This is a genomic window from Microbacterium sp. NPDC090281 (genome assembly GCF_044769635.1).
Taxonomy (GTDB): domain Bacteria; phylum Actinomycetota; class Actinomycetes; order Actinomycetales; family Microbacteriaceae; genus Microbacterium.
Window position 1 is genome coordinate 560299 of record NZ_JBIVYH010000002.1, and the last position, 113341, is coordinate 673639.

At 68.1% G+C, this 113341-nt stretch carries 105 protein-coding genes and 6 tRNA genes (2 of these 111 running past the window's edge); 37 read left to right on the forward strand and 74 right to left on the reverse strand.

Annotated features, from left to right (window positions below):
- The 3 genes from ACIQTX_RS16915 to ACIQTX_RS16925 all read right to left on the reverse strand — a co-directional run.
- Positions 1-910 carry the 5' portion of a hemolysin family protein gene (locus ACIQTX_RS16915; protein ID WP_105526477.1) on the reverse strand. Its footprint begins 374 nt before the window's first position, so the window shows 910 of its 1284 coding nt (coding positions 1-910); its start codon is at positions 908-910; its stop codon lies off the left edge, out of view.
- 94 nt (positions 911-1004) lie between these two features.
- Entirely contained in the window at positions 1005-2021 is a 1017-nt protein-coding gene (locus tag ACIQTX_RS16920) for a TerC family protein (protein WP_402974266.1), read from the reverse strand.
- Positions 2022-2275: 254 nt separating this feature from the next.
- The gene (locus ACIQTX_RS16925) at positions 2276-4366 is read right to left on the reverse strand and encodes an alkaline phosphatase family protein (protein WP_402974269.1); all 2091 of its coding nucleotides are present in this window, start codon (positions 4364-4366) and stop codon (positions 2276-2278) included.
- Between the two features lie 302 nt (positions 4367-4668).
- Here ACIQTX_RS16925 and ACIQTX_RS16930 point away from each other — a divergent pair, with 302 nt between their 5' ends.
- On the forward strand, positions 4669-6210 hold the full coding sequence (locus tag ACIQTX_RS16930; protein ID WP_402974272.1) for an amino acid permease: 1542 nt from the start codon (positions 4669-4671) through the stop codon (positions 6208-6210).
- 10 nt (positions 6211-6220) lie between these two features.
- On the opposite strand, the gene ACIQTX_RS16935 is transcribed toward ACIQTX_RS16930, so the two are convergent.
- Positions 6221-6910: a GntR family transcriptional regulator gene (locus ACIQTX_RS16935; RefSeq protein ID WP_402974275.1), complete on the reverse strand. Its 690-nt coding sequence runs from the start codon at positions 6908-6910 to the stop codon at positions 6221-6223.
- Between the two features lie 99 nt (positions 6911-7009).
- On the opposite strand from ACIQTX_RS16935, the gene ACIQTX_RS16940 reads away from it, so the two are divergent.
- Positions 7010-7990, forward strand: coding sequence for a bile acid:sodium symporter (locus ACIQTX_RS16940; protein WP_402974278.1), 981 nt, complete (start codon positions 7010-7012; stop codon positions 7988-7990).
- A gap of 188 nt (positions 7991-8178) precedes the next feature.
- Positions 8179-9285, forward strand: coding sequence for a fatty acid desaturase family protein (locus ACIQTX_RS16945; protein ID WP_402974281.1), 1107 nt, complete (start codon positions 8179-8181; stop codon positions 9283-9285).
- Positions 9286-9298: 13 nt separating this feature from the next.
- Here ACIQTX_RS16945 and ACIQTX_RS16950 read toward each other — a convergent pair whose 3' ends face one another.
- Positions 9299-10288, reverse strand: coding sequence for an NAD-dependent epimerase/dehydratase family protein (locus ACIQTX_RS16950; protein ID WP_402974284.1), 990 nt, complete (start codon positions 10286-10288; stop codon positions 9299-9301).
- 184 nt (positions 10289-10472) lie between these two features.
- On the opposite strand from ACIQTX_RS16950, the gene ACIQTX_RS16955 reads away from it, so the two are divergent.
- The 7 genes from ACIQTX_RS16955 (at position 10473) to ACIQTX_RS16985 (ending at position 18188) form a co-directional block, all read left to right on the forward strand.
- Entirely contained in the window at positions 10473-11714 is a 1242-nt protein-coding gene (locus ACIQTX_RS16955) for a hypothetical protein (RefSeq protein ID WP_402974287.1), read from the forward strand.
- Positions 11711-13702 carry a GMC family oxidoreductase gene (locus ACIQTX_RS16960; RefSeq protein WP_402974290.1) on the forward strand — a complete coding sequence of 664 codons (1992 nt, stop codon included), beginning with the start codon at positions 11711-11713 and terminating at the stop codon, positions 13700-13702. Before ACIQTX_RS16955 ends, ACIQTX_RS16960 begins: the two co-directional genes overlap by 4 nt.
- On the forward strand, positions 13699-15495 hold the full coding sequence (locus ACIQTX_RS16965) for a GMC family oxidoreductase N-terminal domain-containing protein (RefSeq protein WP_402974293.1): 1797 nt from the start codon (positions 13699-13701) through the stop codon (positions 15493-15495). The genes ACIQTX_RS16960 and ACIQTX_RS16965 overlap by 4 nt, the downstream gene beginning before the upstream one ends.
- A 97-nt stretch (positions 15496-15592) precedes the next feature.
- On the forward strand, positions 15593-16399 hold the full coding sequence (locus tag ACIQTX_RS16970; protein WP_402975574.1) for an alpha/beta hydrolase: 807 nt from the start codon (positions 15593-15595) through the stop codon (positions 16397-16399).
- The gene (locus ACIQTX_RS16975; RefSeq protein ID WP_402974296.1) at positions 16390-16995 is read left to right on the forward strand and encodes a hypothetical protein; all 606 of its coding nucleotides are present in this window, start codon (positions 16390-16392) and stop codon (positions 16993-16995) included. Before ACIQTX_RS16970 ends, ACIQTX_RS16975 begins: the two co-directional genes overlap by 10 nt.
- A gap of 87 nt (positions 16996-17082) precedes the next feature.
- Positions 17083-17610 (forward strand): hypothetical protein, encoded by a 528-nt coding sequence (locus ACIQTX_RS16980; protein WP_402974299.1) that lies wholly within the window; start codon positions 17083-17085, stop codon positions 17608-17610.
- Positions 17607-18188 carry a hypothetical protein gene (locus ACIQTX_RS16985; RefSeq protein ID WP_402974302.1) on the forward strand — a complete coding sequence of 194 codons (582 nt, stop codon included), beginning with the start codon at positions 17607-17609 and terminating at the stop codon, positions 18186-18188. Before ACIQTX_RS16980 ends, ACIQTX_RS16985 begins: the two co-directional genes overlap by 4 nt.
- Before the next feature lie 36 nt (positions 18189-18224).
- Here the strand turns inward: ACIQTX_RS16985 and ACIQTX_RS16990 are convergent, their stop codons facing one another.
- Together ACIQTX_RS16990 and ACIQTX_RS16995 are read right to left on the reverse strand one after the other, a co-directional pair.
- Complete coding sequence (locus tag ACIQTX_RS16990) at positions 18225-19253, reverse strand: DUF389 domain-containing protein (RefSeq protein WP_402974304.1); 1029 nt, start codon at positions 19251-19253, stop codon at positions 18225-18227.
- A gap of 4 nt (positions 19254-19257) precedes the next feature.
- Entirely contained in the window at positions 19258-19812 is a 555-nt protein-coding gene (locus ACIQTX_RS16995) for a DUF6611 family protein (protein ID WP_402974307.1), read from the reverse strand.
- Between the two features lie 130 nt (positions 19813-19942).
- Between ACIQTX_RS16995 and ACIQTX_RS17000 the strand changes: the two genes are divergently transcribed.
- The 5 genes from ACIQTX_RS17000 to hrpB all read left to right on the forward strand — a co-directional run bounded on the left by ACIQTX_RS17000 (position 19943) and on the right by hrpB (position 26099).
- Positions 19943-20395, forward strand: coding sequence for a hypothetical protein (locus ACIQTX_RS17000; RefSeq protein ID WP_402974309.1), 453 nt, complete (start codon positions 19943-19945; stop codon positions 20393-20395).
- Positions 20396-20537: 142 nt separating this feature from the next.
- Positions 20538-21053, forward strand: coding sequence for a hypothetical protein (locus ACIQTX_RS17005; RefSeq protein ID WP_402974312.1), 516 nt, complete (start codon positions 20538-20540; stop codon positions 21051-21053).
- Between the two features lie 191 nt (positions 21054-21244).
- Positions 21245-21673, forward strand: coding sequence for a MarR family winged helix-turn-helix transcriptional regulator (locus ACIQTX_RS17010; RefSeq protein WP_105526456.1), 429 nt, complete (start codon positions 21245-21247; stop codon positions 21671-21673).
- 169 nt (positions 21674-21842) lie between these two features.
- The gene (locus ACIQTX_RS17015; RefSeq protein WP_402974315.1) at positions 21843-23462 is read left to right on the forward strand and encodes an SPFH domain-containing protein; all 1620 of its coding nucleotides are present in this window, start codon (positions 21843-21845) and stop codon (positions 23460-23462) included.
- 84 nt (positions 23463-23546) lie between these two features.
- Positions 23547-26099: an ATP-dependent helicase HrpB gene (gene hrpB, locus ACIQTX_RS17020; RefSeq protein WP_402974318.1), complete on the forward strand. Its 2553-nt coding sequence runs from the start codon at positions 23547-23549 to the stop codon at positions 26097-26099.
- A 19-nt stretch (positions 26100-26118) separates the two neighbouring features.
- Here hrpB and ACIQTX_RS17025 read toward each other — a convergent pair whose 3' ends face one another.
- The 5 genes from ACIQTX_RS17025 to ACIQTX_RS17045 form a co-directional block, all read right to left on the reverse strand.
- On the reverse strand, positions 26119-26853 hold the full coding sequence (locus ACIQTX_RS17025) for an ABC transporter permease (protein ID WP_402974321.1): 735 nt from the start codon (positions 26851-26853) through the stop codon (positions 26119-26121).
- Positions 26850-27635, reverse strand: a complete 786-nt coding sequence (locus tag ACIQTX_RS17030; RefSeq protein WP_402974324.1) for an ABC transporter ATP-binding protein — start codon at positions 27633-27635, stop codon at positions 26850-26852. Before ACIQTX_RS17030 ends, ACIQTX_RS17025 begins: the two co-directional genes overlap by 4 nt.
- A gap of 71 nt (positions 27636-27706) precedes the next feature.
- Positions 27707-28303, reverse strand: a complete 597-nt coding sequence (locus ACIQTX_RS17035) for a TetR family transcriptional regulator (RefSeq protein WP_402974327.1) — start codon at positions 28301-28303, stop codon at positions 27707-27709.
- Positions 28304-28345: 42 nt separating this feature from the next.
- Positions 28346-29101 carry an AAA family ATPase gene (locus tag ACIQTX_RS17040; RefSeq protein WP_028502093.1) on the reverse strand — a complete coding sequence of 252 codons (756 nt, stop codon included), beginning with the start codon at positions 29099-29101 and terminating at the stop codon, positions 28346-28348.
- A 96-nt stretch (positions 29102-29197) separates the two neighbouring features.
- The gene (locus ACIQTX_RS17045; RefSeq protein ID WP_402974331.1) at positions 29198-30694 is read right to left on the reverse strand and encodes an L-serine ammonia-lyase, iron-sulfur-dependent, subunit alpha; all 1497 of its coding nucleotides are present in this window, start codon (positions 30692-30694) and stop codon (positions 29198-29200) included.
- 125 nt (positions 30695-30819) lie between these two features.
- Here ACIQTX_RS17045 and ACIQTX_RS17050 point away from each other — a divergent pair, with 125 nt between their 5' ends.
- A complete protein-coding gene (locus ACIQTX_RS17050) occupies positions 30820-31113 on the forward strand; it encodes a hypothetical protein (protein ID WP_402974334.1) in 294 nt (97 codons plus the stop codon).
- Between the two features lie 99 nt (positions 31114-31212).
- Here ACIQTX_RS17050 and ACIQTX_RS17055 read toward each other — a convergent pair whose 3' ends face one another.
- Positions 31213-32943 carry an L-aspartate oxidase gene (locus ACIQTX_RS17055; RefSeq protein WP_402974337.1) on the reverse strand — a complete coding sequence of 577 codons (1731 nt, stop codon included), beginning with the start codon at positions 32941-32943 and terminating at the stop codon, positions 31213-31215.
- 71 nt (positions 32944-33014) lie between these two features.
- On the opposite strand from ACIQTX_RS17055, the gene ACIQTX_RS17060 reads away from it, so the two are divergent.
- Positions 33015-33950, forward strand: a complete 936-nt coding sequence (locus ACIQTX_RS17060) for a LysR family transcriptional regulator (protein ID WP_402974340.1) — start codon at positions 33015-33017, stop codon at positions 33948-33950.
- A 66-nt stretch (positions 33951-34016) separates the two neighbouring features.
- On the opposite strand, the gene ACIQTX_RS17065 is transcribed toward ACIQTX_RS17060, so the two are convergent.
- The 8 genes from ACIQTX_RS17065 to ACIQTX_RS17100 form a co-directional block, all read right to left on the reverse strand.
- Positions 34017-34628: a GNAT family N-acetyltransferase gene (locus ACIQTX_RS17065; RefSeq protein WP_402974343.1), complete on the reverse strand. Its 612-nt coding sequence runs from the start codon at positions 34626-34628 to the stop codon at positions 34017-34019.
- A complete protein-coding gene (locus ACIQTX_RS17070) occupies positions 34625-36712 on the reverse strand; it encodes a penicillin acylase family protein (protein WP_402974346.1) in 2088 nt (695 codons plus the stop codon). The genes ACIQTX_RS17065 and ACIQTX_RS17070 overlap by 4 nt, the downstream gene beginning before the upstream one ends.
- Positions 36713-36716: 4 nt before the next feature.
- On the reverse strand, positions 36717-38507 hold the full coding sequence (locus ACIQTX_RS17075) for an IucA/IucC family protein (RefSeq protein ID WP_402974349.1): 1791 nt from the start codon (positions 38505-38507) through the stop codon (positions 36717-36719).
- The gene (locus ACIQTX_RS17080) at positions 38504-39085 is read right to left on the reverse strand and encodes a GNAT family N-acetyltransferase (RefSeq protein ID WP_402974352.1); all 582 of its coding nucleotides are present in this window, start codon (positions 39083-39085) and stop codon (positions 38504-38506) included. Before ACIQTX_RS17080 ends, ACIQTX_RS17075 begins: the two co-directional genes overlap by 4 nt.
- Positions 39082-40407, reverse strand: coding sequence for a lysine N(6)-hydroxylase/L-ornithine N(5)-oxygenase family protein (locus ACIQTX_RS17085; protein WP_402974355.1), 1326 nt, complete (start codon positions 40405-40407; stop codon positions 39082-39084). The genes ACIQTX_RS17080 and ACIQTX_RS17085 overlap by 4 nt, the downstream gene beginning before the upstream one ends.
- Complete coding sequence (locus tag ACIQTX_RS17090; protein WP_402974358.1) at positions 40404-41867, reverse strand: pyridoxal phosphate-dependent decarboxylase family protein; 1464 nt, start codon at positions 41865-41867, stop codon at positions 40404-40406. Before ACIQTX_RS17090 ends, ACIQTX_RS17085 begins: the two co-directional genes overlap by 4 nt.
- Before the next feature lie 189 nt (positions 41868-42056).
- Positions 42057-42129, reverse strand: a tRNA-Arg gene (locus ACIQTX_RS17095).
- Positions 42130-42193: 64 nt separating this feature from the next.
- Entirely contained in the window at positions 42194-42778 is a 585-nt protein-coding gene (locus tag ACIQTX_RS17100) for a hypothetical protein (protein WP_028502088.1), read from the reverse strand.
- A 129-nt stretch (positions 42779-42907) separates the two neighbouring features.
- Here ACIQTX_RS17100 and ACIQTX_RS17105 point away from each other — a divergent pair, with 129 nt between their 5' ends.
- A complete protein-coding gene (locus ACIQTX_RS17105) occupies positions 42908-43747 on the forward strand; it encodes an SDR family NAD(P)-dependent oxidoreductase (protein ID WP_402974361.1) in 840 nt (279 codons plus the stop codon).
- 24 nt (positions 43748-43771) lie between these two features.
- Here ACIQTX_RS17105 and ACIQTX_RS17110 read toward each other — a convergent pair whose 3' ends face one another.
- The 8 genes from ACIQTX_RS17110 to ACIQTX_RS17145 form a co-directional block, all read right to left on the reverse strand.
- A complete protein-coding gene (locus tag ACIQTX_RS17110; RefSeq protein WP_402974364.1) occupies positions 43772-44635 on the reverse strand; it encodes a hypothetical protein in 864 nt (287 codons plus the stop codon).
- Entirely contained in the window at positions 44632-44877 is a 246-nt protein-coding gene (locus ACIQTX_RS17115; RefSeq protein ID WP_028502085.1) for a hypothetical protein, read from the reverse strand. Before ACIQTX_RS17115 ends, ACIQTX_RS17110 begins: the two co-directional genes overlap by 4 nt.
- Before the next feature lie 111 nt (positions 44878-44988).
- Positions 44989-45654, reverse strand: a complete 666-nt coding sequence (locus ACIQTX_RS17120; RefSeq protein ID WP_402974367.1) for a GntR family transcriptional regulator — start codon at positions 45652-45654, stop codon at positions 44989-44991.
- A 127-nt stretch (positions 45655-45781) separates the two neighbouring features.
- Positions 45782-46423 (reverse strand): NADPH-dependent F420 reductase, encoded by a 642-nt coding sequence (locus tag ACIQTX_RS17125; protein WP_105526436.1) that lies wholly within the window; start codon positions 46421-46423, stop codon positions 45782-45784.
- A 59-nt stretch (positions 46424-46482) separates the two neighbouring features.
- Positions 46483-47424 (reverse strand): GNAT family N-acetyltransferase, encoded by a 942-nt coding sequence (locus ACIQTX_RS17130; protein WP_402974371.1) that lies wholly within the window; start codon positions 47422-47424, stop codon positions 46483-46485.
- A 16-nt stretch (positions 47425-47440) separates the two neighbouring features.
- Positions 47441-47875: a Fe-S cluster assembly sulfur transfer protein SufU gene (sufU, locus tag ACIQTX_RS17135; protein WP_028502083.1), complete on the reverse strand. Its 435-nt coding sequence runs from the start codon at positions 47873-47875 to the stop codon at positions 47441-47443.
- The gene (locus ACIQTX_RS17140) at positions 47872-49179 is read right to left on the reverse strand and encodes an aminotransferase class V-fold PLP-dependent enzyme (RefSeq protein WP_402974375.1); all 1308 of its coding nucleotides are present in this window, start codon (positions 49177-49179) and stop codon (positions 47872-47874) included. The genes sufU and ACIQTX_RS17140 overlap by 4 nt, the downstream gene beginning before the upstream one ends.
- A gap of 48 nt (positions 49180-49227) precedes the next feature.
- Complete coding sequence (locus ACIQTX_RS17145; protein WP_402974378.1) at positions 49228-49608, reverse strand: winged helix-turn-helix transcriptional regulator; 381 nt, start codon at positions 49606-49608, stop codon at positions 49228-49230.
- 88 nt (positions 49609-49696) lie between these two features.
- On the opposite strand from ACIQTX_RS17145, the gene ACIQTX_RS17150 reads away from it, so the two are divergent.
- Positions 49697-50089 carry a nuclear transport factor 2 family protein gene (locus ACIQTX_RS17150; protein WP_402974381.1) on the forward strand — a complete coding sequence of 131 codons (393 nt, stop codon included), beginning with the start codon at positions 49697-49699 and terminating at the stop codon, positions 50087-50089.
- A gap of 62 nt (positions 50090-50151) precedes the next feature.
- Positions 50152-50799, forward strand: a complete 648-nt coding sequence (locus ACIQTX_RS17155; RefSeq protein WP_105526430.1) for a LysE family translocator — start codon at positions 50152-50154, stop codon at positions 50797-50799.
- A 16-nt stretch (positions 50800-50815) separates the two neighbouring features.
- Here ACIQTX_RS17155 and ACIQTX_RS17160 read toward each other — a convergent pair whose 3' ends face one another.
- From ACIQTX_RS17160 to ACIQTX_RS17210, 11 genes are all read right to left on the reverse strand, one after another.
- Complete coding sequence (locus ACIQTX_RS17160) at positions 50816-51616, reverse strand: DUF1206 domain-containing protein (RefSeq protein ID WP_402974385.1); 801 nt, start codon at positions 51614-51616, stop codon at positions 50816-50818.
- Between the two features lie 66 nt (positions 51617-51682).
- Positions 51683-52318 carry a GyrI-like domain-containing protein gene (locus ACIQTX_RS17165; protein WP_402974388.1) on the reverse strand — a complete coding sequence of 212 codons (636 nt, stop codon included), beginning with the start codon at positions 52316-52318 and terminating at the stop codon, positions 51683-51685.
- A 71-nt stretch (positions 52319-52389) separates the two neighbouring features.
- On the reverse strand, positions 52390-53238 hold the full coding sequence (locus ACIQTX_RS17170; protein WP_402974391.1) for an ABC transporter ATP-binding protein: 849 nt from the start codon (positions 53236-53238) through the stop codon (positions 52390-52392).
- Positions 53228-54079, reverse strand: a complete 852-nt coding sequence (locus tag ACIQTX_RS17175) for an ABC transporter ATP-binding protein (protein WP_402974394.1) — start codon at positions 54077-54079, stop codon at positions 53228-53230. Before ACIQTX_RS17175 ends, ACIQTX_RS17170 begins: the two co-directional genes overlap by 11 nt.
- Positions 54076-54975: an ABC transporter permease gene (locus tag ACIQTX_RS17180; RefSeq protein ID WP_402974397.1), complete on the reverse strand. Its 900-nt coding sequence runs from the start codon at positions 54973-54975 to the stop codon at positions 54076-54078. The genes ACIQTX_RS17175 and ACIQTX_RS17180 overlap by 4 nt, the downstream gene beginning before the upstream one ends.
- Complete coding sequence (locus ACIQTX_RS17185; RefSeq protein ID WP_402974400.1) at positions 54975-56048, reverse strand: ABC transporter permease; 1074 nt, start codon at positions 56046-56048, stop codon at positions 54975-54977. The genes ACIQTX_RS17180 and ACIQTX_RS17185 overlap by 1 nt, the downstream gene beginning before the upstream one ends.
- A gap of 38 nt (positions 56049-56086) precedes the next feature.
- Positions 56087-57109, reverse strand: coding sequence for an LLM class flavin-dependent oxidoreductase (locus tag ACIQTX_RS17190; RefSeq protein WP_402974403.1), 1023 nt, complete (start codon positions 57107-57109; stop codon positions 56087-56089).
- A 36-nt stretch (positions 57110-57145) separates the two neighbouring features.
- A complete protein-coding gene (locus ACIQTX_RS17195) occupies positions 57146-58705 on the reverse strand; it encodes an ABC transporter substrate-binding protein (RefSeq protein ID WP_402974405.1) in 1560 nt (519 codons plus the stop codon).
- A 47-nt stretch (positions 58706-58752) separates the two neighbouring features.
- Positions 58753-60147: an LLM class flavin-dependent oxidoreductase gene (locus tag ACIQTX_RS17200; protein ID WP_028502072.1), complete on the reverse strand. Its 1395-nt coding sequence runs from the start codon at positions 60145-60147 to the stop codon at positions 58753-58755.
- Positions 60148-60283: 136 nt separating this feature from the next.
- The gene (locus ACIQTX_RS17205) at positions 60284-61642 is read right to left on the reverse strand and encodes an aminotransferase class I/II-fold pyridoxal phosphate-dependent enzyme (RefSeq protein WP_402974407.1); all 1359 of its coding nucleotides are present in this window, start codon (positions 61640-61642) and stop codon (positions 60284-60286) included.
- 99 nt (positions 61643-61741) lie between these two features.
- Positions 61742-62485 carry an alpha/beta hydrolase gene (locus tag ACIQTX_RS17210; protein WP_402974409.1) on the reverse strand — a complete coding sequence of 248 codons (744 nt, stop codon included), beginning with the start codon at positions 62483-62485 and terminating at the stop codon, positions 61742-61744.
- Positions 62486-62618: 133 nt separating this feature from the next.
- On the opposite strand from ACIQTX_RS17210, the gene ACIQTX_RS17215 reads away from it, so the two are divergent.
- The 3 genes from ACIQTX_RS17215 to ACIQTX_RS17225 all read left to right on the forward strand — a co-directional run bounded on the left by ACIQTX_RS17215 (position 62619) and on the right by ACIQTX_RS17225 (position 66255).
- Positions 62619-63923, forward strand: a complete 1305-nt coding sequence (locus tag ACIQTX_RS17215) for an O-acetylhomoserine aminocarboxypropyltransferase/cysteine synthase family protein (protein WP_402974412.1) — start codon at positions 62619-62621, stop codon at positions 63921-63923.
- Position 63924: 1 nt separating this feature from the next.
- Entirely contained in the window at positions 63925-64992 is a 1068-nt protein-coding gene (locus ACIQTX_RS17220) for an LLM class flavin-dependent oxidoreductase (protein ID WP_402974415.1), read from the forward strand.
- Positions 64993-65091: 99 nt separating this feature from the next.
- Positions 65092-66255 carry an epoxide hydrolase family protein gene (locus tag ACIQTX_RS17225; RefSeq protein ID WP_402974418.1) on the forward strand — a complete coding sequence of 388 codons (1164 nt, stop codon included), beginning with the start codon at positions 65092-65094 and terminating at the stop codon, positions 66253-66255.
- Between the two features lie 93 nt (positions 66256-66348).
- Here the strand turns inward: ACIQTX_RS17225 and ACIQTX_RS17230 are convergent, their stop codons facing one another.
- The 4 genes from ACIQTX_RS17230 to ACIQTX_RS17245 all read right to left on the reverse strand — a co-directional run bounded on the left by ACIQTX_RS17230 (position 66349) and on the right by ACIQTX_RS17245 (position 69483).
- The gene (locus ACIQTX_RS17230; protein WP_402974421.1) at positions 66349-67215 is read right to left on the reverse strand and encodes a GyrI-like domain-containing protein; all 867 of its coding nucleotides are present in this window, start codon (positions 67213-67215) and stop codon (positions 66349-66351) included.
- A 92-nt stretch (positions 67216-67307) separates the two neighbouring features.
- On the reverse strand, positions 67308-67442 hold the full coding sequence (locus ACIQTX_RS17235; protein ID WP_081663075.1) for a methionine/alanine import family NSS transporter small subunit: 135 nt from the start codon (positions 67440-67442) through the stop codon (positions 67308-67310).
- Positions 67439-69061: a sodium-dependent transporter gene (locus ACIQTX_RS17240; protein ID WP_028502066.1), complete on the reverse strand. Its 1623-nt coding sequence runs from the start codon at positions 69059-69061 to the stop codon at positions 67439-67441. Before ACIQTX_RS17240 ends, ACIQTX_RS17235 begins: the two co-directional genes overlap by 4 nt.
- 65 nt (positions 69062-69126) lie before the next feature.
- Positions 69127-69483: a winged helix-turn-helix transcriptional regulator gene (locus ACIQTX_RS17245; protein ID WP_402974426.1), complete on the reverse strand. Its 357-nt coding sequence runs from the start codon at positions 69481-69483 to the stop codon at positions 69127-69129.
- A 68-nt stretch (positions 69484-69551) separates the two neighbouring features.
- On the opposite strand from ACIQTX_RS17245, the gene ACIQTX_RS17250 reads away from it, so the two are divergent.
- Complete coding sequence (locus ACIQTX_RS17250; protein ID WP_402974429.1) at positions 69552-70265, forward strand: NADPH-dependent F420 reductase; 714 nt, start codon at positions 69552-69554, stop codon at positions 70263-70265.
- 27 nt (positions 70266-70292) lie between these two features.
- Complete coding sequence (locus ACIQTX_RS17255; RefSeq protein WP_402974432.1) at positions 70293-71351, forward strand: LLM class flavin-dependent oxidoreductase; 1059 nt, start codon at positions 70293-70295, stop codon at positions 71349-71351.
- Between the two features lie 31 nt (positions 71352-71382).
- Here the strand turns inward: ACIQTX_RS17255 and ACIQTX_RS17260 are convergent, their stop codons facing one another.
- A complete protein-coding gene (locus ACIQTX_RS17260) occupies positions 71383-72057 on the reverse strand; it encodes a haloacid dehalogenase type II (RefSeq protein WP_402974435.1) in 675 nt (224 codons plus the stop codon).
- Positions 72058-72287: 230 nt separating this feature from the next.
- Positions 72288-72376, reverse strand: a tRNA-Ser gene (locus ACIQTX_RS17265).
- 189 nt (positions 72377-72565) lie between these two features.
- Between ACIQTX_RS17265 and ACIQTX_RS17270 the strand changes: the two genes are divergently transcribed.
- Both ACIQTX_RS17270 and ACIQTX_RS17275 read left to right on the forward strand, forming a co-directional pair.
- Positions 72566-73276 carry a potassium channel family protein gene (locus ACIQTX_RS17270; RefSeq protein WP_402974438.1) on the forward strand — a complete coding sequence of 237 codons (711 nt, stop codon included), beginning with the start codon at positions 72566-72568 and terminating at the stop codon, positions 73274-73276.
- Positions 73277-73299: 23 nt separating this feature from the next.
- Positions 73300-75894, forward strand: coding sequence for a family 78 glycoside hydrolase catalytic domain (locus ACIQTX_RS17275; protein WP_402974441.1), 2595 nt, complete (start codon positions 73300-73302; stop codon positions 75892-75894).
- A 90-nt stretch (positions 75895-75984) separates the two neighbouring features.
- On the opposite strand, the gene ACIQTX_RS17280 is transcribed toward ACIQTX_RS17275, so the two are convergent.
- Positions 75985-78270 carry a glycoside hydrolase family 3 C-terminal domain-containing protein gene (locus ACIQTX_RS17280; protein WP_402974444.1) on the reverse strand — a complete coding sequence of 762 codons (2286 nt, stop codon included), beginning with the start codon at positions 78268-78270 and terminating at the stop codon, positions 75985-75987.
- Positions 78271-78364: 94 nt separating this feature from the next.
- Between ACIQTX_RS17280 and ACIQTX_RS17285 the strand changes: the two genes are divergently transcribed.
- On the forward strand, positions 78365-78955 hold the full coding sequence (locus tag ACIQTX_RS17285; RefSeq protein ID WP_402974447.1) for a TetR/AcrR family transcriptional regulator: 591 nt from the start codon (positions 78365-78367) through the stop codon (positions 78953-78955).
- On the opposite strand, the gene ACIQTX_RS17290 is transcribed toward ACIQTX_RS17285, so the two are convergent.
- The 9 genes from ACIQTX_RS17290 to serS form a co-directional block, all read right to left on the reverse strand.
- Entirely contained in the window at positions 78952-79899 is a 948-nt protein-coding gene (locus tag ACIQTX_RS17290) for a carbohydrate ABC transporter permease (protein WP_402974450.1), read from the reverse strand. The genes ACIQTX_RS17285 and ACIQTX_RS17290 overlap by 4 nt on opposite strands.
- Complete coding sequence (locus ACIQTX_RS17295) at positions 79896-80861, reverse strand: carbohydrate ABC transporter permease (protein WP_402974453.1); 966 nt, start codon at positions 80859-80861, stop codon at positions 79896-79898. The genes ACIQTX_RS17290 and ACIQTX_RS17295 overlap by 4 nt, the downstream gene beginning before the upstream one ends.
- Positions 80862-80867: 6 nt before the next feature.
- A complete protein-coding gene (locus ACIQTX_RS17300; protein ID WP_105526390.1) occupies positions 80868-82238 on the reverse strand; it encodes an ABC transporter substrate-binding protein in 1371 nt (456 codons plus the stop codon).
- Positions 82239-82278: 40 nt separating this feature from the next.
- Positions 82279-83922 carry a glycoside hydrolase family 13 protein gene (locus tag ACIQTX_RS17305; protein ID WP_402975577.1) on the reverse strand — a complete coding sequence of 548 codons (1644 nt, stop codon included), beginning with the start codon at positions 83920-83922 and terminating at the stop codon, positions 82279-82281.
- A 187-nt stretch (positions 83923-84109) separates the two neighbouring features.
- Positions 84110-85114: a LacI family DNA-binding transcriptional regulator gene (locus ACIQTX_RS17310; RefSeq protein ID WP_028502055.1), complete on the reverse strand. Its 1005-nt coding sequence runs from the start codon at positions 85112-85114 to the stop codon at positions 84110-84112.
- A gap of 63 nt (positions 85115-85177) precedes the next feature.
- Positions 85178-86419, reverse strand: a complete 1242-nt coding sequence (locus ACIQTX_RS17315) for an LCP family protein (RefSeq protein WP_402974458.1) — start codon at positions 86417-86419, stop codon at positions 85178-85180.
- 50 nt (positions 86420-86469) lie between these two features.
- Positions 86470-86554 (reverse strand) — tRNA-Ser (locus ACIQTX_RS17320).
- A gap of 42 nt (positions 86555-86596) precedes the next feature.
- Positions 86597-87418, reverse strand: coding sequence for an HAD family hydrolase (locus ACIQTX_RS17325; protein WP_402974461.1), 822 nt, complete (start codon positions 87416-87418; stop codon positions 86597-86599).
- Positions 87415-88731 carry a serine--tRNA ligase gene (serS, locus tag ACIQTX_RS17330; protein WP_402974463.1) on the reverse strand — a complete coding sequence of 439 codons (1317 nt, stop codon included), beginning with the start codon at positions 88729-88731 and terminating at the stop codon, positions 87415-87417. The genes ACIQTX_RS17325 and serS overlap by 4 nt, the downstream gene beginning before the upstream one ends.
- Positions 88732-88837: 106 nt before the next feature.
- Here serS and ACIQTX_RS17335 point away from each other — a divergent pair, with 106 nt between their 5' ends.
- Positions 88838-89836, forward strand: a complete 999-nt coding sequence (locus tag ACIQTX_RS17335) for a diacylglycerol kinase family protein (protein WP_105526385.1) — start codon at positions 88838-88840, stop codon at positions 89834-89836.
- A gap of 18 nt (positions 89837-89854) precedes the next feature.
- Here the strand turns inward: ACIQTX_RS17335 and ACIQTX_RS17340 are convergent, their stop codons facing one another.
- From ACIQTX_RS17340 to ACIQTX_RS17350, 3 genes are all read right to left on the reverse strand, one after another.
- Positions 89855-90580, reverse strand: coding sequence for a hypothetical protein (locus ACIQTX_RS17340; RefSeq protein WP_402974466.1), 726 nt, complete (start codon positions 90578-90580; stop codon positions 89855-89857).
- A gap of 47 nt (positions 90581-90627) precedes the next feature.
- On the reverse strand, positions 90628-92088 hold the full coding sequence (cls, locus tag ACIQTX_RS17345) for a cardiolipin synthase (RefSeq protein WP_402974469.1): 1461 nt from the start codon (positions 92086-92088) through the stop codon (positions 90628-90630).
- 86 nt (positions 92089-92174) lie between these two features.
- Positions 92175-92348, reverse strand: coding sequence for a hypothetical protein (locus ACIQTX_RS17350; protein ID WP_021198192.1), 174 nt, complete (start codon positions 92346-92348; stop codon positions 92175-92177).
- Between the two features lie 112 nt (positions 92349-92460).
- On the opposite strand from ACIQTX_RS17350, the gene ACIQTX_RS17355 reads away from it, so the two are divergent.
- On the forward strand, positions 92461-93579 hold the full coding sequence (locus ACIQTX_RS17355; RefSeq protein WP_402974472.1) for a DUF4192 family protein: 1119 nt from the start codon (positions 92461-92463) through the stop codon (positions 93577-93579).
- Between the two features lie 34 nt (positions 93580-93613).
- On the opposite strand, the gene lysS is transcribed toward ACIQTX_RS17355, so the two are convergent.
- Positions 93614-95146 (reverse strand): lysine--tRNA ligase, encoded by a 1533-nt coding sequence (gene lysS / locus ACIQTX_RS17360; RefSeq protein ID WP_402974475.1) that lies wholly within the window; start codon positions 95144-95146, stop codon positions 93614-93616.
- 80 nt (positions 95147-95226) lie between these two features.
- Here lysS and ACIQTX_RS17365 point away from each other — a divergent pair, with 80 nt between their 5' ends.
- Complete coding sequence (locus tag ACIQTX_RS17365; RefSeq protein WP_402974478.1) at positions 95227-97110, forward strand: DUF2207 domain-containing protein; 1884 nt, start codon at positions 95227-95229, stop codon at positions 97108-97110.
- A gap of 13 nt (positions 97111-97123) precedes the next feature.
- On the opposite strand, the gene ACIQTX_RS17370 is transcribed toward ACIQTX_RS17365, so the two are convergent.
- The 10 genes from ACIQTX_RS17370 to hpt all read right to left on the reverse strand — a co-directional run bounded on the left by ACIQTX_RS17370 (position 97124) and on the right by hpt (position 105888).
- The gene (locus ACIQTX_RS17370) at positions 97124-97816 is read right to left on the reverse strand and encodes a DUF2520 domain-containing protein (protein WP_028502045.1); all 693 of its coding nucleotides are present in this window, start codon (positions 97814-97816) and stop codon (positions 97124-97126) included.
- Positions 97806-99872 carry a PH domain-containing protein gene (locus tag ACIQTX_RS17375; RefSeq protein ID WP_402974481.1) on the reverse strand — a complete coding sequence of 689 codons (2067 nt, stop codon included), beginning with the start codon at positions 99870-99872 and terminating at the stop codon, positions 97806-97808. The genes ACIQTX_RS17370 and ACIQTX_RS17375 overlap by 11 nt, the downstream gene beginning before the upstream one ends.
- The gene (locus ACIQTX_RS17380) at positions 99869-100450 is read right to left on the reverse strand and encodes a PH domain-containing protein (protein WP_402974484.1); all 582 of its coding nucleotides are present in this window, start codon (positions 100448-100450) and stop codon (positions 99869-99871) included. Before ACIQTX_RS17380 ends, ACIQTX_RS17375 begins: the two co-directional genes overlap by 4 nt.
- On the reverse strand, positions 100401-100883 hold the full coding sequence (locus ACIQTX_RS17385) for a DUF3180 family protein (protein ID WP_402974487.1): 483 nt from the start codon (positions 100881-100883) through the stop codon (positions 100401-100403). The genes ACIQTX_RS17380 and ACIQTX_RS17385 overlap by 50 nt, the downstream gene beginning before the upstream one ends.
- Positions 100880-101419 carry a 2-amino-4-hydroxy-6-hydroxymethyldihydropteridine diphosphokinase gene (gene folK, locus ACIQTX_RS17390; RefSeq protein ID WP_402974490.1) on the reverse strand — a complete coding sequence of 180 codons (540 nt, stop codon included), beginning with the start codon at positions 101417-101419 and terminating at the stop codon, positions 100880-100882. Before folK ends, ACIQTX_RS17385 begins: the two co-directional genes overlap by 4 nt.
- Positions 101416-101811, reverse strand: coding sequence for a dihydroneopterin aldolase (folB, locus tag ACIQTX_RS17395; protein WP_402974493.1), 396 nt, complete (start codon positions 101809-101811; stop codon positions 101416-101418). Before folB ends, folK begins: the two co-directional genes overlap by 4 nt.
- Before the next feature lie 32 nt (positions 101812-101843).
- Positions 101844-102653 carry a dihydropteroate synthase gene (gene folP, locus ACIQTX_RS17400; RefSeq protein WP_402974496.1) on the reverse strand — a complete coding sequence of 270 codons (810 nt, stop codon included), beginning with the start codon at positions 102651-102653 and terminating at the stop codon, positions 101844-101846.
- The gene (gene folE, locus ACIQTX_RS17405; RefSeq protein WP_402974499.1) at positions 102653-103261 is read right to left on the reverse strand and encodes a GTP cyclohydrolase I; all 609 of its coding nucleotides are present in this window, start codon (positions 103259-103261) and stop codon (positions 102653-102655) included. The genes folP and folE overlap by 1 nt, the downstream gene beginning before the upstream one ends.
- A 1-nt stretch (position 103262) precedes the next feature.
- Positions 103263-105263, reverse strand: a complete 2001-nt coding sequence (gene ftsH / locus ACIQTX_RS17410) for an ATP-dependent zinc metalloprotease FtsH (RefSeq protein WP_105526371.1) — start codon at positions 105261-105263, stop codon at positions 103263-103265.
- Positions 105264-105336: 73 nt separating this feature from the next.
- On the reverse strand, positions 105337-105888 hold the full coding sequence (gene hpt, locus ACIQTX_RS17415) for a hypoxanthine phosphoribosyltransferase (RefSeq protein ID WP_028502036.1): 552 nt from the start codon (positions 105886-105888) through the stop codon (positions 105337-105339).
- 132 nt (positions 105889-106020) lie between these two features.
- Here hpt and ACIQTX_RS17420 point away from each other — a divergent pair, with 132 nt between their 5' ends.
- Positions 106021-106617 (forward strand): DUF937 domain-containing protein, encoded by a 597-nt coding sequence (locus ACIQTX_RS17420; protein ID WP_402974504.1) that lies wholly within the window; start codon positions 106021-106023, stop codon positions 106615-106617.
- A gap of 70 nt (positions 106618-106687) precedes the next feature.
- Here ACIQTX_RS17420 and tilS read toward each other — a convergent pair whose 3' ends face one another.
- Entirely contained in the window at positions 106688-107680 is a 993-nt protein-coding gene (gene tilS, locus ACIQTX_RS17425) for a tRNA lysidine(34) synthetase TilS (RefSeq protein WP_402974507.1), read from the reverse strand.
- Between the two features lie 81 nt (positions 107681-107761).
- Between tilS and ACIQTX_RS17430 the strand changes: the two genes are divergently transcribed.
- Positions 107762-108427, forward strand: coding sequence for a TMEM175 family protein (locus ACIQTX_RS17430; RefSeq protein WP_402974510.1), 666 nt, complete (start codon positions 107762-107764; stop codon positions 108425-108427).
- A gap of 82 nt (positions 108428-108509) precedes the next feature.
- Positions 108510-109001 (forward strand): inorganic diphosphatase, encoded by a 492-nt coding sequence (ppa, locus tag ACIQTX_RS17435; RefSeq protein ID WP_402974513.1) that lies wholly within the window; start codon positions 108510-108512, stop codon positions 108999-109001.
- A gap of 75 nt (positions 109002-109076) precedes the next feature.
- Here ppa and ACIQTX_RS17440 read toward each other — a convergent pair whose 3' ends face one another.
- On the reverse strand, positions 109077-110450 hold the full coding sequence (locus ACIQTX_RS17440; RefSeq protein ID WP_402974516.1) for a M23 family metallopeptidase: 1374 nt from the start codon (positions 110448-110450) through the stop codon (positions 109077-109079).
- A 210-nt stretch (positions 110451-110660) separates the two neighbouring features.
- On the opposite strand from ACIQTX_RS17440, the gene ACIQTX_RS17445 reads away from it, so the two are divergent.
- The 3 genes from ACIQTX_RS17445 to ACIQTX_RS17455 all read left to right on the forward strand — a co-directional run bounded on the left by ACIQTX_RS17445 (position 110661) and on the right by ACIQTX_RS17455 (position 110981).
- Positions 110661-110733: transfer RNA gene (locus ACIQTX_RS17445), tRNA-Glu, on the forward strand.
- Between the two features lie 29 nt (positions 110734-110762).
- Positions 110763-110836 (forward strand) — tRNA-Asp (locus tag ACIQTX_RS17450).
- Positions 110837-110908: 72 nt separating this feature from the next.
- Positions 110909-110981: transfer RNA gene (locus ACIQTX_RS17455), tRNA-Phe, on the forward strand.
- 244 nt (positions 110982-111225) lie between these two features.
- On the opposite strand, the gene ACIQTX_RS17460 is transcribed toward ACIQTX_RS17455, so the two are convergent.
- The gene (locus ACIQTX_RS17460) at positions 111226-111774 is read right to left on the reverse strand and encodes a hypothetical protein (RefSeq protein ID WP_402974518.1); all 549 of its coding nucleotides are present in this window, start codon (positions 111772-111774) and stop codon (positions 111226-111228) included.
- 162 nt (positions 111775-111936) lie between these two features.
- Positions 111937-113341, reverse strand: the 3' portion of a protein-coding gene (locus ACIQTX_RS17465) for a S8 family peptidase (protein ID WP_402974521.1). The gene runs 809 nt beyond the window's last position; the window shows 1405 of its 2214 coding nt (coding positions 810-2214); its start codon lies beyond the right edge, outside the window — the gene reads right to left on this strand; the stop codon is at positions 111937-111939.

A 113341-nucleotide genomic window follows, 5' to 3' on the forward strand; every position in this document is an offset into this window, starting at 1 on the left:
CCGCCCGCATCCGGGTCAGGGTCGGCAGCACCCGCGCGGTCGAGGGGATGTAGGGGATGTCGCGCATGAGCGCACTCAGAGGGCGCGTCGGATCGTCGGATGCGGCCTCGAACAGATCGCGCACGTGCACGAAGCCGGTGATGTCGTCGATCGATGTGTCGGCCACGGGGTAGCGCGAGAACGGAAGGTCGCGCACCTGCGCCATCACCTCGCCTACGCTCGCGGCCTCGTCGAGTGCGACCACCTCGGGGCGCGGGCGCATGACCTCGCTGACCTGGCGCCCGCGGAGGGACAGCACATCGTCGAGGATGCGCCGTTCGTCATCGGGCAGCCCCTGATGGCTCGCCACGATGTCGCGCACCTCTTCGTCGGTCATCTCGTCGCTCGTCTTGTGCGGATCGCCGCCGAGCAGCCGGACGAGGGCGTTCGTCGAGACCGAGAGCAGCCAGATCACGGGGCGCATGACCGTGGCGAACCCGTTGAGGGCGGGCGCGATCGCGTAGGCGAACTGCGCGTTTCGCTGGATCGCCAGCCGCTTGGGCACGAGCTCGCCGAGCACCAGCGAGAGGTACGCGATGATGAGCGTCAGCACGAGCGTCGCGACCGTCAGTGCCAGAGCGGGGGCGAGGCCCCACGATTCGAGCACCGGTGCCAGCGAAGGCGCGATCGATGTCGCACCGTAGGCCGCCGAGGCGAACCCGGCGACGGTCACGCCGATCTGCACGGCCGAGAGGAAGGTGTTGGGGTTGCGGGCGAGGGCGGCGACCTTCGCGCCGCGCCGCCCGCGTTGACCGATCGCGTTGATCTGACTCTCACGCAGCGTGACCAGCGCCATCTCCGTGGCAGCGAAGACACCGCCGATCAGCACGAACGCGAAGACGAGAGCGATGTTCCAGAGCAGGTCGCCCATCAGCGGGCCACCTCGTCTGTGGTGGGGTGAGCGCCCGGGATGAACCGGGCGCTCGTACTGTCAGAGTCCGAAGAGTCAGAACAGCGCTGCGCGCTCAAGAGTGCTCCTTGTGTGTCCGGGTGGTGTCGGTGGAAGAAGTGACGGCTGCCGGTGTGCGGCGGGTCTTGATGAGGCTCGCCGCCGTGGCCACCGCGATGGTGAGGCCGATGAACAGCAGCGAGAACCAGATCGGGATCTCGGGGGCCCATTCGACGCCCTGGCCGCCGTTGATGAAGGGCAACTCGTTCACATGCAGCGCGTGCAGGACGAGCTTGACGCCGATGAAGGCGAGGATGACTGCGAGGCCCTGCGCGAGGTAGACGAGGCGCTCGAGCAGGCCGCCGATGAGGAAGTACAGCTGGCGCAGACCCATCAGCGCGAAGGCGTTCGCGGTGAAGACGATGTAGGCCTGGTCGGTCAGGCCGTAGATCGCCGGGATCGAGTCGACTGCGAAGACGAGGTCGATGAACCCGATCGCGATGATCGTGAGGAGCATCGGGGTGACGAAGCGCTTGCCGCTCTTGACGACCGTCAGCTTGTCTCCGTTGTACTCGTCGCTGACGGGCAGGTGCCGACGCACGAACGTCATGAACCGCCCGTTCGCCGGGTTGCTCTCGTGGTTGCTGAACGCCTGACGATAGGCGAGCACGAGCAGCAGCGCTCCGAACAGGTAGAAGACCCACGAGAAGTTCTCGATGAGGGTCGCACCGATGGCGATGAAGATTCCTCGCAGGATCAGCGCGATCACGATGCCGATCATCAGCACCTTCTGCTGATAGATCTTCGGCACCGCGAAGCCGGTCATGACGATGAGGAAGACGAAGAGGTTGTCGATCGACAGGGCCTTCTCGGTGAGATACCCGGCGAAGTACTCTCCGCCGAACGTCCACCCGGAGAAGACGCCGATGCCGACGCCGAACAGCAGCGCGAGGCTGATGTAGAAGATCGACCACCGTGCCGATTCTGCGATCGTCGGCTCGTGCGGCGTGCGCACGTGCGCGAAGAACTCGTAGACGAAGAAGGCGATCGTGATCGCGATCGTGATGATCCAGATCAGCGGGGTGATATCCAAATGAGGACTCCAGACTCGGGGTACGACCGTACCGCCAAAGTCTTCTCCATTCCATTGAACATGGAACCGGTGGCCCGGGATGCGACGTGCATCCGTAATGACGACCCCACCGTGTCGGAGTACTCCCCTTGGTTTCTCCAGATTAGGAGACAACCCTTTGCGGTTCCTGTGGATCTGCCGTAAGCGCACCGTCGCTGAAAGGCGACAGGCCTCCGCGGGCGCGTCGGACGGCAGCGCACCCGCGGAGGCCGCGGTCAGTTGAGGGTGAAGGAGACTGTCGTGGTGTTTCCCGCCACGTCCTGGACGACCATCGTGTTCTGTCCGCTCACGGCACCGAACGTGCCGGGCTTCAAGAAGTTCACGTCGGACCAGGTGTTGTCGGTGAGGTCCTTCGTGATGCCGTTGATCGTGACGAGTGAGACCTTGCCGGCGTCGAACAGCTTGTAGCTCACGAGGTCGTGGTTGCCACCGGAGCCCACCGTGAACGATGCCCCGTCCTTGATCGTCGCGGTCGGCGGCGTCGCGTCGATGGCGAAGGCGAACGCGCCGGTCTGCGCGATGTTCCCGGCGAGGTCCTCGGCGTTGTACTTCACGGTATACGAGCCGTCGGCGAGCGCGAATGTCGCCTGATGGATGCCGCTGGTCGCGCCGTTCATCGCCGACTGCGTGCTCTTGACGAGCTTGCCGTCCTTATAGACGTTGGCGACGATGCGCTTCAGCCCGATGTCATCGGTGGCGTTCACCTGCAACTGCACCTGCGGGGTCGGTCCTCCCGTGGTCGGAGCGACGAGGGTCGCGACCGGCTTCTGCGTGTCGACCGGCGCCGGCGCCTGGCCGAGGGCGACGCGGTCGACCACCCAGAAAGCGCTGTTGGTACCGGTGTAGTGGAAGCGGAACTGCGCGGTGCGCGCCCCGGCCGGCACGTCGAAGGAGAGAGCCTCGTTCGTGTTGGTGTTGGCCGAGTAGGCCTTCAGCGACCGCGGTTCGCCGCCGTCGAAGCTGACGAGCACCTCGGCCGACTGCGGGCCGTCGATGAAGTAGTTGGTCGCATAGGACAACGTCGCCGTGCTCGCCCCCGTGAGCGGATAGGCCGGGCTGACCAGGGTCGAGTCGAACGCGCCGGACGAATGCGACTTGTCGTCCCACTCGTCCGAGTCCGCCACGGCGAAGACGTCACGTGCTCGAACCGACGTCTCCCGACGCTGCCCGAGCTCGACGTTGGTCCAGAACTCGTCGGTGGCGAACGACCAGCCGGACCACTCCTTCACACCCCCGGCGGGCATGCGGGAGTTATCGATCGACCAGCCTTCGGGGGCAGATCGCGTCCACCCCAGCACGTCGGCGCCAGGACGGGTCTCGTCCGCACGGGTCTGCAACACCGGGCGCAGCGAGTCGAAGGCATCCGGAACAAGAGCGGACAGAGCCGTGCCATCGAGGTTCCACGCGGGGTCGGCCGCGATACCCACGGCCGAGAGCACGGTCGGGGCGACGTCGGAGATCTTCACGTCGTTGCGCACACCGGGTTCGATGCCCGGGCCCGCCGCGACCACGAACACCTTCCGCTCTGCGGGGCTGCTGCCGCCGTGTCCGCCCGTCGGGGTGTGCCCGTGATCGGCGGTCACGACGATCAGCCACTCCTCGTCATCCGGGCGGGCATCGACAGCTGCGAGGATCTGGCCGATCTCCCCGTCCGCCTTGGCCAGCGCGCGAGCGTAGGCGGCGCCGTTCGTTCCGGTGCTGTGACCGGCACCGTCGACCTCGTCGAGGTGCACGAACACATCATCGGCTCCGCCGGCGATGGTCTCGACCGCCTTCGCCGTCGTGCCCGCGTCGTTGCCGCCCTGCACACGGGAGTCCACGGTCGAGCCGAAGATCGTCGTCGCGATCGGTGCCCACGTCGCCACCACGGCGGTGGAACGTGCCGGCTGCGCCGCCTCGATGCGCGACAGATAGTCCGGGTACAGGTCGTATCGCGGCGAGGTGAAGTTGTTGTCGACCACGTTGTGCTTGTCGGGCCAGACGCCGGTCGCGATGGTCGACCATCCCGGCCCGGAGATGGTGCCGGCGAGCGGCGTGCCGTACAGGTTGCTCGAGGAGACCATGCCGCGCGCCATCAGGGCGTCGAGGTTGGGCATGTCGGCGTCGTCGAGGAAGTCGAACGAGGCACCGTCGATGCCGACGACGAGCGTCTTGACGGGCTTCGCGTCGCCGACGGCCGCTGCCGGTATGACAGAGAGGGTGGACACGAGACACGCAGCCGCTGTGGCCACGACTACTGCTCGCTTGCGGAACGAGGACATTTCATCTCCGATGACTGTGGGGGTCGCGAGCATGGTGATGTCCATGCCCGGAGCCCAGTCTCGAACCCGCGCCCGCCTCTTCGGCGGTTCCGCGCGAAGGTGTCAATACAAGTTGGCGCTCCGTTCACTCGATGGTGTGGATTTAGGTATCCACCTTCATGAACAGCGGGTCAGCGCACCCGGTGGTGGACACCGAGGAAGAAGATCCCACCACGATCGAGGACGGAATATCACACTCGAGACGCGCCGATCAGTAACATTCCACATTGTACGAGTCATTCCTCTGTCGGACCGCACCCCCGCACGAGCGCTGCTGTGCGCGTCCGCCGATCAGACAGGAGCAGCGAATGCCGCACGCGAGCAACGACGGAACCGAAGACCTGGCGCCCGAACTCGAGAACGCGCGCGAGAGACTCGGAGACGTCACGACGTCCGTCCAGGATTTCTCCCATGAGCAGACCGGGTATCACACGTCATTGAAAGCCCGGCATCTGCAGATGATCGCGATCGGCGGTGCGATCGGCACCGGACTCTTCATGGGCGCCGGCGGGCGGCTGCACACCGCCGGTCCCCTGTTGGCCGTCTCCTACCTGGTCTGCGGGGTCTTCGCCTTCTTCATCCTCCGTGCGCTCGGCGAGCTGGTGCTCCATCGGCCGTCGTCTGGATCCTTCATCTCCTATGCACGCGAGTTCTACGGCGAGAAGCTGGCCTTCGCGGCAGGGTGGCTCTACCTCTTGAACTGGGGAATGGTCGCGATCGTCGATTCCACGGCCGTCGCCCTGTACGTGCACTACTGGTCGGCATTCGATGTCGTTCCGCAGTGGCTTCTCGCTCTGGTCGCACTCGTGGTCGTGGTCGGCCTCAACCTCGTCTCGGTCCGCCTGTTCGGCGAGATGGAGTTCTGGTTCTCGATCATCAAGGTCGCAGCCCTCGTCGCCTTCCTCATCGTCGGCATCGTGGTCCTCGCCGCGGGATGGGAGACGGATCAGGGGCCGACCGGACTCCGGATGCTCAGCCAGAACGGAGGTTTCAGCCCCGAAGGCGTGCTTCCCGCCGTCATCGTGATGCAGGGCGTCGTGTTCGCGTACGCATCGATCGAGCTCATCGGCACGGCTGCAGGCGAGACCGAGAACCCAGCAAAGCTCGTGCCCCGAGCAGTCAACTCCGTGATCTTGCGGATCGGCGTCTTCTACGTGGGTTCGGTGCTCCTTCTCGCACTCCTTCTCCCCTACACCGTGTACCAGGCGGGCGAGAGCCCGTTCGTCACCTTCTTCACCCACATCAGCGGGCCGGAGGTGGGGGCGATCGCCGGAAGCGCCATGAACTTCGTCGTGATCACCGCCGCGGTGTCCGGGCTCAACGCGGGCCTGTACTCGACGGGGCGCGTCTTCCACTCACTCGCAGCGTCCGGCGCCGCTCCGAAGGTCGCCGGTCTGATGAGCAGGCGCGGTGTTCCCGTCGCCGGGATCCTCTTCACCGCGGGGTTCGCCCTGATCGGCGTCTTCCTGAACCTCGCCGTCCCCGACGACGCGTTCGAGATCGTGCTCAACATGTCGGCGCTGGGCATCATCGCCGCCTGGGCGACGATCATCCTGTGTCAGCTGAGGCTGCGCACCTGGGCGAAGCAGGGGCGTGTCGTGCGGCCGTCGTTCCGCCTGTTCGGAGCGCCCTTCACGTCGTACCTCACGCTCGTCTTCCTTGCGTCGGTGATCGTCCTCATGGCCTTCGACTATCCCACCGGCACGTGGACCGTGGCGACACTGATCGTGATCGTCCCGGCACTGATCGGCGGCTGGTTCCTCGCCAGGAAACGGATCATCGAGATCAAGATCGCCAGGGACAGCACGACGACTGAGCGCGTCGCGCTGGACACGGCCGATCCGACCTGACCGCGCTCCGCTACTCCTGGAAGTCGGGCCGGGTGAGCTCCTGCTCTTCTGCCCGGTCGATGATGGCCGGAAGCACCTCGTCGAAGAACTGCACGAGGACGGCGCGGGTCTTCACGGCGTCGCGCTCGAGCATCGCGTCGCGCAGTGAGACGACGAACGCGCCGACGACCTCCCAGTCGAACGCATCTCTGGAGTGCTGGCTGAACCGACGGATCTGCGGCCCGAGGCGTTCGATGATCACCGCTCGCGAGGCGTTGCCCTCGATGCGCGCGAACCCGGTGGCGGTCGCGCGCAACGCGATGCCGAAGCCCGCGACGTCACGCGACTTGACCGAAGAGGCCATCGCGTCGGCGAGCTCGGTGAGATAGGCGATGTCGTCGTCCTGGATCAGGGGCATGACATGGCGAACGGAGCCGATCCAGATGTCTCCGAACAGGTCGACCGCGTTGCGGACCTGGTCGAGGTCGATGGGCGCGACCCTGGTGTAGCGGTTGCGCTGCATCTCGACGAGACCGTGGTCGGCCAGGCGGTCGAGGGCATGACGGATCGGCGTCTTCGACGTCCCGAGACGTTCGGCGAGCTCGTAGTCGCGCAGACGCTCGCCCGGGCGCAGCTCACCGCTGATGATCGCGTCCTGCAACCGGTTGTACGCCTCGTCGCTCATCGATCTGCGCTCGAGCGGTCCGCCTGAGAGTGCCACATTGTCCTCCACTCGAGCACGAAAGCGAAGTAGAGCCTGAAGTTCTACCTACACTGCAATGTATCGCATTCGGCGTAACGGTCGGGAGGATCCGGAGTCGTGGAAGTGGCTGTGCGTACGTTCGCGGAGTGGTGGGAGCGGCATCAGGTGACCCTCTACCTGTCGTCGATCCTCCTCGGCGTCGTCGTCGGGATGCTGCTGCCTTCGGTCGGACAGCCGCTGGAGTCGGCGATCAGCCCTCTCCTCGGCACCCTGCTGTTCGCGACGTTCCTCGGAGTGCCTTTCACCGCCATCGGGCAGGCGTTCACGGACTGGCGCTTCCTCGTCACAGTGCTCGTGCTCAACTTCGTCGTGGTTCCGGCAGTGGTGTTCGGCCTGAGCCGGGTGGTCGCCGCCGATCAGGCGATCCTCCTGGGTGTGCTGCTCGTGCTGCTCACTCCCTGCGTCGACTATGTGATCGTCTTCACTGGCCTGGCCGGCGGCGACCGCTCCCGGCTTCTCGCCGCCACCCCGCTGCTCATGCTGCTGCAGATCCTCCTGCTCCCCCTCTTCCTCACCGTGATCGTCGGCACCGAGGCGACGAGCACATTCGACCCGCGCCCGTTCCTCGTAGCGTTCCTGCTGCTGATCCTGCTGCCGCTCGGGCTCGCCGCGCTGACGCAGCTGCTCGCGAAGAGGTTCGCCGTCGCGCGCGCGATCGAGCGCCTGTCAGCGACGGCGATGGTGCCGCTGATGATGCTCACTCTCGCGACGGTCGTCGCCTCTCAGGTGTTCGGCGTCAGCGACGTGCTGGGCCAGCTGCTGATCACGGTGCCACTCTTCCTCGCCTTCGCCGTGATCATCGCCCCTCTCGGTGCGCTCCTCGCGCGCGCGACCGGCCTGGATGTGCCCGGACGCCGCGCTGCCGTATTCAGCGGCGTCACCCGGAACTCGCTCGTGGTGCTTCCGCTGGCACTCGCTCTGCCCGAGGCGTTCGCGCTCACCCCGCTCGTGGTCGTCACCCAGACGATGGTGGAGCTGCTCGTGATGGTGGTATTGGTCTCAGTGGTACCGCGCCTGATCAGGACGCGCGTCAGCTGATCCGGACCGCGCCTTCGCCGGCGGGGCTGTCGAAGTCGATCCTGGACGCACACCCAGGTTGGGCGCGTACCGTCGGTCGCAGAAGGCACGACAGAAGATCAGAACGCGACGCCCTGACCGGCGGTTCGCGAAGCATCAATCAGGACGACACTCCGCCGCCTCAGGGCGACGCCGGAGAAGAGGTCATCATGGGCGACATCCGCCCGACCGTCCGCACCCGTCCACGCGACAGCGTGAACAGGACATCGAGCACATTCACCGAACTGGCTCAGCAGATCCGCAATCGTGGGTTGCTGCGCCGAAGATACGGCTACTACTGGTCGAAACTCGTGGGCGCACCGCTGGTTCTCGCCGCGTGCCTCATCGGCTTCTTCTGGATCGGCGACAGCTGGTGGCAGTTGTTCACGGCTGCGGCTCTCGCGATCGTCTTCACGCAGATCGCCTTCCTCGGGCATGATGCAGCGCACCGACAGATCTTCGTGTCCGGCCGCTGGAACGACTGGACGAGCCTCGTCCTCGGTGATCTCTTCGTCGGGATGAGCTACGGATGGTGGCAGCACAAGCACACGCGGCACCACGCCAACCCCAACAAGCTCGGCTCCGATCCTGACATCGAGCTCCCGGTCATCGCGGTGACCATCGAGACCGCCGCTCGACATCACAGTCCCGCCGTGCAGTGGATGCGCGGACACCAGGGACTCCTGTTCTTCCCCATCCTCTTCTTCGAGGGGATCTCCCTGCACGCCTCGAGTGTGCGCCGGGTCGTCACGCGGGGTCGACTCGAGCGTCGGTGGGTGGAGATCGCGTTCCTGAGCATCCGGATGATCGGATACCTGGCGATCGTGTTCCTCGTGCTCTCCCCCGGGATCGCCTTCGTGTTCCTCGCCGTGCAGCTCGGTCTCTTCGGGTTCTACATGGGCATCGCGTTCGCCCCGAACCACAAGGGGATGCCCGTGGTTCCGCGCGACCTGACGCTGGACTTCCTCCGCCGTCAGGTGCTGATGAGCCGGAACGTCCGCGGCACCCGCGCACTGGATGTCGCCATGGGCGGGCTGAACTACCAGATCGAGCATCACCTGTTCCCGTCGATGCCGCGGCCGCACCTGCGTCGCGCGGCACCGATCATCGCCGAGTACTGCGAGGCCCACGGCGTGCCGTACACGCAGACGGGTCTGTTCGCGTCGTACGCGATCGTCGTGCGCTACATCAACCGCGTCGGGCTCGGCGAGCGCGACGTCTTCAGCTGCCCTCTCGCCGATCAGCGGCTTGCGATCGGGGCACCGATCCGGTCCTGAACGGCCGCTACGTCTAGCCGCGGACGGTCGCGATCATCCGGTCCAGATCGGCGTCGAGTTCGGCGTCGACCACCTGCCGGGCCGGGGTGACGTCGTGGTACGCGATGATCTCCTCGGCGCCGGCCCAGAACGGCACTCGGGGCTGGAACTCGGGCACGATGCGACGGATCTTCGTGTTGTCGAAGACCATCGGATGAGCTCTGTCGCCGTGCAGGTCGGCGGCGAGCGCTGGCCTGATGGCGGAGATCGCGTCCGAGGACACGTGCACCAGCTCGGGCCGAGCCCCTGCAGCGTCGCCCAGCCACGTGTAGATCTGGTCCCACGTCGGCGCCTGGTCGCCCGTGATGTGGAACGTGTCGCCCAGTGCGTCGCGTCGCCCGAACAGACCGACGAACCCCACCGCGAAGTCAGCCGTGTGCGTGATGGTCCACGGCGAGGCGCCGTCTCCGTGGACGAGGACCGGCCGCCCCTCGCGCATCCTCACCACGTCATTCCACCCCGCGAGAGTGGGCATGCTGGTGCGGTCGTAGGTGTGCGACGGGCGAACGATGGTGACCGGGAATCCCTGCTCGCGATAGGCGACGGTGAGGGCGTCTTCGCACGCGATCTTGTCCCTCGCATACGCCGAGAACGGGTTTCGGAGCGGGGTCGACTCGGTGATCGGGAAGCGCAGCGGCGGCTTCTGATACGCCGAGGCCGAACTGATGAACACGTACTGGCCGATGCGACCGGCGAAGCGCTCGATGTCGGCCTGCACATGCGCGGGCGTGAACGACGTGAACTGCGCCACGACGTCGAACTCCCGGCCGCCCAGGGCAGCCCGCACCGAGTCGCCGTCACGGATGTCGGCCTGCAGCAGCTCGACCTCGCCCGGCAGTGGGCGTTCGCCGGAGCGGCCGCGGTTGAGCACGGCGACCCGATGCCCGAGCTCCACCGCCCGCTGCACCGAAGCCGCGCTGATGACGCCGCTGCCACCGACGAAGAGGATGTCCTGTGCACTCATGTCCCGATCCTGTCATGCCGGGAACACACATCCTGGACCATGTCCCGCTCGCGCGCTTCGAGTCCTTACAGGGTTGAAACAACTCGGTGGTACGGGGGTTCTGACGCACAGTCCGCGGATAGCGTTTCGAGCGTTCGATCGCTCGGGGAACCTCCCCGGCACCATCAGCACCGGGGACCCTTCCATGCCACACAGCCGCTCACACCCTTCGCCTAGTCGGATCATCGCCGTCAACATCGGGGTGCTGGTGTGCGTCGCCGCGATCGTCGTGATCGTCTCCGACCTGCTTCCGGTGATCCCGGCACTGGTGTATCCGCTCGTGTTCACGATCGTCACCGCTGTGCTCCTGGCACTCGCCGTCGCGGCGAGCCGCCGCGGGGCACTGGCCGCGTCCCACATCTGGGCGGGGTGGGCAGGGTTCCTCATCGTGCTGCTCGTGCTGGCGTGGAGCAACCTCTTCGGGTGGGGCGGTGCGCTCAGCACCACGCTGCTGGTCGCGATCGTGCTCAACACCGTCGTCGCCGGTGCCTTCCGAAGCGGCGTCCACCTGGCAGCGGTGCAGCTCGGCTCGCTGATCTGGGCGGCGATCGCCTTCCTGTACGGCATCCCGCCCCTGCCGCTGATCGTCCTCGCGGCGATCGGCCTCTGGTGGCTCGGGGCGGTCGGCTACTCCGCGTCGGTCGTCGTCGCGACCTCCCTCATCCTTCCGGTCGGTGCGACGCTGCTCGTGCACCCGCTCACACACGACGCTCTCGCCGTCGATGGGGGCGACATCGCCACGTTGGCGGGAATGGTCGCACTCGCCTCGCTCCTCGGGAGCATCATCACGCGCCGGGTGCCCGATCCTCGTATCTGGGGCGTGATGCGCCCGACGATCGTCATCGTCCTCATCGCGCAGGCGGCGCTGGGGAGCATCCCCGCGGTCGCCGAGATCTTCCGACCGGAAGACCCGGGGCCGGGCCTGCTCACCGGCCTCTGCGCGCTCAGCATCGCCGCAGCGGTGCTGGTGTTCCGCCGGCATCGAGCGGGCGCCTGGGCCGTCGTCGGATACGGCGGCCTGCTCTGGGCATCGGTTGCGGCACAGGTGCTGCTGCCCGCCCCGATCCCGGCATTGCTGACGCCGGCGGTCCTGTTCGTCCTGCTGTCGCGCATGATGTGGCGCACGGCGCCGTTCTCTCGCAAGACCGTGCACCTCGCACTCGCGATGGCCGTCGACGGTGTCGCGCTGGTACTGCTCGCAGCTCCGACCCCGGGAGGCGCCGCGGTGATGCTGGCCGTGTGCGGGCTGACGATCATCGCGCTGGTGCTGCGCATGCAGCCCGTTCCTCCTCGCGGTCGTACGGAAGCGGTCGCGGACCTGCCGGAAGACGACCGGCCGCCGCGAGACGGAACGCCGATCGCCGTCGATGAGGCGGTGACGAGATGACCCGTCTCAACCGACGGCAGTTCCTCGGCGGCGGGCTCGTCGCGCTGGGGGCCGGTGCGCTCGCGGCAGCGACCTCGATACGCAACTCTCCGGCGACACCCGACACGGCAGGTCCTCGTCGCGACGTCACGCCGACCGATGCACTCGAGACCGAACGAGACTACGACTACATCGTGGTCGGGGCCGGCGCGGGCGGAGGGCCACTCGCGGTCCGGCTCGCCGAAGCCGGCTACACGGTACTCGTCATCGAGGCGGGACCGGCGACGACCACCGCCGACGTCTACGAAGTGCCGGCGTTCCACCTGTTCGCATCCTCCGATCCCGAGATGAGCTGGGACTACTACGTCAGCCACTACACCGACCCCGCCGCACACGGCTCGGCGTTCATCCGTGAACGCGGAGGAGTGCTCTACCCGCGCGCCTCGACTCTGGGCGGATGCACCGCGCACCACGCCCTGTTGATGCTCGCCCCCGAAGACGAGGACTGGAATCGCATCGGGCGGATCACCGGCGACCCGTCCTGGAATGCCGGGTTCATGGCGCGATACCAGGACCGCGTGCGGGAGTGGCTTCCGATCGAGACGAGTCCGGCGAGCATCCTCAGCCAGGACCAGACCCTCGCGCGACTGGTGACGGCAGCGGTCGCTGACACCGCCGATCAGGCCCTGCCCCCGACGGATGTCGATCTGAACCGCGGCGAGATCGGCGGCACGCTGCTCGATCCGAACAACCCGGCCTCGGTGCAGGCCTACCGCGAGGGGGCGGCTCTCATCCCCCAGTCCTCTCGCGACGGAAAGCGCTACGGGGTGCGCGAACGCCTCCTGGAGGCCGCACCCAAGCTGAAGGACAGGCTGTTCTTCCAGACCGATGCGCTCGTCGAACGGGTGCTGTTCGAACCGGGGGCGGATGCCCCGCGTGCGATCGGCGTCGAGCTGCTGCTCGCCCCCTACGCGTATGCGGCGAGCCCCCGCCAGGTTGTTCTGACGAGCGCGGAGCGAGACAGTGCCCGGCGACGCGTGACCGCACGTCGAGAGGTGATCCTCGCGGCCGGCGCCTACAACACGCCCCAGCTGCTGATGCTGTCGGGAGTCGGCGACACCGAACAGCTCGCCGAACAGAACATTCCGGTCGTCGTCGACCTCCCCGCCGTCGGCAGCAATCTGCAGGACCGCTACGAGATGACGGTCGTCACCGAGTTCGACCGCCGTTTCGCCGTCCTGAAAGACGCCACCTACGGGCGTGCGGGCGACCCCGAGCTGTCGAAGTGGCGTGCGGGCGACCCGAACGCGCTCTATCGATCCAACGGTCTTCTCATCGGGCTCAAAGAGCGGTACTCACAGGGGAGCGAGCACCCGGAGCTCTTCCTGTTCGGCGCACCCTCGCAGTTCACGGGTTACCGACCGGGGTTCGCGGAAGACGGCGTGGCCAGCAAGCGTCACTTCAACTGGGCCGTCGTGCGCGGCTTCCAGGAGAGCATGACCGGTCGGGTCAGGTTGCGCTCTGCAGACCCGACCGATGTGCCCGACATCAACTTCGCCTACTTCGCGGACGGTCGCGACACCGAGTCGACGTCGCGCGACCTGGAGGCACTTCGCGAGGGGATCGCCAAAGCGAGGGAGATCAACGAGCGGGCACGGTCGCTGCGATTCGCGGATACGGCCACAGACCGCGAGGTCTATCCCGGCGAGGGCGTCGAGGGGTCAGAGCTCGACGGACTCATCCGCCGCGATGCCTGGGGGCACCATGCCAGCTGCACGGTGCCGATGGGAAAGGTGGGCGACCCCGCGGCTGCCCTCGACTCGCACTTCCGCGTGCAGGGGACCGAAGCACTCCGCGTCGTCGACGCCTCGGTGTTCCCGAAGATCCCCGGGCTGTTCCCTCTGATGGCTCTGTTCGCGTTGAGTGAGCGCGCAGCTGACCTCATCCTCGAGGACGCATCGACTGCCGGAGCATCCGCCGGCGCCGACACGACGGAGTCCGCAGCATGACCTGGCAGAGGTTGGAAACGGACACCCTGCCGAGAACGGCGCGCGCCGTCGTCATCGGCAGCGGATACGGCGGAGGCGTGGTCGCGGCCCGGATCGCCGCTGACCTCCCTCCCGGTGAGACGCTGATACTCGAACGCGGGCGGGAGTGGCTCCCCGGCGAGTTCCCCGATTCCTGGAGCACGGTGCAGCGGAACGTGCGAACGCCCCGCAACCCGATGGGGCTGTTCGACCTCGCCCTGGGAACGGACGTCGATCGCCTGGTCGGATGCGGCCTCGGCGGCGGATCGCTCATCAACGCAGGTGTGATGCTGCAACCGCTGCCCGACGTGTTCGACGACGTGTGGCCGGCGCCGATCGATGCCGACGAGCTCGCCCCTCATGTGGAGCGCGTGCTCGAGGTTCTGAAACCGACGACTGTGACCACTCCGCCGGACCGGACTCGACCGCTCGAGAAGCTCGCCCGGCGACACGGGGTCTCCGTCACCGCCGTCCCCGTGGCCATCTCGCATCGCCCACCGGGGGAGAACGGATTCGGCTTCCACCAGACATCGTGCACGGGGTGCGGCAACTGCATGACCGGATGCAACATCGGCGCGAAGACGACGGTACATGCCAGCTACCTGCCTCTCGCGGCCCGACGAGGGGCGGCCATCGTCACGAGGACCGAGGTGCGGGCGATCGTCCCCTCCCCCGATCCGACGCACCGTTGGCGTCTCACCGGCTGGCGCTATGAGTACGAGCTCACCCACTACCGACGAGTCGAATTCACCCTGGATGCCGACGTGGTGGTACTCGCCGCCGGAGCGCTCGGCTCCACGGGCATCCTGTTGCGCAGCGCGCGGGCGGGCCTGCCCCTGTCCACGGCGCTCGGCAGCCGATTCTCCGGAAACGGCGACGCGATCGCGATCTCCTACAACTCCGCGACCGTCCGGCAGTCAGGAATCGGTGCGGCCGACCAGCAGAATCCGGACCTGGACGTCGGTCCCACGATCACGCGGATGCTCGACATGCGAACAGAATCACCCGGCTATGTCGTGCAGGACGCGGCGGTTCCCTGGCCCATCGCGCAACTGCTGCGACGACTGCTCGGGGCGCGCTTCGCCCTGGCCCGCGACAGCAGGGTGTACTGCGATCTGCGGCCGGGCGGATGCCCCGTGGGATGCAGCGCCTTGGAGCACTCCCAGACCTGGCTCGCGATGGGAAACGACTCCGCCGCGGGCGTGGTGCGCCTCGACGCGCGAGGGGAGCCGGTCATCCGCTGGACGAAAGCCGGTCAACAGGAGGTGTACAAGGCGCAGCACGCGGACTTCGCGGCCCTGAGCGAGTACGCGGAATCGACGTTCGTCACGAACCCGCGCCATGCCGTGCTGAACCGTGGCATCGCCGCACGATCTCCGATCACGGTGCATCCGTTGGGAGGGGCGCCCATGGCGGAGTCCGTCGAGCAGGGTGTCGTCGACGACGGCGGCCGGGTGTTCGCTCCGTCGGGCGGGATCCACGAGGGGCTCTACGTGCTCGATGGCGCGATCTGCCCCCGATCCGTCGGCGCGAACCCCGCGCTGACGATCGCCGCCCTCGCCGAAAGAGGTGCCGCGAAGATACGCGAGTCGGGCATCAGGCGGTCGGGGCCTCGCCCACCGAAGGAGCACTCTCATGATCCGCGCGCTCTTCGTCGTCCTCCTCGCTGCGGTGCTCGCCGTGGTCGCCGTTCTCGACCCCGGCACGGCACGCACACCGTCGACGAGTTCTGCACCGGCCGACACCGCCACGGACCCGACGGAGCAGTCCACTGAGCAGTCGACGGAGCAGTCCACGGTGGTTCCGGGGCTCGTCACCTCGAGGATCGACGTCTCCGGCATCAGCGGACGCGAGGGCACGGTACGCATCGGTGTGCTCGAGCCGGAGGGTGAGCCGGTCGCCGATCTGATCTTCCTGCACGGACATGCCGACCGGCTCGACAACCACCGAGAGCTGTTCCTCGCATTCGCCGCGTCGGGGGTGCGGGTGATCTCCTACGATCTCCCCTCGCACGGGCTGACCGATGCCGGACCGCTCGATGTGTGGAGCTTCGCCGATCTCGCCGCGCTCACCGGCCTCGTCGAGAAGACCACGCGCGATTCCGGCGAGCGCCCGCTCGTGCTCTCCGGGTGGTCGTTCGGCGGTCTGCTGGCGACGAGGATCGCACAGACTCCCGAATACGCTGCGGCGCTGTCCCGTCCGCTCGCCGCGCTCGCTGTCGAGAATCCGGCGCTCGTGCCGCTGCCTTTCAGCGGCGGAGACGGTGTATCGAAGCTGCGCGCGCTCACGCACGATCTCAGCGCCCCGGTCGCTGGACCACCGACTCCGGCGTCTCCGTTCCTGAATCCGGTGTTCGCCGGACGACTGCTCAGCCAGGCGGCGATCGGCCGTTCGACGCCGTTGCCGAATGGCCTCGACACCCTGGTCGTGCTCTCGGATCCTGCCGAGGATCTCTACGTGGACCCGACGGGGATCCGGACGTGGGCGGAGGAGATCGCTCCGCAGGACGGCGCTGCGGTCACGGTGGTGCAGTGCGCCGGATCACGCCACGGCGCCGACATCGAGGCTTGGCCGATCGGTGCGGCCGCCCGCGACGCCATGGTCGACTTCGTCGCGGATGCCGTGGGGTCGCGCCCGGCTCCGGCACAGGCGCCGGAGGTGAGCACGGCATGCGAGTGACCACCTTCACGGAGACGATGCGCGGCACCGTGGCACCGGCTTCGCCGACCGGCCGGTCCGGGCAGGAGTCACTCACCGCACTCGTCGCCGACCACGAGAGGGCGACCCGGAGTGGGGATGCCGGTCCGCTGCTGCTCCTGGATCTGCGGATGCGTCTGCCCGAACCGCAGGGCGCGAAGGACGGCTTCCGCGGCGATGTGCGCGGCGGCCGGATCGTGGCACCCGGCTTCGAAGGTGCAGTGACAGCGGGGAAGGCCGACATCCTGATCCACGACGGGGAACGACGCATCATGCGCTATCGCCTGCGCGCACGGTCGGCAGAGGGCCGCGAGCTGGTGGTCGTCGGAACGAAATACCTGCGTCGCGGTCTGACGGGCGTCTGGGGAGACACCACCACTCTCTATGTCGACGTCTACGACGGGGATGTCGACATGGATGACGGTGGCGAGCTCGAGCAGGTGGAACCGATCATGGTCGGCATCGTGCACGTGCTGCCCCGAGATCTCGTCGGGCAGATGCTCTCGCTGCGCGGACGCCCCCTCGGCTTCGGGTGCGACTTCGTGCGGAGGGTTATCCCCCACCGCGTCCGCAGGTGAATGGATGACGTGAGCGATACGCCCGCAGGCGTATGGCTTCCATGAGGTTGCTTCACCGGCACGATCGCCGAGGCGTAGGACGGAGTCATGACCCTCACCGAGATCCTCCCCACGCTACGACAGAGCATCCCCTCGCCCCTGGACCGCTGGAAGTGGCCGGTGCACTCGGAGCCGACGACCAGGGACGTCGTGGTCGGGGGCATCTCGCTGATGCGCCTGTTCGAGATCGGTGGTTCGCCCGCCGTGCTCACGGGAGACCTGCCGTTGCCCACCGCGGGAACCGACGTGACCGTGATGCTGTTCCGCATCACCCTGCGCGTCGACACCCAGGAGAGCAAGCGCATAGCCCTGACCGACTGCTCCTTCGAGGGAGTCGATGCCGTGTGGGAGGAGTGCCGCGTCATCGGCCGTGCCTCCACGGCACGGACGACGCCGATCGAGCTGATCCCGGGCGAGGATGGCGGCGCAGCGTGGCCGCATCCGGTCGCGATGCTGCCGGCCGATCTCCGGGAGGGCGATGTCGTGGTCGTCCCGTGCGCCGGTGCGGTGACGTTGCGCAGCGTGCGTCCGCACCCGACGATCTCCGCCGGCCTGCCCGCGGCGGTGACGCGATGACCGTACTGCACACGGTGCTGCACGCGACCGCCTTCGTCTGGAACGACCCGCGACGTGACGTTCGGAAGCTGTGGCCGACGGACACGGTGATCGGCGCGCACGACATCGTCGTCGCCGGACGGTCGCTGACCGATCTCGCACGAGACCGACACACGCCCTACGTGCTGATCGCGCCGGTGGATGCATCAGCGGTTCACCCCGAAGCGGATGCACACGTGACGTTGGTGGTCGGACGGATCACCGCCCGCGACGAACGTCACGGATGGCACGACGTCGCGGTGACCGTCGACTGCGATCTGCGCGCGATCATCCCCCTGGTCACCCACATCGAGCTCCTGAACTCTCCGCGCGCCCGAGACCTGGTGCCGACGATCCTCCGCTCCTCCGAGGGAGATGCCCGGCTGCGCGCCCGGCTGCCGAAGACGTCATCGCCGGGAGACCTCGTGGTGTTCGCCTGCACCGGCACGCTCTCACTGAGCCAGGTCGTGGCGCGAGCACATGTCGCCGAACCGAGGGACGACGCCGAGGATGCCGGCGGACCCTGCCGCAAGTATCTGGGCGGCCCGGCCGCCGAGTAGTCGGCACCAGCCGGGCTCCGCGCCACAGTCTTCGATCTAGAGCCTCTCTTGATCAGGCCTCGAAGGACGCCCATCGTCTTCGATGCTGAGCATCCGCAGACGGGTGCTGCTTCTCTGACGGCGTGGCTTGCGGAGCCGGGCCGCACGCAAGCCCTGCCAACGCCCTGCGACAAGTTGTACGTAGAGCGTCACGACACCGGCGATGAGCAGACCTGCGAGATTCACGAGCAATTGGATCCCGGACCCACGCGCCTCGTCCCAGGCCCCCACGGCAAGGGTTAGTCCGATGGTTCCGACCGCCGGCACCGTGGTGATGGAGATGAATACACCGACGAGCGCCGACGACTTCGCCGTCGTAAGCGAGAGGACGCCCGCGATGCCCGCGAGGAGCGCGATGACGAAAGACCAGGCATCCGGGGCGACGATGAACTCTGTCGCCGGCCCGGTGGTCGCTTGCGCATAGGTGATGACGCCCAATGAGTACAGGAACGCCCAGATCCCCCAGGCGAGCACAGCGCAGACCGCGAAGCCTCCGAGAAGCGTGCCCAAGGCTGGCATGATGATGCCACGGCGACGGCGGACGATCGCATACGAGATCGCCGCGATCGGGGCGAACTCCGGCCCGACGACCATCGCTCCGATGATGAGGATCGGCTGGTCGAGCAGCCGACCGACACCGGCGATCAGTGTGGCGAGGAGCAGAAACACGAAGAATGAGACGGACGGGCGCGCGTCTTCCTCGGCCTTGCCCGCGACCTGCGCCCAGAGCACGCCATCGGCCGGATGCCCTGGGGCGAGGCTCTCGGCGCGATCGGCGGCGTTCGACACCACGACCAGCGGTTCGGAGACGACGATGCTCCCCTCCACGGGGATGCCGAGGTGCCGCAGCGACCGCATGATGTTGTTCGCATTCTCCCTGGTCATCTCGAACAGGAACACATCGCCATGACCCTCCATAGCGGCGCCGGGGAGGACGGTGAGGTCGCAGACGGTCGGATCCTGCGCGAGGCTCTCTTGCGCCTGTGGCGAGAGAGGCTGAGAGACGCTGACGCGAACGGAGAGCATGCCCCTATTTTGCTCGCCGTGAGGACGCGGTCACTATAGCGGTGGCGTGCGCGTACGACGCGCGCCAGACGCTGTCGAACCCGGCGCGGTCGATCACTCCCCGACGGCAGGCGAGCGCCGCATCTTCCAGCACCTCCAGCAGGGAATCGAGACGGCACTGCTGCATGTGCTCTTCGACTGTGTCGCTACCGAGCCCCGAGCGACTCGACGACAGAGTGACCGTGCGGCGGCGGATGTCGCGCGAGCGTCGAGAGAGCACGACGCCGATCGGGAGCAGGGCGGTGGCCAGGAGGACCGCGGCAAGCAGCGGGGGCACTGCGGACGCAGTCAGGATCACCCAGAAGACGACCCCGCCCCCGATCGACAGAGGCATGTACCACCGGTGGGCTTCGGCGAGGCGTCGTTCCGCATCCGTCGAATCCGGCGGATAGATGGCGAGCACGCTGGCGACCGTGCCGTAGTGGCTCACGGTCCGCGAGAGATAGCCCCAGCGGGGCGCACGCGCCGACACCGCTGATGACAGCGTGTCGCTGATCTGAGGACGATGAACCGTGGACATGGATCCACCCTCCTCCGGGACCGCGCGCGCGACGACGATACCGACGGAACCCATACGGCGCCGAGTCGTTTCCATGCGCGATGGCGACGCCGGCCTGTCCCCCGGGGCGGAGTCTGGCTACGATGCGAGCATGTCGCGGACGAATCCGATCCTGCAGGGAAACCAGGCCTCCGACGAGCTCGGCCCCGGCGTGCTCGTCTTCCTGTGGCTGCTCATCGCCGCGGTGCTCGTCGCGCCGGCGATCTGCGTGTTCCACCTCGCGAGCGGGAACACTGAGGCGGCGGGCGAATGGATGCCGGGTTCGATCTTCTGCGTCCTAATCGCCCTGCTCCTCCTCGCCGGGCTGCGCTCATCGGCCCGTGACACACGGCAGCTCCGAGCCAACGGCGTTCCCGGAACAGCCACGGTGCTCTCCGTGGAGCCGCTGGAGGACGGACACTCCCTGATCCTGCGGATCTTCGTCGACGGCCTCGAGCCCTTCAACGCGCGCGCCCGGTCCGGATGGGGCAGCATGAAGGTCAGCGAGACGGTCGAGGTGCTGGTCGACCCCGCAGATCAACTGTTCACCATCGTCGATCGCTGATCGCTGATCGCTGATCGCTGATCGCTGATCGCTGATCGCAGCCAGCGTCAGGAGAACAGCCGCTGATAGCGTTGACGCGGCGTACCCGGAGCATGCAACGCGGATTCCGCGGGGCTACCCAGACGAACCGATTGAGATCACTGTGGCTGAACCGACGAATCCGATCCCGACCGCACAGGTGAAGCGCCGGGGCCGCCGCTGGTTCATCGGTGTGTCGGTTGTCGCTGTGGTGTTCTTGGCCCTCGCCTTGGCGATGGTCAGCAAAACGCTCGGCCCGCCGATCGGGTATTCCACCAATGTGACGATCGCCCTGCGATATGTCGCGGACGACGGTCGCACCTACTCGTGCACGTACGACTACAGCACGCCGGATGACGCGCCCATGCCCGCATCCATCGCCCGGCAGATGAACGAGAAGGACTGGTCGGAGACCGGCCAGCTCATGTACGACTGGGCCAAGGACCATCCCACTGATTCCGGGCTGCGCGAGCTCGCAGCCGATGACCCTCGTCCAGCCGACGCACCCGCAACCTGGTCGGCCGCCATGGATAGGTACATCGACTTTCCCCCTTGGCTGGTCCACACAGACAGCGGATCGGAATACGCGCTCAGAACGCAAGCACGCTACGACAGCAACTGCGAAGAAGGACTTGGGTAGACGCAGGCCTCGGAGAAGTTTCCGTGACCAAACCGTTGCATTCGTTATCTCGCCGTTATACAGTGATCACACGGTGAATGTTTGCTGTGGCACTCACCGCATGTGATTGCAGGACACTCTTGGTGCAAGGGACAAGGGCCGGTCGGGAGCCTCTCCGACCGGCCCTTTACTGTTCGCACTATTCTGTGAGGATGACCGATCGCAAGCTCGCCCTGGAGGCCTGGGAGAGCCTGTTCCGCGCGCAGCACGAACTGTTCACCGAGATGATGAGCGACTTCGAGCACAGCGACATCGCACAGGCCGAGTACGACGTGCTGCTCACCGTCACCCGCTCCCCCGGCATGACCGCGCGGTTGCGCGACATCACCTCGAACATGCTGATCAGTCAGCCCAGCGTCTCGCGCCTGGTCGATCGCATGGTCACCCGCGGCCTCGTGGCGAAGTGCGCTGACCCCGACGACGGTCGCGGCGCGCTGATCCGCGCTACCGACGAGGGCGCACGGGCATTCCGCTCGCTCGCCACCGTGCACGGACGCTCGATCGCCGACCGCATGGCGCGCCTCGACGACGACGAGCTGCGTACCCTGCGCGACCTCGCAGAGAAGCTCCGCAAGGGCTGAGCCCGCTTCTGCACAACACTCAGTTGTGCAGCATTTCTCACTTCATTCGGCTTGAGATGACGGCTGTCGCGTCGCGGACGCGCTGCATCTGGCAGGGTGGGGTGCATACGCCCGCGCTCGTCGCCGGCACGTCAGACCGCCCCCTCGGGGGGAACCAGGGAGGTCATTCATGGAGATCGCCGGAATCGTCGGAATCTTCGTCATCATCGGCATCGCCGTCGTCGTCGCCGTCGTCATACTGCTCATCCTGCTGTTGTTCGCACGCAGCTGGATCAAGGTCGCTCGAGCCGACGAGGCCCTCGTCATCTCGGGACGCAAGCAGAAGGTGCAGACGGCTGTCATCGCGACCGACGGATCGAGCAGGTCCGAGATGTCGGAGTCGCCCGTCACGGTCATCGTGAACGGCAAGTCGCTCGTCAACCCGATCACGCAGCGCCACGAGATCATCTCGCTGCGCTCCCGCCAGGTCTCCCTCAACGCCGAGGCGCAGTCGCTCGACAGCGTCACGCTGAACGTCGACGGTGTCGCGATCGTGAAGATCGGCTCCGACCCGATCCTGGTCCGCCGTGCAGCCGAGCGATTCGCCTCGCAGGACAAGGCCATCGAGCAGTTCACCACCGAGCAGCTCGAAGGTGCCCTCCGTGGCATCGTCGCCACCCTCTCGGTCGTCGAGCTCATGCGCGAGCGCAAGAAGTTCTCCGACCAGATCGCCGCCGATGTCTCGCAGGAGCTCGCCGAGCAGGGCCTGATCCTCGACTCGTTCCAGATCAAGGGCATCACCGACAAGGTCGGCTACATCCAGTCGCTCGGTGCTCCCGAGATCCAGGCGAAGCGTCAGTCGGCGGAGATCTCGCAGACCAACGCCGACCGCGCGATCAACCAGAAGAACATCGCCAACAAGGAAGCCAACCTGATCGAGCAGACCGCGCTCGACACGAACACGGCCAACTCCGACTCCGGCATCGGTCGCGCCAGGGCCGAGGCGGAGCAGGCCGAGGCTCTCGCCCGTGCTCAGGCAGAGCAGGCCGTTCTGCAGCAGCAGGCCGAGAACAAGCAAGCCCAGCTCGACGCCGACGTCAAGCGCGTCGCCGACGCACAGCGGTACGAGGCCGAGACCCGCGCCCAGGCCGAGCTCTACACACGCGAGAAGGCAGCAGAGGCCGCCGCGATCGAGCAGGTCAAGCAGGCCGAGGCGCGCACGCGCATCGCCGAGCAGCAGGCACAGGCCGACAAGGCCCGCGCCGATGGTGAGGCCACGGCCGCGATCGCCAAGGCGACCGGTGAGGCCAACGCCCTTCGCGCACAGGCCGAAGCAGAAGCCGAGGCCCGCCGTCTGCGCGCCAACGCCGAGGCAGACGCCATCCGTGCCGAGGGTGATGCCCGCGCCGCCGCTCTCGAGGCCGAGGCCAAGGCCATCGCGTCGAACCAGGATGCATTCCTCTCGCAGCGCGTACTCGAGGTGCTGCCGTCGATCATGGCGGAGTTCTCCAAGGGCTACGCGGCGATCGGCAACGTCTCCATCATCGGCAGCTCGGGCGAAGACGGTGCGTCACAGGTCGTCGGCGCCGACAGCGCGATCGCGATGCGGTCGGTGTTCGACAGCGTGCACTCCGCGACCGGACTCGACCTCGCCGGGATCATCCAGGGCCAGGCCGTCGGCCGCGGTTTCGGCGAGGGCGTGGCTGCAGCCAGCGCTCCCGCCCCGGCGAAGACCCGGGTCTCGACGCCGAGCACTCCGACATCGAGCACGCCGCCGCCGCCCGCCTCACCTGTCGCAGACGCGGAGTAGCCGCACCATCACCACAGCACAGCGGATGCCGCGATCGATTCGGTCGCGGCATCCGCTGTGTTCCCGACCGGGCAGACTGTGAGGATGACGTCCGCCGCCTTCGACCTCGCCGCCATCGGCGCAGGACTCTCGTTCGCGGCCGCCCTCGATGAGCTGTCCACGACGCTCGACACGAGCACGTCAGCGGTGGTGAGTGCACCTCCAGGCACGGGCAAGACCACGCTGGTGCCGCCACTGCTCGCATCGCGCTCCTCCGGCCGCGTGATCGTCACCCAGCCGCGGCGCGTCGCCGCCAGGGCAGCCGCGCGCCGGCTCGCGCAGCTCGATGGCACACCGCTCGGCACTCGCGTGGGGTTCACCGTCCGTGGCGAGCGCGCGGTCGCACGAGAGACGCAGGTCGAGTTCGTCACGGCGGGTGTGCTGCTCCGACGTCTGCTGAGCGACCCTGGTCTCACGGGCGTGGATGCCGTGATCATCGACGAGGTGCACGAGCGCGCGCTCGAGACCGACCTCCTGATCGGTCTGCTCTCTGAGGTGCGCGAGCTGCGAGACGACCTCGTGCTCATCGCCATGTCGGCGACCCTCGACGCCGCGCGTATCGCCGCCGTCATCGGTACCGACGACGAGCCCGCTCCGATCGTCGACCACGACGTTCCCGCCTTCCCGCTCACCGAACGCTGGGCCCCGAGTCCCGTCCCGCGTCTCGACGAACGCGGGGTCACCTGGGGGTTCCTCGACCACGTCGCGCAGACCACGGCATCTGCCGCCCGGGACCTTGTCCGCGAAGACCCGGCGGCCGACGTGCTGGTCTTCGCCCCGGGTGCGCGCGAGGTGTCGGAGATCGCACGCCGTGTCCGCGACAACACCGACGCGTTCGACGTGCGGGAGCTGCACGGTCAGATGCCCGCTGCCGAGCAGGACGCCGTGATCCGCGGTCGACGCCCCGACGAGCCGGCCCGCATCATCGTCACGACCTCGCTCGCTGAGTCTTCGCTCACGGTGCCGGGCGTGCGGCTGGTCGTCGACACCTGCCTGGCCCGCGCCCCGCAACGCGACGTCGGGCGCGGCATGACCGGTCTCGTGACCTCCGCAGCGTCCCGCTCGTCGTGCGTGCAGCGCGCCGGTCGGGCCACCCGTCAGGGGCCGGGGACCGTCGTCCGTTGCATCGACGAGCGTACCTACGCCACCGCCCCCGCACGCCCGACTCCCGAGATCGCCTCGAGCGACCTTGCGGATGCGGCCCTCCTGCTCGCGTGCTGGGGTGCGCCGGGCGGGGCTGGTCTGCGACTGATCGACCCGCTGCCCGCCGCGAACCTGGCCGACGCCATCACGGTGCTCCACGGCCTCGGAGCGATCGACGACGAGGGCCGTGTCACCGACGAGGGCCGCTCCCTGGCTCGCATCCCGACCGATCCGCGGCTCGCCCGAGCACTCCGTGACGGCGGCCCGGTGGTGGGTGCTCGACTCGCCGCCGAGATCGTCGCACTTCTGGGCGGAGACCTGCGCACCGCGGACTCCGACGTCGCGCAGGCTTTGATCACCCTCCGGGGCGGGCGCACATCGGATGCACGTCGTTGGCGCAGCGATGCCGATCGCCTCGAGCGCATGATCGTGTCGACTCCGGGTGTGCGCGCCGACCTCGACAGCGTCGGCCTCGTGATCGCGCTGGCGTTCCCCGAGCGGGTCGCCCGCCGCGTGGATCGCAGCGCCGGCGGGGCGACTTTCCTGCTGGCATCCGGAACCCGCGCAGGAGTGACCGGTCCGCTCGCGGCGGTCGAGTGGCTGGCCATCGCAGACGTCGCTCGGGCGTCCGGGCGCGCGTCTGCCGGCACCGGCGCGATCATCCGGTCAGCGGCCACGCTCACCGAGGAGCAGATGGAACGGGCGGCGAGCCATCTGATCACCGACCGTGTCGAGGCGGAGTTCGTCGGAGGCCGCGTCCAGGCTCGTCGCGAGAGCCGCGTCGGCGCGATCCTGCGTTCCTCGGCCCCGGTGCGCGCATCGGCCGCAGAGGGGCGGGACGCCGTTCGCCGCACGCTTCGGCGCGACGGCCTGAGCATGTTCACCTGGGCCCCGGCCGCTGTCGACCTGCGATGCCGCTTGGCGCTGCTGCACCGCGAGCTGGGAGCACCCTGGCCTGATGTGTCGGATGCCGGACTCCTCATCGACCTCGACGCCTGGCTCGCGCCGGAGCTCGACTCCCTGGCCGGTGGCACCCCTGCCGCACGGCTGGAGCTCGCGTCGGCGCTGCGCCGGCTGCTGCCGTGGCCTGAAGCGGTGCGCCTGGATGAGCTCGTCCCCGAACGACTCGAAGTACCCAGCGGATCCCGCATCCGCATCACGTATCCGGCCCCCGACGAACCGGACGCCCGGCCCGTCGTCGCCGTGAAGCTGCAGGAGTGCTTCGGCTGGGCCGAGACTCCCCGGCTGGTCGACGGCCGCGTGCCCGTGCTCTTCCACCTGCTCTCGCCCGCCGGGCGGCCACTCGCCGTCACCGACGACCTCACCTCGTTCTGGTCGGGCCCCTACGCTCACGTGCGCGCCGAGATGCGCGGGCGCTACCCGAAGCATCCGTGGCCCGAAGACCCCTGGGCCGCGGTGCCGACCAGACACACCAAGGGCCGCGCGGCACGCTGAGCGCCGACCGGACGGCGCCTCAGCGCGTCCGTCTACGCAGCGTGAGCGACGCCAGCACCAACGCCGCCACCGCGAACGCGACGACCACGAGCAGCGGAGCGAACACGTCCCATCCCTCATCGCCGGCCGCGACGGCGTTGATCGTATCGATCGCATAGCTCAACGGCAGCCAGTCCGAGATGGCGTGCAGCACGTCGGGCATCTGGTCGCGGGGCATGAACAGTCCGCCGAGGATGATCTGCGGGAACACCAGCAGCGGCATGAACTGCACCGCCTGGAACTCGGTCTGCGCGAACGCACTGGCCAGCAGCCCGAGCGCCGTGCCGAGAAGTGCGTCGACGATCGCGACCAAGCCCAGCTGCCACAGCGGCCCTTCGACGTCGAGTCCGCACACCCCCACCGCGAACGACACCGTGATGACCGCTTGCAGCAGCGCCATCACCCCGAAGGCGAGGGCGTAGCCGAGGATGAAGTCGGCCTTGTCGAGGGGCGTGGTCATCAGACGCTCGAGCGTGCCGGAGCGGCGCTCGCGCAAGGTGGTGATCGATGTGATGAGGAACATCACGATGAACGGGAACAGCGCAAGGATCGCGCCGCCGAACTGATCGAACACGCCCTCCTGATCGCTGAACAACCAGGCGAAGAGCCCCACGAGCAGGCTCGGCGCGACGAGCATCAGGACGATCGACCGCGGATCGTGCCGCAGCTGTGTGAGCACGCGGCCGGCGGTCGCGAACATCCGGCGGCCGTTCATTCTCCGACCTCCTCGTGCCGGTCACGCGCTTCACGGCGTGATCGCCGCGTGTCCTCGATGCCGGCCGCGCGATCACGCTCGATCAGAGCGAGGAATGCTGCTTCGGCATCGGCGGTTCCGGTGTCGGAGAGAAGGGCCTTCGGAGTCGTGTCCGCGATGATCCGCCCTTCGCGCATCAGCAGCAGTCGGTCGCAGCGCACGGCCTCATCCATCACATGACTCGACACGATGAGCGTCACTCCCCGATCAGCCAGACCGCGGAAGAGCGTCCACAGCTCGCCCCGCAGCACGGGGTCGAGTCCGACCGTCGGCTCGTCCAGCACGACGAGTTCGGGCGAGCCGATCAGCGCCACGGCGAGTGACACCCGCGTGGCCTGCCCTCCGCTCAGGGAGTCGACGAGCTGCCCCGCCTGCGGACCGAGACCGACCTCTTCGATGACCCGGTCGACGTCGCCCCTGGGGGCTTTCAGTAGAGAGGCGAAGTAGGAGAGGTTCTGGCGCACGCTGAGGTCGCCGTACACCGATGCTCCTTGCGTGCCGTAGGCGACGCGGTGCCGCAGCTGTCGCGATCCTCCCGGCTCACCCAGTACCGTCACGTCGCCCGAAGCGATCTTCTGCACCCCGACGATCGAGCGCATGAGCGTGGTCTTGCCGCAGCCCGACGGCCCCAACAGACCGGTGATCTGGCCCCGGGGGATCGCGAGATCGATGCCCTCGAACACATGCACCGCGCCGCGTCGCACTCGCAGCTGCGAGATCTCGACAGCCGATTTATTCATCATGCGATGAATTATCCGCCTGCGGGTCGATCACGTCAACGGGATCTGCGGCGGGATCGACGCGCGGGTGGATGTCAGTCGAAGAGGTAGCGCTGCACGGTCGGGCCGACCCAGGCGACGAGCTCATCGACCGATGCGGCCGCGAGCGCCGGAAGCCGCAGCACGTAGCGGGCGATGAGCATGCCGGCGATCTGCGATGCGACGAGTGAGGCTCGCAGATCGGCGTCATCGGCATCGAGGCTTCGAGCGACGCGCGAGAGGAGCTCACGCGACAGGAAGCCTGCCAGCAACGGGGTCGTGAGTCGACTCCCGATCGCGGTGCGCAACAGCATGACCCCGCGTCTTCGCACCTCCGGCTGTTCGAAGGCCTCGAGGACGTAGCGGATCAGACGTTCGCCGATCTCGCCGCGAGGCCCCGCGAGGATCCCCGGCACGTCGATGTCCGGTCGCAGCGGGATGCCCACAGCCTCGGCGAAGAGGTCGGCCTTGGTGCCGAAGTAGTGGTGCACGAGCGCCGAGTCCACCCCGGCGCGAGCGGCGATCGAGCGGATCGTCGCGCCGTCGTACCCCTTCTCGCCGAAGTCGTCGACCGCGGCCGCGATGATGCGCGCCCGCGAGTCGGAGACGCCCCGCGGGCGGCCGCGACGCCGCGGAGGCTTCTGCTCGGTCATGCCCGTCAGCCTACGACTTCGCTCCGCGACCCGGACCCGGTTTCAGTCGAGCAGGTGACGCAGGTAGCGGGTCGGATGCTCGAGGAACGAGCGCCAGTGGTTCACGATCTCGAGGTCGTTCCATTCGGCCGGGCGCACGCCCCACTCCCCCACCTCGAGGATCTTCGCCCCGGGGAGAGCCGCCAGCACCGGCGAGTGCGTCGCGCACAGCACCTGGCCGCCCTCGTCGGCGATGCGGCGCAGCACCGCGATGAGAGCGAGGGTCGAGTTGAACGACAGCGCCGCCTCCGGCTCATCGAGGCAGTAGAAGCCGGGCTCATCGAACCGGCTCTCCAGGATCGCGAGGAACGATTCGCCGTGGCTCATCTCGTGGAACGGGACATCGGGACCACTCGTCGACGGGTTGTCTTCGAGATATGTGTAGAACGAGTGCATCGTCTCAGCCCGGAGGAAGAAACCCCACCGGCTCGCGCCCACACCCCGCTGCAGCCGGAGCCACTCCGACAACGGCGACTCGGTCGCGCGGGTCGTGTGCCTGGCCTGCCGCGACCCGCCCTCCGGGGAGAGGCCGTACGCGATCGCGATGCCCTCGACCAGGGTGGACTTGCCGCTGCCGTTCTCGCCGACGAGGAACGTGACACCCGGGTCGAGGTCGATCCCCTCGCGCAGCACCTGGGCGACGGCAGGGATGTCGGTAGGCCAGCCCGCGCCGGGCGTCGGGGCGTCGTCGTTCGGGCGCACCGCCACGACCGGCTGCTGCCGCCGACGCCGAGAGCTCGGCTCCCAGAACGCGTCCATCCGATTCCTCCCCGTCGCGTGCACGCTCGTGCGCGCTCCGAGGAGACTACCGGCGGAGTCCGACACGAGAGCGAGAGGTCGGCTGCGCCGGGGCCGTCAGCACTCGATGACGTTGACCGCGAGACCGCCCTCGCTGGTCTCCTTGTACTTCGTCGACATGTCGGCGCCCGTCTGCCGCATCGTCTCGACGACCGCATCCAGCGAGACGTAGTGGCTGCCGTCACCGCGCAGGGCGAGACGAGCGGCGGTCACGGCCGTCGACGCGGCGATCGCGTTGCGCTCGATGCACGGGATCTGCACGAGGCCGCCGATCGGGTCGCAGGTGAGACCGAGGTGATGCTCCATCGCGATCTCGGCGGCGTTCTCGATCTGGCGGTTCGTGCCGCCCATCACCGCGGTCAAGCCTCCGGCTGCCATGGCGCAGGCGGATCCGACCTCGGCCTGGCATCCGCCCTCGGCTCCCGAGATCGACGCATTGGCTTTGAACAGCGACCCGAGCGCGGTGGCCGTCAGCAGGAAGCGACGGATACCCCGACGACGGTTCGCCTCTGCCGTCTGCTCCTCATCGAGGTCGCCCCCGTCGGTCACGGCCCTGACGTCCGGCTCGAAGCCCAGCAGCGCACTGCCGACCAGCTCACCGTAGGGCGTGACCGCATTGCCCGCCCCGAGTCCCGAGTCGGCGAGGAACCGCCACCAGTACATGGCGACGGCGGGGAGGATTCCGGCAGCACCGTTCGTGGGCGCTGTGACCACTCGTCCGCCCGCCGCGTTCTCCTCGTTGACGGCCAGAGCGAAGGCGCCCAGCCACTCACCCGGCAGCTCGCGATGACCGTCGGCCTCGACCTCTTCTAGCTGGCCGCGGATCACCCCGGCCCGTCGCTTGACCTTCAGGAAGCCGGGCAGCGTCCCCTCGGCGTGGAGACCGGCGTCGACGCACCCCGACATCGCGTCCCAGATCGCGTCGAGGCCGGCAGCGACCTCTTCCTCGCTGCGCAATGAGGACTCGTTGAGCCGGGCGACCTCGGCGATCGAGAGCCCGTTCTCATCGCAGAGGGCGAGCAGCGATGCGGCATCCGCATACGAGTACGGGAAACCCGCGGTCGTGATCTTCGCTTCCTCGCCGTCGCGACGGATGAAGCCGCCACCCACCGAGTAGTAGGTCTCCTCGGCGATCGCCTGCCCCGCGGCATCCCACGCGGTGATCGTCATGGCGTTCGGGTGGCCTGGAAGCCGCGTGCGCGGGGCGAAGACGATGTCGTCCTTCACGAACGGGACCTCGTGCGTTCCGTCGATGCGGATCACGGCGTGCTCGGGCAGGTCGGTCCAGGCGGCGCGGACTTCGGCAGGGTCGCACGCCTCGGGCGTGAGTCCGCGGAGGCCGGCGACCACGGCATCCGGCGTCCCGTGCCCGATCCCGGTCGCTCCGAGAGACCCGTAGAGCGTGCTGCCGACGCGGGCCACCGTAGGGAGGATGCCGGTTGCGGTGAGGCGTCGCGCGAAGTCGAGGGCCGCCCGCATCGGGCCGACCGTGTGGGAGCTCGAAGGCCCCACTCCGATGGAGAAGAGGTCGAAGGCCGAGACGTACGCTGTCACTCCTCCAGGCTACGCCGGATTCGCCGCTTCGGTTCACCGGGATTAACCCGCCGCCACGTCAACCCCCTTCAACCGGGCTCTCGGTCGCGACATGCTGATCGGACACATCGCCGAAAGGGCCCATCATGACGAACAGCACTCCCGAGCCGGAGCCGACCGACGAGCTCTCGCCCGAGGCACAGACCCCCTCGCCCGCCTCGTCGGACACGAGCGAGGGCGAGGTGACGACGCCGGCGGAGGCCGACTCCCCCGAAGACGCCGACCCGAGCGAACTTCCCAGCACCGAAGACCTCGAAGAGCCGAGCACCGAGAAGGCTCCGGGCGAGGAGCCGAAAGCACCGAAGCGCACCGACCCCGAGCCCGACCACGAAGCCGTCGGCATCGGCGTGATCGACGCGGAGGATCCGCAGGCCGACTGAGCCCGCGGCCGGCACCTCCTCACAGTTCCGGTCGCACTTCCTGCCGCCAGATCGGCGATCGAGCGGCAGGAAGTGCGACCGGAACAGACGTGGATGCAGTTACTCGACGAGCTTGCCCGCGGTGTCGACCTCGCGCATGAGCTCCGCGATCTCCGGCGAGATGGCGGGGATCGGCTCACGGGTCACACCATCGGTCGGCGACCACACCAGGTTCACCTGCAGCGTGGGGTCGCTGTCGGGGAAGTCGCTGCGGTTGTGGCATCCGCGCGTCTCCCGGCGCTCCAGCGCTGCCTCGAGGGTGGCCCGGGCGGCGAGCGCCGACGCCTTGAGGTCGAAAGCATGCGCAAGGTCTTGGAACCCGGCGATGTCGGGGTGGATGCCGATGTCCTCCATGCGCCCCTCGATCATGTCGAGGTCGGCGAGGCCGGCGAGCAACCCCTCTTCCGAGCGCACGACGCCCGCGTACTCGGTCATGAGGTTGCGGATCGCGCGCTGCAGGGCACGGACGTTCTCGCGGCCCTCCGCTGCCAGCAGATCGTCGATCTCGGCCCGCGCTTCAGCCACCGCCGTCGCCGACCGGCGCTGCGCGTCGAGCCCGGCCGCATGCTCCATGGCCGCCTGCCCGACGATGCGTCCGTAGACGAGCAGCTCGATGAGCGAGTTGCCGCCGAGACGGTTCGCGCCGTGCAGTCCGCTCGACGCCTCGCCGATCGCGTAGAGCCCGTCGACGTCGGTCTGGTGGTCTTCCGGACGCACCCAGACCCCGCCCATCGAGTAGTGCGCGGTCGGCGCGATCTCGATCGGATCGGTCGTGATGTCGAGCATCTGCAGCTCCATCATCGTCTGGTAGACGCGGGGCAGACGGGTCATGATCGTCTCGCGCGGCAGGTGCGAGACATCGAGCCAGACGCCGCCGTTCTCGGTGCCGCGTCCTTCCTGGATCTCGGTGTAGGCGGCGAGGGCGACGCGGTCACGGGTCGAAAGCTCCATGCGCTCCGGGTCGTACTTCTCCATGAACCGCTCGCCGAGGGCGTTGCGGAGGATGCCGCCCTCTCCGCGCGCGGCCTCGGAGATCAGGGTGCCGGCCGCGCTCTCGGGCTCGATGATCCCGGACGGGTGGAACTGCACGAGCTCGGGGTCGCGGAGCCGCGCACCCGCATCGACCGCGAGGCGGAACGAGTCGCCCGTGTTCTCGTCGCGGCGGGACGAGGTGCGCCGCCAGATGCGGTTGTGACCGCCCGCGGCGAGGATCACGGCATCCGCGTGGATGAGGTAGCGGGTGCCGTCGGCCTGGTCGAAGCCGTAGGCACCGAACACCACGTTGTCGCGCACGAGCAGGCGCGTGATGTAGACGTGGTCGAGGATCGGAACGTCGAGCTGCTCGGCCTTGCGCACGAGGGTGCGCTGGATCTCGAGGCCCGTGTAGTCACCGGCGAATGCCGTGCGGCGGAAGGTGTGGGCGCCGAAGAAGCGCTGCGAGATGCGGCCGTCGTCTTCGCGGGCGAAGTCCATGCCCCAGCGCTCCAGGTCGCGGATGCCGCGCTCGGCGCCCTGCGTGACGATCTCGACCGTGTGCGGGTTGGCGAGCAGGTAGCTCTCCTTGATGGTGTCGGCCGCGTGCTGCTGCCAGCTGTCGTCGGAGTCCATCGTGCCCAGTGCCGCGTTGATGCCGCCGGCGGCAAGCGAGGTGTGCGCATCCTGCCGCGGTCGTTTACCCACGGCGAGCACGTCGACACCGTGTTCGGCGATCTCGATCGCTGCCCGCAGGCCCGAGCCTCCGGTGCCGATGACGAGGACGGTGGTGGATATCTGACGTTCGCGCGTGGCCATGCGATCCACGGTAGTTAGGGGATCCTAATAACTCCAATGCATAGTCCGACTTGAAACGATACGGGTAGGCTATGGTCATGAACCTCGAGCAGCTCCGCGGGTTCGTCGAGGTCGCGCGTCTCGGACACTTCACCCGCGCCTCCGAGCACCTGCACCTGGCACAGCCGTCGCTGAGCCGACAGATCTCGACTCTCGAGCGCGAACTCGGCGCCGAACTGTTCCACCGCGCACGCGGCCACATCGCTCTCACGGCTGCCGGAGAGACGCTCCTCCCCCGCGCACAGCGCATGCTCGCCGAGGCCGATGCCATCCGCGACGAGATGGGGGAACTGGCTGGCCTCCGCCGCGGACGCGTGCGCCTGGGCGCACCGCCCACCCTCTGCATCAGCCTCGTCGCCGAAGCGATCAGCTCGTTCCACTCGGCGCATCCCGGCATCGACCTGCACCTGACCGAGAGCGGCTCCCGCCGACTCGTCGAAGAGCTCGCCGTCGGCGCGGTCGACATCGCGCTCATCACCGAATCCGACGGCCCACCGCCCTCAGGGTTCAGCCTCACGCGGACGCCCCTGCTCACCGAAGAACTCGTCGTCGTCTCCGCTGCGACCGAGCCGCCGGTGTCGAGCTCGGCATCGATGACGCTCCACCACCTCGCCACCCTCCCGCTGATCGCGCTCGACGAGACCTACGAGCTTCGAGCGACGACCGACGCGGCCTTCCGCGCCGAGGGGCTTCGACCCAACCACGTGCTCGAGGGCGCGGAGATGGATGCCGTGCTGCGCTTCGTCGAGCGCGGTGTCGGCGTCGCGGTGGTTCCGGCGATGGTGCTGCTCGATCGCCCTGCACTGCGTTCCGTCCGGCTGACACACCCCATGATGACCCGCACCGTGAGCCTCGCCCATCGCGCCGATGTCACTCCGGCCGTCGCCGTCGCCGCGATCCGCCGGGTGATCGTCGCCACGGCCGCAGAGGTCGCCGGCCGCGACCCGGCGATCACCAGCCTGCTCTGACGTCGATCACGCGCGGTCAGCACCGATCACGCGCGGTCAGCACCGATCACGCGCGGTCAGCACCGATCACGCGCGGTCAGCACGCAGCTTCAGCCAACGTTCCCGCGTGAGGAACGCGAGCTGCCCGGTCTTCTGCGGCAGGACCACGCGCGGGCCGAGCTCGAAACCGGATTTCTGCGCCCTCGCGACAGCGCGCTCGTTGTCCACATCCGGTTCGATGACCACCCGGTCCACCTCAGGGCTCGAGAACAGGAACTCCGCCACCGCGTCGACGAGCCTGCTCATGAATCCCGGCACGACGATGCCGCGATCGCCCAGCAGGAAGTGGATGCCGGCGTCACCTCGGAGCGGCGCATAGGCCTCGCCGAGCGGATCGTTCTCCGGCTCGTAGGTCTGCAGCAGCACGACGGGCAGGCCGTCTCGGCGGATGAGGAACGCGTGATGGCTGGTCAACCCGTCGACGTAGAGGTAGAGGTCACGGACCTCGTCGGGTGACAGTGCCGAGAGCCCCCAGAAGCGGGAGCTGGGGCGGGACACCCACTCATGGAGGAGCGCCAGGTCGGCGACGGGATCGAGCACCGTGAACTCCAGGCGTCCGAGCTCTGCGGAGTCGATCGTGTGGACGACGGCTCCGGCGGGCCCGCTCACGAGGCGCGATGAGTTGCGGGTGACGGTCATGCTGCTCCGGTCGGGTGGTCAGGGCGCAGGGCGCTCCAGTCTGTGACGATGCGTGTCGGGTCGATGGCCGCCCAGTCGTCCAGCTGGTCGGCGAAGTGCGCGGAGTCGGGGTCGCCGGAGGCCCCGAACGGCACGCTCCAGACGCTCTGCTGCCGGTCGGCGAGATCCCATGCCCATCGGGCGACGGAGCCCCGCCACGCACGGTCGGTGAGCCCGGGCGTCGATCCCGTGCAGCGGACCGCGTCGCCGTCGCCGGACAGCGGGATGTCCAGGTTCTCGCCGGGGGCGGCTGCACCCCGGACCTCGGCGAGGACGTGCAGTGGGAGCATCCGATGCGTCGCACCCCAGCGCTGCGCATCCGCGGCCTCCTCCAACGTGGCGCGCACGAGCGCGGCAGCATCGTCACGGAGCGCGGGGTGCTGCAGGATCCGAGCGAGGACGGAGGCGACCTGCCCCTCCACCCGCATCCAGGGGTCGAAGACCGCGCCGAACGGATGCGGCTCCTGCAGCGGCGACAGCGCCGGATGCGCCGTCACGGCTCGGACCAGGGCGTTGCGCCACGCACCGAAGACTCCGGCAGCTGCCGAGTCGGCATCCGCCCTCCTATCCCAGGCGGCCAACAGATCCCGCACCCCCGCGGCGCTCGGTGACAGCTCGCCCGCGGGGAGCAGGGCGAGGATGCTGACGGCTGCTCCCGATTCGGTGTCGCCCCAGATCGGCCCGAACTCATCCACCGTGTGCGGATCGATCGCGCCGAGCAGCTGCGTGATCCGGGCGGCTCGATGAGCGGACGGGTAGGCCCATCCGAAGTCGATCGACGCGGCGGACGGCCGCTCGTTCGCATCGACGGCGACATCGTGCACGGCGACCGCACCGATGCGTTCGCGGTCAGGGGCAGGCGCGGTGGATGCTGCCGGGAGGACGCGTCGTCTTTCGGCACGGTCCCGTCGCGGAACGGTGCCGACGGTCGCCGAGAGCACATCACCGGCACGGTCGGCGGCGAGCACCCTGTTGACGGGATCCACCCAGCGGGAGAACGCCGTGATCACGTCTTGCGCAGTGCGCGCGCGCAGCAGCGGCAGGATCGCGCCGAAACCGAGATCCGCCCCGGTCCGCGCCGGATGCCGCATGCTCCACGCACGCAGAGCGCCGTCAGCCTCCTGCAGGTCGGTGACGATGCAGCCGTGGGCCGTCTCCAGCGCCTCGACCTCGACGGTGGTGCCCCCGCGCACCGCGATGCGATGGCGCACGACGTCGACGGGCGCCCACCCGCTGGGCCCCCACGCGTCGTAGCCGCCGTCCCGTGCCCGGAGACGCTCCTCGAAGACATCGACGCTGTGCGCGATCGCGTTCGTGATTCCCCACGCCGCGTCACCGGTGTGCCCGAAATGCGGGACTCCGGGGACTCCGGGAAACGCGAGGCCGATGACATCGAACTCCTCGCAGGCGAGACGCACCTGCTGATACGGGCCGGGGAGCTCGAACATCCGATGCGGATCCCCCGCGACGATCGGCGATCCGCTCTCGGTGCGCGAGCCGTGCAGCGCCCACGCATTGCTCCCGCCGGTCGGAGACGTGTCATCCCCGACGAACACGTCGACCCAGTCGTCGCCCAGGACGGTGGCCACCCTTTCGCGCCACAGCACGTGCGGGAACGTCGAGAACAGCACGTGCGCGACATGCAGGACGCCGAGTGGATCGTGATCCGCCCACGGTGTGAGCGGGCGGTCGTCGCCGAAGAGCTCGTCGAGGACGCGGAACTCGGAGGCATGCTTACCGGTGGCACCCATCCCCCGGCGGACGCCGGCCGTGTACGCCCGCACGAACGCGCTCGTCTCCTCGTCGAGCGCCGCGAACGCCTGACGGGCGGTGTCGTCGATCCTCGCCCGGCGCGCGAAGACGTCCCAGTCGAGGCCCGCCTCCCCGATGAGCTCGGACAGACGCCCGGCCGAACGCAACCGGTCGACCTCGATCTGCCATCCGCGGTCTCGCGCGGTGACCTCTCCCTGCGCATCGGCGAGGTCCCGCGCATCCGTCGCCCGGATGTGCGGGACGCCGAGGGCGTCGCGGAACAGCTCTGCCATCCGCTCAGCCTCCCACGACCGACAGAGACGTGGGCGAAAGGATGCGCGACCGGGCGATGGGGTTCTCGAGAGTTCCGGCGTACATGAGCGACGAGGACTGGTCCGCGAGGTCGACCATGCGCAGCGTGTTGCGCAGCTGCAGACGGTTCAGGCACGAGTGGGCGAAGGCATCGGCCCGCAGATCGACGAGAGAATCCAGATCGGGATGCTCGTCGGCGTGCTCGTCGACCGTCTCCGCGACCAGGCGCCAGAACTCCGTCTCACTCAGCGTGCCGTCGACGTGGAGGATGCCGGCCAGATGCCGCAGCACCCCGTCGAAGACGTCGGTGAACACCGCGAGCGCCTTCTCCTGATCGTCGACGGGGGCGACGATGCGTCGCACGTCTTCCGGCAACGCGCGATCCGCCAGCACGGCCACCTCCTCGCCGATGTCCTTCATGAACACGCCGGTCGGCACATGCCCCTCGAGAATGAGGATGAGGTTCTCGCCGTGCGGCATGAAGGCGAGGTCATGGGCCAGCAGGCTGTGCACGATCGGTCGGAGATAGGCACGCAGGAAGCGTCGGACCCACACGGGCGCGGGAATGCCGGAGGCACGGATCAGCGCGGTGACCACCGACGCGCCTTCGCCGTCCCGGTGCAGGAGCGACGCCAGAGTCGCCAGCCGCTGAGACCCGGTCAGCAGTGGGACAGGACTCTCACGCCAGAGCGCGGCGAGCATCTTCCGGTGGGCGGACGGCTCCGCGGTGCGGTGATACACATCGCCCGTGTAGCCGATCGCCGCGCGCTCACGGAGCACCTGGAAGCCGGCCCCCGCGAACGTCGGATCCGCGGCCACGACCGCGGCGACCCAATCGTTGATCGCAGGAGTGACGCGCATGTACGCCGGCGAGAGGCCCCGGAGGAACCCCATGTTCTGCACCGCGAGAGCGGTCTTCACGTAGTGCCGGTGCGGGTGCGAGACGTTGAACATGGTCCGCACCGACTGCTGGGCGCGGTAGTCGTCGTCGCTCTCGCCGATGAGGACGAGGTCGCGCCTGGCGAGGTCGGGGGCGAAAGTGATCGTCACGCGGTTCTCCCACTGCCACGGATGCACCGGGAGCAGGAGGAAATCGGTCGGATCCTCGCCCAGCTCGCGAAGCCGGGAGGCGAAGCGGTCGCTCTCGGCCGGACTCAGCTCTCCTGACAACAGCGCCTCTTCGGTGAGGCCGGCGCCGAGCGAGAGGTGAGCGGCCGATCGGCGAGCGGCGACCCACACCATGCGGAACGCCCGCGCGGCCTCCGGGGCGAACGCTGCGTGATCGGCGACGCCGAAGCCGATGCGTCCGTTGTTCGCGACGAACCCCGGATGCCCCTCGGTCATCGCGGCCTCGATCGTCTGGAAGTCGGCGGCGACCAGCTCCGGCGCCGACGGTCCGCGCTGAGCGATCTTGAACATCGAGCCGGCGAGCGTGGAGGCGATCTCCTCCAGGTACAGCGGGAGGAGATCGTCCGACAGGCCGAGCGTCGGCTGCAGCTCGAGGATCAACTGCTGCGCGTCCAGCACGCTCTCCGTCCCGTCGACGAGGCGGCGGATGCTGCTCTCCTCGATGATCCAGTGCTCGAGCTCGGTGCGCAGAGCCTGGAACCGGTACTCGACGCCGGTGGAGGGCACACCGAGCCGCCACCCGTCATCGCCGCAGGCTTCCGGGACGATCAGCCGTTCGTGGCTGAACTCCGCGAGCGCCTTGGCGACGAGGTGGCGCTGCGCGCGCTCGAGCGCATCGGGGGTCAGGTGGGCGGCGGGGGCGATCATGCGCGTCCCTCTCGGTCGAGGCGGAGGAGTTCGGAATTCGCGAAACCGGCGCGGGTGCACACCGACAGCATCGCGGTCTTGAGGTGGTCGCCCTCGTCGATGACGACCTCGCGCAGCTCCTCGAAGCCGGCGCGCACGTTCTTCGCGCGGATGCGCGCGTTGCCCGCATCCGGTTCGACGACCACCCGCGCCGCACCGAGCTCGTCGAAGCACCACCGCATCACGGCGGCGAAGACGGCATCGGTCAGCCCGTGCCGGTGGGTCCCGCCCGGGGGCGACACGAGCACATGCATGCCGATGTCCCCCGGCACCGCGTCGTGGATCCCCGTCAGCAGCACCCGTGCCGGGTCATAGGTCTCGGCATAGAACGTCGGGGTCCCGTCGACCAGCCCGAGCCAGGGCTGTTGCGCGGGATCTGCGTCGAGAGCGGCGAGGTAGCTCTCGATGGCGGCGACATCCAGGTCTGTCATGCCCCAGTACGCCGAGTGGGGGTCTGCCAGCCAGCGGTGCAGCAGGGCCGCGTCGCGCTTCGGGCTGGCGGCGGTGATCGACGTGTCGAGCCCGGTCGTCGTCGTCATCGCACGACCTCCCCGCCGACCGCGGACGTGCGCCTGGCTGCGGTCGGGACGCCGAAGTCCTGGAACGCGATCCGACGCTCGATCGGATAGACCTCGCGTCCCACGATCGACGCGAGGATCGAGGAATTGCGCCACGCGCCGAAACCGAGATCCGGAGCGGTCAGGCCATGCGTGTGCTCTTCGCCGTTCTGCACGAACACGCGTCCGCGGCCCCCGTCGACGCTGTAGTCGCGCGCGACGTCCAACCTCCCGAGGGCATCCCAGTCCAGGCGGTCGGCGATGCCCTGGAGGAAGGGCGGCGTCTGAGCGGAGTATCCGGTGGCGAGGATCAGCGAGGCGGTGTCCCACTCGTGCTGCTCTCCGAGTTGGCCGTGCTGCAGCGTCAGCCGGTAGCGATCACCGTCCCACTCCGCGACGGTGACCTCGGTGTCGGTGAGGAGCGTCGTCGGCACCGGCCCCTCGGCGCTGAGCCGGTAGAGGGTGTCGTAGATGTCGTCGATGAGATCGGCCGAGATGCCCTTGTACAGGCTCCGCTGCTCGCGGCCCAGGTGCTGTCTCAGAGCGACGGGAAGGGCGTGGAAGTGGTCGGTGTACTCCGGCGAGGTCATCTCCAGAGTGAGCTTCGTGTACTCCATCGGGAAGAAGCGCGGCGACCGCGTGATCCAGTCGAGACGGTAGGAGCCGTCGCGTGCGCCCTCGAGGAGGTCGCGGTAGATCTCGGCAGCCGACTGGCCGCTGCCGACCACGGTGATCGAGTCCGTCGCCCGCAGCGCATCGCGATTCTCCAGGTAGGCCGAGCTGTGCACGGCGTGGCCGGCGACGTCGCGGAGAGCCGGCGGGATCGTCGGGGTCGTGCCGACGCCGACCACGACGTGCCTGGCGCGCAGCGTGCGCTCCTCTCCGGTGTCGGTCCGCATCGCCTGCACCACGTAGACGTCGTTGACGGGATCGTGCTCGACCCGGACGACCTCATGGTTCCAGTGCAGCTGCCGCAGCTGTCCGGCCGCCCAACGGCAATAGGCGTCGTATTCGGCGCGCAGGGCGTAGAAGCTCTCACGGATGTAGAACGGGTAGAGCCGCCCCGCCTGCTTCAGCCAGTTGAGGAACGAGTACGGCGAGGTGGGGTCGGCCATGGTCACGAGATCCGCCAGGAACGGCACCTGGATGGTCGATCCCTCGATCATCATCCCCGGATGCCAGCGGAACCCGTCGGCACGGTCGAGGAGCACCGCGTCCAGCCCGAGCGGTTCCGCGAGGCAGGCGAGCCCCAGGTTGAAGGGGCCGATGCCGATGCCGATCAGGTCGTGCACGTCCGCGGTCATGCCGAGGCCTCCGCGGCGACGAGATCCGGCGAGATCCCCGCGAGAGCAGTCGCCGTGTCCTTCACCATCTCCAGGATCTCCCGCACGTCGTCGAGGGTGGTGTCGGGGTTGAGGAGCGTCAGCTTCAGGCACGGCCTCCCGTCGATCACCGTCTTGGCGACGAGCGCCCGGCCGGACTCGAACAGCACGCGGCGCACCCCCGCCACGAGCTCGTCCTGCATCAGGGGCGATGCGCCTTCCGGGCACACACGGAAGAGCACGGTGCTGAGCTGGGTGCGGGCGACCAGCTCGAGCTCGGGATCCGCCTCGACCAGGTCGCCGGCATCGGCAGCCAGGTCGATGACCGCGTCGAACAGCGCCCCGATCTGCGCCGCCCCCATCGATCGGAGCGTCACCCACAGCTTCAGCGCATCGAAGCGGCGCGTGGTCTGCAGCGACTTGTCCACCTGGTTGGGCTCGTGATTCTCCAGCGGGTTGAGGTAGTCGGCATGCCAGGCGCCGGCAGCCAGATCGCGAGGATCGCGCACGAGCAGGGAGCTGGAGGAGACCGGCTGGAAGAAGCTCTTGTGGAAGTCGACCGTCACCGACCGCGCACGCTCGATGCCGTCGAGAAGGTGCCGGCGCCGGGACGAGAGCAGGAGCCCTCCTCCGTAGGCGGCATCCACATGCAGCCACAGACCGCGGGCGTCGCACACCGCGGCGATGCCCGCGAGATCGTCGATCACCCCGCGGTCGGTGGTGCCTGCGGTGGCGACGACGGCCATCGGCACCCGGCCGTCGGCCACGGCCGCGGAGACCGCCGCGTCGAGTTCGGCCGGGAGCATCCGCCCCTCTCCGTCATCGGCCACCTCGACGACCGCGTCATCGGCGAGGCCGAGGAGCAGGGACGACTTGCCGACACTGAAGTGGCTGGAAGCCGCGGTGAAGACGACCAGGCGGGCGATTGTCGCCGTACGCGAGCCCTCGATCTCTGCCAGCGCCGCCTCTCTGGCCAGGAACAGCGCGTGGAAGTTCGACTGGGTACCGCCCGAGGTGAAGATGCCGTCGCCCGCGGCGAAGCCCACCCACTCCGTCACGGTCTCGATCAGCCGGCGCTCCATCAGGGTGCCGACCGTCGACTGGTCGTAGGTGTCGACCGAGGTGTTCACGGCCGCGAGGATCGTCTCGGCCGCGACGGCGGGGATGGCGACGGGGCAGTTCAGGTGCGCGGCATACAGCGGGTGATGGAACCACACGGCGTGGGCGAGGAAGAGCTCGTCGACCTCGCGGATCGCCGACGGAGTACCGACGCCCGCACCCGCGAGATCGACCCGGTCCACGAGTTCCTGCAGTTCTCCGAGGGAGGCACCGGAGGCGGGTTGCCGGGTCTCGGCGAACCTCGCAGCCACCCGAGACGCGGTACGCGCGATCTGGGAGCGGTAGACATCGACGGTCGAGGACGTGAGCAGGTCAGACACCATTCAACTCCTAAAGTTAGGTGTGCCTATCCTTACACATTATATTTGGACAGCGTAGAAGAATGCCTCGACGGAGGTGCCCCACATGTGGCGTCGGCGGATCGTCTGACAGTGGCCTCGTGATGGCCGGCGTTAACGCAGAAACGGCCTCCACCGAAGTGGAAGCCGTTCCTCTACTGTCTCAACACAGTGTGCGCCCGAAGGGACTCGAACCCCTAACCTTCTGATCCGTAGTCAGATGCTCTATCCATTGAGCTACGGGCGCCCAGCCCGCTCAGCGGGCCGTGGAACAGCCTACAACAGTCCCGACGGGAAAGCGAAACGAGGCCTCAGTCGTCTGCTGCGGCCGCTTTCTGCTGCTTCTTGCGACGTTTGGCCTTCGCTCTCTGCTCCGACGAGAGCGCCTGCAGATCGACGAGTCGCAGCGCCTGCATGCGTGCTTCGCGCATGCGGTTGTAGTCGGGGTCCTGATCAGGACGCATGCCCTCGACCCGCAGTCGACGGTCGAGGTTGTGACGCACATCGGCCCACGCCGCATCCCTCGCCTCCTCGACGATCTGGGCGAGACGCTCTCGGTCTTGCATGATCTCCCGCAGTCGCACGGCGACCCCGGTGGACTGCTTGGCCCGACGACGCAGGTTTCGCACATCTCGGTCGCGGTAGTCGTGCGTGCCGACCGGATCGGAGTGTCGACCTCTGGCGCGTTTACGCAGCGCGGTGACGGTGGCGGCGGCTTCTTCCGACTCCTCGGCCATCGCCCGGAGCGCCTCACGGGCGTCGTCGATGTACTTCTCCATGTCGAAGACGCCGTCTTCGGCGATGGTGCCGATGAGGATGTGATTCTTCACGGCGAGGCGCGCGGCAGCGGTCGCGATCGCGACGCCTTCGGCGATGGCATCCGCTGTTCGTCCCACCGGTACCTCCTCCCCTTGAGCGTAGCGGTATCACTGCGGCGCAGTGTCGGCCAGAATGGTTCCGGATCAGCTTGCCCCACCCATCCGACATCCGCCGGTACGCCCCGGATCGGGCCCCGCAGGAGACTCATGAAGCATCTCGATCTCACCGGCAGCACCACCGTGATCACCGGCGCCGCGAACGGCATGGGCGCCGACATCGCGCGCCTGCTGGCCGCCCGCGGGACCCACCTCGCCCTGATCGATCACGACGCCGCCGCGCTCGCGACAGTGGCTGGAGAGCTGCGAGGCGCGCGGGTGACGACGCATGTGGTCGACCTCCGCGACGACGAGGCCGTGTTCGCCGCCGCCGCCGAGATCAGCGCGGCCCACCCGCGGATCAACGCCCTCATCACGTGCGCCGGCTCATCGATGCTCGGCAACCTCGACCAGCTCACGATGGAGGAGATGCGCTGGCTCACCGACGTGAACCTCTGGGGCACGGTCTCCGTGACCAAGGCCCTGCTCCCCGCACTCCGTGCCGCACCTGCCGCCCACATCACGCACCTGGCCAGCGTCTATGCGCTCGCAGCTCCCGCCGGTCGGATCCCGTACGCGGTGAGCAAGTTCGCCGTCCGCGCGTTCTCCGAGGCGCTGCGGCACGAGCTCGAAGGCACCTCGGTCACCGTCGGCGCCGTCTACCCGGCAGGGGTCCGCACCGGGATCATCCTGCACGGCCGCTACGCCGCCGCGATCGACCCGGCCGTCGCCTCTCGCGCCGCGGAAGCTCAGGCCGCGATGTATCACACGGAGCCCGCGGATGCCGCGGCGCGCATCGTCCGCGCGACCGAGCGGCGAGCGGTGCGCACCATGGTCGGCCGGGAGGCCCGCCTGATCGACGTGCTCACGCGCATCGCCCCGTCTTCGTACTGGCGGGTGATGCGGCGCCCCCTGCGCGCGGCGATCGACACGACGACGCCCGCGGCCTGAACCGGGCGCGAGAACCGGCGCCTCTCAGCGGACGGCGCCCACCCAGATGCCGGACGCCCAGGCCTGCTGGTCTCCGTCGCAGCCGACCGAACCGGGGTACCCCCGGACGAGGGCCATGCAGTTGGCGAGGAACTCCGGGTCGCCGCCGAACATCGACCCGTAGGCGCCCGACGAGGTGAGAGCGCCCCACACCCGGAACTGGTAGATGTGCGCGAGCTCGTGCGCCATGGCCCAGTTCAGTCGCCCGGAGCCCCAGTTCGCGATGTCGGCGCGGTACTTGATGTATCCGTTGCTGTTCGCGCACGCGGGGGCGTTCCCACCCGCGCACGACGACGACTCGTACAACCCGATCCCCCCGCCGCCGACGAGATCGAGGGCGGCCCGCACGCGCGCATACCCGTCCGGTCCGCTGGATGACCAGATGGGCCCGCCGGGGCCGGAGCTCTGCGCAGCCTGCCACGATGCGACCTCGGTGCCGACCTTCTCGGTGAGCGCGTGGATGGTCGCCGTGGCCGCAGCCACCGTGTCCGGATTCTCCTTCTCGGCCAGCACGGTCTGCTGCGCCGAGAGTGCGGCAGACCGGTGGGCCGCGGTGTCGACTCTTCCGTCTGCGCCCTTCAGAGCCGTGGTCAGAGCCTCGACCTCGGTGAGGAACGCCGGACGCAGAGCGAGCACGGCGGCACGGTCGGCGGTGTCCTGCTCCGCGCGCTCGACGGCGCCGTCGAGGTAGTCGGTGCGCTGGCCGGCATCGTGGTACTGCTCGTTCACGGCGACGAGCTCGGCGACTGCCGCCGCACGCTCCTGCTCGAGTGCGTCCGCCCGGGCGAACATTCCTGCGCCCAGCAGGACCGACGCCGCCACCGTGACCGACAGCACCCGCCGGATCACTGCAGGAACCCTGTCGTGTCGGCGAGCTCGGTGTCCTGCTCGGCGAGTTGCGAACGCAGGGCCGTGAGCTTCTCGGCGAGCTCGAGGTTCTCGCCGCGCGACTCATCGAGGGCGCGCTCGACCCGCACGATCTCCGCTTTGACCGCGGCGACCGCTGTCAGACGCTCTTGATCGGCGATCGCGACGAGCGTGATCCCACCGAGAAGCAACAGGCATCCGACGGCGACAGCAAGATTCCGCATCTCGCTCCCCAGGACAGCGCGAACAGTTCCGGACCGACTCCGATCGCCCCAATATACAACCGGAGCCGCCACGGTTGTCCCCGAGACCCGCGCGGGAACGAACCGGGCCATTCAGACCATCAGATCGCTGTCGTCGGCAAGACGCCGTTCCGCTGCGGACTGCCCGCTGGCGAGGTGTGCGGGGACGATCCGGCGCAGCGCATCGGTGTCGCGCGCGGTCAGCGCCTCGAGGATGATGCGATGCTCGTCGGCCATCGCGAGCAGATCATCATGCTGGCCGAACAACCACCGCAGGCGGGTGAGGAAGACGGCGATGAGCTCGCCGAGCATCTCATTCGCGGCGAGCTCGACGGCGATCTCGTGGAACTCGGCCGCGGCGACTCTCGCAGCCTCCGAGTCCTCGGCGCGGGCGGCCGCCAGCTCGCGCTCGTAGGCGTCGCGGATGCGGGCGATACCGGCTTCGTCGTGCCGCTCGGCCGCGAAGACGAAGATCAGCGTCTCGATGGCCTCGCGCACCTCGGCGAAGTCCTGGATGTCGCGGTGCGTGAACTCCCGGACCACAGCCCAGGTGCGAGGGCGAGCGACCACGACTCCCTCGGCGACGAGCGTACGGATGGCTTCGCGCACCGGCAGCCGGGACACGCCGAGCTCTGCCGCGATATCGCGCTCCACCAGCCGGGCCCCCGGAACGCGCCGACCCAGGATGATGTCGTCGCGAAGAATCCGCGTGACTCTCACCGACTCGAGTTCACCGTTTGCTGCTATAGCCCCCGCCATCTGGGCATTCTCGCATTGTCGGCGGCGTTTCATCAACTTTTGGTATCCCAACGCCTCCGCCCCCGCTCCGCCATCGGGTCGGCGGCGAGGGCGCGCAGGTCCTGCGGCGCCCTCGCCCGGGCCCCGGTCAGGGCAGGCGGTTGGCGATCGCGAGGTTCGCGGTCAGCTCCTCGGCGTTCTGCCGTACCACGTAGGCCGGACGGTCGCGCTCGACCCGCCACGACTCGCTGAGCGCTCCGACATTCACCGTGTCGAAGCCGGCCTCGTCGTAGAACCGCGTCACGAAGGCGACGGCCTCGGCATCATCCCCCGCAGTGGCCAGAGCACGACGACCTGCGGTCCCCGCGGGCTTGCCGTCGCTGGTGATCTCCGACGCGTAGATGTGGTTGAACGCCTTCGCGATCTTCGAATCCGGAAGGGCCCGCTGCACCAGCTCCGACGTCGTGGTCTCCCCCTTGTCGAGGGCATCGATGTGCCCGTCGCGCTCGAAGTAGTAGTTGTTCGTATCGAGCACGATCTTGCCGGCGAGCTGCTCGGCCGGAAGGCTGTCGATCGCACGCAACGGCACCGTGACGACGGCGACGTCGGCTGCCGAAGCCGCATCCTCCGCGGTGGCCGCCTTGGCACGCGGCCCGAGCTCCGCGACCAGGTCGGAGAGGGTCTCCGGCCCCCGCGAGTTGGCGATCACCACGTCGTAGCCGTTCGCCACCGCGACTCGTGCGACCTGGCTGCCGATGTGTCCTGCACCGATGATTCCGAGAGTTGTCATGTTCGGCCCAACGTACGGGGCGCACGACTATTCCCGCCGAGTCGCCCGATGACCGACACTCAGAGATCGCGCAGCAGACTCTCCTCGGTGCGACGGTAGCCGAGCCTTTCGTAGAGCTCCACGGCGCCCGTATTGAAGCCGAAGACGTGCAGTCCGATCGAGTCGGCGCCGAGTCGACGGGCCTCGCGCTCGGCAGCGTGCATCAGCTCGCGACCGTACCCCTTCCGCCGCTGATCCGCGGCGACCTCGATATCGAGGATGAACGCGTGCGGACGCCCATCTCGTTCGCGCATGCCGAACCAGAGGATGCCCACCTCGACCCCGTCGACGGATGCGGTGAACAGCTCCTGTCCCTCGGTGTCGAGCCCGTGCGGAAGCTCAGCGATCATCTGGCGATGCGACTCCGCGGCCGCGTCCTCCCGGGTGTAGCGCCCCGACTCGACGAGGTCTTGAGCGAACCCCTCCTCCGACGCCGCGGCGAAACGGGTGAAGCGCTGCGCGGTCATCGGCGACACCTCGACGTGAGGTGCGACCTCGCGCACGGGCATCGGCTCGATCACCATCTGAATCGACGCGAGCTCGAATCCGCGCCCATCGACGAACGCCCGGCCGGCCACATCGTGCGGAAAGAGGGAGGCACCCATCCTGCTCGCGCCGCCCTCGCGCCCGATCGCCACGATCCCCGCGAGCAGGTCGTCGTTCTGGGCGTCTGTCAACGGTGAGCCGAGATCGAGGTCGAGGATGAACAGCTTGTGGTCGCTGATGACGAGCCAGAGCGTTCCGAGCTCTCCCTGTACGTCGTCATCGATGCGGAGGACACGCACCGATGGTGTTGCCAGGCCATCGGGCAGCAGGCTCTCGAGGACCTCGTCGGCGAAGGTGACGGCGTCGGCACCGATGCGCCTGCGCGATGCCCGGTTGCCGTCGATGATGTGCTCGCGGGCGGCCGCACGCCACTCATCGAAACGGTCGGCCGGCAGAGGCTTCAGGCGCAGTGACATGCGTCCATCCTGCACCTCAGCTGCGGGTGAGCGCGTCTTCTGCGGCGACCCAGGCGAGCATGGCGCACTTGACGCGCGCCACGTACTTCGACACCCCGCCGAGGGCTGCGGCATCGCCGAGCAGCTCCTCATCCGGCTCGATCTTGCCGCGCGAGCGCATCGCCTCACGGAACGCCGCGATGCGGACCTCGAGGTCGTCGACCGTGAGCCCCTCGGCGAGTTCTGCGAGCAACGAGGCAGAAGCCTGGGAGATCGCGCACCCGTGCCCCTCCCACGCGATCGCCTCGACGCTGCCGTCGGCATCGCGATGCACCTGCAGCGTGATCTCGTCGCCGCAGGTCGGGTTCAGCTGATGCGACTGCGCCGCGATCTCATCGCGCAGCCCATAGCCGTGCGGGGTGCGCGAGTGATCGAGGATCAGCTCCTGGTAAAGGTTCTGCAGGTCGCTCATGCGCCCCTCCGGAAGAAGTCGATGGCGCCGGCGACGCCATCGATCACAGCGTCCACCTCGGCATCGGTCGTGTACAGGTAGGTGCTCGCCCTCGTCGACGAGGTCACGCCGAGGCGGCGGTGCAACGGCTGGGCGCAGTGATGGCCGACGCGCACGGCGATGCCGAGATCGTCGAGGAACTGGCCGACGTCGTGCGAGTGGATGCCCTCGACGTCGAAGGCAGCGAGGCCCACGCGAGGCAGGTCGATGCCGGCGCCGAGAACACGCACGCCGTCGATCGCGCTCAGCCCGTCGACGAGTCGGCGACCGAAGGCTGCCTCGTGCGCGGCGATGCGCGGCATCCCCACCTCGGTCAGATAGCCAACGGCCGCGGCGAGCGCGATCACCTGCGAGACACGCTGCGTGCCGGCCTCGAAGCGCTGCGGCGGCGGGAGGTACTCGGCCGAGGTTGTGGTGACCGTGGTGATCATCGAGCCGCCGGTCAAGAACGGGGGCATGTCAGCCAGCACCTCACGGCGTCCGTAGAGCGCGCCGATGCCGGTGGGACCGAGCATCTTGTGGCCGGAGAGCACGGCGAAGTCGACATCGAGCGCGTGCACGTCGAGCGGCAGATGCGGTGCCGACTGGCAGGCGTCGAGCAGCGTCAACGCACCGACCTCGCGGGCGAGGGCGACCAGCTGGTCTGCGGGGTTGATCACACCGAGCACGTTCGAGACGTGTGTGAACGCGACGAGCTTCGTGCGCGCGGTGATCAGCTCGGCCGCAGCGTCGAGCCGCAGTGCTCCGTCATCGTCGAGGGGGATGACCTTCAGCGTCGCTCCGGTGCGCGCTGCGAGCTCCTGCCACGGGATGAGGTTCGCGTGGTGCTCCATCTCGGTGGTCACGATCTCGTCGCCCTCGCGGAGCCGGAAGCGCTCGGCGGCTGCTCCCCCGCGCCCGAGCGACGCGTTCGAGAGCGAATAGGCGACGAGGTTGATCGCCTCGGTCGCGTTCGACGTCCAGACGATCTCGTCGTCATCGGCGCCGACGAAACGCGCGACGGCGGCACGGGCGTCTTCGAACAGCTCGGTCGCCTCGGCGGCGAGCGTGTGCGCCCCACGGTGCACTGCCGAGTTCATGGAGGTCGCGAAGTCGCGCTCGGCATCGAGCACCGCGGTCGGACGCTGCGAAGTCGCCCCGGAATCCAGGTACACGAGCGGATGCCCGTGCACCCGCGCTGCCAGGATCGGGAAGTCCCCGCGGATGCGCCGCACCTCGGCCTCGTTCAGGGGGGCGATCACGTCGACACCGGGAGAAACGCTCATCGTTCCAGTTTCCCACCTGTGGGAGACGGGTGGGCGCGGTCTCGTCGGTCAGCGCCCGCCGAGCATCTTCTCGTCGGCGACCTCGTCGTAGCGATCCTGCGCGTCACGGACGTCTTCGACATGCGACTCCGCCCAGACCTGCAGCGCCTGGAGCGGCTCGTGCAGGGTCCGCCCGAGAGGGGTGAGCAGATACCGGGAATGCCCATCGTCACCGACGCGGCGATCCAGCATGCCGTCGCGCTCGAGCGCGCGAAGCGTGTCGACGAGCACCTTCTTCGTGATCCCGTCCATCCGCTGGTGCAGCTCGCCGAAGCGCAGCGGCTGCTCGTGCAGGAGGACGACGATCATCGCGGTCCACTTGTTCGCGATGCGTGCGAGAGACGCGCGAGACGGGCAGCTGGCGGAGAACACGGTCCACTCGCTCGACATGCGCCCTCCCTCCCGGTGACGTTGAAGTAACCGCGCCCCTGGCGAGACGCTGGATGCTCAGAATACCGACCCAACCAGAAGGAGCATCATGTCGGCGATCGATGTCGTAGGACAGTACGGTGCGGCCATGGCCGCGGGAGACATGGAGGCGCTCGCTGCGACCTTCCACCCGGATGCCGTGTGGCACCAGCCCGGAGCGAACCAGGTGTCGGGCGATCATGTCGGCCCTGACGCGATCCTCGCGCACCTCGGCCGATTCATGGAGCTGAGCGGCGGCACGTTCGCGCTCGAGACCGAATCGGCGACCGAGAGCGGCGACCTGGTGTCGGCCACCGTGCGCTTCCGCGCGCAGCGTGCGGGACAGGAAGATCTCGACCAGCACGGCGTCGACGTCTTCCGCGTCGTCGACGGCCGCATCGTCGAGGTCTGGCTGATGAGCGAGGACCAGGACGCGGAGGACCGCTTCTGGGGCAAGGCCTGACCATCCGGTGTCGGGCGCTTCGAAGATCGACCGCCCGGCACCCGTACCTCTAGGCTCATCCCATGATCGCCCAGGACACGCTGCTCGCCTTCATCGTCGCGGCGTTCGTCATGGTCGTGATCCCCGGACCCACCGTGCTCTTCACGATCGGGCGGGCCATGTCGCTCGGACGCATGGGCGGATTCCTCAGCATCCTCGGCACGGCGATCGGTTCGATCGTCCTCGTCGTGGCCGTCGCACTCGGCGTCGGCACGGTGATCGCGCAGTCGGTCGTGCTCTTCACGATCGTCAAGGTGCTCGGTGCCGGCTACCTGATCTTCCTCGGGATCCAGGCCATCAGACACCGCAAGGACGCGGCACGGGCCATGGTCGCCACGCAGGCGAGACGCTCCGGGTGGCGGCTGCTCACCGAGGGATTCGTCGTCGGCGTCACCAACCCGAAGTCGATCGCGTTCTTCCTCGCGATACTGCCGCAGTTCGTCGACCTGCAGGCCGGTTCCGTGCCTGCGCAGCTCCTCCTGCTCGGAGTCATCGTCGTGGCGATCGGCGTGACCTGCGACGCCGTGTGGGTGCTCCTCGCGAGCGCGGCCCGCGAGTGGTTCGGCCGGTCTCCTCGGCGCATCGAGGCGATGGGCGCGACCGGCGGCGGGCTGATGATCGCGCTCGGCGCCTTCCTCCTGGTGTGGAGCGAGAAGCCCGCGACCGCGTGAACATCCGAGCGCGTGATCACATGCGCGCGAACCGGGCACGGGCGATGCAGAAGACTCCGTAGACGGCGAACCCCGCACCCACGGCGCCGAGGATGACAGGCCCCGAAGGCAGCGCGAGCAGGCTGTGCAGGGCGGCATCCAGCCCCGCCCCCTTCTCCGGGTCCTGCGTCACCGCGGCCACGACGAACAGCACCCCGGTGACGGCCACGGCGATGCCCTTGCCGAAGTAGCCGATCACCCCGAGAGTCACGATGCCGCCGCGCGCGGCCCCCGATGGCAGATCGAGCAGCTTCTCGAAGCCCCTCGTGAAGCCGCCGACGACGAAGCCCACGCCGACGCCCGCCACCGCGAGACCGATGATGACGAGCAGCACCACGCCTCCGGGAGCCGAGAGCACAACCGAACTGAGGGTCTTCGAGGCCGTCTCCGAGTCGGCGCGGCCGCCCACGGCGTAGATGAGGGCCATGGCGGCGACGACGAGGTAGGAGAGCGAGATGCCGAAGAGCTTGAAGCGCTGACCCCACTTCTTCGTCTCCGCGGGGTCGGCGGCGAGGAAGGCGCTCGCGATCTGCCACACGGCCAGCGCGATCAGGCCGACGGCGACGAGCACGAGCAGCAGTCCTCCGACGGGATTCTGACGGATCTGCTCCATCGCACCGTCTTGATCGGCGTCCCCCGATGCACCGGCCGCGATGGAGATGGCGATCGATCCGATCACGACGTGGATCAGCCCGAGGACGACGAATCCGACGCGGGCGATCCGCCGGAAGGCCGACGACCCCTTGGCGACGCGCGCCGCATGCTTGACCGTGCTCATCGATGAAGAGTATCCGTCGGCGGCCGACTCCGAAGAGGGGCTTGATTATTCGAGGGATCGCGCCGGTCAGGCGCTCGGTACGACGGGTTGGCGGAGGATGGTGCGCAGCTTCGCGGGGTCGGTGCGGCGCAGGTCGCTCAGGTAGATCTCGTGGTGCAGCTCCCGCATCTGCAAGCCGCTCTCGGGGATGAAACGCTGGTGCAGGTCATCGAGCACCGGGCCCTCATCGTCGAACGGGCCGATGTGCAGCGTCTGCACGCTCGTGCCCTCGTCGAGCGTCTCCAGCCGCACGGCCTCCAGAGCGGGCACCGGCTCCTTCTTCTTCACGGCCTTCTGTGCCACGGCCTCCACGGCGTCGGAGAACATCGACGCGGTGACGTGGTCGCCGACCATGATCATCATCGTCCACAGCCAGGCCGACTTGTCCCGGCGTGAGGTGAAGGACTCCATGTCGGGCGCGTGCCAGAGACCTTCGAGCGGCATCACGACCGTATCGATGCCGAGCTCGTCCCGGCTGGCGAACTTGAGCGTGTAGGCCACGGGGAACAGCGCCGAGACGGCCTGTGCGTAAGCGGGAGAGGTGTTCGGATCACCCGCACCGTCGACCATCAGGTACTGCATGGGCGGCACGTCGATGACGCGGAACTCGCCCCGCTTCGCCCGGTATGAATCGAGTGTCTTCTTGGGGTCGATCGCCGCCATGACGTGCCTCCCTCGGTCGTGCGGCCAGTGTCGCACAGGCCTCGGACACGTGTCGGCTGAGCGCCCGGCCGTCAGCGCCCGGCGTCGACCGACAGCAGGGCCCGCAGTTCGTCCCGCTCTGCACGGCCGATGGCGCTCTCGCCGAGTGTCGGCGCCGACCCGATGAGCAGCCGCGTATAGGGATGCCGAGGGGCGTTCACGATCCGCGCCGTCTCCCCCTCCTCCACCACGTGCCCCCGGAACAGCACCACGGTGCGGTCGGTGAGACCGGCGACCGAACCGAGGTCGTGCGAGATGAACACGAGCGCGACGCCGGAGTCCCGCAGCTTCGCGAGGATGCCGAGCACCTTGGAGCGGTTCGCCGAGTCGAGGGCGCTGACCGGCTCGTCGAGCACGATGACCTTCGGGTCGGTGATGAGGGCGCGCGCGATGGCGACCCGTTGCCGCTGGCCGCCGGAGATCTCGGCGGGGAACCGGTGCAGGATGCTCTCGGGCAGCGCGACCGTCTCGAGGTCCGCGGCGATGCGCGTGGCGATCTCGGTCCGACTGAGTCTGCCCTGCAACTCGAGCGGCTCGGCCAGGGACTCCCCCAGCGTGCGCTCCGGATCCAGGCTCTTCAACGGGTCCTGGAACACGTACTGGATGATGCCTTCCCGACGGAAGCGCCGCCAGCGGGCGGCCGAGAACATGGTGATGTCGTCGCCGCCGACGAGCACCGAGCCGGCGTCCGGACGTTTGAGCCCGAGCAGGGCGCGGGCGAACGAGGTCTTGCCTGAACCCGTCTCGCCGATGATGCCGACGGCCTCGCCGGCACGCAGCTGCAACCCGACGCCGAACAGCACCTGACGCGCATGGGAGCCCTTGCCGTACACGACGTCGATCCCTGACGCGTCGAGCAGCGGATCGTCTTCACGAGTCATGTCGAACGGCCCCTTCCAGGTAACGATCGAGCCCGTACTGCTGATGCTCCTGCACCAGCAGGCGGGTGTATTCGTGTTGCGGCGCGAAGAGCACGTCGCTGGTCCGCCCTCGCTCGACCACGATCCCGTCGCGCATGACGATCACGTGGTCGGCCACCTGGGCGACGACGGCGAGGTCGTGCGAGACCACGATCAGCGACAGCCCGAACGACTCCCGCAGGTCATCGAACAGGTCGAGCACCTCCGCCTGCACGGTCACGTCGAGAGCAGTCGTCGCCTCATCGGCAATCAGGATCCGAGGTTCGAGTGAGATCGCGATCGCGAGCAGCACGCGCTGCAGCATCCCTCCCGAGAGCTCGTGCGGGAACTGCCGGTAGACCAGGTCGGCGTTCTCGAGACGCACCAGGGTCAGCAGCCGATGAGCCTCGACCTTCGCCGCGCCCCGCCGCAGTCCGCGGCGCACCCTGAGCACTTCGCTCAGCTGGCGCCCGACCGTGATCGCCGGGTTCAGGAACGAACCGGGGTCCTGGAAGATCGCCGCGACGTCTCCCCCGCGAAGCGCCTGCCATTGCTTCGCGCTGAACGTCGAGGCGTCCCGCCCGCGCAGCTCGATGGCCCCGCCGTCGACGTCGAACGAGTCGGGCAGGATGCCGAGGATCGCCCGCAGCGTGATGGTCTTGCCGCTGCCGGATTCCCCGACGATGCCGAGGACCTCGCCTTCGCGAAGAGAGAAGTCGACGCCCTTCACGACATCGACGCCGTCGAGTCGGTTGCGGACCCGGAGATCCCGTACCGCGAGGATCACCTCCGGTTCGGTGTCGAGAAGCAGTTCGGCGCTCATGAGCGGCCCTCCGTCGTGGTCTGCAGCTCTGGCACCGGCGTGCGACGGCGGTCTCGACGCGAATCGGACTTCGCCAGGAGCGCCCGCCCTGACTCGCCGCTGACATCGCGGATCGCGTCGGCGAGGATGTTGAAGCCCCAGACCGTCAGCACGATGACTGCCGACGGGAAGATCGGGGCGAACGGACGCTGGGTCAGATATCCCAGGTCGGAGGCGAGCAGCCCGCCCCAGGTCGGGGTCGGCGGCTGCACTCCGATGCCGAGGAAACTGAGCGCCGCCACCGCGACCAGTCCGATCGCGAGCGTGTTCGCCAGGGCTATCGCGATCGGCGGAAGCACTTTGCCCCAGACGTGCGTGCGCACGATCCACCCGAGCCCCGCGCCCGAGAGCACCGCAGCCTCGACGTAGGCGGAGGTCGCCACCGACAGCGTGGCCGCTCTCGCCACCCGATAGAACACGGGGGCGACCAGGATGCCGACGGCGAACATCGCCTGCGTGATGCCGTTTCCGAGCAGCGCGGTCATCGCGACGGCGAACACCAGGAACGGCAGCGCGATGAGGGTGTCGATGATGCGGAGTGTGACCCACTCGAACGTGCGCCCGAGGTACACCGAGAGGATTCCGGGGACGGCTCCGACGAACAGGGCGATGAGCCCCACCTGCGCCGCGCTCACCACGCTCAGGGTCGAGCCGGCCAGCAACCGGCTCAGGGTGTCGCGGCCCAGGTAGTCGGTGCCGAGCCAGTGCGCCCACGACGGCTCCTGGAGGATCTCCTTCGTCGTCAGCAGCGGGTCGTACGGCGCGAGGAGCGGTCCGAACGCCGCGAGGAACACGACGATCAGCAGCAGGGCGACGCCGAAGCGTCCGCTCGGAAGGCGCAGGATCTTGCGGATCATCAGATTCCCCTCGCCCCGGCTGGGATCAACCGGTTGAGCACGATGTTGACCAGCAGGTTGAAGACCACGACGACCACGATCGAGATCACGAGCACGCCCTGCACTGCCGGCACATCGCCGCGCAGCGCCGAGTCGGCGGCGAACCGCCCGTAGCCCGCGATCCCGAAGATCGTCTCGGTGACGACCGCTCCGCCCAGGAGCGCGGGGAACTTGAGGCCGAGGATCGCCACCGTCGGCCCGACGCCGTTTCGCAGCCCGTGTGCGAAGAAGATGCGCTGCGGGCTGAGCCCGCGCACGCGCGCCCCGACGATGTAGTTCTGCCGGTAGACGTCGACGAGCCCGACCCGCAGCTGCCGCGCGACGTCTGCGACCGTGTCGACGCTCAGTGCGATCGCCGGCAGCGTCGCGAACCAGAGCCACGATCCGAGCCCCTGGCTGAACGGGGCGTACCCGGTCGCGGGGAACCAGTGCAGGGTCACCGCGAAGACCGACACCAGGAGGATGCCGACGATGAAGGGCGGGAGGGTGGAGATCACCGCGGCGAATGCCGTGATCCCCCGGTCCAGCAGCGATCCCTGCCGCGCCGCCGCCAGGGCGCCGAGGGCCGCACCGACCACCACGCCGATCAAAAGCGCGAACCCGGCGATCGACAGGCTGATGACGGCGCGATCCCACAGCACCTCCGAGACCGGGAAGCCGTTGTACCAGCTGGTGCCGAGGTCGCCGCGCAGCAGCGATCCGAACCACTGGAAGTACTGCACGAGGAAGGGCTGATCGAGACCCCACTCGGCCTCGATCTTCGCGACCGCCTCCGGTGTCGCGTTGTCCCCCAGGATCAGATAGGCCGGGCTCAGTCCGCTCAGCTCCCGCAGCCAGAACGTCACGAAGGTGCCGAGGACGAACACGGGGACGAAGACCGAGACCGGTCGAGCGATCGCCAGGAAGACCCGACGCCCACGACGACGCACCACGGCCCGGCGCTCATCGACGGGCGGTCGGTGCGGCGGCGGTATGAGGAACGGCTTCTCGACGCGAGTCTTCTCGAGCTCGGTCGGCGCGATGTCGATGACCATGGTGGTACTCCCAGCGGTTCGAGGTTCGAGTTCGAGGTTCAGGCCGCCGCGACAGCGCCGACCTTGCCATGACGGGCGACGGGCAGAAGAGGGTAGATCTCCTCCGCGATGTGCACGAACGATTCGCGATAGTGCTCGCCGTCGTAGTCGAGCGGCACGCTGAAGAGGTAGTCGGTGGAGGAGGTCACGGTGGGGTCGGCGAGCAGTCCCTCCGCGATCTGCTCCGGCGACCCGAAGAGGATCGAGAACCCGTGCAGGATGTCTTCGACCGAACCCTCCCTGGCGACTCCGGGCAGGGCACGGGGATTGCGCTGGAGATGGTCTTGGAAGAGCCGGACGGCCTCGGCCGCGTCCCGAGCGGGCAGGATCGACCGGGACACCCCGATCCGCGGCGCCGCCGAGGAGTCCAGCCCGTCGAGATAGGCCTCGACGAGCGGACGCTGCGCCGGCCCGGTGTTCCCACCGGCCACGAACCGATGCAGCTGCAGCCCATCGCCGGCGGTGCCGATGGCCCGTGCGGTCGTGACGTTGCCGGTCGCCTGCCAGATCCGCGACGGGAGCCGGCCGACCGGCGGGTAGAGCCCGTACTCGGTTCCGTCGCTCCCGGTCTCGGTGTGCGCGAAGGCCGCGCGCAACCGGGCCAGCGTCTCGGTGTACAGCTCTTCGCGTTCACGCTCGTCGAGCCCGAAGGCATGGTACGCCGCGGTGGAGAAGCCCCCCGGATTCCCCTTGCCGATGCCGAGTTCGACCCGGTCGTCGCCGATCGTGTTCACGAGAGATGCCGTCTCGGCGATGCGCAGCGGATTGTCGAGCGCGAGCGGCACGACCGCCGTGCCGAGGCGGAGGCGCGTCGTGCGCTGAGTCAGCGCGGCGAGCAGCGTGAGCGCCGACGGCGAGCCGATGTCGGAGAAGTGCCCCTCCGCCAACCAGTACGTCTCGAAGCCGAGCTGCTCGATCCGCTGGGCGTTCTCGAACAAGGTGGCGAACGTGTCCGCGGCATTCACGGAACGGGGAGGCACCTCGAACAGTGACAGTCCCGGCTTGATCGGTGTGGTCGTCATGTCATCCTCGCTCTCGTCGTGTCGGTGCCGGCCGCGTCAGTCGCCGACCGTCACCCCTGCCCAGTTGAGCCACCCCTGCCCGTTCTGGAAGTTCGACGAGATGTCAGAGGTCTTCACCCAGGTGCTCGCCGAGGCCGCCAGCGGGATCACTGATCCGTCGAGGAAGCCGATCTCGTTCGCCGCACGCACCCGGTCGAGGAACTCGGGGTCGTCGATCGGGGTCGCTCGCAGCTCGGTGATAGCGGCCTGGAAGGCGTCGGTCGTGTACGGCGAGCTCAGGTTCAGCACGCCGTTGACGTCGAAGTGCTCGGTGAGCAACTGCGTCGGCGAGTTGCGGCCGACCCAGCCGTAGAGCGAGAAAGCCGTCTCCTTTGCGAAGTAGCCCTTCGCCCAGTTCGGGTCGTTGTCGATCTTCACGGTGACGCCCACGTCGGCGAGCTGTGCCTGGACGAGCTCGGGGTAGGCGCTGTTCTGGAACGGCGAGGGACTCAGGGTCACCTCTAATCCGTCGCCGTAGCCGGCTTCGGCGAGGAGCGCCTTCGCCTTCTTCGGGTCGTACTCGAAAGCGGTCTCGAGGTCTTCGTTGAACGCCGCGTGCTCGGACGGCACGATCTGGTGCGTCACCTCGCCTTCGCCGAGGAGCACACTGTCGACGAACGCCTGCTGGTCGATGGCGTAGCGGAACGCCTCGACCACTCGCTCGTCGGTGAAGGGCTCGACCTTGCGATTGACGTTGAGGAACTGCACGCCCCAGTTCGTGGAGATGTCGGAGACCAGGTCGAGACCGGCATCCCGAGCCTCCTGGATCTGCGCGCCGCTGACCTGCGAGAAGTTGTACACGCCGGTCTGGATGCCGGAGACGACGGATGACGCGTCCACGCCGAAGGAGATCTCGATGCGGTCGATGTGGATCTCGTCGGCGTTCCAGTAGTCGTCGAACTTCTCCAGATAGATGTGCGACTCCGGCACGTACTCGACGACCTTGAAGGGACCGGCGCCGACGGGCAGGCGGGAGTTCAGGGCGGCGGCATCGTCTGCGGTGGCGGTGGCCTTCTGGCTCGTGAGGAACCCGGCCCGGATGCTCAGCAGATACGGCACCTGGTAGTCGACGCTCTTGAGGTGCACCGTGAAGTCCAGATCACTGTCTGCCGTCACCGTGTCGATGTTGCTGTACGAGCCGAGCAGCGCGGAGTTCTCCTGCGTCTTCGCACGGTTGAAGTAGAAGGCGGCGGCCTCCGCGTTCACCGGCGACCCGTCCTGGAACGTGAGCCCGTCTTTGAGGGTGAACGTCACGGCGGTGCCGTCGTCGTTGTACTCCCACGACTCGACGAGACCGGGAGCGGGCTTGCCGTCCTTCTCGGTGAGCAGGGGCTCGTAGATGGCGCCGAGCGTGAGGGATGCCCCGGTCGCACCGGTGACCACCGGGTCCCAGTTGCCCTGCGGAACAGACGCTGCCCACTTGATGACGGCGGGCTCTGATCCGCCCGATCCGTCGGCGCCAGACGACGGCGCGCTCGCGCATCCCGTCAGCAGCAGGGCGGTTGCGGCGACGGCGGCGATCAGTGCGCGGGCCGGCCGCGCGACGGTGCGATTCATGATGGTGCTCTCCTCGGGTTCGGGTGATGTTCAGGCGGCGGGACGGATCACGCGCCGACGGCGCTCCGCGCCGGGGTGGAAGAGCCGGGCAGCGGTGCCGGTGCTGACCCCTCGCGGCGAGCGCGGGTCCAGCGGTTCTCCGGGACGGGGAGGCCGAGGTTTCCACGGAGCGTGGTCGCCTCGTACTCCGTGCGCACGACACCGCGCTCTCGCAGGATCGGCAGAACCTCGTCGATGAACCTCCGCAGCTGCGCCGGGTGACCACCGTGGAGGTTGATCCCGTCGAGGGCTCCGGCCTCGAACCATCGCTGCAGCTCATCGGCGACGGTGACCGCCGAACCGGTGAACGGCGAGGGGTGCGGTCCCGAAACCGACTCGACGGTCTCGCGCAGGGTCCATCCCCGCTCGCCTGCGAGCGCGACGATCCGCGCTGACTGCGTGTAGAAGCCGCGCTCCGCATGGGTGAGCGCCTCGGCGGGGAACGGTGCGTCGAGGTCGTACTGCCGGAAGTCATGCCAGCCGAACCCGCGCCCGAACTCGGCGAGCGCCCGCTCGAAGTCGTTGTCGGCCAGCCCCTGCGCGCGCTCGGCGGCACGGGCTTCGTCGTCGGTGTCGCCCACGGTCACCGTGATGCCGGGGACGATGAGGATCTCCTCGGGGTTGCGGCCGAACCCGGCAGCACGACGACGGATGTCCTCGGCGAAGGCGACGCCCGCTTCGAGCGTCGGCGCGTGCGTGAAGATGGCGTCGGCGGTGCGGGCTCCGAGATCGCGCCCCTGCTCGGAGTCGCCGGCCTGGAAGACCACGGGGTGCCCCTGCGGCGAGCGCTCGAGGTTCAGCGGACCGGTGACCGAGAAGAACTCGCCGCGGTGATCGAGGGTGTGCTGACGCGAACGGTCGAGGAACAGGCGGGTCTGGCGGTCACGCGGGAAGGCGTCGTCCTCGTAGGAATCCCAGAGGGCGCGGGTGACCTCGATGTGCTCGAGCGCGCGTCCATAACGGGTGTCGTAGTCGTAGTGCTGCTCGAGGCCGAAGTTCCCTGCCGTGCCGGAGTCGCCGCTGGTGACGACGTTCCATCCGGCGCGGCCCTTGCTGATCAGGTCGAGCGACCCGAAGCGGCGGGCGACGTGGAAGGGCTCGTCGTATGAGGTGCTCAGTGTGCCGATGAGGCCGATGTTCGTGGTGACGGCGGCGAGCGCCGAGAGGAGCGTGAGCGGCTCGAGGCGGTTGAGGTAATGGGGCGGGGAGTCGGGGGTGATGAAGTTGCTGTCGACGATGAACACGAAGTCGAACTTCGCGTCCTCCGCGAGGCGTGCGATCTCGATGTACTGGTCGAGGTCGACGCTCGCGTCACCGGGGATCTGCGGGTCCAACCACTGGAAGTGCTTGCCAGGGCCACCCGTGGGTGTGGGGGCGATGCCCAGTTTGAGCTGCCGTGCCATCTCATGTTCCTTCCGGTCCGTTTCGCGTTGGAGCGATTGTGACCGAGAGCGGAACAAAGAGGCGAGCAGGTTTCTTTTTGTTTCGCCCGGTGTCGGAACATACCGAGGAGATGGTGCCAGAAGAGGCAGAGGCGGGTCAGTCGAAGAATTCGCGGGCGCCGAGGCGGGTGGCCTTCGCGACGTCGGAGGCGAGGTCGTCGATCACGACCGCATCGTCGGGGAGCTGCGTGACCGAGATGCGCAGCATCTGGTCCCCTCCCGCTCCGACGAACGACCGGCTGCCGGCACCGACGACGATCCCGCGGCGGGCGAGGGCGAGGAGGGCGGCGGTCTCATCCGGTACGTCGACCCACACCACGAGGCTGTTCTCGCCCGCACGGGCCGTCAGCCCCTGTGCGCGTAGGGCGCTCAGCAATGTCTCGCGGCGCGAGGCGTAGCGCTCACGGGCGACGGCGACGGAAGCCGCAGCCTCAGGACTCCGCACGAGATACGCCAGAGTGTTCTGAAGGATGCGGCTGTTCGACCCGACCCCGTGGCTGCGCAGGCGCATGGCCCGCTCGATCAGCTCGGAGGCACCGCCGAGCACCGAGGTGCGCACGTCGATTCCGTAGGCCTTGCAGAAGCTGCGGATGCGCAGCACCCTGCCCTCCAGCAACGCACCCATCGACGGGGTCGGCGCCGATTCGAGCGGGCCGATCGAGTCGTCCTCGATCACCCACGGAACGTGCTCCCGTTCGGCCAGCACGGCGGCCAGTTCTGCGGTGCGCTCTGGCGTCACGACGTGCCGGACCGCGAACGGAGCGCCCGGTTGGAACACGAACGCCGCAGCACCCGCATCGAGTGCCGCCCGCAGCGCCTCGGGTCGCGGGCCCTCGGCATCCGACTCCACACCGACGGCCTGCAGACCCAGATCGCGCAGGGTGTCGAGCACGCCGGGGCCGAGGGGTTCGTCGACCGCGACGATCGTCCCCGGCGGGGCAGCCGCCTCGATCGCGAGCAGCAGCGCCTCGGTGCCGCCACCCGCAGTCATCCACGCCTCCGGGGCGAAGGGCCAGTCGCCTGCGACGGCGTCGCGCAGGCGGTCGGTCATCACCTCGCGGCCGAACACGTTGAGGGTCTCGGCGTCGAGGCTGGAGAGCAGCGCATCGCCGAGCGGCGGATGCAGCCGGATGTCGGTGGCCGCCTGGCCGAGGTCGATGCCGCCCCAGCCCGCGAAGTCGCTGCCGGGCAGCGGGAGCACGACGGTGCCACCCCGTCGCTGCGTGCGGATCAACCCCTGATCGCGCAGGGTGCTCCAGGCGGAGACGACGCTGCCGGCGCTGACCCGCCCGGTCCGCGCGAGGTCGCGCACGGTGGGGAGCTGCGCGCCGGCCGGCAGCTCACCGGAGCGGACCAGGGTGGCGATCGCGGTGCTGAGCTCTTCGGCGCTGCGCCCGTCGACATGATCGAGCACCCATTCCGGGGAGACCGCGCCACGTTCCGTCGACAGGGTCATCCGTACCGCTTTCTTCCGGGCTCCTGGCGCCGACATCTCATCGGCGGCCTCGCCTGCCACGATACAAGCCCCGACGGCCACCGGGGTTTGTTCCGCCCCTCAGCCGACCTGCTCCACGAGTGGGATGCCCGCGCCGTCACCGCGCCGAAGGATCGGTGCAGCACCTGGCAGGCGCAGGCGCTCGAGAAACTGCACGATCGCGGCTGCGACCGACCGGTGGCTCACGTCGTTGAGGATGTCGTGCCGCCCGTCGACCACGAACACGACCTCCGCGTCCGGTGCCGCAGCGAGAACAGCCGCAGCCTCGATCGCCGGCGCCACCCGGTCGGCGTCTCCGTGCACCGCCAGGACCGGCACCGTCAACGACGCCAGATCCGCGGCGTCGAGCACCCCGCTCCCGGCGTTCAGTTGTCCGGGCTCAATCGCTCCCGCGCCTGCCAGCACACCGCGATGCACCGGGCACGCCGAGCGGAGGTCGAGCTCGTCCTCCCAGGACGAAGGAGCATCGCCCGCCCGCTCCGTCAGCACGCCGGCGAGCACGACCCCTGACACGGAGGCCCTTCCCGCGGCGCGGACGACCGCCGCAGCGCCGGCATCCGATCCGATCAGGACCACCGGCAGCACCGGATCGGTCTGCGTGATCAGGTCGTCGATCCCGCGAGGCACCGTCTCCTGATCGCCGGGCCCCCCGGGCTCGTTTCCCCGCCCGATGACCGCGGTGCGATAGCCGTCGAAAGCCAGCCGTCGTGAGAGCCGCCGGTACACGGCATCCGTCTCGCCCCTCCCCCCGACGACGATGACCGCTCCTCGCGGCGGCGTCTCCGGCTCCACCCATTTCGGCATGCTCACCACTCCTCAGGTCACGCGACAACTTGTATCGGAACATTATCGACAAAGCTCAGAAATGTTACGAGACAAATCGCAACAGTGTGGAGGCGCATGCAACCATTGCCTCGTTCCCGGAGGAGGAAGAGCAGTGACAGACACCACACGAGCGGGTTTCGCGACCGAGCAGATCCGCGCCGGCTACACCGCCGGCACTCCGCAGAATGCCGCGGTCCCCCCGATCTATCAGACCGTCGGCTACGAGTTCGAGAGCTTCGCCGCGGCCCGCGAGATCTTCGCGCTTCGACGCACCGGCAACCTCTACAGCCGTACCGGCAACCCCACTCAGAGCGTGCTGGAGCAGCGCATGGCGCGCCTCGACGGCGGAGTGGCCGCGCTGGCGACCGCCTCAGGACAGTCGGCCGTCGCCGTCGCGCTCCTCACCCTGGCCCGCGCGGGCGACCACATCGTCGCCGCCCGCCAGCTCTACGGCGGCACGGTCGACCTGCTCACCGACCTCTTTCCCGATCTCGGGATCGAGACGACCCTGGTCGACCAGGACGACCTCGACGCCTGGCGTGATGCCGCACGACCGAACACCCGCGCGTTCTTCGCCGAGTCCATCGGCAATCCGGTGGCCTCGGTGCTGCCGGTCGCCGAGGTCGCCGAGATCGCGCACGCTGCCGGCGTTCCGCTGATCGTCGACAACACCATCGCGACGCCCTATCTGCAACGGCCCAAGGAGTTCGGCGCCGACATCACGGTCTACTCGGCCACGAAGTTCATCGGCGGGCACGGCACCTCGCTCGGTGGAGTCATCGTCGACCTCGGCACCTTCGACTTCGGGGCGGATGCCGCGCGCTGGCCGCAGTTCACCCAGCCGTACCCGCGCGTGGGCGACGTCGTGCTGTGGGAGCGGTTCGGGCGCGAGGGAAGCGCGTTCCTCGTGTACGCGAAGACCAAGCTCGTGCACGATCTCGGCCCGGCACTGTCGCCCTACAACGCCTCTCAGCTGCTGATCGGGCTGGAGACTCTCGACCTGCGCCTCGCCCGCCAGAACGCCTCCGCCCTCGCGATCGCCGAGCACCTGGCGCAGCATCCGGCCGTTGCACACGTCAATCACCCCGGGCTGCCGGGCAACCGCTGGCACGCGGCGGCGCAACGCTATCTGCCACGAGGGGCGGGCTCGGTCTTCTCGTTCGACCTCGCGACCGGCGACGAGCATGTCGAGGAGTTCATCGACTCGCTGCGACTCTTCTCGCTCGTCGCCAACATCGGCGATGCGCGCAGTCTCGTGGTGCATCCGGCCACGACCACGCACAGTCACCTCGACGACGCTCAGCTCACTGATGCGGGATTCGGGCGCGGCACCGTGCGGCTCTCGGTGGGCCTGGAAGACCCCGCCGATCTCATCCGCGACCTCGACCGGTCGCTTCAGCACATCTCGGAGGCATGACATGAAGCTCGGCTACTGGACGCCCGTGTACGGCGGATTCCTGCGCAACGTCGGCGATGAATCGATGGCAGCGACGTGGTCGTACGTCCGCGAGCTCTCGATCGCCGCGGATCGGCTCGGCTTCCACACGACGCTCGTGCCGGAGCTCTATCTGAACGACCGCAAAGGCATCGAAGCACCCAGCCTCGAGGCCTGGTCGCTCTCGACCGCGATCCTCGCCGTCACCGAGCGGCTGCGGGTGATGACGGCCGTTCGCCCCGGGTTCCATCTCCCCGCCGTGACCGCCAAGGAGTCAGCCACGATCGCCGACATCGGCTGGACCAGCGGGAGCGGCGACGAGCGGTTCGCCCTCAACGTCGTGGCCGCGTGGTGGGAGGAGGAGGCCAAGCAGTACGGAGGCCGCTTCACGACGCACGACGCCCGCTACGACCAGGCGAGCGAGTTCGTGCAGATCCTCCGCGGACTGTGGACGCAGACCCCCTACGACCACCGGGGCGAGTACTTCTCGGTCGAGAACACGATCCTCTCCCCGAAACCCCGCACTTCGCCGCCGATCTTCGCCGGGGGTGAGAGCGAGCAGGGGCGGGAGTCGATCGCCGGCTTCGCCGACTCCTATGCACTGCACGGCGGCACGGTCGAGGAGATCCGCACGAAGGTCGACGACATGAATACGCGACGCGAGAGACTCGTCGGTCGCCCGTTCGACGAGTTCGCGATGTCGGCCTACGTCATCGTCCGCGACACCGAGGCCGAGGCGCAGCGCGAGCTCGAACGCATCACGACGGTCGACCCGGCATCGCCCGGCTACGCCTCTTTCGAGGAGTTCCTGCGCCACTCCCAGCTCGACTTCGAGCTGTCGCGGCGCGAGTACTCCGTGGGCACCCGCGGTCTGCGGCCGAACCTCGTCGGAACGGCCGAACAGGTCGCCGACGGCATTCGCGGCTTCGAGGAGGCCGGAGTGACGCTGCTGCTCATCCAGTCCTCTCCCGCCATCGAGGAGCTCACCCGCATCGGCGAGCAGGTGCTGCCGCTGGTGAGCCTGGCGAGGGTCGCAGGAGCGGACGCCTGACGCGGTCGGGCCCGATCGGAGGATGTGCGCGATGAGCCCTCTCGGATAGCGTGGGCGTCTACCCATGCCGGCTCGCCGGCGCAAAAGCGGGAGAACGCGATGCCAGTGACGCCGTTCCGGGTTCGAGCGAGCGACGACGCTCTTGAGGATCTGCGGGATCGAGTGAGCCGAGCTCGTTTCGTCGCGCCGTCCGACGCGACCACCTGGTCGGCCGGCGTCGACCCGCTGTACCTGCAGCAGCTCGCCACCTACTGGGCCGCCGATTTCGACTGGCGCTCCGTCGAGGCCGCACTCGACGAGTACCCTCAGTTCCTCGCGGAGACGGACGGCGACACTCTCCACTTCGTGCACATCCGCGCTGCGGCGCCCTCATCGAAGCGGCTCCCCGTCGTACTGCTGCACGGGTGGCCGAGCACTTTCGTCGAGATGCTCCCCCTCGCCGACCGGATCGCGCACCCGGAGCGGTTCGGCCGCGATCCGGTGACCGCGCGCGACGTCGTCATCCCGTCGCTGCCCGGCTTCCTGTTCAGCTCACTGCCGGGCTCACCGCTCACGCGCCAGGGAATGGCACATGCGATCGACCGGCTGATGACCGAGGACCTGGGGTATTCCCGTTACTGCGCATTCGGAGGGGATGTCGGAGGCACGGTGACAGCCTGGCTCGGAGCCGATCATCCGAAGAGCGTGGCGGCCATCCACATGATCCACCCGCCGTTCCCCGCGTCGTTCGACGTGCCCCCGCTCACGGCCGAGGAGGAGATCTTCCTCGCCGCAGATGAGGCCTATGACGAGACCGACGGCGGCTACAGCGCGATCATGATCACCCGGCCCGACACGATCGCCGCGGCCCTGATCGACTCGCCGATCGGACTCGCCGCGTGGCTCGCCGACAAGTATCGGGACTGGAGCGACTGCGGCGGCGACATCGAACGCCGCTTCCGCAGAGACGACGTCCTGACCGCCGCGACCCTGTACTGGATCACTGGATCCATCGGAACGTCGATGCGTCAGTACTACGACTACGACCACAACCCCGATCGACCGATGATCGAGGTGCCTGCGGGCTTCACTCTCAGCCACGAGCCCTCGATGGCAGGCTTCCCTCGATCGATCGCCGAACGCGCCTGCTCGCGGATCGTGCAGTGGAACGAGCCGCAGATAGGCGGGCACTTCATGCCGCACGAAGAGCCCGACCTGCTCGCCGCCGACCTGGAGATCACCTTCCGTCTGGCGGAGCAGGAGGACGGTCGTGAACCCGCCTGACGTCACGCTCCCCGAGCGGACGCTCGGTGGCGGGGCCGCTCCATCGCGTCGACCCCGAAGCCGCTCCTGATCAGGAGCGGCCCGGCGTGTTCCTCAGCTCTCTTCGATCGGCAGCCAGAGCTCGCACGAGGCGAAGTCGCCGGTGAACTCGAGGTAGCGGACGATCGACGGCCCGGGTCGCATCCGCCAGGGGTTCGACGGGAACCACTCGGTCGCCGTGGCGGCCCACAGGTTCTGCAGCGTCTCGGGGAACGGTCCGCTGGCGGCGAAGACCGCCCATGACCCGTCGTCCACGCGGAGCGAGTCGAGATCGGCCGGCACCGGGGTGTCGGCCTGGAGCGCGACGCCGTGCAGATACGTGAGCAGGGCGCCTTCCGGTGCATCGGGTTCGATGTCGGCGGTCACGGCGAGGATTCCCGACGGCTCAGCATCGCCGAGTGCCTTGAGGCGCTCGTGCTCCTCCGGCGGGATTCCCGCGATGTGCGACTGGATATGCGGATTGACGCCCTCGTGGATCAGCGGGACCTCGGCGGCGTGGCCGGCGAGGACGAACGCGGGGCGGTGGGTGATGGTGACATCCATCGGGGTGCTCCCTTCGACGCTCAGGCGGAACCTGAGCGTGGGTTGTGTTCGGAGAGGACCCCCTTCACGGCGCGCGTCGGCCGGGCCGATCCCGTGCACCGCACGGAAAGCTCGGCCGAAAGCTTCGACCGAGCCGTACCCGTGGCGCACGGCCACGTCGAGCAGGCTCGACGCACCGGCGGCGAGCTCCGCCCCCGCGTGCGTCATCCGACGACGACGCACGTATTCCGAGAGCGGCATACCCGCGAGTGCCGAGAACATCCGACGCAGGTGATATTCCGTCGTGCCGTGTTCGCGTGCGAAGGCTGCGACATCGATCTCCTGGTCGGAGCCTGCGGCTTCCACCTGGTCGACCAGAGCGTTGAGCGTGACGATCATGAGGTCCTCCTTTCCCCACCATCGTCGCCGCGTCGCCACTGCCGCCACCCGACTTCTCCGGTCGGATGCGATCGGTCGACGTCAGCGCCCGATCAGAGTTCGACCGGCGGTGCGGGCTCCGTCTCCGCTTCCTCCGGGTGGCGTGCGAGATTCACGATCCCGGCGATCAGACCGCCCCAGACCGTGACCATGGCGATGATCATCATGACGATCGCGATCGGAGTCATGCCCCTGCTCCCTTTGTCGAGGTGCCTACCGCCGGAATGGTCGAGGTCTCGGTATCCGGCTCGTACTCCTCCTCGGCGAGGAACTCGTCGTACTCGGGGTCATCCTTCGCGTGGGACCGTCCGCTCCACGGCAGCGCCGACAGCACCAGGGCGAGCACGACGAGCGAGACCACCATGCCCCAGCCGAAGATCGCGAGGAACCAGTCGGGGTACCCGCTGTACGGCTCGGTGATCTTGGTGATGAGTCCGGTGACGAAGAGGTAGCCGAGCACGACCGGGGCGAGGACGCCGACGAGCAGCTTCCACAGAAGCCCGACCCGGAAGCTGGAACGCCGGTTAAGGTGTTCGACCAGCACCGGTAGCTTGTGCAGGAACCAGGCGACGACGATCACGGCCACCAGAGCGACGGCCATGATGCCGAAGGCGTTGACGAACGCGTCGGCGGTATCGAGGACCGACAATGCCGTCGTCGTCGAGAACAACGCCATCGAGACGATCGCGAGCGGGATCGAGACGGTGAGGGTCGTGCGCACGCGCGCCCAGCCCAGCTTGTCCTGCAGTGCGGCGACGATCACTTCGAGGATCGAGATCAGCGAGGTGATGCCCGCGAACACCAGTGCACCGAAGAACAGCACACCGATGATCGAGCCGCCCGTCGCCTCCGAGACGATCGTCGGGAAGGCGATGAACGCCAAGCCGATGCCGGAGGTCGCAACTCCTGCCACGTCTGTGCCCTGTGCCTGAGCCATGAACCCGAGGGCGGCGAACACGCCGATGCCGGCGAGGATCTCGAAGCCGGAGTTCGCGAACGCCACGACGAGTCCGGAACCGGTGAGATCGGTCTTGCGCTTGAGGTAGGAGGAGTAGGTCACCATGATGCCGAAGGCGACCGAGAGCGAGAAGAAGATGTGCCCGTAGGCCGAGGCCCAGACGCCCGGGTCTGCCAGCGCCTCCCAGTTCGGGGCGAAGAAGGCGTTCAGTCCGTCCATGGCACCCGGCAGGAACAGCGACTGCACGACGAGGATCGCGAACATCACCGTGAGCAGCGGCATGAGGATCATGTTCGCCCGGCCGATGCCCCGCTTGACCCCCAGCGCCATGATGACCACCACGATCACCCACACCACGACCAGGGGGATGCCGACCTGCGGCACGAACTGGGTGGAGACGCCGACCTCCGCGACATCAGCCGACTGCAGGAAGTCGGTGAAGAAGAAGTCGTTCTCGTTGCCCGGGCCCCAGGTGAGCTGAGCAGAGAACCACGTGTACATGGCCGCCCACGCGATGATCACCGCGTAGTAGACCGCGATCACGACGCAGATGAGCACCTGCCACCAGCCGAGGGGCTCGGCCGCGCGATGCATGCGGCGGAACGCCAGCGGTGCCGACCCGCGGAATCGATGTCCGATCGCGTAGTCGAAGAACAGCAAGGGGATGCCGGCCGTCAGCAGGGCGCACAGGTACGGGATGAGGAAGGCACCACCGCCGCCTTCGTAGGCGACGTACGGGAACCGCCAGATGTTCCCGAGCCCGACGGCCGAGCCGATCGCGGAGAGGATGAACACGTTCCGCGAGCCGAAGGCCTCGCGTTTGTGGGTCTGCGTCGTTGCGGTGGCCATGCGGGTGAGACTACCCGAGGGCCCGGGCGAACGTGTCGCACCCCGTCGGAGTCGACGGACTCCGACTATCGGGCGGCTGTCATCGTTGCCGCGCGCTCGTCGTGGGCGCGGCTCCAGTTCACCAGCGGATGCAGCAGCGAGATCAGGCGCTGTCCCGACTCGGTGAGCGCGTAGCTGATCGTCACCGGGGTGGTCGGCTGCACGTCGCGCACGACGAGGCCCTCCCGCTCGAGTTCCTTGAGCCGGGCCGACAGCAGCCGGTCGGAGATCCCGTCGATGAGGGCGTGATACTCCGAGAACCGGCGGGCCCCCCGCGCTCCGGCGAACAGGATCGCCGCGTTCCATTTGCGCCCGGCGAGTTCTGCCGATGCCTGGAACCGACGGCACTCCTCCTCATCGATGTGTGCGATCTCTTCCCTCATGACTCTCCTAACTATTAGTAAGCAGCTTACCGCTTGCTGGCATCGTGAGGGCGAACCTCCGAAGCTGGATGCAGACGCACGAGCGTCGGCGAACACGGGAAGGCGGAGTGCTGACGGTGAACAGGATCGGCATACTCGGGGCAGGCAGGGTGGGAACGGCGATCGCACGTTCGGCGATCGCCGCGGGGTACGACGTCGCGATCGCAGCGTCGGGACCGGCAGCAGACATCGAACTGCTCGTCGAGGTGGTCGCCCCGGGCGCGCGGGCGATGTCGGCCGCTGATGCGGCCGCTCACGGCGAGATCGTCATCGTGGCCGTGCCGTTGCACAAGTACGACACCATCTCGCCGACGCTGCTCGACGGCAAGGTCGTCGTCGACACGATGAACCACTGGGAGCCGACGGACGGGCATCTCGACCACTTCGACGCCGCTCCGCACGGGAGCAGTGCGGTCATCCAGGAACACTTCACCGGCGCACGGGTGGTGAAGACGCTGAACCACATCGGCTATCACTTCCTCGAGATCGACGCACGGCCTCGAGGAGACGCTGAGCGTCGCGCACTCGGCATCGCGGGAGACGATGACGACGCGGTCAGTGCCGTCGCCGAGATGATCGACCGGCTCGGGTTCGACCCGGTCATCACCGGCGCGCTCCACACCGGCACGGCCTTCCAGCCGGGTACCGCGATCTTCGGCGGACATCACGGCACCGAAGAGCTCGCAGCCGAGGCCGCACGGCACCTCGGCACCTCATCCCTCACCGGCGCGTCTCGCGCCTGACCACTCACCTCGATCCCAGGAGTTCTCATGCAAATCGGCGCCTACAGCTTCGGCGACACCCCCTTGAACGACGACGGCACCCCGCGCTCGACGGCGGAGGCCATCCGGAATCTGCACGAGGCGATCGTGCACGCCGACCAAGTCGGACTCGACTACTTCGCTGTCGGTGAGCACCACACCGTGAGCATGCCGGCATCGTCGCCCGGTACGGTCATCGCCGCTGCCGCAGCCGCGACGAAGCAGATCGTCCTGGGCAGCGGCGCGAGCATCATCGGCACGGACGATCCGGTGCGCGTGTTCCAGCAGTTCGCGATCGCGGATGCCGTCTCCGGAGGCGGCCGTGTGGAGATCACCGCAGGCCGCGGATCGTCGGTCGAGACGTTCCCGCTCTTCGGATACGACCTCCGCGACTACGACGACCTCTACGCGCAGAAGCTCGACCTGCTGATGACCATCAACGACAGCGCCACCGCCGATGTGACGTGGGCCGGAACCGTCCGTCCTGCGCTCGACGAGCTCGCGGTCGTGCCACGGCCGGTGCGCGGTCGACTGCCCATCTGGCTCGCGACCGGAGGGAATGCCGCATCCTCCGTGCGCGCCGGGCGCCTGGGAATGCCGATCGCCTACGGGATCATCGGCGGAGAGCCCCACCGGTTCGCTCCCCTCGCCGACCTCTACCGCCGCTCGGCGGCTCAGGCCGGACACACCGGCGACGACATCAAGGTCTCGGTCGGCGCCCTCGGGTTGATCGCCCCGACCAAGCAGGAGGCCATGGACCGCTTCTACCCCGGCTGGCACAACCTGAACATCGAGATGGGCAGACTTCGCGGATGGGCACCGCCGCAGCCGAGAGCCTTCGAAGCGCAGGCACAGCCCGGCGGCGCGTACTACGTCGGCGACCCTGACGAGATCGCGAGCCGCATCGTGCACCTGCAGCAGCACATGGGACACGTGCGCCACTTCCTCCAGATGGACATCGGCGGCCTCCCGCAGGAGCACTTCCTCGAGTCGCTCACCCTGCTCGCGACCGAGGTCGCCCCGCGCGTGGAACGCCTGCTCGCGAACAAGACGGGCGGGGTGGTCTAGCCGCCGCCGATTCCGGCGTCTCGCTCCGGCCCTAGACGAGCGCGTCGTCGAGTTCGCGCAGCGACGCGAAGCGCCCATCGAACGCATCCGCGGGTGCCGGGGCGTCTCCCACCGGCCGCCGCACGTAGGCGGTCCGCATCCCCACGACCTGCGCGCCGCGCAGATCCCAGGCGTGCGCTGCGACCATGAGCACGCGCGATGGATCACCGCCCGCGGCTTCCACGGCCAGCCCGTATACCTCGGGTGCCGGCTTGTAGGCCCGCACGGCGTCTGCCGACAGCGCCAGATCCCACGGCAGCCCGGCGTGCGCGCCTAGACTCCGCAGCGTCTCCGCCGTCGCATTCGAGAGTCCGAGCACGGGGAATCGCCTCGCGAGGCGTGCGACGCCGTCGACCGAGTCGCGCCAGGCCGGAAGCCGCTGGGCCGCCGTCGCCATGCGGGCGATGATCGCGGGATCGTCGACCCCGGCCGCCTCCGCAACCCGCACCGCCGCCTCGCGGTCGAGGATGTCGGTGTCGGCGTAGTCGCGCGAACCATCCGCGATGCGCTGCTGCTCGCGTTCGACATGGCCCTGCCAGATACCGAGCAGCTCCTCGGAGTCAGCTGCGGTACCCGCTGCTTCGGTGATGGCGGAGCGGAGCCCTCGAGGCTCGTCGACGAGGGTGCCGAGCACGTCGAAGACGACGGCCGTGATGTCGCGGAGCATGCTTCGAGTCTGCCGTGGACGGCGACGACCGGGGCCGTCCATGAAGAAAAGGTTCGGTCAGGATAGGTGGCGCCGGCTCCATAAATCGCGACAGCTGACTCAGCGGTGTGATCGCGCCGAGAGGCTACAGCGACAGGCGATCCTCCTGGGCGTCGCGACCTGACGATGCGACCCAAGGATCGGTCCTGCCCCTAACGCAGAAAACCCCCGCCTGAGCGGGGGTTTTTCTGCGGAGACGAGGGGATTTGAACCCCTGGTCCCCGTGAGGGGACTCCACCTTAGCAGGGTGGTGCACTCGGCCGGACTATGCGACGTCTCCAGGCATCCGACCCGAAAGCACGGATGCACTTAGCCATCATAACGGGTCGGGCGAGCAGTGACGAACCGGGGGCGAGGACACCCCTTCTCACCGACGCGCACCCGCACTGAGAGGGGAAGCGCACTCGCGCTGGGATACTTGCCGCACACCGTGGGCACCCAGCGTCCACCACGCGGAAGAGGACCGACCATGCCCCGCACAGACACCCTGAACACGGAGCACGCCGACGCCCCCTCGAGTCATCGGAGGGAGGGCCAGGCACTCGGCTACGCGATCATCCTCGCCCTGCTCATCGTCTCGTACGGCCTGTGCGCCATCCAGCCCAGCACCGATCCGAGTCCGTGGGCTTTCCTTGCCATGCTGGCGACGGTCGCGATGGTGTTCTACGTCACCAGAGCCCGACACCTCGTGCAGCGCGTTTCCTGGGTGGTGCTCTCGGCCGCCGGTGCGGCCGCCGTCATCGCCACTCTCTTCGGCGCCGACGGCCCGCTGCTCGCGATCCCCCTCTCGGCCGCGTCGATGATCGCTCTGCTCGTCGCGCCATGGGCGATCATCGCGCACCAGGTGAATCGTCGGGGCCTCGACCTGGAGGCGCTGCTGGCGGCGATCACCGCGTACATCCTCGTCGGGATGCTCTTCGCCTTCGTCTACAACCTGATCTCGCAGGTCTCCACGACACCCATGTTCGGGGAGGGAAGCGTCGACTCCCTCGGCAACCAGCTGTTCTTCTCCTTCACCGCGCTGACCACGACCGGCTACGGCAACCTGGTCCCGGTCACCCCTGGAGGGCAGGGGCTCGCCATCGCCGAGGGGATCACGGGCCAGATCTTCCTGATCACCGCGGTGGCTCGCATCATGCGGGGCGCGAGCGCGAAGCGCACCCCGACACCGATCGACTGAAGATCGCAGGACAGGATGGGATCATGACGACCGTCTCCGCGCCTCGCGTCGAACATCACCGAGACCCGTTCGGCATCGGCGAATCCCGCCCGCGCCTGAGCTGGACCCTCACGGATGCTCCCGCCGGTTGGCGCCAGCAGCGCTACGCGGTCACCGTGATGCGTCCCGATGGCGAAGAGACGATCGAGGTCGCATCGGCCGACCAGGTGCTGGTTCCCTGGCCGAGCCGCGCACTCGAATCCCGCGAGCGCGTCTCCGTGCGCGTCGCCGTGCAGGGCATCGACGGCACCTGGTCTCGCTCGAGCCCGGAGACCTGGCTCGAGGTCGGGCTGCTGCACCCTGCCGACTGGTCAGCGCTCCCGGTCGGAGCCGACCTCGATGAGGACCCGGAGAGCGACGCCCGACGCGCGACGCTGGTGCGCACCGGATTCCGCGTCGACGGCGAGGTCACCCGCGCCCGCCTCTACGCCACCGCACACGGTCTGTATGAAGCCGAGATCAACGGCGCCCGCGTGGGCACCGACACTCTCTCGCCCGGCTGGACCGTCTATCGCGAACGCCTGCGCTATTACACCTACGACGTGACCGACCTGCTCGTCGAGGGCGGGAACGCACTCGGCGCCTGGCTCGGCGACGGCTGGTATCGAGGCCGCCTCGGCTGGCGCGGCGGCTACCGCAACGTCTTCGGCAGCGACCTGTCCTTCCTCGGCCAGCTGGAGATCACCTACACCGACGGGCGGCGCGAGACCGTCGGGACCGACGGCACCTGGAAGACGGCCCTCTCCCCCATCCTCCGCTCGGGCATCTACGACGGCGAGGACTACGATGCCCGCGAGGAGCTGCCCGGCTGGTCGACCGGATCGTTCGACGACTCCCGCTGGCTTCCGGTCGCCGTACGCGAACGCGACCCGCGCACTCTGGTCGCACCGACCGGCCCGCCGGTCAGGGTGACCGAAGAGGTGGCGCCGATCGCCGTGCTCACCTCGCCCAGCGGCGCCCGCATCCTCGACTTCGGACAGAACCTCGTCGGTCGGGTCCGCATCCGAGCCACCGGACCGAGCGGCGCGACGGTCACCCTGCGCACCGCCGAGGTCTTGCAGGACGGCGAGATCTACACGCGCCCGCTGCGCAGTGCACGCTCCAGCGCCGCCTACACGCTCGCCGGTCGCCCGGACGGCGAGGAATGGGAGCCGCGCTTCACGTTCCACGGCTTCCGCTACGCCGAGGCCTCCGGATGGCCGGGCGATCTCGATGCGGATGCGGCCGCCGGTGCACTCATCGCACGCGTGCTTCACACCGACGTCGAGCGCACCGGATGGTTCACGTGCTCCGACCCGCTGGTGGAGCAGCTGCACCGGAACGTCGTGTGGGGCATGCGCGGCAACTTCGTCGACATTCCCACCGACTGCCCTCAGCGCGACGAGCGCGTGGGCTGGACGGGGGACATCCAGGTGTTCGGGCCGACGGCGTCGACGCTCTTCGACGTCTCGGGGATGCTGTCGGGGTGGCTCCGCGATGTCGAGGCCGACCAGCTGCCCGACGGCACGGTGCCCTGGTTCGTCCCGGTGATCCCCTCGCACAAGGTGTGGTCCCCGATCCGGCCTGGAGCCGCCTGGGGCGATGTGGCGACGCTGCTGCCGTGGACCCTGTATCGGCGCTTCGGCGACGAAGGAGTCCTGGCGACGCAGTTCGAGAGCGCGCGACGCTGGGTCGACAAGGTCGCCTCGGTGGCCGGCCCCGACCGCCTGTGGAACGAGGGGTTCCAGCTGGGCGACTGGCTCGACCCTGCCGCTCCCCCGCAAGACCCGGGTGATGCCCGCACCGACCGATACCTCGTGGCGACGGCGTACTTCGCGCGGTCGGCACGAGCAGTCGCCGACATGGCGGGAGTGCTCGACCGCACCGCCGACGCCGAGCGCTTCGGTGCCATCGCCGATGAGGCGGCTGCCGCGTTCCGTGCCGCGTACGTGAAGGCCGACGGCACGATGACCTCGGATGCGCAGACCGCCTACGCCCTCGCCATCGTCTTCGATCTACTCGCCGACCAGACGCAGCGCGAGGTGGCGGGAGCACGTCTCGCCGAGCTCGTGCATGTCGCAGGCAACCGCATCGCGACCGGCTTCGTCGGCACGCCCCTCGTGTGCGATGCCCTCACCATGACCGGCCACACCGACGCCGCCTACGCCCTGCTGCTGGAGCAGGGCTGCCCGTCCTGGCTGTATCAGGTGGTGCAGGGTGCGACCACGATCTGGGAGCGGTGGGACGCGATGCTCCCGGACGGCACCGTGAACCCCGGGACCATGACCTCGTTCAACCACTACGCCCTGGGAGCCGTGGCCGACTGGCTGCACCGCACCGTCGCCGGGCTCGCCCCTGCAGAACCCGGCTACCGTCGCATCCGCTTCGCCCCGCGACCGGGCGGTGGCCTCACCCACGCCTCGGCGACGCAGCGGACTCCGTACGGCGAGGCATCGATCTCCTGGCACATCGAGCAGAACGAGCTCCGGATCGATGTCGTGGTCCCGGTCGGCGCGACTGCCGAGCTCGATCTGCCCGGTGCCGCCCCGGAGGAAGTCGGCCACGGCGGGCATACGCGATCGGTGCGTCTGGGGCCCTGACGGCCACGCGAGCTCCCGACGCACTTGCTGTCGCTGTGTTCACCGACGGGCGACAGCAAGTGCGACGGGAGAGGATTCGACGGGCTCCGATCAGTCCGCGGCGGGACCACCCGCATTCGCTGCGGCGATCAACTGCTCGATCTGCTCGAAGTTCACCGGGAGCCCCGGGAACCCGGCGAGCCGACCGATCGGGAAGGATGCCATCATCTTCTGCATCGCCTCGTCGTTCGGCATCATCGTGGCCGCGGCAGCATCGCCGCCGAGCCCGCCCATCAGGCCGCCGAGCGCCTGCTGCACGACGGGGCCGGCGATCGGGTGGGCGATCAGGTCGCCGATCGAGGAGTTCATCGTCAGCTCCTGATGCACCTCGTCCCCGGAGACCTCTACCGAGACGGTGGAGCGGATGTCCCGGCTGGAAGCGGCGACATCGACGGTGTACGCCCCACCCTCGACGACCCAGCGGTCGACGCGGATGTCCCAGTACGCGAGGTCCTCACGCCGCACGACGAGCTCGACCGTGCGGGTCTCTCCTGCTGCGAGCGCGACCGAGGCGAACGCCTTGAGCTCACGGGGTGCGCGCTGCACGATCGACGCTGCCGGGGCGACATAGACCTGCACGACCTCACGGCCGTCGCGGTCCCCGGCGTTGGTGACGTCGACGCGCACGACGATGTCACCGTCTGCTCCGCCCTCTGCCGTCGCGGTGCCGTACTCGAACGTCGTGTACGAGAGTCCGTGACCGAACGGGAAGGTCACGTCGATTCCCTTCGCGTCGTACCAGCGGTAGCCGACCAGCAGTCCCTCGCCATAGCGCACATGGCCGAGCTCGCCGGGGAAGTTACCGAAGGAGGGGTTGTCCTCGAGCCGCACCGGCACGGTCTCGGTGAGCTTGCCCGAGGGGTTCACTGCGCCGTAGAGCACGTCGGCGACAGCGCTGCCTCCGGCCTGGCCCAGCAGCCAGCTCTCGACGATCGCCGGCACCCGGTCGGCGAAGGGCAGGGCGACGACACCGCCGTTGGACAGGACGACCACCACGCGAGGGTTCACCTCGAGCACGGCATCGAGCACGGCCAGCTGCTCTGCCGGCAGGTCGATGTGGTCGCGGTCGAAGCCCTCAGACTCCTCCGCGGCCGGAAGACCGAGGAACAGCACGGCCACGTCCGCCGCGCCTGCGACGCCGACTGCTTCCGCCCGCAGGTCAGAGGCGGTGCGACCGGATGTCGCGATGGTGCCGCCTTCGACCGCGAAGCCTGCCGCGTAGGAGACGTTGTCGCCGCCGACTGCCCGTAGTTCATCGAGGGCCTTGTCGACGCGCGTGGGGTTGATCAACGACGAACCGGCTCCCTGGAACCGCGGTTCGGTCGCGAACGCACCGATCACGGCGACCTTCTGGTCTGCGGCGAGCGGCAGCAGACCACCCTCGTTCTTCAGCAGCACGATCGAGCGGCCGGCCGCCTCACGCGCGAGTGCATGGTGCGCATCGACGTCGAGCGGGCCTGCCACCGCAGGACGCTCACCGGCCTTGCGCACGAGGTCGATGGCGCGGGCCGCAGCGGTGTCGAGCACGCTCTCCGCGAGCTCGCCCGCCCGCACGGCTGCGACGAGCTGGGCATCCGTCCGTCCACCTGACGCCGGCATCTCCAGGTCGAGTCCGGCGGCGACTCCGACGACGCGGTCGTTCACGGCTCCCCAGTCCGAGACGACGAGGCCGTCGAAGTCCCAGTCGTCGCGCAGCACGCTGGTGAGCAACCACGGGTCTTCCGAGGTCCAGACCCCGTTGAGCTTGTTGTACGAGCACATGACGGTCCACGGAGACGCGTCCTTCACGACACGCTCGAATCCGCGCAGGTAGATCTCGCGCAGCGGGCGCGGGTCGACATCGGAGCTCGCGCGCATGCGGTCGAACTCCTGGTTGTTCGCGGCGAAGTGCTTGAGCGAGGTGCCGACGCCCTTCGACTGGATGCCACGGACCGAGGCGGCACCCAGGATGCCGGACACGATCGGGTCTTCCGAGAAGTACTCGAAGTTGCGTCCGCACAGCGGCGAGCGCTTGATGTTGATGCCGGGGCCGAGCACGACGGCGACGTTCTCGATCGCGGCTTCCACGCCGATCGCGGCGCCGACCCGCTCGATGATCTCCGGGTCGAAGGATGACCCGATGCCGACCGCGGGCGGGAAGCAGGTGGCGGGGACGCTGCTCGCGAGACCGAGGTGATCGGTGGCTCCGGACTGCTTGCGCAGGCCATGCGGCCCGTCTGTCATCATCACCGACGGGATGCCCACGCGGTCGATGGCCTTCGTGGTCCAGAAGTCCGCACCGCTGGTGAGCGACGCCTTCTCCTCGAGGGTGAGGTCGGAAGCCGAGTTCTCGGTCATTGTGTTCCTTTCGCGGGCGACGTCGATGTCCTTGCGAAAACCATATGCCCTTCAGTATTAGATTTCAAACGACATTCAGGATTAGGGTCGAGGCATGGCAACACGAGGTTCGTATGCGAAGGGCGTGGCGCGACGCGAGGAGATCCTCGAGAGCGCCCTCGACGTTATCGGGCGCAAGGGATACCAGAACGCCTCACTCAAGGAGATCGCCGAGGTCGTCGGCGTCACCCCTGCCGCCCTCCTGCACTACTTCGGCTCGAAGGAGGAGCTCTTCACCGAGGTGCTCCGTAAACGGGATGAGCACGACGGCCTCGATCCCGCAGGTCTCAGCGACGCCCAGGCGCGGACCGCGTTCATCGACGTGGTCCGCCACAACACCGAGGTCCCGGGACTCGTCACCCTGTTCTCGCGTCTCTCGGTGGACGCCGCCGATCCGGAGCATCCGGCCCACGGCTACTTCCTCGATCGCAGCGCGCGTCTGCGCGCGTCCATCGTCGACAACTTCGGCACCGAGGAGCGGCGCTCCACCCTCGACCCCGACACTCTCGCCCGCGTGATCCAGGCGGCATCCGACGGGCTCCAGCTGCAGTGGATGATCGACCCGACCGTCGACATGCCCGGCATCATGGGCGCTCTCATCGACGCCCTGTACCCCCCGACACCGGCCGCCGCCGCCGCCGACTAGCCCTTCACTGCTCCGCCGAGTCCAGCCGAGCGCAGGAACACCGACTGGAAGATCAGGAACATCGCGATCGGGATGAGCGTCGCGATCGCGAGAGCTGCCAGGAACACATCCAGCTCGGTCTGCGACTGCACGGCCGGGAGCCGCACCGACAGCGGCTGCACGGCTGGGTCGGGAAGCACCAGCATCGGCCACAGGTAGTCCTTCCACGCGGCGATGATCGCGAACACCGAGACCACGCCGAGGATCGGCTTCGACATCGGCAGCACGATCGACCAGAACAGTCGGAAGGGACCGGCGCCATCGGTGCGTGCCGCCTCGAACACCTCTCGCGGGAGGGAATCGAAGAACCGCTTGACCAGCAGGATGTTGAAGGCGTTCGCTCCCATCGGGAGCCACACCGCAAGGTAGTTGTTGAGCAGGCTCACATCCCCCAGCAGTGGCGGGTGCACGATGGTCAGGTACAGCGGCACCAGCAGCACGATCCCGGGGATGAACAGCGTCGCCAGCACCAGTGCGTTCAGCAGCGGCGCGTACTTCGGACGCAGCACCGAGAGCGCATAGCCCGCGGTCGTGGCGATGAACACCTGCACGAACCAGGCGCCGAGCGCGATGATCACGGTGTTGAAGAAGTACTGGTCGATGTGGATGTCATTCCACGCTGTCGACAGGTTCTCCCAGTCGATGCCGTTCGGCCACAGCGCGAAGGGCTGCTGCAGCGTGTCCTGTGTCGGCGTCACGGCCGATTTGGCCAACCACAGGATCGGGCCCAGACCCGCGACGATCAATCCGACGGCGAGGAACACGTGGGTGAAGGACATCCCGAACCGGATGCCGGGGCGCCGACGCTCGGAGTCGGAGATGACGGTACGGTCCCCCACGCGGTCGGCTGCCTTCTCGGCCGCCTTCTCCGCGGCGCGGGTCGAGAGGCGGGTGGTGAGACTCACGTCGTGCTCCAACGGTCGGTCAGCTTGAAGTACAGCCAGGAGAGGAGGGCGAGGACGATCGCGAGCAGCACCGAGACGGCCGTCGCCTCGCCGTAGTCGCCGCCCAGACTGTTGCGGAAGGCCTTGTCGTAGATGTACAGCAGCACGGTCTTGGTCGCCCCGGCGGGCCCTCCACCGGTGAACAGGAACGGTTCGAGGAACACCTGCGCGGTGGCGATCACCTGCAGGATCAGCATGATGAAGAGGATGCCGCGCAGCTGCGGCAACGTGACGTGCCAGACCTTCTTCCAGATCCCGGCGCCGTCGACCTCGGCGGCGTCGTACAGCTCGGGCGGTACGCCCAGGAGCGCGGCGAGGTAGATGATGATCGACCCGCCTGCTCCTGCCCACGTGGCCTCGAGCACGAGCGAGGGCATCGCCTGCACGGCGTCCTGGATCCAGGGCTGCGGGGGGATGCCCACGAAGCCGAGCACGGTGTTGAACACACCGGAAGGATCGGCGCTGTAGAAGAACTTCCACAGCAGCACAGCCACGACCGGCGGAATCACGACGGGGAGGTAGGCGAGAGCGGAGTAGAGTCCCTTGCCGCGGCGCACCTCGCTCATCAGCACGGCCATCAGCAGGGGCAGCGGGAACCCGAAGAGCAGGGCGAGCACGGCGAACCACAGCGTGTTGATCACGGCTCGTCCGAGCTCGGGGTCGCCGATCACGGCCAGGTAGTTGTCGAACCCGACCCACTCGGAGACGATCAGGTTGGTCTTCTGCAGGCTCATGATCACGGACTGCACGATCGGCGACCACGAGAAGAACACGAACACGAACAGCATCGGGAGCACGAACAGGAGGTTCTCGACCCCGCCGCCGCGGTACCACGTGAGCGGAGTGCGGCGGCGGGGTCGGCGCACAGCGGGCGGCGGAGAGTCCTCCACCGCCGCCCGCTGCTCGGAGAGCGTCATCGTCATGGGGCGTTACTCGTCGAGCTTCGCCTGCGCATCGGTCTGCACCTGAGCGAGGAGAGCGTCGATGTCGGCGTTCTGGTCGGTGAGCACCTTCTGCACGACGGTGTCGAGGAGGGCGTAAACCTCCTGCGTCTTCACCTTCGGCTCGCCCACCGGCGTCTGGTCCCAGATACGGTCGCTGAACGGCGCCATCTGCTCGACCGGCACGTTGATGTAGTCGGCGATCCACTCCTGCGACTCGTCGTACAGCTCGCGACTGAGCACCGGCAGCAGCGGCGTACCCACAGCCTGGCCGGACTCGTTCAGGGTCTTGGCATCGAGCACCGCTGCATCTTTGTCCATCAGCTTCTGCATGTAGTACCAGTCGATCCAGGTCACCGCGGCATCCTTGGTCGCGTCGTCGACAGTCGGGCTGATCACCGCGATGTCGCCGCCGCCGAGCGTGCCGGGGTCGTTGCCCTCCATCGGCACGACCGTCATGCCGTAGATCTCCGAGTCCATGCCGAAGTCGCGCACGAGCGCGGTGTAGATGTCGGAGCCCGAGGTGTACATACCGATGTTGCCGGCCGCGAACTCCTGGTTGATCGTTCCCCAGTCGAGGTCGACCTTCGACCCGAAGGCGTTGTCCTCCCACTTCACGTCGTGCAGGAACTGCAGCGCCGCCTTGGTGGCGTCGTTATCGATCGTCGACTCCGCCGATCCATCGCCGGCATCGGTCTGCGTGCGGCCGCCGCGGGCCACGGTCTGCGAGGTGAGCTGCCACCCGCCGGTGTTGTTGATCGCCATCTGCGCGTATCCGGCCTTGCCCGTGGCGTCCGTGATCTTCTTGGCGGCTTCGCGGATCTCATCCCACGTCTCCGGCGGGTTGTCGGGGTCGAGCCCGGCCTGCTCGAACAGGTCGCGGTTGTAGTGCAGTGCGGCCGCATACGCCTGCCTCGGGAAGCCGTAGATCTTGCCGTCGGCGCCGGTGACACCGTCGAGGATGATCGGGTTGAACTTGTCGGTGTATCCGAGCTTCTCGATCGCGTCGGTCACATCCGTCAGCTGGCCGTTCTCGAGCAGCGTCTTGGAATCGGTGAACGGCACCGTGAACACGTCGGGCAGGCTTCCCCCGGCGAGCTGCACGGCGAAGGTCGGGCCTTCCCACTCGTACTCGACGCCGATGATGTCGATATCGGGGTGTTCCTTCTCGAACTGCTTCTCCTGGGCGGCGAACGCATCGTAGGCGGCAGCGTCCGCTCCCGGCGGGAACGTCGCGACGCGCAGCTCGAGCTTGCCGTCGGCGTTGTCGCCATCTCCGCTCGACGTGCATCCGGCGAGGGCGCCGACCGTCGCGAGCACGGCGATGCCGGCGACCATGGCCTTCGTTGGTGACTTCATTGTCTGTCCTTCCATGTGGTGCTGATCGGGTGGTGCAGGGTTACTTCGGCGCTCGCGAAGAGCGCTCGGGAACGGCTCGGAGCGAGAGCCAGGCTGTGGAGTCCGGGGGCAGCAGTGCGTCCAGAGGAGCGCTGGCGAGAAGCACCTCGTGGTGTGCCGGCAACGGCACCGGCACGGCTCCGAGGTTGGTGATGCTGAGGGTGCCGTCGCCCCGACGGAAGGCGAGCACATCGGCGCCGAGCTCCAGCCACTCGAGGTGGCTGCCGGCGAGATCGTCGACACTGCGGCGAAGCGCGATCGCTGCGCGGTAGAGGTTCAGGGTCGAATCGGGGTCCGCATCCTGCGCTTCCACCGTGAGCCCGGCCCACCCCTCCGGCTGCGGAAGCCACGGGTCGCCTCCGAAGCCGTAAGGGGTGGATGCGCCGGCCCAGGGCAGGGGCACCCGGCATCCGTCCCTCCCCGGATCGACCCCGCCGGAGCGGAAGTGCATGGGGTCCTCGATCGCATCGAGGGGCAGCTCCACCTCGGGAAGCCCGAGCTCATCGCCCTGATAGATGTAGAGACTTCCCGGCAGCGCGGCCACGAGCAGTGCCGCGGCTCGGGCTCGCTGCGCTCCTCGCGCCGCATCGGTAGGGGTGCCGAACCGCTTTCGCTCGAACGCGAACGAGGAGTCGGCCTGTCCGTATCGCGTGACGGGTCTGGTGATGTCGTGATTCGAGAGCACCCACGTCGCGGGAGCTCCGACGGGCTCGTGTTCCGCGAGCGTGCGGGTGATGGATTCGCGCATCGCGCGCGCACTCCACGGCTGTGTCATGAACCCGAAGTTGAACGCGGTGTGCATCTCGCCAGGGCGCAGGTAGCGGGCGAAGCGCTCGGCGTCGTCGAGCCACACCTCACCGACGAGCACCCGCTCGCCGTCGTACTCGTCTGCGACGGCCCGCCAGCCGCGGTAGATGTCGTGCAGCTCGTCGCGGTCGATATGGGGATGCCCGGCGGTCGGAGCAGAGCCGGGCGGGAGGTCGGGTAGCGCCTGGTCCTTGACCGGAAGCGCCGCGGAGTCGATGCGCACGCCCGCGACCCCGCGGTCGAACCAGAAGCGGAGGACGTCTTCGTGCTCGCGACGAACGTCGGGGTGGTTCCAGTTCAGGTCCGGCTGTTCGGGGGTGAACAGATGCAGATACCACTCGCCGTCGGTGCCGTCCGGGTTCTGTGTGCGTGACCACGTCTCGCCCTGGAAACTCGACACCCAGTTCGTCGGGATGCCGTCGCCGTGCTCACCACGGCCGGGGTGGAACCAGAAGCGCTCGCGTTCAGCACTGCCGGGGCCTGCTGCGAGCGCCTGCTGGAACCATTCGTGCTGATCCGAGATGTGGTTGGGGACGATGTCGACGATGGTGCGGATGCCGAGTTCGAGGGCTTCGACGATCAGCTGCTCTGCCTCCTCGAGCGTGCCGAACCTCGGGTCGATCTGCCGGTAGTCCTGCACGTCGTAACCGCCATCGGCGAGCGGGCTCTGATACCAGGGCGTGAACCAGAGCGCATCGACGCCGAGGCTCTTCAGATACGGGAGCCGTGAACGGACACCCGCGAGGTCGCCGGTGCCGTCGCCGTCGCCATCCGCGAAGCTGCGCACGTACACCTGGTAGATGACGGCCGTGCGCCACCACCCCTCGCCCGCAGGCATGGTCAGGGCACGGGCGGGTGCCGCGCTTCGCAGAACTTCAGTGTCCACGGAACTCCTCGTCGTCGATGGCGATGAGTCGAATGTAGCTTTTCCACACACATCACGCAAGAACTAAACAAGATGTTGGAATTTTGCGATCATTTGCGGGCATGCAAAAGGCCGACCACCGGGCCGGTGCGTCATGGGATCAGCTCAGCGGCCCCGTGGAGGCCCGCAGCACCAATTCAGGCTCGAACAGCAGCTCATCGCTCGGCTGAGAGGTGCCGGCGATCTGCGCGAGCAGCAGAGCTATCACAGCTCGCCCCATCGACTCGATCGGCTGCCGGACCGTCGTCAAGGGCGGCTCGGTGCAGCTCATCAGCGCCGAGTCGTCGAACCCGACGATGCTCACATCTCCCGGCACCGACAGACCGGCCCGGCGAGCCGCACGCACGGCGCCGAGGGCCATCGGATCACTGGCGCACACGATCGCCGTCGCCCCGGCCGCGAAGAGGCGCGAGGCCCCCGCCTGCCCCGACTCGAGCGAGTACATGCCACGCACCACGAGGTCGTCGGACAACGGCGCGCCGAGCGACGCGAGCAGACGGCGAGCCGATTCGAGTTTGCGGCGCGAGGGAACGTGATCCTCCGGGCCGAGCAGCAGACCGATCCGGCGATGCCCCAGCTGGTGCACGTGCAGCACCGCCTGCTCCGCGGCGGCGGCGTCGTCTGTCGATACCGTCGCGAAATGGAGCTCCGGCACGCGGGCGTTGACGAGCACGGTCGGCAGGTTCACCTGGCGCAGCCGCTCATAGTGCTGATGCGCGGCATCGGCCTGCGTGTAGTTCCCGCCGAGGAAGATGACGCCGGACACCTGCTGAGCGAGGAGCAGGTCGACGTAGTCCGACTCCGTCACTCCCCCTGCGTTCTGGGTGCACAGCAGCGGCGTATACCCGTTCTGGGTGAGCGCACCGCCGACGATCTCGGCGAACGCGGGGAAGATCGGGTTCTGCAGCTCCGGGAGCACGAGTCCGACGAGGCGGGCGCGCTCACCCCGCAGCTTGGTCGGACGCTCGTAGCCGAGCACGTCGAGTGCGGTGAGGACCGCCTGCCGCGTCGCGACGGAGACACCGGGCTTCTCATTGAGGACACGACTGACCGTCGCCTCACTCACACCGACCTTGCGGGCCACCTCTGCCAGTCGTTTCGACATGGAGTCAGTGTACGCAAGTTCTTGCAAGAGCACGCAAGCAGTTTGCGCGCTCCTGCGAGGGGCTCAGCGGACGTTGCCGTTGGAGCAGGTCTGCTGAGCGGCGGAGTTGCCCTTGATCGAGTCAGGGAGAGCCACCACGTTGTCCGGAGTCGCTGCGGGATCCGGAGTCGCTGCCGGATCCTCGACGGGCGCCGTCGGCTCCTGCACGACGACACCGTCGTTCTTGTTGTTCTCATGCGTGATCTGCAGCTGCGCATTGGCCTCGAGCGCATCCCACAGCGCCGAGGCGGCGGTGTAGTTGGGAACGACCTTGTTCGGGTCGGCGGAGTCCGCCCCGTTCGGGTACTGCACGAAGACGATGTCCTCGAACGGCACCGACTTGACCGCGAGAGCGATCTGGACGAGCGTCATCGGGTTCGTGAGCGACTCGCTCGGCTCGAGGTTCTGGATGGCGGTGTTCGCGAGCTTCAGCATCACGGGAACGTTGCCGAGCACCTCGCCGCTGATCATCTTGCGGGCGAGGCTCGACATGTACTGCTGCTGGTTTCCGATGCGGCCGAGGTCGCTGCCGTCGCCGACTCCGTGTCGCGTGCGCAGGAACTGGAGCGCCTGGAGCCCCTCGACCGTGTGCGTGCCCGCGGGCATGTCGAGACCCGTGTAACGGTCCCTGATCGGATTGGCGAGGCAGACGTCGACGCCGCCGATCGCGTTGGTGATCTCGATCACGCCGCCGAAGGTGACGCCGGCCGCGAACTGGATCTCCTGGTCGGTGAGTTCGGAGATGGTCTTCACGACGCAGTTCAGGCCGCCGTCGGTGTAGGCCGTGTTGAGCGGCTGCTTGCTCATCGCGGAGGTGGCGTTGCCGTTCTTGTCCGTGCAGGACGGGATCGGGACCATGAGGTCACGCGGGAAGCTGACGACCGTGATGCGGCGCGGTTCCTGCGAGACGTGGACCAGCAGGTTCACGTCGTTGAGCGTTCCCCCGGCATCCGCGCCGGAGCATCGTTCACCGAACAGATCCTTGTACTTCTCTTCACAGGTATCGACGCCGGTGAGCACCATGTTGAAGCCGCCCTCGTACTCGCCGATGTCCGGCGGGATGGGGTCCTGGCCCTCGATCTCGACGGCGTTCGCAGACACGGTGCTCGAGAGGTCGTAGAACACGTAGGCACCGACACCGAGGCCGCTCACGAGCACGACCGCGAGGCCGATGGCGATGAACTTCAGCAGCTGGCCGACCGTGCCAGGAGTGCCCAGCTGACCGTGGCGCGCGATCGTGTGACGGCGTCGGGTGTTCTGGCTCACTCGGGTCCTTTCGGATTCAGCGCTGGTGTCTGGACACCGTGCTCAAAATGCGGAGGGTGTGGGATTCGAACCCACGAGACATCTCTGCCCACTGGTTTTCAAGACCAGCTCCATCGGCCGCTCGGACAACCCTCCCGACAGACGCTTCTGTCGACCAGGCGTGAGTCTAGCCGAGTTCTATTCTCCTGCGCTGACCTGGGCGGGGGCTGGTAGCGTGTCGAGCGCCCGCGCGAGGCCCCCATCGGCGACGTCGGCCGTGACCTCTCCGGCGGCATCCTTGACCACGTCAGGGGCCTGCCCCATCGCCACGGCCCGCCCACCGAGCGCTCGCGCCCAGCCGAACATGCCGATGTCGTTGCGTCCGTCCCCTGCGACGAGGATGCGACCTTCATCGAGCCCCAACTCGGTGCGCACCTGTTCGAGCGCCGTGCCCTTGTCGACACCCTGCGGGGCGATGTCCAACCAAGCCGTCCAGCCGATCGCGTAAGAGACCTCGTTGAGGCCGGCATCCGCCACCAGGCGGTGGAAGTCGTCTTCGTCGTGGCCGGGAGATACGACCACGATGCGCGAGACGGGCAGCTCGCCGAGCTCTGCGAAGTCGACCTGCCGGCCCCCGTCGAGCGTCCAGTCGTCGAGCTGCTCGGTGAACAGCCGCTGTCCCGAGGCAAGCTCGACCATGTACCTGGCGTCCGGCAGCCGGTCGCGCAGCAGAGCGAGAACGGGAGTCGGATCGAACGTCTCGACGTTCCAGCGCTCCCAGTCATCGCCCGAACGACGCATCGTCACGGCACCGTTGGAGCACACCACGTAGTCGGCAGTCAGGCCGAGCTCCTCGACGTAGCGTCGAGTGGCCATCCAGCTGCGGCCGGTCGCGATGGTGACCACATGCCCGGCATCGCGCACCCGGGCGATGGAGTCGGGCACGCCGGGACTCATGGTCTCGTCCTGCAGCAGGATCGTCCCGTCGACGTCGAGGCCGACCAGCCAGGGCCCCGTCATCGGATGGCCCGCCCCTGGGCCAGTGGTTCGATCACTTCGAGGCCGCCGAGATAGGGGCGCAGCACCTCGGGAACGCGCACGGAGCCGTCGGCCTGCTGGTGAGTCTCGAGAAGGGCGACGATCCAGCGCGTGGTGGCGAGCGTGCCGTTCAACGTGGCGACATGCTGCGTCTTCGCCATCACCTGCGCCGTGGCATCGGCCGTGTCGACCACCGGGCGGTACCGCACATCGAGACGGCGTGCTTGATATGTCGTGCAGTTCGAGGTCGAGGTGAGCTCGCGGAATGCGCCCTGGGTGGGCACCCAGGCCTCGATGTCGTACTTGCGGGCGGCGCTCGAGCCGAGATCCCCCGCCGCGACATCGATCACGCGGTAGGCGAGGCCGAGCGAGGTGAGCATCTCCTCCTGCAGCGCGACGAGGCGCAGGTGCTCTGCCTCGGCCTCCTCCGCCGTCGTGTAGACGAACATCTCGAGCTTGTTGAACTGGTGCACCCGGATGATGCCGCGGGTGTCCTTGCCGTGCGATCCGGCTTCGCGGCGGTAGCAGGTCGACCAGCCCGCGTAACGGAGGGCGCCGTCTGCGAGGTCGACGATCTCGTCTTTGTGGTACCCGGCGAGCGCGACCTCGCTGGTGCCGACGAGGTAGAGATCGTCGTCCTTGTCGAGGTGGTAGACCTCATCGGCGTGCTCGCCGAGGAAGCCGGTGCCCTGCATGATCTCGGGACGCACGAGGGTCGGGGTGATCAGCGGCACGAAGCCGTTCTGCAGCGCCTTGTCGAGCGCGAGGTTCATCAGCGCGATCTCGAGGCGGGCACCGATCCCCCGGAGGAAGTAGAAGCGTGCACCCGAGACCTTGGCGCCGCGCTCCATGTCGATCGCCCCGAGGAGCTCGCCGAGTTCGAGGTGATCCTTCGGCTCGAACTCGAAGGCGGGAACGTCGCCGACGCGGCGCAGCTCGACGAAGTCCGCCTCGCCGCCGGCCGGGACGCCGTCGATCACGATGTTCTCGATCCGCGCGAGGGCAGAGGCTGCCATCTCCGCAGCCTCGTTCGCGGCGTGCTGCGCCTGCTTGACGCGCTCGGCGAGATCCTTCGCCTGCGCGACGAGCGCGGCCTTCTCGTCTTTGGGCGCCTTCGCGACCTGCTTGCCGAAGGCATTCTGCTCGGCGCGCAGCTCCTCGAAAGCGGAGAGCGCGGCCCTGCGCGATCGATCTGCCTCGACTGCGACGTCGACGGTGCTCTGGTCGTTTCCACGAGCAGCCTGCGAACGGCGGACGATCTCCGGATTGTCGCGGAGGAATGCGAGGTCGATCATTCACCAAGTCTACGGGGAACGCCCCACGGCGCCGGATGTCGCACCCGCCCGGAGCGACCCGCTCCAGGTCGCCGATCCCGGGCGCATCGAGGAATAGAGTAGCGCCATGACCACCAGCGCCTCCGTCCTGCGACAGGCGGCGCTCGTCTACAACCCGACGAAGGTCGACGGCAAGCATCTGCGTGCCACCGTGCGCGATCTCTCGCGCGAATCCGGGTGGGAGCATCCGGCCTTCTACCCGACGACAATCGAGGATGCCGGGCAGCAGGCCACGGCTCAGGCGCTCGCCCGTGGCGTGGACGTGGTGCTGGTCGCCGGCGGCGACGGAACCGTCCGAGCGGTCTCGGAGGCGATCGCGAACACCGGAGTGCCGTTGGCGATCCTGCCCAGCGGCACCGGCAACCTGCTCGCACGCAACCTCGGACTCCCCCTCGGCGACCCGTCGGAGATGATCCGGGCCGCCCTCGGCGACTTCCGGCATCCGATCGATATCGGCCGCGCCCGTCTGACGCGCCAGAACGGCGACGAGGCCGAGCACGCCTTCGTGGTGCTCGCCGGCATGGGGCTCGATGCCGACATGATCGCGAACACCCGCTCTGATCTGAAGAAGTCCGTGGGATGGATCGCGTACGTCGACGGCGCCGCCCGCTCGCTGCCGCGGGCGAAGCCGTTCCGTGCCGTCTACCAGATCGACGACGGGCGGCTGCATTCGCACCGCGCGTACAGCCTCCTCTTCGCGAACTGCGGCACCCTGCCCGCCGGCATCTCGCTGATCCCCGACGCGTCCATCACCGATGCCGCCCTCGACGTCGCCGTCATCCAGCCCACCGGCATGTTCGGTTGGTTCGGGGTGTGGCGGAAGATCTGGTGGGACAATTCCGTGCTGCGCCGCTTCCGAGCCGGACGCCGTGTGCTCGAACGTCGCGGCAAGAACGCCTCGGTGCACTTCTTCCACGGCGCTGCAGCGGAGGCCGCCGCGCCCGACCCTGTTCCGATCGAGCTCGACGGCGACGAGTTCGGTGAGGCCGTGCGCCTCACCTGTTGGGCTGATCCGGGAGCGCTGCTCCTGGCGCTACCTACCGGCCACCCCGTGCACCTGCTCTGACCGCCGAGCGGCGACGGGCTAGCGAACCTCGACCGTGCCGTCGAGGCCTCCGCCGACCAGGGTCAGGGTGAAGATGCCATCGTCTTCGACGGTGTCGTCGCCGAAGTCGAGCATCGTCGCGCGCGGCGCCATGTCCATCGTGCAGACCTGGTTCGCGTCGGTGACGAAGGTCGCCGTTCCGGCGTTGCCCGAGCCCTCGAGCGACTCGACGACCGGCGGGCAGGAGGAGGATCCCCAGGTGAGCAGTACGAGACCGCCGTCGTCGAACCAGCCGGCGGAGGGGAGGTACTCGGTCGAGGTTCCCGGCGTGCCGGTGGCTGCGGGGTCACCGTCCAGGTCGACGTCGTCGGCGATGTCGCCGTAGGTGACGTTCAGCGTGATGTCAGCGGTGGGATCCACACCCTCCGGAAGAGCGCCGACGCTCGCCCGTGGCGAGAAATCGGCCGTGCAGACCTTGTCGGCGCCGTCGGGATCGACGAGCGACACGGTGACCGTCTGCCCCTTCGCCGAGACCTGATCGACCTGCGGCACACACGACGACGAGCCCCAGGTGATGACGGCGAACATCCGACCGTCGTCGAGCAGCGCCCCTTCCACGTCGTTCTGGTCATCGACGTTGCCCGCGCTCGGCGCCGGCGAGCTGGTCGGCGTCTCCGACCCCGGACCCGTGGTGCATCCTGCGACGAGGAGTGCGGCGGCGACGAGGCCGACGACGGACACGAGAGGGCGAAGCACGGAAGTCATGCTCACAGGGTAGTGCGCACGACGATCCCCGGGATAGCCCGCAGCGGCTACTGCAGCGCGGAGGTCAGACGGGCCAGGTTGTCGAGCACGGTCGAACGCAACGGCTGCTGCATCCACTCCTCCAGCGTCAGCTCACGGCTGAGGGAGCGGTACTTGTCCTCGACCTCGCGCATCTCGGCGACGAATTCCTCGCCGCGCACCAGCATCGAGACCTCGAGGTTCAGACCGAACGAGCGCATGTCCATGTTGCTGGATCCGATCACGGCGACCTCGTCGTCGATGGTCAGCGTCTTGGTGTGCAGGATGTACGGCTTGCGATACATCCAGATGCGGACACCCGCTTTGAGGAGCACCTCGTAGTAGCTTCGCTGGGCGTGGTAGACCATCGCCTGATCGCCCTCTTCCGACACGAAGAGCTCGACGTGCACGCCGCGATCGACGGCAGCGGTGACCGCGAGCAGCAGCGCCTCGTCCGGGACGAAGTAGGGGCTGACGATCATGATCTTCTTCTTCGCCGCATAGAGCAGTGCGAGGAAGAGGCGGAGGTTGTTCTCGACTTCGAACCCGGGCCCCGACGGCACGACCTGGCAGTCGAGGTCGCCGGAGCCGATCTCGGCATGAGCGATGTCGATGCCCTCCAGAACGGTGTCGGTCTCGCTGTACCAGTCGGCGACGAAGATCGCGTTGACGCTCAGCACGACAGGTCCGTCGATGCGGACCATGAGGTCTACCCAGTGCAGACCGCGCTTGATGTTCTTCGGCAGGTTGTAGGTCGAGTCGGTGACGTTCTGCGACCCGACGAAGGCGATGCTGCCGTCGACGACGAGGAGCTTGCGATGATTGCGCAGATCGGGTCGCTGCATCTTGCCCTTGAGGGGCTGCACCGGGAGCATGAGGTGCCAGTCCGCGCTCATCGCATTGAGCCTCGCGAGGGTCTGCTTGTAGCGAGGCTTGCCGCGGTTGGCCCAGTGGTCCAGGAGCACCCTGACCTCGATGCCACGCGCGGCGACCTCTTCGAGCGCCCGGAAGAAGTTGTCGGTGGCCGTGTCCGACTGGAGGATGTAGAACTCGACGTGCACATACTTCTGCGCTGAACGGATGGCCTCGGCCATCGCATCGAGCGACTCCTGGTAGTCGGAGATGAGATGCGCGCCGTTGTCACCCGAGAGCGGCAGGGCGCCGAGCCTCTGGTTCATCTGCACGATCGGGCCGAACCACGCCGGAGCGTTCGGCCGCAACGTGCCGAAGTGCAGATGCTCGCTGGTCTCGGCGATGTACTCGTTGATCTGGTCCTGCTTGCGCCGGCGCACACGGGGAAGCCGCGGGTTGCCGATCACGAGGAACAGGAAGACACCGACGTACGGGATGAAGAAGACGGCGAGGAGCCATGCCATCGCGGCCGTGGGGCGACGGTTGCGGGGGATGACGATGATCGCCGTCACACGGATGACGAGGTCGAGCGCCACGAGGAATGCGGCGATCCACCATCCCCAGGTCTCCGCAGTCATCGTGCCCCCTCGCCACCGCAGTGACCATCACATCTGCCGCGCACCGGAGCCGGCGCGCTGGCTTCACAGTAGCGGATGGGGTGCGCTCAGGCGCGCGGCGGGAGGCCCCGCGCGGCGCGCTCCTCGGCCTCGATCTGCGCGTGCACCTTGCGCTCTGTCCGGTCGAAGCGGAGGATGCCACGGACCACGAGGAAGAACACGATGCTCACCCCGACGGTCGGCAGAAGCGACCACGCGGCGGCGAGCCAGAAGTTGTCCATGCTCCCATGGTACGCGAGCCACTCTTCGTGCACATTCCGCGCGCACCGGGATCTGCGTCCACAGAACCGCTTTTCACGCTCGGCGGGCCGCGCGTTCGACCACACTCTCGGGATGACAACAGTTCTCCGAGCCACCGATTCCGCCGCCTTCCTCAGCATCGTCCCCTCTCTCGCGGGCTTCACACCTCGTCGGAGCATCGTGCTCCTCCCGTTCCGCGGCAGTCGCACCGACGGGGCGATGCGCCTTGATCTCCCCCACGACGACACCGACCTCGAGGTGTATGCCGATGCGGCGGTCGGCCTTGTCGCGCGCGTTGCCGGAACGGACGCCGTCGCCGTGGTCGTGTACACCGACGACGAGTCGCACCTCACGCGCGACGGCCTCGTCCTCCCGCACGCGGTCGCCGTCGACGAACTGCTGGGCTGTGCCGAAGATGCCGGGCTCCGCGTGGTCGATGCTCTCTGCGTGACGCCGTCCGGATGGTCCAGCTACATCGAGGAGGAGCCGGAGCTCGGCTCCCTCGCGGAGATCTGCAGCCCGCCTGATCTGCCAGCTGTGGGCGATGTCTCCGGAGACCAGTCGACAGGGGCTGAGCTCCCCATGGTCGATCTCGCGGAGAAGGAGCGAGTCGGGCGCGCGTCGATCGAGCTCACCGCTCTGCTCGATGCGACAGGACGAGGGCGGCTGACCGGTGGGGAGAACCCGCAGCTGATCGCCGCCGTCGTTCTGCTCGAAGACGTTCCGGCCTTCTTCGAATCAGTGCTGGCGGCACCCGACGAGCTTCCCCCGTTCGCGACAGCAGCATTGCTGTGGTGCTTGGAACGATCTTTGCTGCGCGACGTCGCGATCGCTCAGTGGGCGACCGACCTCGCCGGCGGCATCCGCACGCTCGATGCCCAGACAAAGTTCGCGAAGTCCGGCGTGATGGTCCCCGAAGACGTGGGGCAGGTGTTCCTCGGCCGGGGCCCGACACCCGACACCGACCGGCTGCGGAGCGCCCTCTCCGTCGTCCGAGAGGCGGCAGCTCGGGCTCCGCGATCCGTGCGATGTGCACCGCTCACCGCTGCGGCGTGGCTGTCCTGGGCGCTGGGACGCGCCAGCCATGCCGGTCGGTACCTGGAGATGGTGCGCGAGATCGACCCTCGCTACTCCCTCGCCGTGCTCCTGGAGACGATGATCGGCGCGGCGATGCTGCCGGAGTGGGCGTTCCGACGAGGCCCGGCGGAGTGACCGCCGGGCGCGGTGGACCACTTGGCCCGTCGGACTACTTGACGAGCGGGAAGAGGATGGTCTCGCGGATGCCCAGACCGGTGATCGCCATCAGCAGACGGTCGATCCCCATACCCATCCCGCCGGAGGGCGGCATTCCGTGCTCGAGCGCCCGCAGGAACTCCTCGTCCACCGGCATCGCCTCGACGTCGCCGCGAGCCGCGAGCTTCGCCTGCTCGACGAAGCGCTCACGCTGGATCACGGGGTCGACGAGCTCGGAGTATCCGGTCGCCAGCTCGAAGCCGCGGATGTACAGGTCCCACTTCTCCACCACACCGGGAATCGAGCGGTGCTCGCGGACCAGCGGCGACGTGTCCACCGGGAAGTCCATCACGAAGGTCGGACGAACCAGATCGCCCTTCACGAAGTGCTCCCACAGCTCCTCGACGAGCTTGCCGTGAGTGGCCTGCGGCGGGAGATCGACGTCGTTCGCCTCGGCGAAGGCGATGAGGTCTTCGACGGCATCCTGCGGAGTGACGGTGCGACCGGAAGCGGCCGAGAGCGACTCGTACATCGAGATACGGTCCCACTCGCCACCGAGGTCGTAGTCGGTCCCGTCAGCCCAGGTCACGGTCGTGGAGCCTGCGACCGCGATCGCTGCCTTCTGCACGAGCTCCTGGGTGAGCGCGGCCATCTGGTTGTAGTCGCCGTAGGCCTGGTAGGCCTCCAGCATCGCGAACTCGGGGCTGTGAGTGGAATCCGCCCCCTCGTTGCGGAAGTTCCGGTTGATCTCGTAGACCCGCTCGATACCGCCGACGACCGCGCGCTTGAGGTAGAGCTCCGGCGCGATGCGCAGGTACAGCTCGGTGTCGAACGCATTCGAGTGGGTGACGAACGGGCGAGCAGAGGCCCCACCGTGCTGCACCTGCAGCATCGGGGTCTCCACCTCGAGGTACTCGTGGCTCGTGAAGGTCGAGCGCAGGCTCGCGTTCACCGCGGCACGAGCGCGGACCGTGGTGCGCGCCTGCTCCCGCACGATCAGGTCGAGGTAGCGGCTGCGCACGCGCCCCTCCTCGCTGAGCTCGGAGTACGCGTTGGGGAGCGGCAGGATCGCCTTCGAAGCGATCGCCCAGTCATCGGCCATGATCGACAGCTCACCGCGGCGGCTCGAGATGACTTCTCCGTGCACGAAGACGTGGTCTCCCAGGTCGATGTACTCCTTCCAGCGTGCCAACGACTCCTCACCGACGTTCGCCAGCGAGATCATCGCCTGGATGCGCGAGCCGTCACCCGCCTGCAGGGTGGCGAAGCAGAGCTTGCCGGTGTTGCGGCTGAAGACCACACGACCGGCGACCCCGACGACGACACCGGTCTCAGCACCCGACTCGAGCTCACCGTACTCGGCGCGAAGTGCGGGGATGGTGTGCGTGACGGGCACCGCGACGGGGAAGGCCCCGCCACCGGCGTCCGTCCGCTTCTCGATCAGACGCTCGCGCTTGGCGAGTCGCACGGCCTTCTGCTCGTGGACGTCCTCTTCGATGGAAGGGTCGGTCGAGGCCGATTCGGGCGCGGCGGACGCGTCAGTCATGTGCGGGGCTCCTTGGAAGTCCCTCCCAGTTTACCGAGGCGGCGCGGCGCCCATTGGCGAGTGCTGGGTAGCCTCGAAGAATGGCCCACACACGGATCCTCCGCGCGTTCGCTGTCTTCGCCGTCACCTTCGCCGCCATCGCCGCTCCAACCGCTGCTTTCGCGACACCCGACAGCGTCCGATCCGACGCCGCTTCGCACCTGCAACCGGCCGCAGCGGAAGCCGACGTGGACGACTTCACCTACAGCTCGTGGGACGCCGTGTACGAGGTCGGGCTCGACGACGAAGGTCGTGCGCGGATGCACGCGACCGAGACTCTCGTCGCCCGATTCCCCGACTTCGACCAGAACCACGGCATCGTGCGCGGCCTGGCGACGTCGTACAAGGGAGCGAGCACCGAGACCACGATCTTGTCGGTGACCGACGGGAACGGCGTGGCCGTGCCCTACGAGACGGACGAGGAAGACGGAGTACTGCTCGTGCTCACCGGCGACGACTCCTACGTGCAGGGGCTCACGACCTACGTGATCGAGTATGAGATGCGGGATGTCGTCCTCGCGACCAGCCCGCCTGCGGGATCCTCCACGCCCGCGGTCGACGAGTTCTACTGGGATCTGCTCCCGCTCGACAGCACTCAGGCCATCGAACGGTTCGGTGCCGACATCAAGTTCGACACCGAGATGAGCGCCGCGCTCACGGGATCAACCCGGTGCTACACCGGCCCATCGGGCTCGAAAGACGAGTGCGACCTGCAAGGCCCCCAGATTGACGGAGGGGTCGCGCAATTCCGCGTCGAATCCGGGGAGCGCCCGGCCGGCGACGGGGTGACCGTGGCCATCGGATTCGAGCAGGGAACCGTCACTCAGCCCCTCGCCCGCACCCCGGATCCGGTCGGCGACATCGCCCCTCTGATCGCCGCAGTCGGGGCCGTCGGCGTGTCAGCGGGCAGCTGGGTGGCCGTATCTGCTTTCACTCGCCGACGGCGGGTATCCAGTGGCATCGTCGTCGCACAATACGACGTACCGGATTCGCTCCCCCCACTGCTCGCCGCGGCCATCGTCTCCGGGGCCAAAGATGTGGTTCCGGCCGAGATAGTGCACCTGGCCGTGCGCGGAACACTTCGCATCGAAGAGGGGGCGGAGGCGGAGGAACCGCGATTGCGTCGCATCCCCGGAGCGCGCATCCCGGACCAGCTGGATGTCGATGCGCTCGAATCGCTCTTCTTCGACGCCGACGCCGACGCAGAAGGAGTCGTCGACCTTCCTGCGGCTGACGAAGCCTTCGCCGCGCGTATGACCGCTCTGGAGCAGAGCGGTCGAGCAGCGGCCCAGACCCGCGGTCTCACCGAGAAGGTGCGCAGCCGCGGAGCCGTCATCCTCCAGTGGTGCGCGATCGGCATCGCCGCAGTCGGTCTGGCGCTGGGAATCTGGGGAGCGGCCAGCGGCCGCCTCTCGGCGATCCCGGCGCTGGTCGCGATCTCCTTCGGCGCGTTCCTCGTGCTCCTCTCCAGCCTCTACGCGTTCTCCAAGCACACGGTCCTCACCGCTGAGGGCGCCCGCACGCACGAGTATCTGCAGGGTGTAAAGGAGTTCATCCGGGTCGCCGATGCCGATCGCCTGCGGATGCTGCAGTCCTACAGCGGCGCGGAGCGTCGACCGGACGACAGCGCGAGCGTCATCCACGTGTACGAGCGGCTCCTCCCCTACGCCATCCTGTTCGGATTGGAAGACGAATGGGGCGAGGTGCTGGAGCGGGCCTACGCGCACGCGCAACGGGGTGCGTCCTGGATCGGCGACCCGACGTCGTTCGCTCTTCGCGTGCAGCTGGCGTCGTTCATGGCGTCGTCCCACTCGGCCGCGACGTATTCGGCTCCCTCGACGAGTGCCTCCTCGAGCGCCGGTGGCTCGTTCGGGGGCGGGTTCTCGGGTGGAGGCGGAGGCGGCGGCTTCTCCGGCGGGCGGTGAGCGCTGCTCGCGATCAGACCAGGGGCGGTGCGTCGGATGCTTCGCGCAGCGCGCGCTCCACGGTCGACTGCACGAGAGCGGACAGATAGCCGCCAGGGTTCTCCACGCCGATCTCGCGCAACCGTGCGGTCGACTGGCCGATGATCGACCGCGAGAATTCGGTGGCCGTCGCGATGGCATCCGCGTATGCCGGACGATCCGCCTCGGCGATCACGACCGGCTCGCACCCCATCTCGACGGCGAGCGCCTGTGCGATCGGCAGCACGGCCGCGGGCGCGGTCACAGCGGCGAACCCGGCCTGCAACTGCCGGAGGTCGATCGAGGTTCCGGTGAAGGTGATCGCAGGATGCACGGCGAGGGGTATCGCACCACGCTCGGCGGCAGGTCGCAACACCTCGATGCCGTATGCAGGGTCGGTGTGCAGCACGAGCTGCCCGATCTGCCAACCGCCCACCTCAGCGATGCCGGCGACCAGCGAAGGCAGCTGCTCCGAAGGAACCGCGATGATCACGAGCTCGGCTCGACGAACGACCTCGAGAGCGTCGAGCACCGGCACGTCAGGCAGCACCGCCGATGCGCGCTCGTCATCGGATCCGCTCGTGATGCCGATGACGGCGTGACCCGCACCTCCGAGCGCTGCGCCGACGACCGGGCCGACTCGCCCCGCACCGATGATGCCGACGCCGAGGCGACCGTCACGCGCCATCGTCGCTCCGTCTCGTCCGCCGCAGGAGCGGAGGCGCAGGAGGAGTCACCGGGGGTGCCGGGGGAAGTACCGGTGGCGCTGGCGGCGGAGTCACCGGAGCGTTCACCGGAGGAGCAGCCGCCGGAGGCGGAGCCACCGGAGGCGCGGGAGGCGGAGCCACCGGAGGCGCGGGAGGCGGAGCCACCGGAGGCGCGGGAGTAGCAACCGGAGGTGCGGGCGGCGCAGTGGTCGGTTGAGCGACAGGCGGCGCAGGCGGAGCCCCTTGTCCCGGAACCGGGGCCGGGAAGATCGGCGGTGGTCCCGTGTAGGCCGGCGGTCCGGCGTAGGCCGGCGGTCCGGTGTAGGCCGGCGGGGCCGGAGGGGTTGCCGTCGATGCGGAAGCCGCGTGCTCACTCCAGCGGTGGGTCGTGTCACGCGAAGCCGCGTCTGCTGCTGCCCGGCTCACATCGTCGAGCAGCGCCAGCGCATCCGCACGCTCCAGACCGGAGAGGTATCCGGTGATCGGGCCCGGTACGGTGTGCACCTGTGCGCCCGACACACGCTGATTCCGGTCGATCGGCCCCTGACTGAGGGAGACGCCCTGCAGACGTGCAAGCGGGAACACCGCGAGCTTGCGCCAGACGTTCCCGCGGCGCAGCAGCAGACCGAAGTCGGCCACCAGGTATCCGTGACGCTTCCAGGAGAAGGGCCGCCGCCACCGTGCGCGCCGCGGCATCGTGCGATAGGGGTCACCCTCGACGGGGCCGACGATGCCCTGTTCCCAGAGGAAGGAGATGTCCGCAGCGGGGACATCCGGCAGCACCAGGGCGAGGACGCGTTCGACATCGGCACGCTTGCCGACGGGCAGCACCACGTTGAACTGCTGTCCGCTGCCGGAGGACTGCTGGGCCGCACTCTTGCCGCTCATCCTGTTGATCTTGATCGTCCACCACCCGAACGGACGCCACAGCAGCGACTGGGACACCTCCACGGCGAAGATGCGCCCTGGAGGGAGCGTCTCGGTCACCGTCGTCAGCAGACCGTAGGTGATCCGGACGCCGTCCGGAGTCGGCGCGATCGAATAGCGCAGCGACTTCGAGATCTGTGCCCAGGTGATACCGACGACCGCGATGACCATCGGAATGCCCATGCCGAGCCCGAGCCCCAGGAGGATGAAGCTTCCGTCCGTGTCGCCGTCGGCGATCATGCCGATCAGAGCGCTTCCGATCGCGATCGCGAAGATCGCCCCGAAGAACACGAACCACAGCAGACCCGAGATCAGCTGCGACCCGACCAAGCGGCCGGTAGGGATCTTGACGACGCTCTCCGGGACCACGTCGGCGAGATCGACGCCGGCGAGGAGATCATTGACACCGGCGTTCATCGACCCGACGAGCTGCGCTCGCGCAGACGTCGGTGCGACCGGAGCCGCGGACCCCGTCCCCTGCTCGGGATTCAGCGCGGCGTTGCGTGCCGCGCGGGCACCTGAGGCCAGACGCAGGATGTCGGCCCGCACCGACTCGGCGCGTGCAGTGGCGAGGTACTCGAGCTCCACGTTCGCGTCGTTGCCGGCACCGACCACCTCCAACTTGGCCAGACCGATGATGCGAGCGGGGAAGGGACGGGTCAGGTTGACGCCCTGCACCCGGTCGAGCGGCGCGCGGCGGTGCGAGCGGAAGACGAAGCCCTTGCGGACCTCGACGTGGTCTCCTGTGATCCGGAACTGCTGGAAGCGCCAGATGAACCAGAAGATCAGTACCAGCACCACGACCAACCCCAGCACGCTGAGCAGGGCCACGAGGATCAGGTTGTTCGACAGAACCCAGTCGACCGGGTCGGCGCCGGCGTAGTCACCGTAGTGCGCCTCTTCGGGAGCGAAGAGGTCGACCGCCCAGGTGATGAGGCGGTCCCGCATGTTCGCGATCACGATACCCGCGATGATGATCAGCGCCAGCCCGCCCTTGAAGAGCGGGGTGAGCGGGTGCATCCGGTGCCACTCACCGTTCGCGAGGTTCGTCGACGACGCGTCGCTGGCGATTTCCGCGCTCGGGGAGGGCGGGAGCTGCGGCTCGCTCACAGGCCGGTCCGGCGAGTCTCAGCGACGTGGATGAGGGTGTCGCGCAGCGCCTCAGCTGCTTCCTGCGTGAGTCCGGGGATCTGCACGCCGGTTGTCGCCGCGGCAGTCACCATCTTGAGTTGGGCGATGCCGAAGGCTCGATCGAGCGGCCCCTGGGTGATGTCCACCAGCTGCATGCGCCCGTACGGAACCGCGATCATGCGCTGCCAGAGGATGCCCTTGCGGAACACGATGTCGTCGACGCGGAGCATGTAGCCGATCGCCTTCGCCTGACGGGGAAGGATGATGAGCGCGATCACCGTGATGAGGAGGATGACGCCGGCGGGGATCCACACCCACTGCTGGTCCAGCACGACGTTCAGCACGACGGCGGCGACCGCGACGATCACGATGAAGATCACGTTCTGGACGATCTGCGAGACGACGTAGCGCGGCGAGATCTGGTGCCACGTGCCGTCGAGCTCCAGCCTGGCCTCATTGCGTGCCGTGCGCAGCTGCGTGTAGGTCCCCTGGTCGAGGGCGCCGAGGTCAGTGCCCTCCGCTGGGTTCAGGGGCGCGGTCTCTGGGTTCTGAGTCATCAGGATCCTTCGGCAGGGTACAGAACTGTTCGGCGACGAGCGCAGCGATCACGAGGACGATCGCACTGCCGATCAGGGCCAGCATGGCCACAGTCGACCCTACCTGTGGAACGACGGGGCGCGACAGGAGGAACAGCAGCAACCCCGCTCCGAATCCCGCCATGATGGCGCCGAGCAGACTCGAGGCTCGCGCCAGCGTCGCGGCCCTGAGCGCGCGGAAGGGATCGATGCGGATGCCCGAACGCACACTGCGCCGCACCGGCCAGGCGACGCCCAGCGCTGCTGCCGCGATCAGCAGAAGCAGCAGAGGAAGCAGCAGTGAGGGAGTGAAGGTGACGCGCCCCGCGGTGGTGAGCAGGTGGTCGAGCAGGAATCCGCCGCCGCCGCCGAGCAGGGCGAGGACGACGAGCACCCCGGCAGAGGTGCGTCTCATCCCTCACTCCGGGCGTGCAGTTCGGCCGCGAGGTCGGCGACTCTGCCCTGGCCCAGCAGCACCGCGTCCTGGTCGACGTCCAGCCAGGGGTCGAGCACGAACAGCCGCTCGGCCGCGCGCGGATGCGGCAGCTGCAGGTTCGGCTCGTCCGAGACGACATCGCCGTACGCGATGAGGTCGAGGTCGAGAGTGCGGTCGCCCCAGCGTTCTCGACGCTCACGACCGTTCTCGTCTTCGATGGCGTGCAGCATCCCGAGGAGGATCCCGGGAGCGAGGCGCGTGGTGACGAGGGCGACCGCGTTGACGTATCCGGGTGCATCGGGATCCGGCCCGTCGAGACGGAGCGCGACGGTCTCGAACAGGCGGGAGAGGCGCACATCGCTGACCAGAGGCAGACGGGCGATCCGCTCTGCGGCGGCGCGGATGGTCTCGTGGCGATCCCCGAGATTCGCACCGAGTGCGACGACGGCGATGGTCTCCGGTCGTCCCGGGCGAGGGCCGGGCATGTCCGGCGGGTTCGCGAGGTTGCGGCTCATAAGGTCGTGTCCTCCCACGAGTCGACCGTGCGACGTCGGTGCACCGTGACCGCCACATCGGTGAAGTTCAACGGAATCGGGGCATGGGGCTTGTGCACTGTCACCGTCACGTCCACGACCCGTGGGTCTGCCAGCACGACGGCGGAGATGCGCTCGGCGAGCGTCTCGATCAGGTTCACCGGTTCTCCGGCCACCACGGCCGCCACCTTCTCGGCCAGCTCTCCGTAGTGCACGGTGTCGGCCACGTCGTCGGAGGCGGATGCCTGCTTCAGCGGCAACCGCAGACGGAGGTCGATCGTGAATTCCTGCCCGTCCCTGCGCTCGTGCTCGAAGACACCGTGACGACCGAAGACGGTCAGACCGGTGAGAACGATCTCGTCGAGGAACTCCATGCCTCTAGCGTACGGGCCCGCCCGATACGCCTTCAGCCTTCCCAGGCGTGGGCGATCGCGAGCGCGTCGCGGGTGGCTGCCACGTCGTGCACCCGCACGGCCCAGACTCCGGCCCGTGCCGCGAGGGCGCTGGTGACGGCGGTCGCGAGATCGCGACGGGCCTCCGACACGTCTTCATCGGGAGCGGCATCCTCTCGCAACGTCTCAGCCAGGAACCTCTTGCGCGACGTGCCGATGAGTACTCGCGGTCCGAGTGCGACGATCTCGTCTAGCCCGCGCAGCACCTCCCAGTTCTGCGCACCCGCCTTCGCGAACCCGATCCCCGGGTCGACGATCAGTCGTGACGGGGCGATTCCAGATGCGGCTGCCTCGCCGATGCGCTCATGGAGCTCGCCCGCGACCTCACGCGCGACCCGGCGGTACTCCGCCTTCGCGTACATGTCGGCGGAGAACCCCCGCCAATGCCCGATCGCGAAGTCGGCGCCCGACTCGGCGACAGCCACCCGCATCTCGGGGTCGGCCAGCCCGCCGGAGACGTCGTTCACGATCCGTGCGCCCGCGCGCACAGCCGCTGCGGCGGTCGCGGCGCTGAGCGTATCGATGCTCACGGGCACACCCGCCGCGGTGAGCTGCTCGATCACCGGGATCACGCGTTGCTGCTCGACTTCGGTGCCGACACGGTCGGCGCCCGGTCTGGTCGACTCGCCGCCGACGTCGAGCACCGCTGCGCCATCGGCCCGCAGCCGCAGGCCATGGGCGACTGCCCTGTCGACATCGAGGTAGCGTCCGCCGTCGCTGAAGGAGTCGGGGGTGACGTTGAGTATCCCCCAGATGCCCGTCATCAGCGCACAGTTCCCGAACCGGAGACCGACGCACCGATCAGAGTGATGAGCTCGGCCCTGGCCACCGCATCCGTGTACTCGCCGCGCGCCGCGATCGTGAGAGTCGACGCCTCGGTCTGCCGTCCTCCGCGCATCGTGACGCAGCCGTGCGAGGCGTCGAGCACGACGAGCACGCCCCTGGTGTCGAGGTGTTCCGCGATCGTGTCGGCGATCTGCTCGCCGAGGCGCTCCTGCACCTGCGGACGGGCGGCGAGGATCTCGACGACGCGCACGAGCGCCCCGAGGCCGACGACCTGCTCCCCCGGGAGGTACGCGATGTGCGCGTGGCCTGCGAAGGGCAGCAGATGGTGCTCGCACACGGAGCGGAAGCGGATGTCACGCAGCAGCACCGCCCCGGAGGGCAGTGTGTCGGGCGCGGGCCCCCGCGAGACGCTGATGGTGCGCGCGAGCGGCTCGGCCGGGTCTTCGCCGACTCCCGAGAAGAACTCGGAGTACAGCTCGGCCATCCGCGACGGAGTCTGCTTCAGCCCGGGCCGATCCGGATCCTCGCCGATCGCCTCGAGCAGCTCTCTGGTGAGTCGCTCGACACGCTGCTTGTCGACGGTCACGTCACGCCGTGGCAGGCCGCGGGTTACCGGCGCCCGCTGATCCCTGCTGCGTGCGCGGCGCGGTGGCCGGAGCCTCGACGGATGCCGCGAGCGAGATGTCTTTCTTCGGCACTTCGATCGGAGGGCGCTCGGAGACCGGGCGGCCTTCGCTCGACAGCCACAGCGGACGCTCGGGAAGCTTCTTGATCTCGGTGAAGATCTCCGCGATCTGGTTGTGGTCGAGGGTCTCCTCCTCGAGCAGCGCCAGGGCGAGCTTGTCGAGGATGTCGCGGTTCTCGCTGATGACCGCGTAGGCCTCGTTGTGAGCCTGCTCGATCAGGGCGCGCACCTCGGCGTCGACCCGCTCGGCAACCCGCTCGGAGTACTCGCGGCCACGGCCCATGTCACGGCCTGCGAAGGGTTCGCCGCCTTCGCTGCCGAGCTTGACCGGGCCGACCTGCGTGGTCATGCCGTACTCGAGCACCATCTTGCGAGCGATCGAGGTCGCCTTCTCGATGTCGTTCGACGCTCCGGTGGTGGGGTCGTGGAACACGATCTCCTCCGCGACACGGCCTCCCATGGCGTAGGTCAGCTGGTCCTGGAGCTCGTTGCGGGTGATCGAGTACTTGTCGTCCAGCGGCAGCACCATCGTGTATCCGAGCGCCTTGCCGCGGGGCAGGATCGTGATCTTGGTCACGGGATCGGTGTAGTTCATCGCCGCCGCCGCGAGCGCGTGTCCGCCCTCGTGGTACGCCGTGATCAGCTTCTCTTTGTCGCGCATCACACGGGTGCGGCGCTGCGGACCGGCGATCACACGGTCGATGGCCTCGTCGAGGGCGCGGTTGTCCACCAGCTGCGCGTTCGAGCGCGCGGTGAGGAGCGCAGCCTCGTTGAGCACGTTCGCCAGGTCGGCGCCGGTGAAGCCGGGAGTCTTGCGGGCGACGACCTCGAGGTCGACGCTCTTCGCGAGCGGCTTACCCTTGCTGTGCACCTCGAGGATCTTCTGGCGGCCCCTGAGGTCGGGCGCGTCCACACCGATCTGACGGTCGAAACGACCGGGTCGCAGCAGCGCGGGGTCGAGGATGTCTGGGCGGTTGGTCGCAGCGATCACGATGACGTTCGCGTTCGGGTCGAAGCCGTCCATCTCGACCAGCATCTGGTTGAGCGTCTGCTCGCGCTCGTCGTTTCCGCCGCCCATTCCGGCGCCGCGGTGGCGGCCTACGGCGTCGATCTCGTCGATGAAGATGATGGCCGGCGCGTTCTCCTTGGCCTGGCCGAAGAGATCGCGAACGCGGGAGGCACCGACACCGACGAACATCTCGACGAAGTCGGAACCGGAGATGGAATAGAAGGGGGCACCGGCTTCACCCGCGACAGCGCGGGCGAGCAGCGTCTTACCGGTTCCGGGAGGGCCGTACAGGAGCACGCCCTTCGGGATGCGGGCGCCGATGGCCTGGAACTTCGCCGGATCCTGCAGGAACTCCTTGATCTCGTGGAGCTCTTCGATGGCCTCGTCCGCACCGGCGACGTCGGCGAAGGTGACGGTCGGGGTCTCCTTGTTGACGAGCTTGGCCTTGGACTTGCCGAACTGCATGACCTTGCCGCCGCCGCCCTGCATGGATGACAGGAGCCACCAGAACAGGAGGCCGAGCAGCACGAGCGGGAGGAGGAGTGAGAGGAAGCCGTCGAACCAGCTCGCCCGGGGCACGGCGTCGTTGAAGCCGTCCTTGGGTGCGGCTTCGTTGATCGCGGTGACGACCTCGTCGGCGCGGGCGTCGACGTAGTAGAACTGCACGTCTTCGGAACCCTTGAACGGCTTCGAGAGCGTCATGTCGACGCGCTGATCGCCGTCGGTGTTCACGACCTCTGTGACCGTCGTGCCGGAGAGGAGCTTCAGCCCCTCCTGAGTCGTGATCTGCTTGGGCGCGCCAAGATTCGAGATCAGCAGGAAACCGCCGAAGAGGAGCACGCCGATCAGCGCGACGTAGATCAGCGGATTCCGGGTGAGCTTCTTCACATCCATGATCGGATCAGCGTATCGCGGGTGCCCTAGGGGGTCGCTGTACGTTCACCCACGGCGTAGCGCGTCGCGGTCGTCAGGAGTACACGTGCGGCGCGAGGACCGCGACGTCGCGAAGGTTCCGGTAGCGCTCGTTGTAGTCGAGGCCGTATCCGACGACGAAGTCGGTGGGGATGTCGAAGCCGACGTACTTGCAGTCGATGACCACCTTCGCAGCCTCGGGCTTGCGCAGAAGGGCCAGCACCTCGATCGACTCGGCGCCGCGGGAGCCGAAGTTCTCGAGCAGCCAGCTGAGCGTCAGACCGGAATCGATGACGTCCTCGACGATCAGCACGTGCTTGCCGTTGAGGTCGGTGTCGAGGTCTTTGCGGATCTGCACGACGCCGCTCGACTTCGTGCTCGCACCGTAGCTCGACACCGCCATCCAGTCCATCGGAGCGTGGAAGGGCAGCGCCCGTGCGAAATCGGCCATCACCATGACGGCCCCCTTGAGCACGCCGACGAGGACGAGGTCCTTGCCCTCGTAGTCCTCCGCGACCTGGGTTGCGAGTTCATCGAGTTTGGCGAGGATCTGCTCCTCTGTGACGAGGATGCTGGTGAGGTCGTCCTGGATTTCCGCGGCGCGCATGGATCGATTTTAGGTGACGTGATCCGATGCTCGCGTCCAGGTTCACCGATCGGGAAGGCATCTCCCCATCCCGCGGCATCCGCACTACTGTGAGCGGTGATGTGGGCGGACGCCCCGACGGAAGGATTCACCATGGCTCTTGACGACATCCTCAAGCAGGTGCCGATCGACGACATCGCCGAGAAGCTGGGCATCTCGCGAGACGAAGCCAAGGTCGCGGTCGAGCAGGGCGGCGCCGTGCTGCTGGGCGGGCTCGCGAAGAACGCCGAGACCGATGAGGGCTCCGCCGCGATCCAGAACGCGCTGAAGAAGCACGAGGGCAGCGCCGGCGCCTCGAAGGTCGACGACATCGATGCGGCCGACGGCGGCAAGATCGTCGCGCACATCCTCGGCTCGAAGGAGAAGGAGGTCACGAAGGAACTCACCGAGTCGAAGGCGACCCCCGGAATCGACTTCGGCAAGCTCCTCCCGATCCTGGCTCCCATCGTGATGGGGCTCATCGCGAACGCGAACAAGGACAAGACCGCGAAGGCGGATGCTGGCGCTGAGAGCTCCGGTGGCATCGGCGACCTCATCGGCGGCATCCTCGGCGGGGGCGACAAGGGCGGCTCCGGCGGCGGCATCGGCGACGTGATCGGCGGACTTCTCGGCGGAGGCAACAGCGGCGGCTCCGGCGGCGGCATCGACCTCGGTGGCATCCTGGGCGGCCTCTTCGGCGGCAAGAAGTAGCACTCCACCTGACGCATCCGGTCGTCGAGCGACGACGCAGGCGCAGAAGAGCGTTCGAGACGAGACGCGCTCAGCGACCGGATGCGGTGAAGACGATGCGTCCGCCCTGGCGCACAGCCGAACATTCCGGCAGGTCGATCGGCCCCTGACCGCTCCAGTCCGTGACCAGGCGCGCGACCTCGATCGTCTGCGCCCTGGTCAGACTCACCCCGAACTCGCTGTCCACGACGAGACGGATGATGCGGTTGCGCAGCGCAGCCGGATTCGCGGCGAGCGCCGCCACGCTGACCGAGATGCCCGCTTCCGCGTGCTCGACGATGTCCTCGATGGTCTCGTGGATCATCTCGTCGAACGCCTCGGCGTCCTCGCGCAGCTGCTCCGCGGTGCGAGCGAGCGCATCGGCGATGCCCGGCCCGAGCTCCGCCTCGAGCACCGGGAGCACACGCTCGCGCGCCCGCACCCTGGCGTAGCGGTCGTCGAGGTTGTGCGGGTCATCCCAGGGCGTGAGGTCGGATGCGGCACAGAACGCCCGCGTCGTCTCGCGGCGCACACCGAGCAGCGGACGCACCCACTTCACTCCGTCTTCGTCTTCCCGCACCGGCGCCATGCCCTGCAGGCTCGCGGCGCCGGAGCCTCGCGCCAGCCCGAGGAGCACGGTCTCCGCCTGGTCGTCGAGCGTGTGTCCGAGCAGCACGGTCGAGGCACGAGCATCCGAGGCGGCCTCACGCAGCACGCGGTACCGCGCCTCGCGTGCCGCCGCTTCCGGGCCGCCCTCGCCCGAGACGGCGACGCGGAGCACACGCGCGTCGAGTCCGAGCATCTGTGCGATGCGCGCAGCGTTGGCGGCCACCTCGGCGGAACCGTCTTGGAGGCCGTGGTCGACCGTGACGGACGCGGCCCGAAGGCTGCGCTTGGGCGCTTCGAAGGCGGTGGCCGCGGTGAGCGCGAGCGAGTCGGCGCCACCAGACAGGGCGACGATCACGGTCGAGCCTTCGGGAACCTCAGCGAGCGCGGCGCGCACGGCGAGGCGGATCTCGGCGATGGCGGGAGAGAGAGACGGCACGGTTTCCACGCTAGGGCACCGGGCCCATCCGCGCCGCTCCGAGAAGTGCGTCAGGTGCGCAGGCGGGGCTATCCTGACGCCGTGACAGACAACCCACGTACGAAGCCGTTCCGGACGGAGCGTTTCAAGGCGTTCGTCGACGCCGTCGTGGCGATCGCGATGACGCTGCTCATCCTGCCGTTGATGGAGTCCGTCTCCGAAGCCGCATCGGGCAACCTGAGCACGGCCGAGTTCCTCTCCGAGCATTCGGGACAGCTGCTGAGCTTCGGCCTGAGCTTCCTCCTCATCGCCACCTTCTGGATGGGGCACCACCGCCAGTACCGCGACGTGGAGTTCATCACCGGGCCGCTGCTGTGGATCAACGTGGCCTGGATGGCGACGATCGTGTGGCTGCCCGTGCCCACGGCGATGATCGGGCAGATGGACACCGATCCGCTCCAGGCGGTGGTCTACATCGGCACACTGATCATGACGCAGGTCACGACCCTCGCCGGCTGGCTCTACCTGGCGCGGCATCGCGAGCTCAGCACCATCTCGACCGAGACGATCCGGCTGGGGGCGATCGGCGATCTCGCCGCAATCATCCTGTTCGCAGCAGCCCTCGCCATCGCGGTCGCCGCTTCCCCGAACGGATACACCGGATTGTTCCTGCTGCTGCTGAGCGACCCGATGAGCCGCCTGCTGAATCGACTCCTGCGCCGACGTCCGAGCGAAGAACCTGCGCCGCCGGACGACTCCGGAAACTGAGCGGCAGCGCCCACGGGCGTGCGAGCGCCGCAGGTAGGCTAGTCCGCGGCATCCAACCGAACTTTTCCTGAGGAGCACACGCATGGGCGCACACGACGCCGTCATCGAGATTCCGCGCGGCAGCCGCGTGAAGTACGAGGTCGACCACGAGACCGGGCGAGTGCACCTCGACCGCGTGCTCTACACGACCTTCGGCTACCCGGCCGACTACGGCTACTTCGACAACACGCTCGGCGAGGACGGCGACCCGCTCGACGTGCTCGTCCTGCTCGACCACGCGATCTACCCCGGTGTCGTCGTCGAGGTGCGCCCCGTCGCCGTGCTGAAGATGAGCGATGAGGCCGGCGGAGACGACAAGCTCGTCGCCGTCCTGGCGAAGGACCCGCGCTGGGCCCACATCCAGGACATCGACGACATCGCCGAGTACACGAAGAAGGAGATCTCGCACTTCTTCGAGCACTACAAGGACCTCGAGCCCAACAAGTGGGTCAAGGTCGACGAGTGGGGCAACGCCGCTGAAGCGCAGCGAATCCTCGACGAGGCGATCGTCCGCGCGTCCGAGCAGGGTCACTGACCGACGCCTGGAACGTAGAAGACCCCCGGATCCGCTCAGCGGCCGGGGGTCTTCTGCAATCAGACGGGCGGATGCTCAGGCAGAGACTCCGCGATCCGCGAGGAAAGCGACGGGGTTCACGGCGCCACCGTTGACGTAGACCTCGAAGTGCAGGTGGCAGCCGAACGAGCGCCCGGTGTTTCCGGCATACGCGATGACCTGGCCGGAGTTCACCCGCTGCCCAGACCGGACGAGGATGCCTCCGTTGCGGATGTGCGCATAACCGGTCCCGATGCCACCGCCGTGCTGAATCCGGATGTAGTTGCCATAGCCGCCGTTGCCGCCGGCGTAGTCGACCGTGCCGGAGTTCGCGGCGTAAATCGGCGAACCGCAGCCATTGGCGAAGTCGGTGCCGTAGTGGAACGACGAGGAGCAGCCGTTCGAGCCGCACTGCACGGAGCGGGGACCGTATCCCGAGCTCTTGCCTCCACCGTGCGGACGGCACCAGCCGCCGGAGCCCTGGTTTCCGCCACCGCCGCCACCGCCACCGCCGCCGGCAGCAGCCGCGGCCTCTGCGGCGGCGCGCTCGGCGGCCTCGCGTTCGCGACGAGCCTTCGCCTCGGCTTCGACACCGGCCTGGTAGCCGGCGACCGTCTGGGCCGTCGCATCCTTGAGCGCTGCGAGCTGCGCCTGCATGGTCGCGAGGTTCGTGGTCTGCTCGTCGAGGGCGGCTTGAGCTGCGTCTGCGGCCTGCTGGGCCGCGACCATCTTCTCTTCCGCGATCTTCTGCAGCCGGTCGCGCTCGGTGCGAGCGACGACGGCCTGGTCGCTGAGCGACTGCGCGGAGTTGCGAGATGCGACGGCGTTGTCGTAGACGGACTGGTTGTACTCGAGGAGCTTGTCCATCGTGCCGAGGCGCGCGAGCATGTCGTCGGTGTTGTTCGCCGAGCCGGCGAAGAACAGCTCCAGCGAGGTGTCGTCGCCGCCGTTGCGATACAGCTGGGCCGCAACCTGGCCGGCCTTGCGGGCCGAGGCGTCAGCAACCGCTGCCTGCTCGTCGGCCTTCGCCTGCATCGAGTCGGCTTCGGTGGCCGCAGCGAAGTATGCCTGCTGGGCGTCGTAGAACTCCTCGGACGCGACCGCGGCCGCAGCCGCAGTGTCGGCTACCTTCTGCGTCAAGGACTGGATGAGTCCTTCGATGCGCGAGACCTCAGCGGCCTTCGCCGCCTCGTTGCCCTTGGCCCGCTGCACGTCATCCCAGCTCGGGTACGTCGCGGCGTAGGCGGCGGAGACTCCGTTCGAGATGCCGAAGGCGCTGAGCGAGACGACACCGAGCACGCCGATGCCGAGAGCACCGCGGCGGCTGATGCCGGTCTTGCCGAAAGCACGGCGTTCTGTGGGGCTGGGCGCGCAGCCGCAGTCCTCGGATGCCGCAGCAACTGCTGCATCCAGCGTGATCTTGTCGTTCACACGGCCCCTTCCGCCGGTTTCACAGTTGCCACACTAACAACAACTTTCACATCAGCACCAGGGGGCGCCCGCCAGTCTCCCTGCACTACAGACACGTCCATCGTCCTCCCTAAACACGCCCGGGAGTCGGAGCCGCGCCCTCGATTCGCGATTTGCCCGAATCATCCCTTATGCTTGAGCGTCGGCAAGGAAGTCCCCCGGGACTGACTCGGCCCCATCGTTTAGCGGCCTAGGACGCCGCCCTTTCACGGCGGTAGCACGGGTTCGAATCCCGTTGGGGTCACACCTTCCGGTATAATTGAAAACAAGTATGGCCCTGTAGCGCAGTTGGTTAGCGTGCCGCCCTGTCACGGCGGAGGTCGCGGGTTCAAGTCCCGTCAGGGTCGCTCCGTTCGTCGGGCTCTTTCTTCGGAGAGAGCCCTTCGTCTAGGACGCGACAGGTTCGCCGGTCGCACCACGGCTCTGTAGCTCAGTTGGTAGAGCGTTCGACTGAAAATCGAGAGGTCACGGGATCGACGCCCGTCGGAGCCACAAGGGTGATCATTACAATCACCCCAGAAACCCTCGCCTAGCTTCTACATGGCGGGGGTTTTGCCTTTCCCTGGCGAGGAGTGGTTTCCGACCCGCTCCCCTGGGCTGTTCCGGCCCGGGTTGTTGAGCGAGCCGAACTCCCGGCTGTTGACCGAGCGAAACAAGACGAAACGCGCTCTACAGGAGCTTCTGCCGGTGTGTGCCGGTCAGCTCCACACTGAGCTCGCCCGAGCGTCGCTCACGACTATTTCAGTCGGTCATCGTGATCGATGAACGGCAAGACCTTTCGGTTCAGAAGCACGGAGATTTTGGTGCGCTGCGGACGGGTGATGTCGTCTTTGTTCCGCTTGTTGAACATCTTCACCAGGAAGTCATAGTCCCTACCGCCATCGCCGCCGTTGTACTGATCTGGGGTGAAGGCGCCCTCGTCGTAGAGATCCTCAAGGACCGCGCGTGAGAAGTAGTCTGACGTGAGTTCGACGACCTTGCCATCCCGGAACGCTGCACGCAGGTTGAGCAAGGTGCTGAGCACCCTCACCTGACTATCAAGGTCACTACGGCCGAACTGATTCACGCACGTGCTACCGATCGGGTGCAGCTCGGAACCGTTGCTTCTGTTCTTGATAGTGAAGAGACTTACCAACCCCATCTGGCCACACACGCAAACTCCGTCGGCCCCCAAGTCCTCATCAACCTCTGTGACCTGCCACTCACCCTTGGCGATGTCCCAGGTATTGGACACGGAGGAAGAAACAACTGCCCGCACGAGCGCTGGAAAGCTTGCTGTCGACATCCCGCCTCCTTGGCTTGACTGTACACAGCCAAGCCAACCCGAGGCCAGCGCCTTGCGGCTTCATCGATCCGTCACTCAGGACCGCGCGCGAGCAATGCCTCTACCCTTGCGGTGTGTCCGGTCCTCGGATACCCCCTCGACTCGACGACCTTCACCCAGCGGCTATACGTCCAGGTCGATCTCGACGATCGGTTCAATCGGCAGGAGCACTCCTGGGTACGCGTCCAGGATGTCCTGGTGAAGGTTCACCATCTTGGGCGCCTCCAGAGTAATTACGAGCGCGTACTTCAGCGGTGCGGTCTCTCGGCTTGATCCCCCACCGTCCCGCGCGTTGTAGTGGATGTCAAACACCGGGTCGCCAAGAGTCGCTCCTCTCATACGATCCGTTGCGTTGAGAACCGTCTCCCACTTGCCCTGATCAGCGCGAAGCAGCGCTTCATCCGAGTACGCGGCAGGACTAAAGAAGGATCGGCTGGAAGGTGTCTTAGCGCCCTTACCGAACTTGTTCAGGTCGGGGCGGAAGACCACCTCGAGTCCCGCGCGGGTGTAGAGGTCTGGCGACTGAGTGTCGACGGGACTTGCGAAACAGAAGGTTGCCGACACGGCGACGTCGCCGATGAAGCCCCCCACAGGGCGAGGCAGAGCAGCCCGAAGGTATTTACCGGGACGCAGCTCGCCCTGGTAGAGGATTCGTGCCACACCATCACCGACTGATGCGATCGCATCGACGTCTAGGGGCAAACGCCCCCATCCCACTTCCGCGCGGGCATGGCCGGAGTCGCGTGCAGCATGCAGGAGCAGAGCCCGAACTCCGAGCGGCTCGATCTGCCCGGCCAAGAGTGAGTGAATACTCACTGCCTGACGCAGCGCCAGCGGAGCAGACAGACTTGTTCCCTGACCGAGCGCGACGGTTGGAGTCGTTCCTGGCGCAAGGAAACGAAACTCTTCTCCATCGGAACCGCCAAAAGCGAGCAGGTCTGGCTTTACCGTTCCAGGAGTGCGGCCGGGCCCGATGGCCGAATAGGACGCGCGGCCCCACCCTTCGCCGAGGCTCCCGGCACTTCCGATCGCGAGTGCGTTCACCGCATCGCTCGGCACCTGAACTCGCGCGTTCCCCGAAGCCTCATCGCGGTTCCCGTTGTTGCCTACAGCGACCGTCATCAGGGTCTCCCCGTCACTCAGCAGGTCGTCGATTAGAGCCGTCCACGCATGAACTTCATTGTCCTCGATCGGCAAATCGGGGCCGAGGCTTAGATTCACGTAGTCAAAGTTGCGCGAGAGAAGAATCGCCTCGATGTGACCCAAAGCACGGTAGAGCTCGTACGGGTCATCACCGTCCGTACTGCCATCAAGAACTCGAAACACCGATACCCTCGCTGGCGGTGTTCGGACCTGCTCTCCAGCCTCCAGATGGCCGAAAAGAAAGGCGGAAGCGACAGCGAGTCCGTGCGCCTCGAACTCCGATGAACGCGGCGCATCCGGGTCCATCTCCCGATACGAAGCAACCCAAGCACCAAGTGCATGCTCCGGAGGGAGGCCTCCGTCCAGGATTGCAACGCGAGCTGAC

Coding starts and splice junctions, on each gene's coding strand:
- ACIQTX_RS17235 (WP_081663075.1), bottom strand. CDS start 67,442: ATGACTCCGATCGCGATCGTCATGATGATCATCGCCATGGTCACGGTC.
- ACIQTX_RS17310 (WP_028502055.1), bottom strand. CDS start 85,114: ATGTCGAAACGACTGGCAGAGGTGGCCCGCAAGGTCGGTGTGAGTGAG.
- ACIQTX_RS17150 (WP_402974381.1), top strand. CDS start 49,697: ATGTCGGCGATCGATGTCGTAGGACAGTACGGTGCGGCCATGGCCGCG.
- ACIQTX_RS17060 (WP_402974340.1), top strand. CDS start 33,015: ATGGTCATGAACCTCGAGCAGCTCCGCGGGTTCGTCGAGGTCGCGCGT.
- ACIQTX_RS17170 (WP_402974391.1), bottom strand. CDS start 53,238: ATGACTCGTGAAGACGATCCGCTGCTCGACGCGTCAGGGATCGACGTC.
- ACIQTX_RS17120 (WP_402974367.1), bottom strand. CDS start 45,654: ATGGCGGGGGCTATAGCAGCAAACGGTGAACTCGAGTCGGTGAGAGTC.
- folK (WP_402974490.1), bottom strand. CDS start 101,419: ATGAGCCGCAACCTCGCGAACCCGCCGGACATGCCCGGCCCTCGCCCG.
- ACIQTX_RS17295 (WP_402974453.1), bottom strand. CDS start 80,861: ATGACGATGACGCTCTCCGAGCAGCGGGCGGCGGTGGAGGACTCTCCG.
- ACIQTX_RS17065 (WP_402974343.1), bottom strand. CDS start 34,628: ATGACCGTCACCCGCAACTCATCGCGCCTCGTGAGCGGGCCCGCCGGA.
- ACIQTX_RS17365 (WP_402974478.1), top strand. CDS start 95,227: ATGGCCCACACACGGATCCTCCGCGCGTTCGCTGTCTTCGCCGTCACC.
- ACIQTX_RS16990 (WP_402974304.1), bottom strand. CDS start 19,253: ATGCTCTCCGTTCGCGTCAGCGTCTCTCAGCCTCTCTCGCCACAGGCG.
- ACIQTX_RS17010 (WP_105526456.1), top strand. CDS start 21,245: ATGACCGATCGCAAGCTCGCCCTGGAGGCCTGGGAGAGCCTGTTCCGC.
- ACIQTX_RS17220 (WP_402974415.1), top strand. CDS start 63,925: ATGAAGCTCGGCTACTGGACGCCCGTGTACGGCGGATTCCTGCGCAAC.
- ACIQTX_RS17195 (WP_402974405.1), bottom strand. CDS start 58,705: ATGAATCGCACCGTCGCGCGGCCGGCCCGCGCACTGATCGCCGCCGTC.
- ACIQTX_RS17165 (WP_402974388.1), bottom strand. CDS start 52,318: ATGGCGGCGATCGACCCCAAGAAGACACTCGATTCATACCGGGCGAAG.
- ACIQTX_RS17350 (WP_021198192.1), bottom strand. CDS start 92,348: ATGGACAACTTCTGGCTCGCCGCCGCGTGGTCGCTTCTGCCGACCGTC.
- ACIQTX_RS17385 (WP_402974487.1), bottom strand. CDS start 100,883: ATGAGACGCACCTCTGCCGGGGTGCTCGTCGTCCTCGCCCTGCTCGGC.
- ACIQTX_RS17145 (WP_402974378.1), bottom strand. CDS start 49,608: ATGTCGAGCGAGTGGACCGTGTTCTCCGCCAGCTGCCCGTCTCGCGCG.
- ACIQTX_RS17200 (WP_028502072.1), bottom strand. CDS start 60,147: ATGGCACGGCAGCTCAAACTGGGCATCGCCCCCACACCCACGGGTGGC.
- ACIQTX_RS17285 (WP_402974447.1), top strand. CDS start 78,365: ATGGCAACACGAGGTTCGTATGCGAAGGGCGTGGCGCGACGCGAGGAG.
- ACIQTX_RS17210 (WP_402974409.1), bottom strand. CDS start 62,485: ATGCCGAAATGGGTGGAGCCGGAGACGCCGCCGCGAGGAGCGGTCATC.
- ACIQTX_RS17040 (WP_028502093.1), bottom strand. CDS start 29,101: ATGGACGCGTTCTGGGAGCCGAGCTCTCGGCGTCGGCGGCAGCAGCCG.
- ACIQTX_RS17250 (WP_402974429.1), top strand. CDS start 69,552: ATGCAGACGCACGAGCGTCGGCGAACACGGGAAGGCGGAGTGCTGACG.
- ACIQTX_RS17190 (WP_402974403.1), bottom strand. CDS start 57,109: ATGACGACCACACCGATCAAGCCGGGACTGTCACTGTTCGAGGTGCCT.
- ACIQTX_RS17035 (WP_402974327.1), bottom strand. CDS start 28,303: ATGACCGAGCAGAAGCCTCCGCGGCGTCGCGGCCGCCCGCGGGGCGTC.
- ftsH (WP_105526371.1), bottom strand. CDS start 105,263: ATGGATGTGAAGAAGCTCACCCGGAATCCGCTGATCTACGTCGCGCTG.
- folP (WP_402974496.1), bottom strand. CDS start 102,653: ATGACGGGCATCTGGGGGATACTCAACGTCACCCCCGACTCCTTCAGC.
- ACIQTX_RS17240 (WP_028502066.1), bottom strand. CDS start 69,061: ATGGCCACCGCAACGACGCAGACCCACAAACGCGAGGCCTTCGGCTCG.
- ACIQTX_RS17075 (WP_402974349.1), bottom strand. CDS start 38,507: ATGATCGCCCCCGCCGCCCACCTGACCCCCGATGCGCTCGAGCGCGCG.
- ACIQTX_RS16950 (WP_402974284.1), bottom strand. CDS start 10,288: ATGAGTGCACAGGACATCCTCTTCGTCGGTGGCAGCGGCGTCATCAGC.
- ACIQTX_RS17185 (WP_402974400.1), bottom strand. CDS start 56,048: ATGGTCATCGACATCGCGCCGACCGAGCTCGAGAAGACTCGCGTCGAG.
- ACIQTX_RS16925 (WP_402974269.1), bottom strand. CDS start 4,366: ATGGACATCACCATGCTCGCGACCCCCACAGTCATCGGAGATGAAATG.
- ACIQTX_RS17205 (WP_402974407.1), bottom strand. CDS start 61,642: ATGACCCTGTCGACGGAACGTGGCGCGGTCTCCCCGGAATGGGTGCTC.
- ACIQTX_RS17300 (WP_105526390.1), bottom strand. CDS start 82,238: ATGAAGTCACCAACGAAGGCCATGGTCGCCGGCATCGCCGTGCTCGCG.
- ACIQTX_RS17105 (WP_402974361.1), top strand. CDS start 42,908: ATGAAGCATCTCGATCTCACCGGCAGCACCACCGTGATCACCGGCGCC.
- ACIQTX_RS17305 (WP_402975577.1), bottom strand. CDS start 83,922: ATGCCTGCGGGCGAGGGGTGGTGGCGCACGGCCGTCATCTACCAGGTG.
- ACIQTX_RS17335 (WP_105526385.1), top strand. CDS start 88,838: ATGACCACCAGCGCCTCCGTCCTGCGACAGGCGGCGCTCGTCTACAAC.
- serS (WP_402974463.1), bottom strand. CDS start 88,731: ATGATCGACCTCGCATTCCTCCGCGACAATCCGGAGATCGTCCGCCGT.
- lysS (WP_402974475.1), bottom strand. CDS start 95,146: ATGACTGACGCGTCCGCCGCGCCCGAATCGGCCTCGACCGACCCTTCC.
- ACIQTX_RS17245 (WP_402974426.1), bottom strand. CDS start 69,483: ATGAGGGAAGAGATCGCACACATCGATGAGGAGGAGTGCCGTCGGTTC.
- ACIQTX_RS17255 (WP_402974432.1), top strand. CDS start 70,293: ATGCAAATCGGCGCCTACAGCTTCGGCGACACCCCCTTGAACGACGAC.
- ACIQTX_RS17080 (WP_402974352.1), bottom strand. CDS start 39,085: ATGACGACGACGACCGGGCTCGACACGTCGATCACCGCCGCCAGCCCG.
- ACIQTX_RS16995 (WP_402974307.1), bottom strand. CDS start 19,812: ATGTCCACGGTTCATCGTCCTCAGATCAGCGACACGCTGTCATCAGCG.
- ACIQTX_RS16975 (WP_402974296.1), top strand. CDS start 16,390: ATGCGAGTGACCACCTTCACGGAGACGATGCGCGGCACCGTGGCACCG.
- ACIQTX_RS17230 (WP_402974421.1), bottom strand. CDS start 67,215: ATGATCGTCACGCTCAACGCTCTGGTCGACCAGGTGGAAGCCGCAGGC.
- ACIQTX_RS17055 (WP_402974337.1), bottom strand. CDS start 32,943: ATGGCCACGCGCGAACGTCAGATATCCACCACCGTCCTCGTCATCGGC.
- ACIQTX_RS17180 (WP_402974397.1), bottom strand. CDS start 54,975: ATGATCCGCAAGATCCTGCGCCTTCCGAGCGGACGCTTCGGCGTCGCC.
- hpt (WP_028502036.1), bottom strand. CDS start 105,888: ATGCGCGCCGCGGAAATCCAGGACGACCTCACCAGCATCCTCGTCACA.
- ACIQTX_RS17370 (WP_028502045.1), bottom strand. CDS start 97,816: ATGGCGCGTGACGGTCGCCTCGGCGTCGGCATCATCGGTGCGGGGCGA.
- ACIQTX_RS16955 (WP_402974287.1), top strand. CDS start 10,473: ATGCCACACAGCCGCTCACACCCTTCGCCTAGTCGGATCATCGCCGTC.
- ACIQTX_RS16980 (WP_402974299.1), top strand. CDS start 17,083: ATGACCCTCACCGAGATCCTCCCCACGCTACGACAGAGCATCCCCTCG.
- ACIQTX_RS16985 (WP_402974302.1), top strand. CDS start 17,607: ATGACCGTACTGCACACGGTGCTGCACGCGACCGCCTTCGTCTGGAAC.
- ACIQTX_RS17070 (WP_402974346.1), bottom strand. CDS start 36,712: ATGGCAGAGCTGTTCCGCGACGCCCTCGGCGTCCCGCACATCCGGGCG.
- ACIQTX_RS17420 (WP_402974504.1), top strand. CDS start 106,021: ATGGCTCTTGACGACATCCTCAAGCAGGTGCCGATCGACGACATCGCC.
- ACIQTX_RS17460 (WP_402974518.1), bottom strand. CDS start 111,774: ATGTCGACAGCAAGCTTTCCAGCGCTCGTGCGGGCAGTTGTTTCTTCC.
- folB (WP_402974493.1), bottom strand. CDS start 101,811: ATGGAGTTCCTCGACGAGATCGTTCTCACCGGTCTGACCGTCTTCGGT.
- ACIQTX_RS17050 (WP_402974334.1), top strand. CDS start 30,820: ATGACGAACAGCACTCCCGAGCCGGAGCCGACCGACGAGCTCTCGCCC.
- ACIQTX_RS17130 (WP_402974371.1), bottom strand. CDS start 47,424: ATGTCACTGCGCCTGAAGCCTCTGCCGGCCGACCGTTTCGATGAGTGG.
- sufU (WP_028502083.1), bottom strand. CDS start 47,875: ATGAGCGACCTGCAGAACCTTTACCAGGAGCTGATCCTCGATCACTCG.
- ACIQTX_RS17340 (WP_402974466.1), bottom strand. CDS start 90,580: ATGACTTCCGTGCTTCGCCCTCTCGTGTCCGTCGTCGGCCTCGTCGCC.
- ACIQTX_RS16960 (WP_402974290.1), top strand. CDS start 11,711: ATGACCCGTCTCAACCGACGGCAGTTCCTCGGCGGCGGGCTCGTCGCG.
- ACIQTX_RS17160 (WP_402974385.1), bottom strand. CDS start 51,616: ATGAGCACGGTCAAGCATGCGGCGCGCGTCGCCAAGGGGTCGTCGGCC.
- ACIQTX_RS17270 (WP_402974438.1), top strand. CDS start 72,566: ATGCCCCGCACAGACACCCTGAACACGGAGCACGCCGACGCCCCCTCG.
- ACIQTX_RS17280 (WP_402974444.1), bottom strand. CDS start 78,270: ATGACCGAGAACTCGGCTTCCGACCTCACCCTCGAGGAGAAGGCGTCG.
- ACIQTX_RS16930 (WP_402974272.1), top strand. CDS start 4,669: ATGCCGCACGCGAGCAACGACGGAACCGAAGACCTGGCGCCCGAACTC.
- ACIQTX_RS17260 (WP_402974435.1), bottom strand. CDS start 72,057: ATGCTCCGCGACATCACGGCCGTCGTCTTCGACGTGCTCGGCACCCTC.
- ACIQTX_RS17355 (WP_402974472.1), top strand. CDS start 92,461: ATGACAACAGTTCTCCGAGCCACCGATTCCGCCGCCTTCCTCAGCATC.
- ACIQTX_RS17275 (WP_402974441.1), top strand. CDS start 73,300: ATGACGACCGTCTCCGCGCCTCGCGTCGAACATCACCGAGACCCGTTC.
- ACIQTX_RS17380 (WP_402974484.1), bottom strand. CDS start 100,450: ATGACTCAGAACCCAGAGACCGCGCCCCTGAACCCAGCGGAGGGCACT.
- ppa (WP_402974513.1), top strand. CDS start 108,510: ATGGGCGCACACGACGCCGTCATCGAGATTCCGCGCGGCAGCCGCGTG.
- ACIQTX_RS17015 (WP_402974315.1), top strand. CDS start 21,843: ATGGAGATCGCCGGAATCGTCGGAATCTTCGTCATCATCGGCATCGCC.
- ACIQTX_RS17325 (WP_402974461.1), bottom strand. CDS start 87,418: ATGACGGGGCCCTGGCTGGTCGGCCTCGACGTCGACGGGACGATCCTG.
- ACIQTX_RS17000 (WP_402974309.1), top strand. CDS start 19,943: ATGTCGCGGACGAATCCGATCCTGCAGGGAAACCAGGCCTCCGACGAG.
- ACIQTX_RS17030 (WP_402974324.1), bottom strand. CDS start 27,635: ATGATGAATAAATCGGCTGTCGAGATCTCGCAGCTGCGAGTGCGACGC.
- hrpB (WP_402974318.1), top strand. CDS start 23,547: ATGACGTCCGCCGCCTTCGACCTCGCCGCCATCGGCGCAGGACTCTCG.
- ACIQTX_RS17115 (WP_028502085.1), bottom strand. CDS start 44,877: ATGCGGAATCTTGCTGTCGCCGTCGGATGCCTGTTGCTTCTCGGTGGG.
- ACIQTX_RS17175 (WP_402974394.1), bottom strand. CDS start 54,079: ATGAGCGCCGAACTGCTTCTCGACACCGAACCGGAGGTGATCCTCGCG.
- cls (WP_402974469.1), bottom strand. CDS start 92,088: ATGACTGCGGAGACCTGGGGATGGTGGATCGCCGCATTCCTCGTGGCG.
- ACIQTX_RS17090 (WP_402974358.1), bottom strand. CDS start 41,867: ATGGTGTCTGACCTGCTCACGTCCTCGACCGTCGATGTCTACCGCTCC.
- ACIQTX_RS17085 (WP_402974355.1), bottom strand. CDS start 40,407: ATGACCGCGGACGTGCACGACCTGATCGGCATCGGCATCGGCCCCTTC.
- ACIQTX_RS17125 (WP_105526436.1), bottom strand. CDS start 46,423: ATGACAACTCTCGGAATCATCGGTGCAGGACACATCGGCAGCCAGGTC.
- ACIQTX_RS17140 (WP_402974375.1), bottom strand. CDS start 49,179: ATGAGCGTTTCTCCCGGTGTCGACGTGATCGCCCCCCTGAACGAGGCC.
- ACIQTX_RS17025 (WP_402974321.1), bottom strand. CDS start 26,853: ATGAACGGCCGCCGGATGTTCGCGACCGCCGGCCGCGTGCTCACACAG.
- ACIQTX_RS16945 (WP_402974281.1), top strand. CDS start 8,179: ATGGGCGACATCCGCCCGACCGTCCGCACCCGTCCACGCGACAGCGTG.
- ACIQTX_RS17225 (WP_402974418.1), top strand. CDS start 65,092: ATGCCAGTGACGCCGTTCCGGGTTCGAGCGAGCGACGACGCTCTTGAG.
- ACIQTX_RS16965 (WP_402974293.1), top strand. CDS start 13,699: ATGACCTGGCAGAGGTTGGAAACGGACACCCTGCCGAGAACGGCGCGC.
- ACIQTX_RS17155 (WP_105526430.1), top strand. CDS start 50,152: ATGATCGCCCAGGACACGCTGCTCGCCTTCATCGTCGCGGCGTTCGTC.